This is a genomic window from Flavobacterium sp. BFFFF1, assembly GCF_002256285.1.
GTDB lineage: Bacteria > Bacteroidota > Bacteroidia > Flavobacteriales > Flavobacteriaceae > Flavobacterium.
Genome location: NZ_NKJE01000004.1, coordinates 1 through 115343 on the forward strand (window position 1 = coordinate 1; position 115343 = coordinate 115343).

101 protein-coding genes and 1 pseudogene (1 of these 102 running past the window's edge) are annotated in these 115343 nt (G+C 41.9%); 9 read left to right on the forward strand and 93 right to left on the reverse strand.

Features of this window, described 5'->3' with window-relative positions; translation table 11 throughout:
* Nucleotides 1-5591: Ig-like domain-containing protein (locus CFE23_RS03295; RefSeq protein WP_291083973.1), on the reverse strand; the 5591-nt coding region annotated here is incomplete at its 3' end.
* Between the two features lie 459 nt (nt 5592-6050).
* Between CFE23_RS03295 and CFE23_RS03300 the strand changes: the two genes are divergently transcribed.
* The gene (locus CFE23_RS03300) at nt 6051-9023 is read left to right on the forward strand and encodes a sensor histidine kinase (protein WP_291083976.1); all 2973 of its coding nucleotides are present in this window, start codon (nt 6051-6053) and stop codon (nt 9021-9023) included.
* Here CFE23_RS03300 and CFE23_RS03305 read toward each other — a convergent pair.
* Entirely contained in the window at nt 9004-9663 is a 660-nt protein-coding gene (locus CFE23_RS03305; protein ID WP_291083977.1) for a response regulator transcription factor, read from the reverse strand. The genes CFE23_RS03300 and CFE23_RS03305 overlap by 20 nt on opposite strands.
* A 150-nt stretch (nt 9664-9813) precedes the next feature.
* Between CFE23_RS03305 and CFE23_RS03310 the strand changes: the two genes are divergently transcribed.
* From CFE23_RS03310 to CFE23_RS03320, 3 genes are all read left to right on the forward strand, one after another.
* Nucleotides 9814-11403, forward strand: coding sequence for a peptide chain release factor 3 (locus CFE23_RS03310; protein ID WP_291083978.1), 1590 nt, complete (start codon nt 9814-9816; stop codon nt 11401-11403).
* Nucleotides 11404-11609: 206 nt separating this feature from the next.
* On the forward strand, nt 11610-11822 hold the full coding sequence (locus CFE23_RS03315; protein WP_291083979.1) for a hypothetical protein: 213 nt from the start codon (nt 11610-11612) through the stop codon (nt 11820-11822).
* Nucleotides 11823-11901: 79 nt separating this feature from the next.
* Nucleotides 11902-12642, forward strand: a complete 741-nt coding sequence (locus tag CFE23_RS03320; RefSeq protein ID WP_291083980.1) for a CpsB/CapC family capsule biosynthesis tyrosine phosphatase — start codon at nt 11902-11904, stop codon at nt 12640-12642.
* 12 nt (nt 12643-12654) lie between these two features.
* Here the strand turns inward: CFE23_RS03320 and CFE23_RS03325 are convergent, their stop codons facing one another.
* The 38 genes from CFE23_RS03325 to recR all read right to left on the reverse strand — a co-directional run bounded on the left by CFE23_RS03325 (nt 12655) and on the right by recR (nt 54764).
* Nucleotides 12655-15075, reverse strand: a complete 2421-nt coding sequence (locus tag CFE23_RS03325; RefSeq protein ID WP_291083981.1) for a tyrosine-protein kinase — start codon at nt 15073-15075, stop codon at nt 12655-12657.
* A gap of 2 nt (nt 15076-15077) precedes the next feature.
* Entirely contained in the window at nt 15078-15851 is a 774-nt protein-coding gene (locus tag CFE23_RS03330; RefSeq protein ID WP_291083982.1) for a polysaccharide biosynthesis/export family protein, read from the reverse strand.
* An 87-nt stretch (nt 15852-15938) separates the two neighbouring features.
* Nucleotides 15939-17939 (reverse strand): nucleoside-diphosphate sugar epimerase/dehydratase, encoded by a 2001-nt coding sequence (locus tag CFE23_RS03335; protein ID WP_363331545.1) that lies wholly within the window; start codon nt 17937-17939, stop codon nt 15939-15941.
* 103 nt (nt 17940-18042) lie between these two features.
* Nucleotides 18043-19185: a DegT/DnrJ/EryC1/StrS family aminotransferase gene (locus CFE23_RS03340; protein ID WP_291083984.1), complete on the reverse strand. Its 1143-nt coding sequence runs from the start codon at nt 19183-19185 to the stop codon at nt 18043-18045.
* 63 nt (nt 19186-19248) lie between these two features.
* Nucleotides 19249-19845: a sugar transferase gene (locus CFE23_RS03345; protein WP_291083986.1), complete on the reverse strand. Its 597-nt coding sequence runs from the start codon at nt 19843-19845 to the stop codon at nt 19249-19251.
* Between the two features lie 9 nt (nt 19846-19854).
* Nucleotides 19855-20499, reverse strand: coding sequence for an acetyltransferase (locus CFE23_RS03350; RefSeq protein WP_291083988.1), 645 nt, complete (start codon nt 20497-20499; stop codon nt 19855-19857).
* Nucleotides 20499-21497 carry a sugar-transfer associated ATP-grasp domain-containing protein gene (locus CFE23_RS03355; protein ID WP_291083990.1) on the reverse strand — a complete coding sequence of 333 codons (999 nt, stop codon included), beginning with the start codon at nt 21495-21497 and terminating at the stop codon, nt 20499-20501. Before CFE23_RS03355 ends, CFE23_RS03350 begins: the two co-directional genes overlap by 1 nt.
* A 1-nt stretch (nt 21498) precedes the next feature.
* Nucleotides 21499-22104: a sugar transferase gene (locus CFE23_RS03360; RefSeq protein ID WP_291083992.1), complete on the reverse strand. Its 606-nt coding sequence runs from the start codon at nt 22102-22104 to the stop codon at nt 21499-21501.
* The gene (locus CFE23_RS03365; protein ID WP_291083994.1) at nt 22101-23279 is read right to left on the reverse strand and encodes a glycosyltransferase family 4 protein; all 1179 of its coding nucleotides are present in this window, start codon (nt 23277-23279) and stop codon (nt 22101-22103) included. The genes CFE23_RS03360 and CFE23_RS03365 overlap by 4 nt, the downstream gene beginning before the upstream one ends.
* A 9-nt stretch (nt 23280-23288) precedes the next feature.
* Nucleotides 23289-24221 (reverse strand): hypothetical protein, encoded by a 933-nt coding sequence (locus tag CFE23_RS03370; RefSeq protein ID WP_291083996.1) that lies wholly within the window; start codon nt 24219-24221, stop codon nt 23289-23291.
* An 11-nt stretch (nt 24222-24232) separates the two neighbouring features.
* On the reverse strand, nt 24233-25687 hold the full coding sequence (locus CFE23_RS03375) for an MBOAT family O-acyltransferase (RefSeq protein ID WP_291084000.1): 1455 nt from the start codon (nt 25685-25687) through the stop codon (nt 24233-24235).
* A gap of 29 nt (nt 25688-25716) precedes the next feature.
* On the reverse strand, nt 25717-26766 hold the full coding sequence (locus CFE23_RS03380; RefSeq protein ID WP_291084003.1) for a glycosyltransferase: 1050 nt from the start codon (nt 26764-26766) through the stop codon (nt 25717-25719).
* Complete coding sequence (locus CFE23_RS03385) at nt 26767-27837, reverse strand: glycosyltransferase (RefSeq protein ID WP_291084006.1); 1071 nt, start codon at nt 27835-27837, stop codon at nt 26767-26769.
* A gap of 3 nt (nt 27838-27840) precedes the next feature.
* Nucleotides 27841-28743, reverse strand: a complete 903-nt coding sequence (locus tag CFE23_RS03390; RefSeq protein ID WP_291084009.1) for a GT-D fold domain-containing glycosyltransferase — start codon at nt 28741-28743, stop codon at nt 27841-27843.
* 29 nt (nt 28744-28772) lie between these two features.
* Nucleotides 28773-29906 (reverse strand): polysaccharide (de)acetylase, encoded by a 1134-nt coding sequence (locus tag CFE23_RS03395; RefSeq protein ID WP_291084012.1) that lies wholly within the window; start codon nt 29904-29906, stop codon nt 28773-28775.
* Complete coding sequence (locus tag CFE23_RS03400; RefSeq protein WP_291084015.1) at nt 29907-31025, reverse strand: polysaccharide (de)acetylase; 1119 nt, start codon at nt 31023-31025, stop codon at nt 29907-29909. It lies immediately after the preceding gene.
* A gap of 2 nt (nt 31026-31027) precedes the next feature.
* Nucleotides 31028-32269 carry an EpsG family protein gene (locus CFE23_RS03405; RefSeq protein ID WP_291084018.1) on the reverse strand — a complete coding sequence of 414 codons (1242 nt, stop codon included), beginning with the start codon at nt 32267-32269 and terminating at the stop codon, nt 31028-31030.
* Entirely contained in the window at nt 32266-33327 is a 1062-nt protein-coding gene (locus CFE23_RS03410; RefSeq protein WP_291084021.1) for a hypothetical protein, read from the reverse strand. Before CFE23_RS03410 ends, CFE23_RS03405 begins: the two co-directional genes overlap by 4 nt.
* Nucleotides 33328-34770: a lipopolysaccharide biosynthesis protein gene (locus tag CFE23_RS03415; RefSeq protein ID WP_291084024.1), complete on the reverse strand. Its 1443-nt coding sequence runs from the start codon at nt 34768-34770 to the stop codon at nt 33328-33330.
* A complete protein-coding gene (locus tag CFE23_RS03420; protein WP_291084027.1) occupies nt 34763-35455 on the reverse strand; it encodes a hypothetical protein in 693 nt (230 codons plus the stop codon). The genes CFE23_RS03415 and CFE23_RS03420 overlap by 8 nt, the downstream gene beginning before the upstream one ends.
* 4 nt (nt 35456-35459) lie before the next feature.
* A complete protein-coding gene (locus CFE23_RS03425) occupies nt 35460-36401 on the reverse strand; it encodes a Gfo/Idh/MocA family oxidoreductase (RefSeq protein WP_291084030.1) in 942 nt (313 codons plus the stop codon).
* A gap of 1 nt (nt 36402) precedes the next feature.
* Nucleotides 36403-37377, reverse strand: a complete 975-nt coding sequence (locus tag CFE23_RS03430; RefSeq protein ID WP_291084033.1) for a Gfo/Idh/MocA family oxidoreductase — start codon at nt 37375-37377, stop codon at nt 36403-36405.
* Between the two features lie 11 nt (nt 37378-37388).
* Nucleotides 37389-38063, reverse strand: coding sequence for an acylneuraminate cytidylyltransferase family protein (locus CFE23_RS03435; RefSeq protein WP_291084036.1), 675 nt, complete (start codon nt 38061-38063; stop codon nt 37389-37391).
* A 1-nt stretch (nt 38064) separates the two neighbouring features.
* Entirely contained in the window at nt 38065-39111 is a 1047-nt protein-coding gene (locus CFE23_RS03440; protein WP_291084039.1) for a nucleotidyltransferase family protein, read from the reverse strand.
* Between the two features lie 5 nt (nt 39112-39116).
* Nucleotides 39117-40283, reverse strand: a complete 1167-nt coding sequence (gene neuC, locus CFE23_RS03445; protein WP_291084049.1) for a UDP-N-acetylglucosamine 2-epimerase — start codon at nt 40281-40283, stop codon at nt 39117-39119.
* Nucleotides 40280-41302 (reverse strand): N-acetylneuraminate synthase, encoded by a 1023-nt coding sequence (gene neuB / locus CFE23_RS03450; protein ID WP_291084052.1) that lies wholly within the window; start codon nt 41300-41302, stop codon nt 40280-40282. Before neuB ends, neuC begins: the two co-directional genes overlap by 4 nt.
* A gap of 33 nt (nt 41303-41335) precedes the next feature.
* On the reverse strand, nt 41336-42229 hold the full coding sequence (locus tag CFE23_RS03455; RefSeq protein WP_291084055.1) for a formyltransferase family protein: 894 nt from the start codon (nt 42227-42229) through the stop codon (nt 41336-41338).
* A gap of 1 nt (nt 42230) precedes the next feature.
* Nucleotides 42231-43373 (reverse strand): LegC family aminotransferase, encoded by a 1143-nt coding sequence (locus CFE23_RS03460; RefSeq protein WP_291084507.1) that lies wholly within the window; start codon nt 43371-43373, stop codon nt 42231-42233.
* Nucleotides 43366-44364, reverse strand: coding sequence for an NAD-dependent 4,6-dehydratase LegB (locus CFE23_RS03465; protein ID WP_291084058.1), 999 nt, complete (start codon nt 44362-44364; stop codon nt 43366-43368). Before CFE23_RS03465 ends, CFE23_RS03460 begins: the two co-directional genes overlap by 8 nt.
* A gap of 18 nt (nt 44365-44382) precedes the next feature.
* A complete protein-coding gene (locus CFE23_RS03470; protein ID WP_291084061.1) occupies nt 44383-45393 on the reverse strand; it encodes an NAD-dependent epimerase/dehydratase family protein in 1011 nt (336 codons plus the stop codon).
* A gap of 101 nt (nt 45394-45494) precedes the next feature.
* Nucleotides 45495-45959, reverse strand: a complete 465-nt coding sequence (locus tag CFE23_RS03475; RefSeq protein WP_291084064.1) for a UpxY family transcription antiterminator — start codon at nt 45957-45959, stop codon at nt 45495-45497.
* A gap of 5 nt (nt 45960-45964) precedes the next feature.
* Nucleotides 45965-47011 (reverse strand): dTDP-glucose 4,6-dehydratase, encoded by a 1047-nt coding sequence (gene rfbB / locus CFE23_RS03480; protein WP_291084067.1) that lies wholly within the window; start codon nt 47009-47011, stop codon nt 45965-45967.
* An 11-nt stretch (nt 47012-47022) separates the two neighbouring features.
* Nucleotides 47023-48420 (reverse strand): UDP-glucose 6-dehydrogenase, encoded by a 1398-nt coding sequence (locus tag CFE23_RS03485; RefSeq protein WP_291084070.1) that lies wholly within the window; start codon nt 48418-48420, stop codon nt 47023-47025.
* 44 nt (nt 48421-48464) lie between these two features.
* Nucleotides 48465-49739, reverse strand: a complete 1275-nt coding sequence (locus CFE23_RS03490) for a nucleotide sugar dehydrogenase (protein WP_291084073.1) — start codon at nt 49737-49739, stop codon at nt 48465-48467.
* A gap of 10 nt (nt 49740-49749) precedes the next feature.
* Nucleotides 49750-50721: an SDR family oxidoreductase gene (locus tag CFE23_RS03495; RefSeq protein WP_291084076.1), complete on the reverse strand. Its 972-nt coding sequence runs from the start codon at nt 50719-50721 to the stop codon at nt 49750-49752.
* A 69-nt stretch (nt 50722-50790) separates the two neighbouring features.
* On the reverse strand, nt 50791-53277 hold the full coding sequence (locus tag CFE23_RS03500; RefSeq protein WP_291084079.1) for a tyrosine-protein kinase: 2487 nt from the start codon (nt 53275-53277) through the stop codon (nt 50791-50793).
* Between the two features lie 5 nt (nt 53278-53282).
* Complete coding sequence (locus CFE23_RS03505) at nt 53283-54077, reverse strand: polysaccharide biosynthesis/export family protein (protein ID WP_291084082.1); 795 nt, start codon at nt 54075-54077, stop codon at nt 53283-53285.
* Between the two features lie 66 nt (nt 54078-54143).
* Nucleotides 54144-54764: a recombination mediator RecR gene (recR, locus tag CFE23_RS03510; protein WP_291084086.1), complete on the reverse strand. Its 621-nt coding sequence runs from the start codon at nt 54762-54764 to the stop codon at nt 54144-54146.
* 170 nt (nt 54765-54934) lie between these two features.
* On the opposite strand from recR, the gene CFE23_RS03515 reads away from it, so the two are divergent.
* Nucleotides 54935-56431, forward strand: coding sequence for a sodium:solute symporter (locus CFE23_RS03515; protein ID WP_291084089.1), 1497 nt, complete (start codon nt 54935-54937; stop codon nt 56429-56431).
* A 30-nt stretch (nt 56432-56461) separates the two neighbouring features.
* Here the strand turns inward: CFE23_RS03515 and CFE23_RS03520 are convergent, their stop codons facing one another.
* Both CFE23_RS03520 and CFE23_RS03525 read right to left on the reverse strand, forming a co-directional pair.
* The gene (locus CFE23_RS03520; protein ID WP_291084092.1) at nt 56462-56827 is read right to left on the reverse strand and encodes a CoA-binding protein; all 366 of its coding nucleotides are present in this window, start codon (nt 56825-56827) and stop codon (nt 56462-56464) included.
* A 43-nt stretch (nt 56828-56870) separates the two neighbouring features.
* Nucleotides 56871-57971, reverse strand: coding sequence for a carboxypeptidase-like regulatory domain-containing protein (locus CFE23_RS03525; protein ID WP_291084095.1), 1101 nt, complete (start codon nt 57969-57971; stop codon nt 56871-56873).
* Nucleotides 57972-58067: 96 nt separating this feature from the next.
* On the opposite strand from CFE23_RS03525, the gene CFE23_RS03530 reads away from it, so the two are divergent.
* A complete protein-coding gene (locus CFE23_RS03530) occupies nt 58068-58697 on the forward strand; it encodes a MarC family protein (RefSeq protein ID WP_291084097.1) in 630 nt (209 codons plus the stop codon).
* A gap of 55 nt (nt 58698-58752) precedes the next feature.
* Here CFE23_RS03530 and CFE23_RS03535 read toward each other — a convergent pair whose 3' ends face one another.
* From CFE23_RS03535 to CFE23_RS03545, 3 genes are read right to left on the reverse strand one after another with little or no spacing between them, the layout of a single operon-like run.
* A complete protein-coding gene (locus CFE23_RS03535; protein ID WP_291084099.1) occupies nt 58753-59214 on the reverse strand; it encodes a DoxX family membrane protein in 462 nt (153 codons plus the stop codon).
* Nucleotides 59215-59216: 2 nt separating this feature from the next.
* Nucleotides 59217-60650 carry an HmuY family protein gene (locus CFE23_RS03540; RefSeq protein WP_291084102.1) on the reverse strand — a complete coding sequence of 478 codons (1434 nt, stop codon included), beginning with the start codon at nt 60648-60650 and terminating at the stop codon, nt 59217-59219.
* A gap of 17 nt (nt 60651-60667) precedes the next feature.
* On the reverse strand, nt 60668-62788 hold the full coding sequence (locus CFE23_RS03545) for a TonB-dependent receptor (RefSeq protein WP_291084105.1): 2121 nt from the start codon (nt 62786-62788) through the stop codon (nt 60668-60670).
* Nucleotides 62789-62893: 105 nt separating this feature from the next.
* On the opposite strand from CFE23_RS03545, the gene CFE23_RS03550 reads away from it, so the two are divergent.
* On the forward strand, nt 62894-63832 hold the full coding sequence (locus CFE23_RS03550) for a DUF6607 family protein (protein ID WP_291084108.1): 939 nt from the start codon (nt 62894-62896) through the stop codon (nt 63830-63832).
* A gap of 116 nt (nt 63833-63948) precedes the next feature.
* On the opposite strand, the gene CFE23_RS03555 is transcribed toward CFE23_RS03550, so the two are convergent.
* The 3 genes from CFE23_RS03555 to CFE23_RS03565 all read right to left on the reverse strand — a co-directional run bounded on the left by CFE23_RS03555 (nt 63949) and on the right by CFE23_RS03565 (nt 67479).
* A complete protein-coding gene (locus CFE23_RS03555; protein WP_291084111.1) occupies nt 63949-65376 on the reverse strand; it encodes an HmuY family protein in 1428 nt (475 codons plus the stop codon).
* 165 nt (nt 65377-65541) lie between these two features.
* On the reverse strand, nt 65542-66486 hold the full coding sequence (gene ctlX / locus CFE23_RS03560; RefSeq protein ID WP_291084114.1) for a citrulline utilization hydrolase CtlX: 945 nt from the start codon (nt 66484-66486) through the stop codon (nt 65542-65544).
* 66 nt (nt 66487-66552) lie between these two features.
* Complete coding sequence (locus tag CFE23_RS03565) at nt 66553-67479, reverse strand: arginine deiminase family protein (RefSeq protein ID WP_291084117.1); 927 nt, start codon at nt 67477-67479, stop codon at nt 66553-66555.
* Nucleotides 67480-67920: 441 nt separating this feature from the next.
* Here CFE23_RS03565 and CFE23_RS03570 point away from each other — a divergent pair, with 441 nt between their 5' ends.
* Both CFE23_RS03570 and CFE23_RS03575 read left to right on the forward strand, forming a co-directional pair.
* Entirely contained in the window at nt 67921-69042 is a 1122-nt protein-coding gene (locus CFE23_RS03570; RefSeq protein ID WP_291084120.1) for an alpha/beta hydrolase-fold protein, read from the forward strand.
* Between the two features lie 477 nt (nt 69043-69519).
* Nucleotides 69520-69690: a hypothetical protein gene (locus CFE23_RS03575; RefSeq protein ID WP_291084123.1), complete on the forward strand. Its 171-nt coding sequence runs from the start codon at nt 69520-69522 to the stop codon at nt 69688-69690.
* A 250-nt stretch (nt 69691-69940) separates the two neighbouring features.
* Here CFE23_RS03575 and CFE23_RS03580 read toward each other — a convergent pair whose 3' ends face one another.
* The 45 genes and pseudogenes from CFE23_RS03580 to rplC form a co-directional block, all read right to left on the reverse strand.
* Complete coding sequence (locus CFE23_RS03580; protein WP_291084126.1) at nt 69941-71704, reverse strand: T9SS type A sorting domain-containing protein; 1764 nt, start codon at nt 71702-71704, stop codon at nt 69941-69943.
* Between the two features lie 53 nt (nt 71705-71757).
* A complete protein-coding gene (locus tag CFE23_RS03585; RefSeq protein WP_291084129.1) occupies nt 71758-72258 on the reverse strand; it encodes a hypothetical protein in 501 nt (166 codons plus the stop codon).
* 10 nt (nt 72259-72268) lie between these two features.
* Nucleotides 72269-72808: a hypothetical protein gene (locus CFE23_RS03590; RefSeq protein WP_291084137.1), complete on the reverse strand. Its 540-nt coding sequence runs from the start codon at nt 72806-72808 to the stop codon at nt 72269-72271.
* A gap of 2 nt (nt 72809-72810) precedes the next feature.
* Nucleotides 72811-73185 carry a hypothetical protein gene (locus CFE23_RS03595; protein WP_291084140.1) on the reverse strand — a complete coding sequence of 125 codons (375 nt, stop codon included), beginning with the start codon at nt 73183-73185 and terminating at the stop codon, nt 72811-72813.
* 976 nt (nt 73186-74161) lie between these two features.
* Nucleotides 74162-75442: a T9SS type A sorting domain-containing protein gene (locus CFE23_RS03600; RefSeq protein WP_291084143.1), complete on the reverse strand. Its 1281-nt coding sequence runs from the start codon at nt 75440-75442 to the stop codon at nt 74162-74164.
* 5 nt (nt 75443-75447) lie between these two features.
* The gene (locus CFE23_RS03605; RefSeq protein ID WP_291084146.1) at nt 75448-77031 is read right to left on the reverse strand and encodes a hypothetical protein; all 1584 of its coding nucleotides are present in this window, start codon (nt 77029-77031) and stop codon (nt 75448-75450) included.
* 386 nt (nt 77032-77417) lie between these two features.
* A complete protein-coding gene (locus CFE23_RS03610) occupies nt 77418-78701 on the reverse strand; it encodes a citrate synthase (protein WP_291084149.1) in 1284 nt (427 codons plus the stop codon).
* A gap of 191 nt (nt 78702-78892) precedes the next feature.
* Nucleotides 78893-80890 carry a T9SS type A sorting domain-containing protein gene (locus CFE23_RS03615; protein WP_291084152.1) on the reverse strand — a complete coding sequence of 666 codons (1998 nt, stop codon included), beginning with the start codon at nt 80888-80890 and terminating at the stop codon, nt 78893-78895.
* Nucleotides 80891-80919: 29 nt separating this feature from the next.
* A complete protein-coding gene (locus CFE23_RS03620) occupies nt 80920-83337 on the reverse strand; it encodes a T9SS type A sorting domain-containing protein (RefSeq protein WP_291084155.1) in 2418 nt (805 codons plus the stop codon).
* A 425-nt stretch (nt 83338-83762) separates the two neighbouring features.
* The gene (locus CFE23_RS03625) at nt 83763-86591 is read right to left on the reverse strand and encodes a T9SS type A sorting domain-containing protein (protein ID WP_291084158.1); all 2829 of its coding nucleotides are present in this window, start codon (nt 86589-86591) and stop codon (nt 83763-83765) included.
* 131 nt (nt 86592-86722) lie between these two features.
* Nucleotides 86723-88918 carry a T9SS type A sorting domain-containing protein gene (locus tag CFE23_RS03630; RefSeq protein WP_291084161.1) on the reverse strand — a complete coding sequence of 732 codons (2196 nt, stop codon included), beginning with the start codon at nt 88916-88918 and terminating at the stop codon, nt 86723-86725.
* 2 nt (nt 88919-88920) lie between these two features.
* A complete protein-coding gene (locus CFE23_RS03635) occupies nt 88921-91128 on the reverse strand; it encodes a T9SS type A sorting domain-containing protein (protein WP_291084164.1) in 2208 nt (735 codons plus the stop codon).
* Between the two features lie 357 nt (nt 91129-91485).
* Nucleotides 91486-95415, reverse strand: a complete 3930-nt coding sequence (locus CFE23_RS03640; RefSeq protein WP_291084167.1) for a leucine-rich repeat domain-containing protein — start codon at nt 95413-95415, stop codon at nt 91486-91488.
* A 38-nt stretch (nt 95416-95453) separates the two neighbouring features.
* Complete coding sequence (locus CFE23_RS03645; RefSeq protein ID WP_291084170.1) at nt 95454-96215, reverse strand: LytTR family DNA-binding domain-containing protein; 762 nt, start codon at nt 96213-96215, stop codon at nt 95454-95456.
* A gap of 48 nt (nt 96216-96263) precedes the next feature.
* Nucleotides 96264-98204, reverse strand: coding sequence for a tetratricopeptide repeat protein (locus tag CFE23_RS03650; RefSeq protein ID WP_291084173.1), 1941 nt, complete (start codon nt 98202-98204; stop codon nt 96264-96266).
* Between the two features lie 409 nt (nt 98205-98613).
* Complete coding sequence (gene eno / locus CFE23_RS03655) at nt 98614-99903, reverse strand: phosphopyruvate hydratase (protein WP_291084176.1); 1290 nt, start codon at nt 99901-99903, stop codon at nt 98614-98616.
* Nucleotides 99904-100076: 173 nt separating this feature from the next.
* Nucleotides 100077-101177: a glutamine-hydrolyzing carbamoyl-phosphate synthase small subunit gene (gene carA / locus CFE23_RS03660; RefSeq protein ID WP_291084179.1), complete on the reverse strand. Its 1101-nt coding sequence runs from the start codon at nt 101175-101177 to the stop codon at nt 100077-100079.
* Between the two features lie 519 nt (nt 101178-101696).
* Nucleotides 101697-102128: pseudogene (gene rplQ, locus CFE23_RS03665) on the reverse strand (50S ribosomal protein L17); the annotation flags it as partial.
* Nucleotides 102129-102190: 62 nt separating this feature from the next.
* Nucleotides 102191-103183, reverse strand: coding sequence for a DNA-directed RNA polymerase subunit alpha (locus tag CFE23_RS03670; RefSeq protein ID WP_291084183.1), 993 nt, complete (start codon nt 103181-103183; stop codon nt 102191-102193).
* A gap of 20 nt (nt 103184-103203) precedes the next feature.
* Nucleotides 103204-103809 (reverse strand): 30S ribosomal protein S4, encoded by a 606-nt coding sequence (gene rpsD, locus CFE23_RS03675; RefSeq protein ID WP_291084186.1) that lies wholly within the window; start codon nt 103807-103809, stop codon nt 103204-103206.
* A gap of 88 nt (nt 103810-103897) precedes the next feature.
* On the reverse strand, nt 103898-104281 hold the full coding sequence (gene rpsK / locus CFE23_RS03680) for a 30S ribosomal protein S11 (RefSeq protein WP_291084189.1): 384 nt from the start codon (nt 104279-104281) through the stop codon (nt 103898-103900).
* 8 nt (nt 104282-104289) lie between these two features.
* Nucleotides 104290-104664, reverse strand: coding sequence for a 30S ribosomal protein S13 (gene rpsM / locus CFE23_RS03685; protein ID WP_291084192.1), 375 nt, complete (start codon nt 104662-104664; stop codon nt 104290-104292).
* A 2-nt stretch (nt 104665-104666) separates the two neighbouring features.
* Nucleotides 104667-104783, reverse strand: a complete 117-nt coding sequence (gene ykgO, locus CFE23_RS03690; RefSeq protein ID WP_084139925.1) for a type B 50S ribosomal protein L36 — start codon at nt 104781-104783, stop codon at nt 104667-104669.
* A gap of 83 nt (nt 104784-104866) precedes the next feature.
* Complete coding sequence (infA, locus tag CFE23_RS03695) at nt 104867-105082, reverse strand: translation initiation factor IF-1 (RefSeq protein ID WP_108369278.1); 216 nt, start codon at nt 105080-105082, stop codon at nt 104867-104869.
* 6 nt (nt 105083-105088) lie between these two features.
* A complete protein-coding gene (gene secY / locus CFE23_RS03700; RefSeq protein ID WP_291084195.1) occupies nt 105089-106432 on the reverse strand; it encodes a preprotein translocase subunit SecY in 1344 nt (447 codons plus the stop codon).
* An 11-nt stretch (nt 106433-106443) separates the two neighbouring features.
* On the reverse strand, nt 106444-106896 hold the full coding sequence (gene rplO, locus CFE23_RS03705) for a 50S ribosomal protein L15 (protein WP_291084198.1): 453 nt from the start codon (nt 106894-106896) through the stop codon (nt 106444-106446).
* A gap of 11 nt (nt 106897-106907) precedes the next feature.
* Nucleotides 106908-107090 carry a 50S ribosomal protein L30 gene (gene rpmD / locus CFE23_RS03710; protein ID WP_108902302.1) on the reverse strand — a complete coding sequence of 61 codons (183 nt, stop codon included), beginning with the start codon at nt 107088-107090 and terminating at the stop codon, nt 106908-106910.
* A gap of 11 nt (nt 107091-107101) precedes the next feature.
* Complete coding sequence (rpsE, locus tag CFE23_RS03715) at nt 107102-107620, reverse strand: 30S ribosomal protein S5 (protein WP_291084200.1); 519 nt, start codon at nt 107618-107620, stop codon at nt 107102-107104.
* Between the two features lie 6 nt (nt 107621-107626).
* Nucleotides 107627-107977, reverse strand: a complete 351-nt coding sequence (gene rplR, locus CFE23_RS03720; protein WP_291084202.1) for a 50S ribosomal protein L18 — start codon at nt 107975-107977, stop codon at nt 107627-107629.
* A 14-nt stretch (nt 107978-107991) separates the two neighbouring features.
* Nucleotides 107992-108534: a 50S ribosomal protein L6 gene (gene rplF, locus CFE23_RS03725; RefSeq protein WP_291084205.1), complete on the reverse strand. Its 543-nt coding sequence runs from the start codon at nt 108532-108534 to the stop codon at nt 107992-107994.
* Nucleotides 108535-108552: 18 nt separating this feature from the next.
* Nucleotides 108553-108951 (reverse strand): 30S ribosomal protein S8, encoded by a 399-nt coding sequence (gene rpsH / locus CFE23_RS03730; RefSeq protein WP_291084208.1) that lies wholly within the window; start codon nt 108949-108951, stop codon nt 108553-108555.
* A 151-nt stretch (nt 108952-109102) separates the two neighbouring features.
* Nucleotides 109103-109372, reverse strand: coding sequence for a 30S ribosomal protein S14 (gene rpsN / locus CFE23_RS03735; RefSeq protein ID WP_108902306.1), 270 nt, complete (start codon nt 109370-109372; stop codon nt 109103-109105).
* 3 nt (nt 109373-109375) lie between these two features.
* The gene (gene rplE, locus CFE23_RS03740) at nt 109376-109927 is read right to left on the reverse strand and encodes a 50S ribosomal protein L5 (protein WP_291084211.1); all 552 of its coding nucleotides are present in this window, start codon (nt 109925-109927) and stop codon (nt 109376-109378) included.
* A gap of 2 nt (nt 109928-109929) precedes the next feature.
* Nucleotides 109930-110211, reverse strand: coding sequence for a 50S ribosomal protein L24 (gene rplX, locus CFE23_RS03745; RefSeq protein WP_108902307.1), 282 nt, complete (start codon nt 110209-110211; stop codon nt 109930-109932).
* Between the two features lie 12 nt (nt 110212-110223).
* The gene (rplN, locus tag CFE23_RS03750) at nt 110224-110592 is read right to left on the reverse strand and encodes a 50S ribosomal protein L14 (protein ID WP_108369288.1); all 369 of its coding nucleotides are present in this window, start codon (nt 110590-110592) and stop codon (nt 110224-110226) included.
* 2 nt (nt 110593-110594) lie between these two features.
* Nucleotides 110595-110855, reverse strand: a complete 261-nt coding sequence (gene rpsQ, locus CFE23_RS03755; RefSeq protein ID WP_108902308.1) for a 30S ribosomal protein S17 — start codon at nt 110853-110855, stop codon at nt 110595-110597.
* A gap of 10 nt (nt 110856-110865) precedes the next feature.
* Nucleotides 110866-111057: a 50S ribosomal protein L29 gene (gene rpmC, locus CFE23_RS03760; protein ID WP_291084214.1), complete on the reverse strand. Its 192-nt coding sequence runs from the start codon at nt 111055-111057 to the stop codon at nt 110866-110868.
* Between the two features lie 11 nt (nt 111058-111068).
* The gene (gene rplP / locus CFE23_RS03765) at nt 111069-111494 is read right to left on the reverse strand and encodes a 50S ribosomal protein L16 (RefSeq protein ID WP_017495016.1); all 426 of its coding nucleotides are present in this window, start codon (nt 111492-111494) and stop codon (nt 111069-111071) included.
* A gap of 21 nt (nt 111495-111515) precedes the next feature.
* Entirely contained in the window at nt 111516-112286 is a 771-nt protein-coding gene (rpsC, locus tag CFE23_RS03770; RefSeq protein ID WP_291084217.1) for a 30S ribosomal protein S3, read from the reverse strand.
* Between the two features lies 1 nt (nt 112287).
* Nucleotides 112288-112701 (reverse strand): 50S ribosomal protein L22, encoded by a 414-nt coding sequence (gene rplV / locus CFE23_RS03775; protein ID WP_291084220.1) that lies wholly within the window; start codon nt 112699-112701, stop codon nt 112288-112290.
* 6 nt (nt 112702-112707) lie between these two features.
* Entirely contained in the window at nt 112708-112986 is a 279-nt protein-coding gene (gene rpsS / locus CFE23_RS03780; protein WP_014085019.1) for a 30S ribosomal protein S19, read from the reverse strand.
* A 7-nt stretch (nt 112987-112993) separates the two neighbouring features.
* The gene (gene rplB, locus CFE23_RS03785) at nt 112994-113818 is read right to left on the reverse strand and encodes a 50S ribosomal protein L2 (protein WP_291084223.1); all 825 of its coding nucleotides are present in this window, start codon (nt 113816-113818) and stop codon (nt 112994-112996) included.
* Nucleotides 113819-113834: 16 nt separating this feature from the next.
* A complete protein-coding gene (gene rplW, locus CFE23_RS03790; RefSeq protein ID WP_291084225.1) occupies nt 113835-114125 on the reverse strand; it encodes a 50S ribosomal protein L23 in 291 nt (96 codons plus the stop codon).
* A 7-nt stretch (nt 114126-114132) separates the two neighbouring features.
* Nucleotides 114133-114762 carry a 50S ribosomal protein L4 gene (gene rplD, locus CFE23_RS03795; RefSeq protein ID WP_291084228.1) on the reverse strand — a complete coding sequence of 210 codons (630 nt, stop codon included), beginning with the start codon at nt 114760-114762 and terminating at the stop codon, nt 114133-114135.
* Nucleotides 114762-115343 carry the 3' portion of a 50S ribosomal protein L3 gene (gene rplC, locus CFE23_RS03800; protein WP_291084232.1) on the reverse strand. Its footprint extends 36 nt past the window's final position, so the window shows 582 of its 618 coding nt (coding positions 37-618); its start codon lies off the right edge, out of view; it ends in the stop codon at nt 114762-114764. The genes rplD and rplC overlap by 1 nt, the downstream gene beginning before the upstream one ends.

Below are 115343 nucleotides of genomic sequence, written 5' to 3' on the forward strand. Positions count from 1 at the left end.
ATCTCTGCCTGCGCCGTTGGGGTTGGTGTATTGGTTGAGGTGTTGTTTCCAGGAACATCATCCTGTGGTGTAGTTGTTGTAAGGGAAGCCGTGTTGGCATAAACCCCTGATCCGCGTACCGTGGCAACGATCTGTAAGGTAGCATTAGAACCTGCATTAAGGTTACCGATGTTCCAGATTCCTGTCCCACTATTGTAAGTACCAACAGATGGTGTAGAGCTTACAAAAGTGTAACCTGTCGGAAGTAGGTCGGTCACCGTAACGCCGGTAGCGTTATTATAGCCAACTGCATTTGCAGCAGTAATGGTGAAAGTCACGTTTGCCCCAACATTTGGCGTGGCATTATTTACACCTTTAACGACTGAAATCTCAGCGCGTGGAGAAGGTGTCGGTGTATTAGTCTGCGAGTTATTACCCGGAACATCATCCTGAGGTGTAACTGTTGTCAGGGAAGCAGTATTCCCATAAGTTCCCGTTGCAAGAACAGTAGCAACAATCTGCAAGGTTGCACTAGAACCAGCATTAAGGTTACCTACGGTCCATAATCCTGTCCCATTATTATAGGTACCAACCGACGGCGTCGCGCTTACAAACGTATAGCCGGAAGGAAGAAGGTCTGTTACCGTAACGCCAGTAGCATTGCTAAATGCTGCATTGTTCGCTGCCGTAATGGTAAAAGTAACATTTGTACCCACCGCAGGGGTGGCATTGTTCACACCTTTGGTTACAGAAATATCCGCCCTTGGAGAAGGCGTCGGTGTATTGGTTTGTGAATCATTCGTGTTGTTAATATCTGGTTGGGTAACGGTAGTTAAAGAAGCCGTATTTGCATATACTCCAGATCCCCTCACCGTAGCGACAATCTGTAAAGTCGCACTGCTTCCGGAATTTAGGTTACCAACGGTCCACACACCTGTACCATTGTTGTAACTACCAACAGAAGGCGTTGCGCTGACAAAAGTATAACCTGTTGGAAGAAGATCGGTTATGGCTAGCCCGGTCGCATTTGAAAGGCCAGGAGCATTTGCCGCAGTAATTGTAAATGTAACATTGGTTCCTACATTCGGTGTAGCATTATTAACGCCTTTTGTTACGCTAATATCTGTGCGGGGAGCCGGCACCGGCGTACTGATAGCCGTGTTGTTTCCTGTTACCTGATCAAGTTCATTCCCTGAAATGGTAGCCGTGTTTCCATAAGATCCCGTGCCCAATACTGTAGCAGTAATTGTCAACGTACGACTTTGACCATTCGTCATATTTCCAATCGTCCATATTCCTGTTCCTGGATTATAGGATCCGATTGAAGGAGATGCAGAAACAAGTGAATATCCAGATGGCAGTAAATCAGTAACAGTAACACCTGTCGCAGCACCTGTACCGTTGTTGGTTGCAGTAATTGTAAATAAAACATTTGAACCGACATTAGGTGTCGCATTATTAACACCTTTAGTAACAGCCAAATCCGTTGAAACGGCAAGTCCATAGTTCTTAGAACATGCTGCAGCACCCGCACCGGTGAACGTAACCGGATAGGTGGCTGGCGTTGTATTAAGGACATATCCCGTAGGCAAAGGAGATGCAAGGCGAACGACATAACTCGCTCCTGTGAAATCAGTATATGCTATCTGCACATTATCAAAAGTAACCGTATCTGTAGCATCACCAGAAGTACAAAGAAGACGAACAGTCGTCGTTGGCGAGATAAATGCGGATATATCAAAGCTTCCTGTACCAGGCGTCGTACTGGCACTCGTATAAGTAGCCAATGTTGTAAACGGGCCACCGGCAGATGTTGCTATAGATACCGTGATCGCGTCACCAACTTCCAAAGATGCAGTTGTATAAGAATATGTAAGTGTCGCCGCTTCGAAGCCGGTCATGTTTGCGGTTCGTGTTACTCCTTTATTTACGTTGCGTATACGCATTCCAGCCGCAACCACCTGAATATCTCCAGCGGCAAAACCGTCGGCTTCTCCTAATTGTTGCCATGCAGCTGCCCAGTTTGTCGTTCCGTTGTTTGTCGTTCCATTCCCCACAGTATTAAAACTATCGAGGAAAGTACCATTCGTGGTAGGAGGCGTAATATTGATTTGGTATGAACCGCCAGCGGCCGTCGCCACAGTTTGGACAATCGCATCAGCACCGTCAATCAAACCATTCGCGTTGGCATCACTATATAAATTTACTGATACCGCCTGAATCCCCGGCTCACCGGTATTCTGCGCACCATTTTTATTTAAGTCATTATAGACAAGTCCAACGACTGTATTTTGCCCAGGTATCGATGTACAAGCTACGGTAAGATTAACGGTAGCTGTAGAACAAACTGTTGGATCATCAGCACTACAAACATTGTATTGGAACGAATCGGCACCGTTAAACCCTGAATTAGGCGTGTATGTAATTGTCCCGTTAGGATTAACCGTTACAACGCCATTCGTTGGATTGGAAATAATGGTTACTGAAGATACGTTAGGAAGGCCTGGGGTATCGTTTGCCAAGACGTTTAGTGTCTGTGGCACATCAGTGATCACGTTAAACGAATCGGCTACAGCAGTAAGATTGGCAAAAACGCCTAGGAAATTATTCTTATAGCAATTTCCAAGTCCGCTTGCCGTAACACTGTAGCTATTTAAAGCCGAATTTGTAAATCTACCTCCTGTTCCACTAACATCCTGCCTCACAATGTAACATGCGCTGTTAACGGCATATGTGACCTGAACATCGTCAATGTAGAAAAAGTCGGCATTGTCATTAAGGTTGGTTGATGTAAATGCAATGGTATTGACGCCATTCGCATTAAAGTTAGCTGGTGGAATGGTAATCGTCGAACTGGAATAACTCGGGTCTGTCGTTACCAATCTTGTGATGGTCTGTAAAATAGTACCATTAACACTTACTGTAAGGCTTTCGGTATTTTCAAGTTGCGCTCTTCTATACCTGAAGGAAAGTGTAGCTTGGGTTGCATTCGCAAAGGTAACTGTTCTTGTGGCGGTCTTGTTGGCGCCGTTCATAATCAGTACATTCGAGAAACCAGCTGTAGGGTCAGCACCTATGCTTGTCGGTGAAGCGGTAATATCATTTGTACCCGCTCCGGATTCCACCCAGTTTGACGTCCAGTTTATAGTACCATCGTTACCGTTGGCTGCAACTGGTTCAAAATCATCTTTAGCATAAAATCCAGGAATTACACTAAACTCATAGTTCCCTGATAAATCGGAAGTCGTCGTCCTAATAATAGCATCCGAACCGTTTATGGCGCCATTACAATCTGCATCATAATAAAGGTTAACAGGTATGCCATCGATTAGTTTCTCTCCGACTGTGTAAGCAGAGTCGTCAGGCAACTGCTCAACAAAAACCTTTCCTGTGATCAGGTCCTCAGATGCTTTTGCATTACAGGTTGTGATTTTGATCGTTACCAACGCGTCGTCACAAGTACTTGTGTATTCCTTTGAACAAACCTGATAATTGAAAGTATCAATTCCTGTATAACCAGGATTTGGTGTATAGGTTACCGTGCCATTCGCATTTACCTGTACCGTTCCATGTAGCGGCTGCACTAAGATTATAACGGAAGAAGGGTTCAATGTACATAGGAACCCTGAGTCATTACTTAATACTCCTATTATAATAGGTGTGTTTGGTTCAGTGACCTCGTCATCATCATTGGCAATAACAAGGTTTGTTAAACACTTCGGCTGCATCACGGTTCCCACGTCAAGCGCCGGACTACCAGTACCGGCCACGCTGGCATCTTCACCATAAACTGCCGCAAACGGCGTTCCATCACAGGTGAACAATGCCATACCGCCCTGGTTTCCACTTGGATTTGATATCCTTTGTGCCTGCAACGCGGTTAAGGTAAACGACACATCGTAAGGCACACCGCACGGACTTAGCGGCGGCGTAGTGGATGTGAGGTTACCATCATACTTGGCGTAGACGGTGGTATTGGCCACGGGCGTCACCCATATCGGATTATAATTGGTGGCCGGTGCATTATTTAACGAACCGGGCGCCCATGCGATACTCGTAAAATTGGTAAGCCTTTCAGCAGCGATCAAAGAGATCGCCCAATCAAAATTGGAACCTGTCGCATCGTCATCCATAATCTGAATCGCCGTAAACGCATCGCCACTGGTACTGACAAAATGGTAACCGGTACCCAAATCCGTAAGGCTTACTACAGCAGATCCCTTCGCAGGAACAACAATTGGTGTAGGCGCCGGAGTGGTACCACTATTGTAGTTGACAGTGATAGGCGTATTCAGGGGGTTATACATGTGAACTTTCGAAGGGGCAGTTCTCGGCGGACCATCATTGAGTGTTTCAGAAACCGGGGTATAATATTCATCACCATAAAACAAGGACTGGAATACATTTATATTACGCGTTCCGAAATTATCCAATCCACCGAAAAGCACATCGACACCCACAGGAAAATTTGAAGTAATGGTAGCTCCGGCTTTGATATCATTTGCCTGATTCACCGCAGCCAGCTTGTTAGGATCTGTCTCACCAGTAGACAAACCGGCGGTTCCGTCATAAAACCAAACCTCACCTTCGTTAAGGACCTGGCTTACATCATTAGTGCCATCACCATTATAATCCAGCTGAACGGTTGTACCGTTCTGAGATGCCCTGACAAAAAGTGCCGTATAACGGAAAGCAGGAGACACGGCAGCCTGATCCTCTCCAAAACCAACCACAAAAAGTGTCCCGAAACGGGTCGTGTCATACACGTCGGATTTTGCCAACTGTAAAGCGAATTGCCCATTATCTCCTGTAACTTTTGAAACGGCAATATCGTTCGTACTGTAAATTTTATCTTTACCATCATAATGTATGTCAGTGACAGGGGCTACATTTCCCCTTCCGGCACCATAAGCAAAGAAATCATCCAAAACGATACTTGCCCCACCCGGAAGTATATCCGTTGGGTACCCGGGAGCCACTCCATTATTTAAATCGCCGTCACCCCATATCTGTGTAGTAGATTGTACAGGGTTGCTAATATCTGCTTCGTATCCATCTTCCCATTGATCATAAGTAATAATTACATTCGGATACGGGCTTTTAATACTGGTCACGTTCCTTACTCCGTTCCCAAGTGTATTATTCCCCGCAACATTCGAAGCCCTCCTGAATGCATCCCAAAGGTTGGCTTCAGGAAATGGCATGTAAAATGTCTTCGCCCTGTTTGCCTCAAGACATGGATCCTGAAAGGTAGGATTCACGGTAATGTTTACATCGGCCGTTGTACAAATCGGCACAGGCACCGTGTTATCACAAATCTTGTACGTAAATTGATCAGACCCTATGTAGTTACCATTCGGCAAATAAGTAATATTCCCATTCGCCCCAATTTGCAAAGTACCCGCAGCAGGCTGCACGGTAATCGTTAAGGAGGACGTATTGATATTACCCGTGTCGTTGGTCAACACATTGAATAAAATCGGCTTACCCTGTGAGGTAATCACTGTATCGTCGTTGGCAACAACCTGCGCGTTTGCTTTTTGTCCTATTAATAGGAAAGCTACAGATACAAGTGAAAAAATTACGCTTTTGAAGTGTAGAGCTCTTTGCATAAGAATTTATTTGTGTAAGGATAAATGCAATTCAGTATTATTTTTTTCAGCAACAATACAAGGGCATGCCCTCATATTAAATTATTTCTTTTTTTCATTAAAAATCCGTTATACGGTATGATAAAAACGACATACTACGTTAAGTTAAATTTAACTTAACGCAAACTATAATTTTTATTATTTACGAAATAACCTTTCCATTGGTTTTCCGCCATTTAACAGGATTTAACACAGGAATTGAAAATTCTTTTTAACAATTTTGTGTTAATATCAGAGCAAAGATGGCAAATATTTTTCAGTTAAAAAAGTCTTAAAAAAATTTGATTGTAGAATTATGTCTACATTGCAAAGGTTCTTAGATTTGCTATATTTAACAAAAAAATGAGGTCAAACAGCTGTTTTATGCGGGTTGTAAACAAACATATATCCTTAATATTTTTAATATTTTTCCTATTAATAATGGGAGTTGAGGCGTTTTCTCAACAAAAAGAGATCACCTGGAGCACCGACAGCGAATCACTTCCCCAGAACAGCATCAAATCGATTGCTCCGGATAAATATGGCTTTATTTGGATGGCAACTGAAAATGGTCTTGTAAGATTTGACGGAAAAGACTTTAAAATTTTTGACAGCCAGAACACCGGAATCCGAAATAATCGCATCAGATACATCAGAGGAAACTATAAAAAAGATAGTTTATACACTACGAACGAAAATTCCGAAGACCTCATTTTTCTGCATCAAAGGAAAGCCGCAAAAGTCAATGCAAAACGGCACAAAAATGTGTGGCCGTTAGAACCCGGAAAGAACAATCTTTTTACATCTGAAGGAACACCAAGCTACTTCTTCGGAAAATGGAAACGACCTTATAAAATTGAATTGCCGTCTGGTGAATCTTATGCAATTCAAAATGACTCCATCTACAGTTACTCCGCAAAACACAAACTCAATTTTGCCGTGTCATTTATTTATGAGGCAAACCGTAATTTTTTTGTGGTTGATGATCACCTCGTTTACCTGGAAAAAGATGGACGTTGCTCTATTATAGACCGGAGTGGAATCCAAAATACATCACTTCCCTTCAAGGTAATGCCCGACCTTGACATATTCTGGAATCTTGCCGCGGAACAGGCATTTATCTATAATGATAAAAACCTATACCAGCTCACGATGACCAACGGCAATATTGCTGCGAAACTGTTGATTAAAAACCAAAACCTCAAGACGGCAAATGTCTGGTCGATTTATCTTGATAAAAAAAACAGCACCGTATACCTGGGCAGCATCAAAAAAGGTTTGGGTGTTTATAAATTGCAGTATTTCCATACGATAAACCCTGATCAAAGCCAGCATCCTGAAACCTACGAAATATTCTATGCACTACATCCGTTTACTGACAACAGCATCGTCAGCGCTTCCGGCATTTTCATGGACAACCGGAAAATCACGAGCAACCTGGAGTTTTATACTGACAAATACGCCATCGCTGTCGACAAGAACGGCGATATATGGAACAGCTATTTCTCATTGCTCCACCGCTATAAGAAGTCAGACAACTTTAAGACCTGTCAGGAATGGGATTTTACTGATGACATTTCCAGCATCTACGCAGCGCGCAACGGGACGATTTTTTTCAATCTTTCTAAACGACGGGAAAACAAAGGAAGCCTTTATTGCTTTAAAGAAAGCAGAAACCCGGAATTTGAAAAAATTGCTGATACCGACTTTAAGATTAACTACATTAGTGAAGACCTCGCTGGAACAATCTGGTTGGGAACCAAAAAAGGGCTTTATATGCTCAGCGCCGGAACCAACAGGTTAAAACCCATTCCCGGCACAGAGAATATTAAAATCCGAAGCATTTACATCGACCGCGAGCAGCACATTTGGTTTACGTCTTACGAAAAAGGATTTTTCCTGTATGATCACCAACAGGTCTGCACTTTTCCTAAGGACAAGAACAACTTCCTCACATCTGCGCATTGTATCGTAGAAGATAGCAAAGGATTTTTTTGGATCACGACAAACAAGGGGCTCTTCCAGGTCAAAAAACAAAGGCTGTTGGATTTTGCTGCAAATAAGTTAAAGGCATTGTATTATCACTATTATGATAAGAGCTTTGGCTTTCTGTCAAACGAGTTTAATGGAGGATGCCAGCCCTGCGCAGCGCAATTGCCAAACGGCAACATATACCTGCCATCCTTAATGGGGGTTGTCGTTTTTAATCCTGACGACATAAGCCCGGTCGTACCGGATGATGGCATGTACATTGATGACATCATTGTCGATGAGAAAAAAATTCCTGTCGAAAAATCCCTGAAGCTAAGTAAGGACTTTGAACGCGTTACCTTTTTCATTACAAGTCCGTATTTTGGAAATCCTGCTAACCTGAATTTTGAAGCCAAACTTGACGGTCCTGACGCACAGGATTGGACAGACGTATCGAAAGACCACAGCATTTCCTTCACAAAGCTTCATCCCGGAAAATACACGCTTACGATACGGAAGTTATCCGGATTCGATTCCAATTATACCTATATCACAACCAATATCGAAATCCCCGAGGCATTCTGGCAGACGATTTGGTTCAAGCTTCTGATTTTATTGGCTGCCGCCGTCGGCATTTACCTGATTTACACTTTCCGCATGCAGTACATCAGGAAACGGAATATCCTGCTAGAAAAGACAATCAACGAACAGACCCATGACCTCAAAAATACAATCAGCACCCTCCGGACAACTAAGGAAAACCTAAGCAGGCAAATCGAAAGCAACACCAAAATCATGTCATACATCACACATGACATCAAGGCTCCGCTAAAATTTATGTCGATGGCAAGTCAGATTATGTACGAATCGGAAAATGAGAGTCCCGAGGAGGTGAAAGAAAACCTAAAAGCGATTTTTTCCTCTTCAACCCAAATGTATAATTTCATTGACAACCTGTTGGAGTACTCAAAAGCCTACGTGAACAATGGGTTCGAAACGGAAGAATTCAGCCTTTACAAGGTTGCGCAGGATAAGATCGCACTCTTTCAGGGTATCGCAAATTCTCAGAAAACCACAATCAGGAATATTATTCCCCGTGATGCGGCATTAAAAACAAACCGCCAGTTGTTTTCCATAATTATACACAACATACTGGACAACGCCATAAAATATACCGGAAACGGCACCATTATTATTACCTATAAAATGACAGACGACAGGATTGAAATTATTGTGAAAGATACTGGAATCGGAATGAATGTTAAAACAATCCAGTATTATGCCGCATTGATGGATAACTACCAGAGCGGCGTACTACACAAGAAGTCCAAACTCGGCCTCCATATTGTCATTGAATTGCTATTGGTGCTCAATGGAAAATTATCCCTGGAAAGTTTTGAGAACAAAGGAACGACCGTAAGGATTAGTTTTCCAAAGAATTAAAACCGGAAAAATCGTAGACTTTAAACACATTAATCAGACCAACTACGCTGCTCACCGAAAGCTTGTCGAAAATTCTTGTTTTGTATGTGCTCACGGTACTGTTTCGGAGCTTAAGTTTGTTCCCGATTTCAAGATTACCGTCGCCATTTACCAAAAGCCGGGCAATTTCCAACTCCCGATTTGACAATGCATCCAGGGGATTATCAGACGATTTCATTTTGGGAAACTCTGCCAATTTCAACCTGATCTCATCGCTAAAATACTCCTTGTCACTCATCATTGCCGAAAACGCATCCTTAAATTCGTCTTCAGAACTCAGTTTGTTCAGGTATCCATCTGCACCTGCTTTTAGATAGCGTAGTGCGTAAAGCTCTTCTTCATAGGCTGAAAAAATAAGTATCTTCACATCCGGCTGGATATCGCGAATCATGCGTACCATTTTTTCCCCGGCGCCTTCCGGTATGGCTATATCCAGGACCACAAGATTAAACTCCTGTTCCTTAAGGTGGTACAGTACTTTTGAAAATATGTCCGCATGTGTAACGGAAATATTCTCAAACGCCTGCTTTAAGATCATTGACGCTCCCTGTCTGACAACACTATGGTCATCAGCAATGAGAATGTTAAGATGGCTTCCCATGTAACTTTGAGCTTTTGCTTGCAACCAAATATAGACGAAAATGTTTTAATAAAAAAAATATTTTTGAATAAAAAACACGGCTTTTGACCGATTAAAAACCCTGTGTTTATTACGGAATAAACATTACTTTTGCACCCAATTTATGACGATATGAATTTCAACGACGAAATTAAAAGGCGAAGGACCTTCGGAATTATTTCACATCCGGATGCCGGAAAAACCACACTTACTGAAAAACTGCTGCTTTTTGGCGGTGCTATTCAGGAAGCAGGCGCTGTAAAAAATAACAAAATTAAAAAAGGTGCTACGTCCGATTTTATGGAAATCGAACGCCAAAGGGGAATTTCGGTTTCTACCTCCGTGCTGGCGTTTAATTATAAGGACAAGAAAATTAATATTCTGGACACACCGGGACACAAGGATTTCGCAGAGGATACTTTCAGGACACTTACCGCTGTCGATAGTGTTATCGTTGTGATCGACGTTGCAAAAGGCGTCGAGGAGCAAACTGAAAAGCTCGTGGCTGTGTGCCGTTTGAGAAACATCCCAATGATTGTCTTTATCAACAAACTCGACCGTGAAGGTAAAGACGCTTTTGACCTGATGGATGAGGTAGAACAGAAACTAGGGCTTTCAGTAACACCACTGAGTTTCCCAATCGGCATGGGATATGACTTTCAGGGAATTTATAATCTTTGGGAGAAAAACATCAACCTTTTCAGTGGCGACAGCCGTAAAAATATCGAAGAAACGATTGCCTTCAGCGATGTCGAAAGCCCGGAACTTGATAAAATAATTGGTGAAAAACCAGCGACAAAATTGAGGGAGGAATTGGAACTTATCGACGAAGTTTATCCGAAATTTGACCGCCAAAAATATTTGGACGGCCAACTTCAGCCTGTCTTTTTTGGGTCAGCGTTAAACAATTTTGGCGTGCGTGAATTGCTGGATTGTTTCGTTGAGATTGCTCCTTCCCCACTTCCCAAAGAATCAGAAACACGGCTCGTAAAACCTGACGAAAATAAGATGTCAGGATTTGTATTTAAGATTCATGCAAATATGGATCCAAAACATCGGGATCGGCTGGCATTCGTCAAAATCGTTTCAGGCACTTTCGAAAGAAACAAGCCTTATTTACACGTGCGACACAACAAAAATTTAAAATTCTCCAGCCCGAACGCATTTTTCGCAGAAAAAAAGGAAATCGTAGACATTTCCTATCCAGGCGATATCGTTGGATTGCATGATACCGGTAACTTTAAAATTGGCGACACACTCACGGAAGGAGAATTAATGAGTTTTAAAGGCATCCCAAGCTTTTCGCCGGAACACTTTCGATACATCAACAACGCCGATCCGCTTAAAGCAAAACAACTGGAAAAGGGTATTGACCAATTGATGGACGAAGGTGTTGCACAGCTTTTTACGCTGGAGATGAATAACAGAAAAGTCATTGGAACCGTCGGCGCACTACAGTACGAAGTGATCCAATACCGACTGGAACACGAATACGGCGCGAAATGCAACTACGAGAACTTCCCGGTACACAAGGCTTGCTGGGTGAAACCAGAAGATCCAAAAAGCGAAGAGTTCAAGGAGTTTAAACGCATTAAGCAGAAATTTCTGGCAAAGGATAAATTTCAGCAGTTGGTGTTTTTAGCGGATTCTGACTTTACAATCCAAATGACGCAGAGCAAATATCCGACTGTAAAGCTCTACTTTACTTCAGAATTTGATTAACCGATTATGTTATCAAAAACCTTTTTTTTTAATTTAATTTAGTAAAAAGGCGAATCATTTAAATTTTTATATTAATTTTGTCAAAGATTAAGAGTTTTTAACACCCGTTTTGGCGTGATTTTTTTTAAAAAGACAAACCAATTGTTTGTTTTATAAAAAAATATATTATATTTACAAAAAGTTTAAAATCTAAAATCGATATTATTATGAAATTTCATTACAAAAAATTCTTGCTTTCAATGCTTATGTTGACAGTAAGTTTCGCGACTTTTGCACAAATACCGGATCCAGATTCGGATCCAGGATCAGGTGGTAATGACCCTACACCAATAAACACAAAACTTATCTGGCTGGCAATTTTAGGCGTTGTTTTTGCATTTTACCAAATTAGCGCAAACAAAAGAAGGCAAAAAGCATAACAATTGTTTATAAAGCAAAACTCGCACCAATTTTTTTGGTGCTTTTTTTGTTTATACCCATAACTTAAATCCCAATACATTGTTCTTTTTTAAAAAACCAAGACCTTTTTTAAGAGATCTTTTAAGCGAAGGTTACACTGATATCCACTCGCACCTGCTTTTTGGAATTGATGACGGCGCTGCAACGTTTGAAGACACCAATTTTCTCGTAACCAGTCTTCAGGAGTTTGGAGTGATCTCTTTTATCACAACGCCTCACACGATTCCAGGCGTATGGAACAATACCAGTAATGACATACGCTCTCGCCACAAGGAAACCAAAAATCTGTTAGCTGAGAACGGAATAAACACACCGTTTAAGGCCGCTTCCGAGTACCTGATGGACGACACTTTTGTAAAACAGTTTCAGAACGAACCTTTGTTGACACTGAAAGACAATTATGTTTTAGTGGAAATGTCATACATCAATGCGCCCATTCAGTTATACAGCATCATTTTCGACCTTCAGGTTGCTGGCTATAAACCGGTGTTAGCGCATCCAGAGCGATACGTTTTTTACCATGAAAACTTCGAAGAATACCGAAAACTTAAAAAAGCGGGCTGCCTTTTTCAGCTAAATCTCCTATCCGCTGTGGGCTACTATGGCGAAGCTGTTTTTCAAACTGCTAAGAAACTATTGGACGCCGGTTTGATCGATTACACGGGGTCGGATGCACACCATAAAAACCACATCAGGGCCTTTGGCGGGAAAATCGGCCTGAAAGATTCGGCCCCTCTGCAAGAGGCCATAAACAATAATAAATTTTTCTCATTTACATAAAAAAAGGAAGTCTTAAGACTTCCTTTTGAATTTATTCATAAACGTTACAAACCAGGGATCTTTTTTGACTTCAACTCCGTAACCATAGCCATAACCGTAGCCATAACCATAGCCGTAACCATATCCATAACCGTAGCCATAACCATAACCTTTTTTACTGTGCGTATCGTTCAGAAGGATTGACATGTTAGGCAGTTTCTTTTCTTCATATAAGGTTTGTGGTATACGAAGCATTCGTTTATCGAGGAAGTTTGCTCTTACTACATAAATTACGCTATCTGCATACTTTGCAATCAATAGCGTATCAGTTACCAGGCTTACGGGCGCAGTATCGACAATAACATAATCATACTCCTTTTTAACACGATCAAACATCTTAGCCACCTTATCGCTCAACAACAACTCTGCTGGATTAGGAGGAATGACACCAGCCGGTAGCACGTAAAAATTGTCATATCCATCAAGCTTCACAATGAGGTCGTCTAAATTCGCATCTTTAGAGGACAGGAACGTTGTTACACCACGGTTGGGCAGATTCATATATTCATCCAATTTCGGATTTCGAATGTCCAATCCAACCAACAACACTTTTTTGCCTGAAAGAGCAAATGTTCCGGCAAGATTAACAGAAATAAACGTTTTACCTTCTTTAGGGAACGTAGAGGTCATAAAAATCGTTTTGGCGAGTCCGTCAGGCGTATCGTTAACGATAAAGTCTAAATTCGTCCGAATGATCCTCATCGCCTCCGCTGAGCTGGATCGGCTGTTCACCTTAATCAGTTCATCATGCGTTTCAGACTTTGGTACGTCTCCAATGAATGGAATCGTCACCCTGCTCTCAACATCATGCCTGTTATTGATTTTACTATTAAGTAAATCACGTACATAAATAACGAGAAACGGAATCAGAAACCCTAAGAATAGTCCAATCAGGTAAATAATCTGGCGGTTAGGAAAAACGGGGTTAGGGTTTGGGTAGGCAGAGTCAATAATTTTAGAATTTGACGCTGTCGCTGCAAGTGAAATGGCGTTTTCTTCTCGTTTCTGCAAAAGATACAGGTACAACGTTTCCTTGATTTGCTGGTTCCTTGAAATTCCACGTGACACCTTCTCCTGTGCTGGAATCTCGCTAATTTTTCCTGAAATTAACTTTTCCTGGGCGTTTAAGTCTTTGAGTTTAATTCCGAGTGTCGATTTAAGGTTTTTGAGCGTCCTAAGGATACTTAAACGGAGATCATTCAACTCACCATCGTAGTTCCTAATGGTTTGATTTTCTTCTGTCGCACTTTGCAGCACCCTTGAGCGATCATTTACCTTTTTGTTAAAAGTATAGATTAACTGTGAGGCATCGCCGTCTTCAATCATGTTGACTGGAATAACGTCCTTATTTGTGTTTTTCTGAACGTTCTCGATCAGGAAATCAACAATCTTCATTTTAGTACCTGTCGAGATTATTTCCGTCTCATATTGATTTGAGGCCTGTAGAAAAATTGTGGCATCAGACGCGATATCGGTAATCTTATTAGCCCTTTTAAAAGCCACCATACCAAATTCAACCGTGTCTAATTCATCCGTAATATTTTTTAACCGTTCATTGATAAATTTCTTTGTATTCCTTGTGACGGAATTTTTATCCTCCAATGCATCGTCATTATACTGTTTTATCAACGTATTTATGAAGTCAACCCCAATTTCCTTCACCGGATCAACAATCGACAACGTCAAGACACTTGTAGTCATCTTATTCGCTGGATCGACTTTAAGACGTCCCTGGTAAGAGTTAACGACTTTTTCTATGCCAAGCACCCTAACCGTAACTGTACTTAACTCGAACGACTTGCCTGAGTTAAGACTATTTTTAGTGACGACAACGTTTCCGAACCGGCATTTTACGGTCTCTCCAAAAGAATAGGTACCCGTCTTCTTCAATTTGCCATCTAGTAAATCGAACTGCGAAAGCGATTTTGGCTTGACGGTAAAACTGGTATCCCGATCAAAAAAATCGGCGGATTTATTAATAAAATCCACTTTGATGGGCGAATTTTTATAAGCCTGTGTCGTTTTAAGGCGGCCCTCTTTAAAGTACGTAATGTTTAGGTTCAACGCCAAAATCGTATTCTTTACTAACGTACGCGACTTAAGCACCTCAATTTCATTATCGACATTACTTTTTACACCTCCCAAAAGGCCCAAATCTGCGAACGTTGACATTTCTGAAGCCACTCCGCCCCTTTTATCATCTTTAATCAATATACGTGCGTCAATCTTATAGGTTGGCGTCGCATACCTTAAGTAAAAAAATGCTCCGAAAAGGCATACTATTGCAGACAGCGCAAACCACTTCCAGTTAAAAAGATATTTGCCCAGCTGCTCTTTAATATTGTACTGAGACTGGGATAAATCGTTACTCTCTATAGACTTGTTATTCTGCATATTTATCTTGCAATTAAAGCAATAATAGTTATTAAAAGGGAAACAGCCGAAATACCGACTGTCACGTTTGGTCCAACCACAGACGAATTTACCCGCGTTTTGTTAGGCCTTACGTATACAACATCATTTTGATCCAGGTAATAAAACGGTGAATTTATAAAATCAGCAGATGTGATATCGATAAAGTTATGGGTTTTCACGCCGTCCACATCCCTGATGACCAGGATTTGCTTCCTATCACCATAAATAGTAAGATCTCCAGCCATACTAATTGCTTCAGGAAGTGTGACCCGCTCCGTCGGAACATTAAAAAGGCCTGGCCTTGCCACCTCTCCCATTACGGAGAATTTGTAGTTGATAATCCTTAAATTAATGATAGGCGAAGTGATATACTTTCGCAACAACGATTTTAATTTTTCTACGGCTTCCGACTTGGTCAAACCTCCCATTTTGATACGCCCTAATACAGGAAATTCTATTTCGCCGTTGTTATCAATCAGATAAGTCTGATACCTTGAACTGGAAGCAGCATTATCTGTCCTGCCAACACCTGAATCAGAAAAAGTGAGCAGATTATAGGGTGCCGCCGCTTCAGGGTCTGGTGCGGAAACGATGATCAGCAAAAGGTCGTCAGGTTGTAATTGTGGTTCGAAGTTCACTTTCTCCGAACTCGATTTGGAATCGTCAATTCCCTGAAAATAATGAACATTTTTATTCGAAGCACATGAAGCGAAAGCGAAAACAAATATTAAAAACAGCAATATTCTCTTTATCATAATCGATTTTGAATTAAAATAGCCAGGGCGTATAGTTTTAGTTTAAAATGGAGCAAATATAGTCATTTACATTTACACAGTCCCTATTCAATCATTCTTTGACGACGCAGTCTTTAGCACATTGTCCAAAGAAGCAAAATCTGAGTTAAGGCTTTTAAATTCCGGGACGATAACTTTCATTTTCCCAACAATGATTTCACTTTTACTATGAGAAAGTGCTAACCCGATTAGTTCTGAGATTTCTGTGAAAACCGTTTCAAACTCTTCGTTCACCTCATGTGAGATCATAATTTTCTCATGATGTGTTGGCAATGTCTTTGAAGCGTCGTTTAACAACTCTTCATACAACTTCTCGCCTGGGCGCAAACCAACAATTTGAATTTTGATTTCCTTGTCCGGCGTAAAACCAGCAAGCCTGATCATTTTATTGGCGAGGTCTATAATCTTAACAGGTTTACCCATATCGAAGATGTAAATCTCTCCTCCTCTACCCATCGCACCGGCTTCAAGTACCAGTTGACAAGCCTCAGGAATCGTCATAAAGTACCTTATAATCTCTGGATGGGTAATCGTTACCGGACCGCCTTTGGCAATCTGTTCGGTAAACAGCGGTACGACAGAACCATTGGATCCAAGTACATTTCCGAAACGCGTTGTTATAAATTTTGTTTTGCATTTGGTGTTGCCTTCCACCAATTTGTGGTGTAGCGACTGCACATATTTTTCGGCAATTCGCTTACTGGCTCCCATTACGTTGCTGGGATTTACCGCCTTATCTGTCGAAACCATCACAAAACTTTCGACATTATATTCACATGATAAATCAGTGAGGTTTTTCGTTCCCATGACATTGACGAAAATCGCCTGAGACGGATTCTCTTCCATTAATGGCACGTGCTTGTATGCAGCAGCGTGGTATACGACATCAGGCTTAAATCGTTCAAAAACCTGCACCATCGAATCCCGATTTCTTACATCGCCTATAACGCTGTTTGTCCTCGCTTCAGTGAAAATTTGGTTGATCTCCAGCGTCAGGTTGTGCAGCGGTGTCTCCGCCTGATCAAGCATGATGACCCTTTTCGGGTTGAAATTTATAACCTGCCTCGTAATTTCGCTGCCAATTGAGCCTGCAGCTCCGGTAATCAGTACGGTTTTGTTATTTAACTGGGTAGATATCGATTTGTTATCCAAAACGATCGGCTTGCGTTCGAGCAAATCCTGAATCTGAAATGTTTTCACCTTCTGGGAAATCTCCTTCCTGTCCTCCCAATCGGAAATAAGAGGAACAGTGTACACTTTGTAATTGTATTCCAAACATTCATCCACAATCACAAGCTTCTCCTCTTTGGCAAGGCTTTTGTCAGCGATGATCAATGCTTCTGCCTCAATGGAACGCATAATGACGGGAATTCGTTTGGAAAGGTTCAGGATGGGCAAATTTAGAATTCGCTTGGAAGAATTCTGATTCTGTTTGTCGACAAAACCGACAATCCTGAAACGCAACGGCTTTTCGGACTTTAAGGCATTGGCCACTGAAATGGCATTGGCATCAGATCCATAAATAAGTGCCCGGATCAGCTCGTTTGTTTTCTTTCCCGAAAAATAGATTTCGAAAGTTTGCTTCACAACAATCCTATAAAGGAACAATCCGCAAAAAGAGAAAATAAAATTGATGAACAACCCGGCATTCATAAACAGCTTTCGGCCGTTTAAGAAATAAAACACATAATTTGTCAGCACTAAAAAGATCAATGTCAGGAACAACGAGATAAAAATCTTCACCGCATCAATGAATGATGAATGACGAATAATCCCAGAATATGTCCTTAACAGCCAGAAGAAAAAAAGATTATAAAATAAGTAACCCGAAACGATATAAACCACCCAGGTTTTATGGATAAAGTTTTTATCCATTTCGGCCAGCATCTTATAAGTTATCAATGCGCAGAAACAAACCACAAGCATATCCAGCGTCAGGATGATCCAACGTGGAAGATAACTGAGATTGCGCACATCGCCTACAGACCGAAGTCGTTTTGAAATGTGATCTGTCACTGCCCTAAATGTCGATTTTTTTGTGCTTTCCAATGTATTTTTGAAAAATTAATTATCAGAATTTATTTAGCAAAAATAAATTAAAATTAATCTTGCTTTCCATAAAATTTGATTAAATGTGCTTATTTCACGGGCATTATCTGAAAAAATTCTGAATTGCGTCCCGTAATCTGTCTTTTTCCGCCTGCATAAGGTTTGACCCCGATGGAAGACATAATCCCCGTTCGAACAGTTTCTCGCTTACATCCGTTCCATAAAAAGGGTACTTTTCAAATACGGGCTGCAGGTGCATGGGCTTCCACAGTGGACGGCTTTCAATATTTAAGCCGTCTAAAAATAATCGAAAATCTTCGCGGTTTTTACCGTTCCTTACTTTGGTTTCATCAATAATAACAGTCGTCAGCCAGCAGTTTGAAAAATAATCTTTGCTGGGTACATCGTACACCTCAACCCCATCAATTGCTGAAAACAGCTCCTTGTAAAATGCATTCATTTCACGACGCAACGCGACATGCCTGTCAAGTACTTCCATTTGTCCCCTGCCAATGCCCGCACAGATATTGCTCATGCGGTAATTATAGCCAATTTCGCTATGCTGGTAATGCGGCGCGTTGTCTCTGGACTGCGTCGAAAAAAACACCGCCCGGTCTTTGAGCGCCTTCGTTTTTGTTACGATGGCACCACCACCTGACGTAGTAATGATTTTGTTCCCGTTGAACGACAGAACGCCAATATCGCCAAACGTCCCGCATTTACGGCCCTTATAGGTACTACCCAAAGCTTCTGCGCTGTCTTCCAAAATTGGAATGGAATAGCGGTCAGCAATATCGCGAATTTTGTCCACCTGGTAGGGGACGCCGTATAGATGCACAGGTATGATTGCTTTTGGCGTAACACCTTTCGCGATCCTGTCTTTGATGGCCGCCTCAAGTGATATTGGGCAGATATTCCAGGTTTCTGTCTCGCTGTCTACAAAAACAGGGGTTGCACCCTGATACAGAATCGGGTTCGCAGACGCAGAAAAAGTCATGCTTTGGCAGATTACTTCGTCGCCAGCCTTCACACCGAGTAATATAAGTCCTAAATGGATTGCGGCAGTCCCTGAACTCAAAGCGCCAACAAATGCCCCTTCGCCCAGGTACACTTCCAAGTCCTGTTCAAGTCCTGTTACGTTTGGACCCAATGGAGCCACCCAGTTCGTATCAAATGCTTCCTTTACAAAACGTTCTTCTGCTCCACCCATGTGTGGTGAGGAAAGCCAAATCTTATCGTTGTTCATCGTATGGATTTTATCGTGTGTAATTTATAAAATGTTGCGTTTGCTGTCAATAAGGCATCTGCCCTAATTGTCTTTTGAAAAAACCTTTTTTATATATGCCAGTATTACTGAAAAATAACTCCCTATTCCGAATTTTTCTACCAACGCAATGTCCATTTCGCATTTTATAGGGACGAGCACCTCTTCATAATATTTCACAGGATTGTCAACCTGGGCGAGAATTTCGTCCTCGTCACTGAATTTTATCGCAGCCGGACTCAATATCCCTGGTTTTTTTACAAGTATTTTTTCATAATAATCCCGGAACTTATTTGTATAAAATGGCACCTGTGGCCTGGACCCGACGACTGACATATTACCAATCAGCACATTTAGCAATTGCGGCAGTTCATCTAATTTGGTTTTCCTTAGCACACTGCCAACGGTAGTAATTCTTGAATCGTCGGTTCCCTGTGTCAATCCCGTTCGGTCGTCGGTATTTTGAACCATCGTCCGGAACTTGTATATGCTGAAATTCTCAAAATATCTTCCTGACCTCGATTGTGCGTAAAAAACCGGCCTCCCGTCTTTAACCAAAATCACGATTGCGATAATCAGAAATACCGGAAGTAAAATGATTATTGCAGTAAATGAAATTAAAACGTCAAAGATTCTTATCATTAAATGATGCTATGATTGGTCAATTCTGATGACCCTGCCGGGATTTCCGACAGCCACCGCATAATCCGGAATATCTTTAATCAAAATAGACTGTCCACCTATCCTGCTAAATTCACCGATCGATACGCCTTGTATCGTAGATGCCCCAATTCCAATATCCGCGAATGGTTTTGAATGTGTGAAACCTGCAAAATTAACGCCCGGTGCGAGCGTCGATCCGGTTTCGATATTACAATTGTGCCCGATACTGCAATTCATATTCATGATCACGAAGTCGCCTAATACCGTTTCGTAGTTAATGCAGACGCCAGGATAAAGGATAATGCCTTCACCCAAATCGACTTTTCTTGAAAGCCATACGTCGGGCGCAATAAAGTTAGGAAACCGCACCTCTTTTGTTTTCAGGAAACGCACGATCCGATCTTTAATTTTAGGGTTTGCAATACCCACCACTACCGATACAGGACCTTCATGAAGGTGCTCGTCTATCGAAGCAATATTACCAAGAACCTGATGCGCATACATTTTTTTTCCGATTTTATCCGGGTTGTCATCAAGGAAACCAAGAACGTCATAATCCCCGAAATCTTCGATATTGTAAGAAATATAACCACCGATATTTCCGGCGCCGATAATAAGTAATTTTTCCTTCATTATTGCATAAATTGTCTCAGCTCGCCCTTTAAGCCTTTTTTTGCCGGCAACTGCCAAAGCAACTTACACCAATTGTGATTTCCCTCAATCAATTCAGGGCCTTTCTCAGAAATCGCTACATCCCAGCCCACCGATTGGTTTTCCGGATAGAGGAATACTGCTTCCTCCATCATCGTCTTTATTTCTTCCCAATACGGAATTTTAAAACCAATGATATTTACTCCGGTTACCGGGTGTACTGTGATTTCATTTCTGGTGATATCACTGAAAACGGCAGGACCGTCAACGATGCCACTGGCTATATCTATCGGTGCCGCAGGATTTCCCGCCGCCATATTATCTACTTCAGAGTTGATCGTAATCCTGAACCGTGCCCCGAGGTAGTGCAGTTTTCCGTCCTTAATCTGTGTAAATATCCGGATGGTATTGAGCCCGGAAGGCGACATTGCCATAATCGCCGGATGCTGTACAACATATTCTTCCAAAAGATCAAACTTATTGGCTTCCATATACTTTAACAGGCTTTCGCCGGTAAAATCGCCCGCCTTCAATATCTTCACCTCAGCACCGACCTGCCCGAGGGAACCTTTGACAACCAGCCTTCCACTGGGATTTTGAAGCAAGCTTTGCAACACTTCAGGATTTTGTCTTAAAACCGATACCGGTGCAGCTTCCCTGATGATAAATTTGCGGTATTTGTCAATAAACCGGATTTTGTTTTCCAGTATATCCCTTGATGCTTTTGGATTCATTTTCAGCTGATACTCGTACATAAATCCAGTACCCGCATAGGTTTCGCGTTGCTCTTTATCCGCTTCATAAAATCTGAAATAGAAATAATCGAGAATGGAGATATTGTATTTCAGTGATGACTGGATGATGTCACTCCAAAGTGCAATTTTCGACCTGCCATCCTGGGTCGCATGTTTTACAAATTTCTCCAATTTGCGTTTGTCAATCTCCTTTAGATAATAGCCTAAGTAAAGTATCCTTTTCATTTTAATTGTTTCCGTTAAAAGGCTCCATTGGGCGTTCATCGCTTTGATTTACACCTTGTTTTTTAGCAATCCTCATAAAAGACATGAAGAATATCCTGATATCCAAAAGTAGTGAAACATTGTCTACATAGTAAACGTCAAGCTTGAATTTGTCGGCCCAACTGATCGAATTGCGCCCGTTGATCTGTGCCCAGCCCGTCATCCCGGGACGCACTTCATGGCGACGCAGCTGTTCTTCATTGTAGAGCGGAATGTATTTAAACAATAATGGACGCGGTCCGATAATTCCCATGTCGCCTTTCAACACATTAAAAAGCTGTGGAATCTCGTCAATGGAAGTTTTCCTTACGAGGGCGCCCAGTTTGGTAATTCGTTGGTTGTCCGGCAGTAGATTTCCGTCGGCATCTTTGGCATCGGTCATCGACTTAAACTTCATAATGTAAAAGGGCTTCTGGTCTTTCCCGGGGCGCCGTTGGTAAAAAAATGGTTTGCCGTTGTTTTGTATCGCAAGCAATATCGTCGTAACGATAATAATTGGTGAAAATACGATGAGTGCCACCAATGCCGCGAAGGATTCCAGATACCTTTTTAAAAATTTGTAAATCATTTTTTAACTTGTTCTATATAAAAATTATATTCGGTTAGTAGTGCCTGCCAAATGATGTTACGCTTATAATTAGCCACAATATTTTCGCGCGCTTTGGAGGCCAGGCTGTTCCTTAAGTCGGTGTCATGAAGCAATTTTTGCATCGCATCGAAAACAGCATCGCTGCTCTTGACATCGACGATAAGGCCGTTTTCGCCGTTTTTTACGATCTCGTTGCAGCCATTGATATTGCTTACGATACACGGCAATCCCATGGCGCCGGCCTGTAAGACCACATTCGGAAAACCCTCGCGATAACTTGGGAAAACAAAAATATCGCTAATTGACAAATAAGGCCTGATGTCGTCGTGGCGCCCTACATATATGATTTCCGGAATGGAAGTAATCGCATCAGCCATTTCCTGACTTAATGCACCATTTTCTTTTTCAAAAGGTCCCACGAACAACAACTTAATTGGTGTCCCTGGGTTCTGCGCCAGAAGTTTCCGGAACGCGGTAACCAGTTCAGCGATACCTTTTTCGACGCATAAACGCCCAACGAAACAAAATACGACATCGTCCTGGGCAATTCCATTTTGTTCACGGAACTGTTGGTTAAAGGCTACTCTTTCGCTAATGGAATCCGGGGTAAAATAATCGGTATCAATACCGTTAGAACTCCCGTTGGCAATCACTTTTGCCTTCTCTCTTTTACAAAAACGATTCTCAAAAATGATGTCTTCGAGGCCTTTCGAATTCGGATAGATCTTATCGGCGCAACGGTATGTGAGTTTTTCGATAAAATTCAACAGCTGGCGTTTTGCACCCGTAGTTTCTACCAATGGCATTCCTGCTACCGTATGCAATTTTACCGGCACACCCGCCATCTTGGCCGCCAGCATACCCAGCAGGCCGGCTTTTGGCGTATGGGTATGTACTATTTCGGGCTTTTCTTTTCTGATAAACCGATACAGCTTCCAAAGGGATTTCAGGTCCTGAATGGGCGAAATCGTCCGTCTCATATTGACTTCGAACATCCGTATGTTCTCGCGGGCAGCCACCTCATTGAAGTGCTTTTCATCATAAGCCGTCACCCCAATAACCTCAAAATATTGCTCCATAAAAGCCAATTGCCCTTTGAGAATAATATTCATGGATATGGGAGCTGTGGTGATCCTGATCAATTTTGGCTTCATGCAGTGGACTTATTTTCGGTTTAAAACCTTCTCAATGAATTGATGGTCAAATTTATTCACGCCATTTTGGTTCAGGTGGTCCGCGTCATTGAAATCCAAAGAATCATTCAGGCGGACTATTTCATTGAAATTGTAGTAATTTGAATCAGCGTATTTTTTCATTTTCTCATCAAACACGTTGTTGTTTTCATACGATTGGTACAACGATGGGGTAATCGGTGACTGAACGAGCACAAATTTAATACCTTTCTTCTTCAACAGCGCAATGTTGCGTTCAAATGCAGCAAATTGTGCCGGGTTGAATTCCCATTTCCGCTTTTTATCATATTTGACATTCTTGAAATAACGCAGGTCCTTTTCAATAAAGCCGCCTCTAACGTAATGATCTTCTCCTTTGTCCGCCTTCTCCTTGTATTTTGCATTTCGCTTCATTAAATCGCTGTAAAATCCAAAAATAAGGGTATTGTAGACCTTGATGTGGTTTTGACGAAATGCCATATCCAGCGATTTGGCATCATTTTTATCATTCGCGATAATATCCAGCGACGATTCCACGCCATCTGAACAAAAAGTATTGGCATACACTTCGTAAACGACCATTTTTGGGTTTAGCTTATCCAGATAACGCTTCAACAGGATTTCAGTCTGGATTGGGGATTGTGAACTCGATCCAAGATTAAAGCTGTTGTAGCCTGCTTCCTTAAAAATCCGCGTATCAAAGCCGCGGTAGGCATGAGACGATCCCAGGAAAAGGATATCGACATTTTCCGTCTGTTTCGCTTCCTTTAACCTGCTATTCATATGCCCATTTGATCCAATACGGTACATCATGTTCAGGTTAAGCTTCTTTGGTACAACACTGCCCCACACACAAACCATGATGACATAAAAAACAACAGTGAAAGCAGCAAACGCGAGTAGTGATTTTATAAACTTTTTCATACTGCGGCAGATTAAAATTGAAAGTAAATGAACGGCGTTTCATTGGTACTCATGTACATGCCAATCAGGAAAATCAGGAAAGCATAAAACGACCAGCGCAACAGTCTTGGCCAGCGCAAACTAATCTTTGCCAATGCATATTGCTGTTCGCGGCCAATCCATTCAATCAGCAGGAAAAATACCAACAACACGATTGTGATTCCGGTTAGTTTGACATAAAATTTTTCGAGGTTTGGCACGGTGAGCAACGATTTTGAAAATATACCACCCAGGTAACGCATCGCATGTCCCAATGATTCCGCCCTGAAAAAAATCCAGGCAAGCACCGTCAGGCCAAACGTGGCGGCCATACTCAGCAGTTCCTTTATCGACGGGAAATATTTCCCCTGTGCTACAATTTCAATATGCTGCCGGTTTTTATTCATCAGCAACAGCGGCAAAAAGTATATCGCATTCAAAAGTCCCCAAACGATAAATGTCCAGTTGGCCCCGTGCCAAAAGCCGCTGACGATAAAAATGATAAACGTGTTTCTTACCTTGACCCATGTTCCTCCCTTGCTTCCGCCGAGCGGAATATACAAATAGTCACGGAACCAGGTTGTCAGTGAAATATGCCAGCGCCTCCAGAATTCGGCGATATCCCTCGAAAAATACGGAAAGGCAAAATTCCGAAGCAGTTCGATTCCAAAAAGCCTTGCAGTTCCTAAAGCGATATCTGAGTATCCGGAGAAATCACCATAAATCTGGAATGCAAAAAATACAGCGCCCAGAACCAGCGTGCTGCCGCTATACTGGTCCGAGTGGTTAAAAATGGTATTGGCCAGCTGTGCACAATTATCGGCAATGACAACTTTCTTAAAAAGGCCCCACAGAATCTGCCTTAAACCATCCGCAGCCTGTGTATAGTTGAAAGTACGCTTTCTTTGGATCTGAGGCAAAAGGTGTGTTGCCCTTTCGATCGGTCCAGCGACCAAAAGCGGAAAGAAACTTACGAATACGGCATAGTCGATAAAATCCTTTTCGGGTTTGATGCGTTCTTTATAAATATCAATTACGTAGGAAAGGCCATGGAAAGTATAAAACGAAATGCCGACGGGCAACACAATATCAAGTGAAGCAGGATTTACGTGTAATCCAATATTGGCCAACGCTTCGGCAAAAGATTCCGCGAAGAAATTGTAGTATTTAAAAACACCCAAAAACCCGACGTTTACCGAAATACTCAGCCAAAACCAAAACTTTTTCGCTTTGACGCTGGATGCTTCGCTCATCTTAATTCCGGTATAGTAATCCAGAAAAGTTGAAAATATCAACAGGAATAAAAACCGATAGTCCCAACAGGAATAGAAAAAGTAGCTGGATACGAGCAGCAGTACATTCTGTGCCTTGAGGTTTTTACTTAAAATCCAGTAAATACAAAAAACTATGGGCAGAAATATGGCAAAATTTATAGAATTGAAAAGCATCGCATTTGTTTTTGGTTAGTATGCTACAACTATTTATTATATAACTTCCTGAAAATACTCGTATTCAGGTTGTTGATCATAAAGAGCTTCATTTTGGTTACAATATACAATAGTAAAAAACTTTTGGCCTTTAAAATAGCTAAAGACAACTTAATTGATTTATTGTGGATTTTGCCCAGTTCAAAAGTATCGAGATACTGTGTGACTTCCGCTTCCTCGAAAATCGCTTTAAGGGCTTTCTGCTTTTCGCCGAAGGTAAGTCTTGAATTGGCTGCAATCGAACTCGGAATCACGTGAAAAAACCACAGCACAAAAAGCTTTACAAAATAATTGTAGTTCTGCTTTTTCTGCATCCATCCTTCGTACAAATTGAAAAACTGACGGAGGAAAAACACATGGTTTTTGACAGCATCAGGGTTATATTTCTCTACTGAAACAAAAGCATATTGATGGTAGTATATCTTCGGGTTGGAAACGAGCGAAGTAATATTTTTAAAAACGTCAAGCATGAATGCGATGTCCTGCCCTCTTTTGAATTTCGGAAAAACAATGTTATTATCTCTCACGACCGCGGCCCTTATCAACTTGTTCCAAATTGAAAATCTGGCGCCCGATTCTAAAAGTGGAACGAGTCCGTCACTGACCTGCAACCGGTCGTTCAATTTTCTTTCATTGATTTTTGAAGCTGAAATCTGGGTGCCCGCGTTGGTGACCGTTTCTTTCTGGTAACCGAAAATGACCATATCATAATTCCCCGAAAGGGCCAGGTCGTAATTTTCCTGAAGCGTTTCTGGCTCAATCCAGTCATCCGGATCTATAAAATAGAAATAATCACCGGAGGACTTCGAGATCCCTAAGTTTCGGGCAATCGCAACACCTTCATTTTCTTTGTGGATCACCGATATCTGATCAAAATCTTTCGCCCAGCGGTCACAAATGGCAGCGCTGCCATCTTTTGACCCGTCGTTAACAACAACCACCTCAAAATCCTTAAACGTCTGCGCCATGATACTTTCAAAGCACTTGTCCAGGAACTCCTCAACGTTATATACCGGAATGATGATGCTGATTTTTGCCATCTATTTTTTATTGAAAATTAAGTCAATCACCTCGCTGCTGATCTTCTTCGGCGCCAGCCTTTCAACAATTGCCATGGCGTTTTTTCCGATTGTGTCTCTTCTTTCCGGATCGCTGATCAGGCTATCGATGGCTTGTGCCAAAGCGTCTGCGTTCCCATTTTCGGCGATGATTCCATCAAAATTGTCTGTAATAATATCCGCAGGGCCTGCCGTAAAATTAAAACTGACGCAGGGTACGCCTGCCGCCATCGCCTCGCACAGGGCATTCGGGAATCCTTCACTCCTGGACGGAATCACAAAAATTCCCGCAGTAGCGTATATTTTGTCGATTTCGGTGACTTTCCCAAGAAAAACAATGCGCTCGAAAACGCCCAGATTGCGTGCCAGTGCTTTCAAATCATCACCGTCTTCATCACCTCCGGCAAACACAAGCTTCCAATCTTTATTCTGGACTTTGCTGAAAGCGACAATCAACTGGTCGAACCCTTTCAGGCGATCTCCAAAACGGCCTACAGCCAGAATGGTATTTTCCCGTTTCAGTTCCGGGTAAAGCGCCACCTTTCTTAATGCGTTTGGGATTACTTTGACAAACACATTTTTACCGTAATACTTGCGTTGGTATTCGGCTGCAATCGTCGTTTGTGCCATCACACCCGTGGGCGGGTTTATTGTAAATGCGAATTTATTGATCAAATTGATTTTCCGCTTCCATTGGTAAAACGGACTGGAACGTTCCGAAATAAAAACTTTCCTGCCGGTACCCACCAATCCTAAAAGTGTCAACGCCGCATAGAATTTATTGAAAACCAAAGTCGTCTCCGGATTGATCTCTTTAACCGATTTTCTGATCCACAGGCAGGTTCTCATCAAATCAAGTTTTTTTACATTGAATCCCTCCGGTTCAAAAATGGCAATCGATGCGTGCAGTTTAAAAAAATGCGGTTTGCTGAATATGGCCAGGTAGGTTACCGCATATCCTTCGTCAGCGAGCGAATTTGCCAGATTCACACTGGCTCTTTCCATGCCGCCCATCGAAAGTGCCGGGCCGATAATCAGGATTTTTAAACGCATAGCCTATAATTTCCGATCGATGATCTGCGCATTGTATTTTTCGTTATTGATATCTGCGACATTCCTGCCGCCCACGGCTTCACTGGTGTATTTCCCGGGAATTACGACTTTTGACGTCGCTCCCCTGAGGTACCATTCGTATTCAATATCGAGGTTCCCGATATCCACTGCCTGATAACCGGCTTTGGCCAGCTCAAACGCCAGCGGTTTTGCGGTAGGACCCATCGCAACCAGAATCAACTTGTCTTTTGGGTGTTGTTTTGCCGAAGCGAGCAGGTCGTCAAACCTGGAGAAAGCGTGCTGCGCCGGACCAAGGATGCGCTGAAGGCTCGTCGCATTGTCAAAAAGCGTATTCCCTACTCCGAGACGGCTTTTTTCACCTTCCAGCAAAAGAACATCGCGGCCGTCCCATATTTTTCGGACCATTTCAAAGTAGCCGCCGCTTTTGGATTTGTCTTCATAATCCATATAAAGTCGGGTCATGCTGGCGTTGGCATACACTTTTCCGGGCCTTAAGTGTTTTCTCAAACGCGGATATACCCATGCGATCTGGCAACGCCAAAACCGTGTGGTGCGTTTGGAAAGGTTTTCGAGGGAATAATAACCGATGGGTAAACCGACCAAAATGTTTGGCTCCTCTGACATTAAAATTTCCTTCATCATAGTTGCAAGCCGCTCATCGTATTTTTGAAACGGCAGATTCAACTTGTCCAGAAAGTACAAGAACTCCTGATCGCCAAACCGTGCAATCGATGATTTGTCCCTATTGATTTTTTCCAGTGTTTCCGGTATCGACATCACTTTGGGCAACGGACAAATCCTGACGACCATCGGATACATGGCGCTCAACGTGTATTTTGCTACTTTCCTTACCGCCTTAAAGGCATTTCCATACCTCAAATTCATATGCGTCCTTTTAAAAAATATTTTATAATCTAGTGCCCTGAACTGATCAAATCTCCAAGCTGGTCTGACGTCATAAACTCGGCATCAGGCCATTTCTTCAATACTTTGCTCAGCAGCTCGTCCAGCATTTTCAGGTTTGCGATACTGTTCTTTTCATCCATGAAACCCACATAGTTGATTCTGTGGGATGAAATAATCGCCGGTTTTCGCCAGCGGAAAGCGGCTTCGATCTGTGAAAGACAGACCTCAACGTGCTTTTTGGAAACATCTACCGCGGGTTCAAAAATACAATTCCTGACTAAGAATAACTGTCCATGCTTGTTTTTTTCGCCGGTAAAATGCTTAATATAGCGGCGCTTTCCTGACGCATCCTTTGGCGTGATCTGGCTTCTGGAGGACTGTATGTATTGAATCCCGCAGTCGTTCATCGTGGATTCCAGTGCAGCATCCCAAATGTAGTTTGGCGCAATAAAAGATTTGGACTTGTATCCAAAAAGCTCAGTGAAAATTTGCTGGGCTTGTTTAATGATTTCCCGTTGCCCTTCGATTTCAGATGGATGCTGGTACTCAAACGCGGCCATGTAAGTGCTTCGTTTTTCGCTACTGATTTCAGGATTGATGGCGAACATATTCTTATCGAAAGCCATTCGTGTTTCAGTGGAATTTTCCTTTAAGAATTTCATCCATAAACTGACGTTCAAATGTTCACGACCGTGGAGCTGCGGATGAAAAATGCGCTTCTGCATCCCCTCTTTCCAAAGGCTTAAAGCATTGGCATGCTTTGGGTATTGGCGCATCGTCTCATCGCATCTTTCATAAAAATAGGCCGAAAAATCTGAGGCCCTTATTTTCTCAAAATCCGGATTTGCCACAATGACGTTTGCGGTAATGACGGGATTGTTTCCGTTTTTGTCCCGATGGGATAATAGTACGTCGAAAAGCGCGTTGAGGTCGCTTTCACTGGCCAACGAATCATATCTGGCAAAAAAATCCCTGTCTACCCTTATGCCACTTTCTATGAGGCTATCGTACACTTCTTTTGACGGCATTCTAATGCTGCCCCAATCGTCAGACTCAATGACAATAATTTTCCGTTTAGAGCTCCATCCTTTGAGGTTGTGCAGATTTTGGCCAATAACGGATTTGATGTTTTTTAGGAACATTTAGCGATTCATGATGGTTTGCAGCTGCGACGCAGGGATAAACTCTGCGTCCGGCCATTTTTCCAATATCTGTCTTAGTAAGCTATCTAATGCGCTTAAGCTTTTATCACGGTTTTTTAAATCAATTCCGCCCGAAAAGCACACGCGGTGGTTGCTTATTATTGCCGGCTTATTATGGCGGAAAGCGGCAGCAATCTCTGAAAGGCACGAATCGACCGTGTCATTAGTTTCGTACAAATTCGGCTCAAAAACAGCATTGCGCTGTATGTAATGCTGCCCTGTATTATTGGTTTTGCCAAACGGGAAAAATGCGGATTTAGACTGACCATTTCCCATTGGCATCTTGTTGTATTTCTTAACGTCAATCAGGGCAATCCCGTTTTCGGAAAGGGTCTGATCCAACCCGTTGTTGTAAAGTAGTGATGGTGCGGTAAACAAGGTGGCTTTGTAGCCAAATAATTCATGGAAGATGTTTAACCCATCGGTGATGATACGCTTATGGCTTTCAATTTCATCGGGTGAATCAACATCGAATGCCGGGCCGAAGCTCTTCTTGATTTCCGGCAACAGATCTTTTGAATCCATCATAAAAAACTGATGGTCAAAACCCAATCTTGAATTGATGTGGCCCTGCTGTAGCGCATGCATCCACCTTTGTATATTGACGTGTTCCCGTCCGTGAAACTCGGGGATAAAAATCCCGTTTGCTATCCCTAAACGATACAGATTATAAACATTATCATGGTTCGGATAACGCTTTAAGGTTTCCGTAAATCTTTCATAGTAAAAATCGCTGAAACCACCTTCCCTGATCTTGTCGAAATCAGGATTTGCCACGTTGGTAAGCGCTGTCATGACGGCATTATTTCCTTTGAAATCTTTGTGTTTTGAAAGCACCGCAAGCAGTAGCTCCATATCGTCATTGGACTCGAGTACATCGAATTTATTGAAACGGTTTGAGTCCATTGTGATTCCGGCTGCGGTGAGCTTTGCTGAAGCTTTCGCAGATGCCACGCGAATGCCGCCCCAGTCGTCAGAAGCAATGACAATGAGTTTTCTTTTGGTCTTCCAACCTGTTGAATTGTATAGAAAATTCAGGATCGTATTCTTAAGCTTCATAGTTATTTGATAAAGTCCAATATTGTCGTCTGAGAATCGGTCAAAAACGACAGCGGAAGCAAAGGTGTGACCATCACAATATTGGCATATTCTATCGTAATCCTGGTAAGAATGACAAAATTAAGTAGTAAAAAACCAATCGAAGTATATTTGAAAATGTTACTTTTTTTAACTTCATTATTCGTATACAAATGAATATAAAAAACACAGGTGAGGAGTTGAAAAACGATACTGAAGCGGTTTGTAATCGATTCAAGACCCTGGGTAAAATTAACAAAAGCAAAAATTAACAGCGCAAATGAATAAAGCTGCTCAGAGATCGCATCAAAAAACTTATTGCGGAATTTGTGATACAATATGGAGAAAAACATAAAAAGAGTCGTAAGCCTGATGTAAACATTTATAATTCCTACCCTATTTTCCTGATATTCCGAAACACGCTGGAGGTATTTTTCGTTGGTATATCCATTAACTACTTTATCTACACCAATGTCAAGCCCGACACCAAATTGCCTGATTACAGCACTGGCCTGTTCCGCAAAAAAGAACGAAAGGATAATCAGGACATAGTAGATATTGTTTCTGCTTTTTCCAATGTATTTATAAACAAAAAACAACGCGACCACCAGTAAAAATCCAAAATGAACGAAAACAGAACATGCAATCGCTATTAAGAAGATTGGCTTTTTGGTTGTAAAATACTGGTAAACGGCGAACAGGTAAACCATTGACGCAAGATAGTGGCGGAAAGACAGTATTCGGGAAGGCGGAATCAGTACAAAAAGAAATACCAGGAAAATCAGCCCGATGGTCGTTTTCTTTTTGGCATACAATTTATTAAACAAGTCTATATTCTTCATCAGCATCCAGCTTAAAATCAATCCCAGCGCCATAAAGAAAAATCTGGAGTCATTCGTAAATCTTGAAACTACAAAGGCAATAAAATCCATGAAAATGTCGGGCTTCTGTCCGTCCTCTGAATACAGTCCGCTGACAATTTCAAAAAACTCTACAAAAGGCCTGTTCGCAGCAGATTCGAAAGTGATGGCATGCCGAAAAGAGTCGGATGTTTCACTGTAAATGAACGTAAAACCGAAAAGTCCGTAAAAAAATACAATGATGTTTTTTGCGTAGTGATAACTGAAATTGCGCACAGATGAAATAAAAGCCATAAAAGGCCATATTACAAACAGTACGTAGCTCCAGAGCGTATTTGACTTATCTTTCTCGAGGGTAAAACTCATTTTATCTGTTCGATGGAATGCAATTCCGTTATATGTTTTGTCGGATTCTTAATCTGGATGTAACCGGGCAATAATTTTTTAGCAGCCAATATGGGATGCAGCCAATAGGTTTGCACTTCCGGATTGTCGATAACACAGGCATTTGACCAAAAACTAAGCAGTTTACTCTGCTGAAGTTCGGCGATATAAAGTTCAGCCGGATATGATTTGGTGATGAATTCAACACCCGCTAAAGCTTCGAAGCGGCTTCGCTGACTTTGTTCCGTTGTGGGATGCAACTTTATAATCAATTTAAAATCGGGAAACTTTATTTGGAGACTTTGCAACACTTGTATTTCAAAATCACATAGTTCCTGATTTTTAGATGGCTGGTTAATAAAGAAAATGACCTTAACGGTACTGCTTATTTCCTTCTTTATATCAAACTTAAAATAGTTGTTTACAAGTTCAATCGCATTATCTGACGACAGTATCGCTATCCTTTCAACTTTTTTTGAAGTTTTATTTTCATATGACTCAGGAAACTGCACCAGCACGGTACCAATCTCTTTAAGTCCTGCGTAAACCAATTTAGGGAAATAGAAAACAAACGGTAATTTATTGGCTTTGGTAAATTTGAAGAAATTCAACATAAACCTGAAACTCCACCTGGGTGACAGTTTTTGGTTGTTGGAATAGGGCTTCATCCCATCAGGACACAGCGCAATTTCGGTTCCCTGTTTATAAAGCCTTTTCGCGAGATAAGCGGGCAGGAAACCATGATTATTGAATATGAAGAATTTGGAAAAGTCTGCTTCAAGAATTTCGCGTATTGCGTTGACGATATCTTGATTGAATTTAAAGTCACGATCTTCATACCGAACAACCTTATAGCTGATGTTCTCCCGAAGATGGATATTTTTTTCAAATTGGAACCGCCTTTTCGCAAAATCTTCACTTTGATAGATAGTGATTTCATAATCCGCTCCGGCATACTCGTCAGCAATAAGGCTTAGGGCAGCCATAATATGGTATTCAGTGTGTACCAAAAATCCGATTTTTGTTGTAGGCTTTACCATCTATTTCTTTTTCAGCATCCCTTTAAGTTCCAATAAAGCAGGAAATTTAAAAACCATGGCCATCCCGATATAAAAAGCAAACCCTATTGTTCCGGGAATCAGGATTTTAAAAATATCCTTGTTGATGATATCTTGTATATAAATACTAATCACGTATGTGAGTAAAGCCATTGTGACACTCAATAGCAGGATTGGACCAATCTTTCTGATTTGCTCCCAGACATTCATATTGATCAGGCGACCGCAAAAGTGCGCATTGATGAAGAAGTTAAGCATTGCCACGATTACAAGGCTCCAAATCAGGCCGTTGATTCCAAGCGGGATTACCAATAATGTGCCCAGGACGGTGAGTGCATTCTTGATACTGATCAGCTTTAGGTAGTGGTTGCTTTTGCCTTTAACCAGCAAAATATTGAGGTTATAGGTATTTAGGGGCATTACGATTCCCGCAAGGCACAATATCTGGAAGTAGGGTACTGCGGGGACCCATTTTTCAGTCAGTAAAAAGCGAAAAAACGGCTCTGCGATCACTATGAATATTAGCATTAAAGGTGTGATCCAAAAAAAAACCTGCTGAATTAAACGACTGTAAACAGATTTTAGTTTTTCATCATCATCCATAATTCCAGCGAATAAAGGATAGGTAACTTTATTCAATGCGTTGGAAATATTAACCACAGGCAACTCCTGTATTGATTTTGCACGAATGAAAAATCCAAGTTGTGCAGCGGAGAAAAAACGCCCTATAATAATGTTATACACATTGCTTACGAGGGTGTTCATCAGCCCGGACAGCGTTAATTTATAACCGAAAAGCCAGTGCACTTTTAAACGATCCATGTCAAATTCAAAGGTCGGCAGCCACTTTGAAAAAAACCACAACTGAACTGTCCCGAAGAATTTATACGCAAGATTCATCCACACGATGCTCCAAACGCCAAATCCTGAGTAAGCCATGTAAATCCCAATCGCACTGCCCAGAATTAACGATGGAATGTTTAAGATCAACTGCTTTTTAAACTCCATCTGTTTATTAAGCTTCGTGCTTTGGATGATTGTAAACGATGAAATAATAAAGACAAGGCAATATACCCGGATCAAATCTGTCAAAATGGGCTGCCCATAAAAATCAGAAAGAAATGGCGCTGTAGTGTAAGCGATGCAATAAACGATTACGCTCATCAGCATATTCATGAAAAAAACCGTTGAATAATCCTTTTGATCTGGATTTTGAGTCCTGATCAGGCTGGATGTCATTCCGCTATCAACCAATGAATTTCCGATATTGATGAAAATGGAAATCATTCCGATTAGCCCGAATTCGGCGGGGAGTAAAATTCTAGCTAAAATTATTGACGCACCAAAATTGATAACCTGCACACCAAAAATGTTCATAAAAGTCCAGAAGAACGCATTGATGGATTTGCTTTGGGCGTTAGACATTGGGCGCGGCGTTTATACGGGTTATCACATCCAGCAAGTCAGATGTTACTTTTTTAGACCCTGCATTATTTAAGTGGTATCCATCCTCGGTAAAAAGACTATCATTTTGTGTGGGTATCGGATTGACACAATAAACGCGGCCGGCGTTCCTACTTTCGACTTCATCAAAGATCCTATTGTAAACGACAATCTGTTCCAATACGCCAGGATTCCTTCCAAACATTGCCTTTCCGGGATGTGCAATCTTTATAATAAGGATTTCTTTCACTCCGATTTTCAGGCATCGTGCACAATATTCTTCGATATTTTTTCGAAATTGTTCCGGTGTTACATCTGCATAACTTGCTTTCCGTTGCCTGTATTTTTTAAAATACTTCCAAAATACAGACTTCGCCGGTTTTGGAAGCTTGTTAATGATTTTAAGCCAGTTTGAATTTGCGGGCATATATCTTGGAGCACAATCCACAATTCCTACCTGAAGTATGACGGTATGAGGACTATAATATTCCAGAAATTCTCCATGTTTGAGAATGTGTGCGGAGGTTAATCCACGCTGTGAGCGTTGGATTACTTCATAAGGCAACTTTTTTTTCAGCATGTAGACCCAGGTGTCTTCATAAGCGACACCTTCTCTCGGCATCGAAAGCGAATCAGCAACACACAGGATTTTCTTTTCGGAATTCATGATCTCAATTTAAAATCTTTTGAAAAACGTCTTTGCTTTGCGCCATGTGTTCCTTTAACGAAATCATCGAGCTGTTACCCGCACTAAAGAAAGCTTCAACCTGTTTGAATAAACCAGGTTTAAAATCTTTGTCCATAGCATCGTCAAAGGTATGCTTCTCGATGTTGACACTCCCTTTCTGCTGTATTAAAATTTCCTCTAAGGGCTTAAGGTAAATGCGGCGATTCGCAGTCAATAATTCCAACGACCATCGACCGGCGCTCTCCCAATTCGACAGGTAGGAAAACAAAACGTCCTTCTCAGTAATGCCCGCACCTGCAAAATTAGTCTTTGCATGCCATGTAATGGCCCCGGAGCCTGAAAAACAACTCCATTCCTTAGGCTTTCCTGCAATGAAAAAGGCAAGGTCAACTACGTGTGTAGAATTAGCAAAAAACCAGTTCTCTTTTACTCCCGGCGCTTTCTGTAATGGTTCAATACGGTGCGCCCATTCTGTAAATTCAAAACTCATGGACCGCAATCCACCATCTTCTTCAATAAGCTTTATCGTTTCAATAACGGACGCGTAAAACCGTCTGTTGTAAGCTATAAAAACAGAATCACTGAATGGCATTAGTTTCTCCGAGTTTTCGAGTAACTCTTCAATGCTAATTGCTGCAGGCTTCTCAATCAATATTTTTTTTACGCCAGAGCGAACCAACTGCAATAAAGTGGGCATCAAAGCTTCGGTGCCGGTCGCAATTATCGCAAGGTCACCTTCACAGGAATTCGAATCGAGGTACTTTTCGACACCCCCTAACATCGGTTTTATCCCGGTTTTTGCTTCAAAGACGGCCGCAGATGTTTCACCCCTTCCAATTACGGTGGGTACTTTTGAAAATGCACTTAGGACGCTTGCGTAGTCTACTGCCATTGGCCCTGTTCCGATCAGTAAGATTTTTTCCATTTTAAGTGATGGGGCAAATTAGTGAATCTGTTCCCGAAAGCGTATTGTATTTTTCCAAAGCTACCTTGATAAATGGGATATGAGAATCGGAGGCCTCCTGAAATGTTGGAAGTATGCAATTCCCGGATTGGAAAATATCCTCCGCCATCTTTGTGGTAAGGTCACTTTGGTAATCTGTATCGTGGTATGAAATCTCCTCCTTAAACGAACCCGCTTCTGACAATCTGATGACCTTTGGGGAACGGCCTTCCTGTATGATCCAGCGATTGGAATTGGTAAAAACGGTAACCGTGATGTCACCAAGATCACCATCTAACGAAGTAACCAAAAAACCGGTGCCATTATCTAAAGTCCCTTTAACCGATCCGGTCAATTCTATGCAGTTCGCTCTTTTACTCGGGTGAATCGTTGGATCGATCCAGTCCATATCAATTGTATTCACTTTGGACCCTGCTAAAAACACGCACAAGTCAATAAAATGAAGCGCGCTGCAAGCCAGGCCCCAGTTGCTTCCGGTGGTGTGAAAAACAATATTTTCCTCAGTTTCTGCAATCAATTCCTTGATTTTCTGATAGTGTTTATACATTCTTCTAGGGTGATTGACCCAAACCCTGGTGCCTTTTTCATTAATCAGTGACCCAATTTCAGCATAAGATGCTAAATCCTGAAACAGAATTTTCTCCAATACCAGATATTTCACGTTATAATTACTGAGCAACTGCCTGGTCACTTTTGAGCGGACGGCAGCACCGGTTGCAACAATCACGAGATCAAACTCAGCCGGCAGGGTTTCCCAATCCTGTATATAGTGCACTTGATGGGGATGATCGATTTCCTGGGCGCGTTGCCTGGCAACTTCCAATGCGCTGGCTGAAGGGTCGGTTACATAAACCACCTGAGGCGCTGCGATTTTAAGCAATCCCTGTAAATGTCGGCTTCCAAGCTGTCCTGCACCAATAATTAAATTTATTTTCATTGTTCACCTATTTATTTTAACATCAATTCTGCCATTTTCCAGTCAAATGGCGTATCGATGTCATGGGATGAAAATTCATCCATTTCGTATTTGATTATGTTTTCGAAATCACCAAGTGTTTTCTTTTTTAAGGTTTCAACATTTATGATGTAAACAGCCCCATTGAACTCCCAGACTTTCGGACAATCCTGTCTCCTTGTAAAATTGCCTTTCTTGGATCTTTCTAAGAATCCATTCTGGTTTTCCTCAAACAACACGTAATAAGGATTTGACCTTGTTTCTTTTACGGAAACCACCATATCGATTGAATCCGAGTACAGCTGCATTGCTTCTTGAATTTGCTTCCCTGTTCTGAACGGTGAGGTCGGCTGCAGCAAAATTAATGTGTCTGGAAAATAACCGCCGCGCTCATAATAGGACAGCGCATGTAAAAGCACCTCATAAGTACCTGTAGTATCCAACGCCAGCGATGGTGGGCGAAGGAATGGTATCCCGACTCCAGTTCTCTCCGCAACTTCTTTAATCTTTAAATCATCGGTAGTGATACAAATAACCTCTTTTTCAAATACTTCCAATGCCGCTTCGATGGCATAATGAATCAATGGCTTCCCATTAAGTGGCTTAATATTTTTGCCGGGAACTCCTTTCGAACCTCCTCTCGCCGGGATTACTACTAATGGTTTCATTTTAAAACTTAATTTGTTGGATGTCTTGTTGTGCTTTCTCAAAATCTTCATGTTTCCCTACATCTAGCCAGTAACCTACCAGGGGATAGGATACCACTTTCCTGTTTTCCTGGATAAGCTTTTCCATGAGATCAGTAGCATTAAAAAAAACGTCCTTCGGAAGATATTCCAGTACCGACTTTTTCATTAGATAGATTCCTCCATTAGAATAATAAACGTAGGTTGGCTTTTCTTTGAAGCTCATTACGTTGCTGTCCTGAGTTTCCAACACAGCATACGGAACGCTGACATGGTATGGGATGGTAACGACAGCGAAGTCTGCATCCTTTTTTATAAAGTCCAGATAAAAATGCTCGTAATCAAGATTCGTAAGCAGGTCTGAATTGGTGACAAGTACATACTCGTGCTCAAAATTATCAATTTTCGACACCGCGCCAATTGTACCAAGCGGTGTATCTTCCCACACGTAGTTGATTTTGATGTTTCGTTCTTTTCCGTTGCCAAAATAAGCCTCAATCTGCTCACCCAGGTATTTTACAGAAAACCAGAAGTCATCAATTCCATACAACACAAGCCGATCAACATTGTGTTCCATGATGGCTTTGTCTCCCACCTTAAGCAAGGGTTTCGGGCAGGAATCCGTAAGCGGTTGCAGTCGCTGTCCACGTCCTCCGGCCATAATCACAGCATCAACCGGAAGATAGGAACGAAGTTCACGGAAATTAATCACGTTTACAACGCGATCTTCTTTATCCAAAACGGGCAAAATCCTAAAATTCCCATCGCGGTATTCGATTACTTTTTGTATATCACGCTCTCCCTTTCTGATATATCTTGGATTGGACTGGATAATTTCATCAAGGACATGATCAATTGAGACGCCTTTCAATAGACCACGCCGCACATCTCCATCTGTCAAGGACCCCACTAGTCTGTCTTCGTCAGCTACCACAAAAAGTATGGCGTCTTTCGCTAGCGCATCAAGTTGCACCAGCGCGTCTTTGATGGTACTTCCTGAAGATATAAGGTGTTCTTTATAGTTTCTCATACTTATTATTTTTGGAACAACAGGTTATAAAATTGTTTCTTTACCAATCCCTGTAAATTTTGCGTTTTAAGTACTTCAACTATTTTATCTGAAGCATTGTGCGTACCATATGGATTTTCCATATCAACAAGCTGCGACCTGAATGCCGCTGAAAGCGCCTTCTCAATAGCTGCGGTAATTTCTGAAGGTTCCGGCTTACAGTCGATGACAGAAACTGATTTTACGCGGCCCTGCTGTCGGTCACCTATATTGATCGTTGGGACCTTAAACGAAGGGACTTCCAATAATCCGCTCGAAGAATTGCCGACGACGGCGTCCATGAAGGGTATTGCAGACAAATAACGCAATTGGCCCAGCGAAATAAAGGCCACGGCCTTGTGGGTATTCCTGGCAACATATTCGTCTATAAGACTGATAATGATCCGCCCGTCAGTATCTGCATTAGGCTTGGTAAAGATAATCGTCGTATCTTCCAATTTATCCAGTGCGACCAAAAGCGCTTTAAACTGACTTTCAGCAGAGGCATGATCCAAGGTGACGGGATGGAACGTTACCAGTAGATTGCGGGTGTTCAACTTAAAGTCGATAGCCGCTTCAAATTCTTTTCTATCGAGTAACTTCAGCTTATTAATATTCTCTATTCCCAAAGCGCCAACATTGTATACGTTTGCAGGTTGTTCACCCAATTGTATCACACGATTTCTATATTCCTCCGTACTGGTAAAATGAATATGCGCCATTTTTGTAATCGAATGGCGGAAGGCCTCGTCAAATGCGCCTTCTGTTGTCTCGCCACCATGACAGTGCGCAACGGGTATTTTCGCAACCAAAGCGGCAATCGTAGCTGCAAATATCTCAAACCGGTCGCCAAGCACCAACACAATATCGGGCTGAATCCTCTCATAGGCTTCTGCAAAACTGATTACGCCAAGACCAATACTTTTTGATATCCCCACTGATGAATCTGACGAAAGCAAGGTTTCTATCTTTTCATCAATCCTGAAACCGTCATCGACAATCCTTTGAAAAGTTAATCCAAACTCGGGAGAAAGGTGCATACCGGTTGCACAAATCGACAATTCAACCTGCGCGTCTTCATGTAGTGATTTTATTGTCCAGTATAGCAATCCATATTCTGCCCGGGTGCCGGTAACTACGCATATTTTTCTCATACCACTACATTTTCTGTAAGCGGTGAATCGGCAGCCACAGCAGTCTTCAATTTCCTGCCAATAAATTCGTCGATACGCATCGGACTCACTGCAGTTCCGGGTCGGATGGCAATTAAATCGCCAGCGGTAATAATGTGTCCCGCCGATAGATCGCTCCTGAAATGAAGGCTCTTGCGGGCAATCGCTATATTCTTCTTTTCAGATTCGCTGGGTTCCTTAATACCACTGCCGGATATAGCACGTTCTATATTCCGTATTGATGCTACCATTTGCTTCAGCTCCTCGGGTTCCAGGGATGCAAGATGGTCGGGACCAGGCATGTTGCGGTCAAGCGTAAAATGTTTTTCAATGATTCTAGCTCCGAGTGCAGTAGCCGCCACCGGTACTTCGATTCCGATGGTGTGATCAGAATATCCAATGGTGATTCCCAATTCCTGTCCAATAAGATTCATTGCCCGGAGATTGACATCCGACATTGGCGTAGGATATTCAGTGTTGCAATGCAAGACCGCAATGCGGCTTTTTTGGGCGCCAGCTTCAATCAGGATATCCAGGGCATCCTTGATTTCCTGAAGTGTCGCCATTCCTGTCGACAGAATGATATCCTTATTTTTACCCGCAATATGCTGAAGGTAGGGTTTGTTTGTAATTTCTCCGGAAGGGATTTTGAAAATATCAATACCGAGTCGGTCAAGAAAATCAACACTTTCCTCATCAAAGCCTGTAGAAAGAAACTTGATGTTTTTTGAATCGGCATAATCGATAAGTTGTTGATGCCACTCATCAGGGAGCTCGAGTTTTTTAAGCATGGCGAATTGGGAATTATCGCCGTCATTGATATTTTTGATTTGATAATCCGCCTTTTGGGCATTCCTGCTTACAAGTTTGCTTGCTTTGAACGTTTGGAATTTTACATAGTCTGCCTGCGCGGCGGCTGCAGCATCAATGAGTTTTTTTGCAAGCTCAAAATCGCCGTTATGGTTAACGCCCGCTTCTGCAATAATGACCACCTTTTCCATATTTATCCGTATTATTTCTTAATATAATTACTATTATCCCAGTTTATCACCAACCTTCAGTACAACAGGTGAGTCTATTTCTGAAATCTCAATAAAACTATCGGTTGTTTTCACCAAAAAACCCGATGCTGTTTTTGCCAGCAATTGCCCGGCAGTTCCAATATATTCAGGTGCCCCTTCAATCAGTTTCGCCCGATTTATCCTGACTTCAGAGCCGGAAAAATAAGTTGTTGCCATCGGTCCAGGCTTGTTAATCGACCTGATAAAGTTAAAAAGCCGTCTTGAAGATTGGTTCCAATTGATCAGCTCGTCGCCAGGACCGCGCCTTCCGCAATAAAAGCCTACGGGATGAATGGTGTGTTGTAAAATTCGGGCAGATTTTCCTGATTGTATTTCCTTAATCGCATCGTATAAAATCGATGCACACTCGGTATGGGCAACTTCGAGCAAAGAATTGTAATCATCTGCGTCGGTAATCGGATAGGATTTTTGTTTGATGATATCACCGGTATCGATGCCTTCATCTACATAATGTACGGTGATTCCAAATTGTTTCTCATCGTTTATCAATGCCCAGTTTAGGATATTTCTACCCCTGTAAAATGGAAGGTTGCCGGCATGGCAGTTTATAACCCCTAACCTTGGCAGGCTTAAAATGGCGGCCCTGAAAATCTGGTTAAAACTCATGGATACAAACAAGTCACAATCATAAGATTTGGCTGTCTCTATGAATTCCGGTGTGTTAATTTTTACCGGATACAGATAATCAATTCCGAATTCGTCAGAGAAATTTTTAAGTGTCTGATCCGTCGTATCTGATCTTGGGACAATGAACCTGATGTCGATTGAATCATCTTTAATTAATTTTTCGAAAGCGAGGTGCGACCAGGGTCCATCGGCAAAATAACCTATTTTAATTTTTTCCATATTATCTGACACTACTTGGAATGTTTACAATTCTTTCTTCTAAAAACAGGGCATGTTCCTGGCTGTCTTTTTGACAATCCCTATACATGGGAAGCCTGAACATTAGTTGCCAGATTGGCCGGGTCATGACTGCTGATTCATTTGTATATTTAAGAAATAAATCACGCTCTTTTTTATCCTCCAATTCCACGCACATCAGCCAGTAATTGGCCTTTGTATCAGGCGTCTCCGTCCTAAAGTGAATTCCTTTTGACTCAAAAAAAGTTTTGTATTCTGCCGCAAGTACTCTTTTATTCTGCAGAAAAGCGTCAAGCTGTTCCAACTGTGCACAGGCCAGCGCGGCATTTAAATTCGGCATCCTGTAGTTGTAGCCCAGTTCGTCGTGGACATATTCATACGGATGTGGAATCTTCGCAGTGGTCGTCAGGTATTTCCCTTTTTCTCCAAGTTTGATGTCATTGGTTACGATGGCACCTCCTCCGCCACACGTCACAATCTTATTTCCATTAAACGAAAAAACACCGGATTGACCGAAGCTTCCTGTTTGCCTGCCTTTGTATTCGCTTCCGAGGGATTCAGCGGCATCTTCTATAACCGGTATATTCCATTGGGCACATACTTCAAGTAATTTATCCAGATGTACCGGAAAGCCAAAAGTATGCATGGGAACACACGCAGCGATCCTGCGTCCACTCTTCTTATTGTAACAGCCGTCACTTCTCAGTTCCCCGAACTCTGTCAGGAAAGCTTCCACAGCTTTTGGAGACAGTCCCATTGTGTCCAGATCCACATCGATAAACACCGGATGCGCATTATTGTATGCAATGGCATTGGCCGTGGCTACAAATGTCAATGCCTGTGTCAATACTTCATCGCCGCTTTTAACGCCGGAAAGCTTCAGGGCAATCTGGATGCCGGCAGTTCCGTTAACTACCGCTACTGCCTTCTTTGTCGTTGTAAGGGAAGCCATCATGGCCTCAAATTGATCAACATAAGCGCCAACCGAGGAAACAAAAGTGGTATCGATGGTATCGGCAAGGTATTTTTTTTCATTGCCACCGAAATGAGGCACATGCAACGGAATAAAGTCGTTCGTACCGAAAGACTCCTTTATAAAACTAATTGCCTCCTGATAATTAGACATTGTAGATATCGGCTTTATATTTTTCAAGGTTTTCAGGAATTCTAAACCAGGCGATGGTTTGGGCAATCCCTTCAGACAAGGTATGTTTTTGCTGCCATGGCGTAAACTCCTTTAATTTTTGGTTTGAACCGAATAAGCGGAACACCTCGCTCTTCGCAGGCCTTAAACGTTGGTCGTCAGAAATGATTACCGCGTTTGGGTTAATTTGGTTGATCATCTCCTGTGCCAAATCGCCCACGGTAATTTCAGATTGGGTAGCGATATTGACCTCATGCCCGATTAATGCATCACATTTCGCAATTTCCACGAACCCGTTTACGGTATCCCTTACGAAAAGCAAATCCCTTGTAGGGGTAATGTCGCCCAACTTTATTTCTTCCATTCCATTGAGCAATTGTGTAATAATTGTTGGGATGACTGCACGTGCTGACTGTCTTGGACCATAGGTATTAAAAGGCCTTACAATCGTCAGGGGCAGATCAAAACTCCGGTAAAAAGAATCCGCGATACAGTCGGCACCAATTTTCGAAGCCGAATACGGAGATTGCGGCTGTTTCGGATGCGACTCGGTAATCGGTACAAATTGTGCTGTCCCATAAACTTCTGAAGTAGAGGTCACGAGAACGCGTGCAATATTCAGATCCTTCGCTGCCTGGATGATATTCAACGTTCCTTTGACGTTTGTATCGATGTAGGAATCAGGCGAATGGTAGCTAAATGGAATCGCGATGAGCGCGGCAAGGTGAAACACGACATCGATATCCTTCATCGCCGTACGCACGCCGTTGGGGTCACGGATGTCTCCCGCAAAAATTTCAAACCTATCTTTAGTTTCTTTAGGCAAAGTATCCAGCCAGCCCCAGGAGTTGAATGAATTGTAATAAACAAAAGCCCTTACCTGGCAGCCTTCTTCGAGAAGTCTTTCTGCAAGATGGCTCCCGATGAATCCATCGGCGCCGGTCAGCAAAACTTTTTTATTCTTAAGTTCCATTAAATCTGTTTTTAATTTTTATTTATTTGGATTGCCGAAATAGTCTTTGTACCATTCGTTGAAAATCTGTATTCCTTCTTTTATACCAACCTGTGGGGTAAAGTCAATCTGTTTCGCCAGCTTTGAAATATCGGCATACGTTTCTGTAACATCGCCAGGCTGTGCTTCCACGAATTGCTTGTCGATTGTGATACCGGAGGCGTTTTCAAGTGTTTCAACAAAAGCCAGCAGGTTGACTGGATGGCCGTTTCCAATATTGAAAATTGTACTTCCGTTAAGTGAATCAGCGCTGTAAACCCTGACAATTCCTTCTACGATATCGTCGATGTAGGTAAAATCGCGGCTTTGGTTTCCGTAATTGAATATTTTTATCTGCTCATTGTTATAGGCTGCTTTCGCAAAAAGCATAGGTGCCATATCTGGCCTTCCCCACGGACCATAAACGGTGAAGAAACGAAGTCCTGTAAGTTTTAAATGGTACAGGTGGGCGTAGACTTCAGCCATACTTTCATTTGCCTTCTTGCTCGCCGCATAGACGCTGATTGGCGTATTACAGGGATCGGTTTCTGAGAAAGGCTGCTTTGCATTGAGTCCATAGATAGAGCTGCTGCTAGCGTAGACTACATGTTGCGGCCTGTACTTTTTTGCCAGTTCCAGAATATTCAGGAAACCAGTGATATTAGAATCTACATAGGCTTGTGGGTTGTCAATGCTGTAGCGCACCCCGGCTTGTGCCGCAAGGCTTATGATGCCACCACAATCCTCTTTTCTGTAAATTTCGTCAAGCAGTCCGGAGTCCTGCAAATCGCCATAGTAGAACACGATTTGTTCCTTTTCAAAGCGTTGTATTCCCTCATGGTATTGAATCCCGAGTTGGGCGAGCCTATCGATTTTTAACTGTGGGCTGTAGTAGTCATTCAGGTTATCAATTCCGATTACCCTAAATCCGTCCCGAACCAGCCGACTGGCAGTATGGTAACCAATAAAACCCGCGATGCCCGTAAGTAGAATTGTTTTATTTTGAGTCATACTCCAAGTGTTAAAATGTCACGGCTTCGCCTGGTCAGTCACAGTACTGCACTGTGAAAAACTACTGTCTATTTGATGTAGACTACATTATTCAATGCTGTCTATTCTGATAATTTCATTGTCAAAACAATTCCTATGGATTCCAAAACCAATCGGACATTGTTTTTATTTACTTGACGAACTATTCCTGAATGGCTTTTGAACGGTCCATCGGGAATAACCATCGTATCGCCGGGCCTGATACTTTCAATTTCGAACGCTGCCTTTTCATTTGAAAGCCATTTCTTTATGGTTTCAATTTCGTGATCTTTCACAATCGCAGGCACGCCCAGCCAAAATAAATATCTTAAAACTCCTTTTACACTGAATACACTGTTCCGGTCTTTTTCGTCCAGATTTACAAAAATGTAGGATGAAAACAGCGGAACTTCAATTTTTTTCTTTCTATCGGACCACTGTCGGATTGTGGCTATCAGGGGACAATAGTTTTCAATCCCAATTTTAGTCAACTGTTCCGAAGTTTTTCTTTCGGCTTTAGGATTTGTGTAAAGTACATACCATGGCATAATTCCTATTGGCTGTATTTTTCATAATAGTCCCTATAAGCACCGGATCCAATATTTTCCAGCCACTTCTCGTTATTGAGGTACCAATCAACCGTCTTTTCGAGGCCTTGCTCAAATGTGACTGATGGTGACCATCCCAGTTCAGTGTTAATCTTTGACGCATCAATAGCGTACCGAAGATCATGTCCTGGCCTGTCCTTAACGTAGGTGATCAGCGCGGCTGATGTTCCCGCTGCACGATCGAGTTTTTTATCCATTACCGCACAAAGCAGTTTAATAAGATCGATGTTCTGCCATTCGTTAAAACCCCCAATATTGTATGTCTCCCCAGCTATTCCGCTATGAAAAACAAGGTCAATCGCCGCAGCATGGTCTTCTACATAAAGCCAATCGCGGGTATATTTTCCATCGCCATAAACGGGTAATGGAATATGATGTATAATGTTGTGTATAAAAAGCGGAATCAGTTTTTCGGGAAACTGGTTTGGCCCATAATTGTTTGAACAATTGGTGATGATGTAGGGCATTCCGTAGGTTTCTCCATAAGCCCTGACGAAATGGTCCGAACTTGCTTTGGAGGCAGAATAAGGCGAATTGGGATCGTACGGCGTATGTTCCGTAAACAGGCCCTGACTTCCGAGCGTTCCATAAACCTCATCGGTACTGATATGATAAAACAACTTACCTTCCCAATTTCCGTGCCATAGTTTCCGGAAAGCGTTCAAAAGATTCATCGTTCCCATAACGTTTGTCTTTACGAATGCCAGCGGATCTTCAATAGACCGGTCAACATGGGATTCTGCAGCAAGATGAATGACATTTTCAAACTGGTGTTCCTCAAAAAACTCATTGATAAACGCCTCGTTTACAATATTGCCTTTTACAAAATGATAATTATGAAACGTCTCGATATCACTAAGATTCTCAGGATTCCCAGCATACGTCAATGCGTCCAAATTGTAAACCGTATAATTCGGGTATTGTTTTAAAAAAAGTCTCACCACATGTGATCCGATAAATCCCGCGCCACCTGTTATAAGTATTTTTTTCATCGGTTAAAAATTTAATTGCTGCGACCAACAGATTGAAAAATAAATCCGATTTCTTTCATCTTGTCGGCATCGAGTATATTTCGCCCGTCAAAAACAAAAGCGGGCTTCTGCATATTATCATATATTTTCTTCCAGTCGTAACCCTTAAATTCATCCCATTCCGTTAAGATAGCAACTGCATGTGCGCCTTTGCACACTTCGTAAGGATCCTGCATGACCGAAATCCCTTTTTTATTGTCTTCCGGTTTACGGCTTTCAAGATAATTGAGGTCTTCAAGCACCTGATTTTCCTTTACCTGAGGATCAAAAACGGATATATTTGCCTGTTCATTCAGCAGGTAATCTGAAACATAAATTGCTGCAGATTCCCGTGTATCATTCGTGTCTTTCTTAAAAGCCCAACCAAGAAACGCAATTTTTTTTCCGGATACGGTATTATAGAGTGTCTGTACGATATTTCTTGCGAACCGCCTTTTCTGGTGGTCATTCATGATAATGACCTGCTCCCAGTAGTCGGCAACTTCATTCAGTCCGTAGGATTTAGCGATGTAAACGAGGTTCAGTATATCTTTCTGGAAACAAGACCCTCCAAAACCTACCGATGATTTCAGGAATTTTGGACCGATACGGCTGTCCATACCGATAGCACGCGCGACTTCATCAACCGCAGCACCTGTTTTCTCGCAAAGTTCAGACATTGCGTTTATTGAAGATACCCGTTGTGCTAAAAATGCGTTGGCAGTAAGTTTTGACAGTTCGGACGACCATACATTCGTGGTAAGAATCCTGTCCGCAGGTACCCAATTTGCATATACTTCAACCAGTGCATTAATTGCTTCCTGTCCTTCTGGGGTCGTATCACCTCCAATCAGCACGCGGTCTGGCATCAAGAGATCCTGAACAGCCGTTCCTTCTGCAAGAAATTCGGGATTGGAAAGAATCTGGAATTGGACACCATTTCCTGTATTTTCAAGAATGCTCTTAATGGCTTCTGCTGTCCTTACCGGTAAGGTAGATTTTTCCACGACAATTTTATCGTTTTTAGCCACAGAGGCGATTTGCCTTGCACATAGTTCGATATATTTTAAATCAGCCGCCATGCCTTTCCCAAGACCATACGTTTTAGTTGGCGTATTTACTGAAATGAAAATCATGTCTGCCTCATCAATTGCTGCATTTACATCAGTTGAAAAGAAGAGGTTCCTATGTCTCGTTTTGCCCACCAGCTCACTTAAACCTGGCTCGTATATTGGAATATTATTTACGTCTTCATCATTCCATTGCGCTATTCTCGCAACATTCAGGTCAACTACAGTAACTTTAATATGCGGACATTTTTCTGCAATAATTGCCATCGTTGGACCCCCAACGTAACCAGCCCCTATGCAACAAATATTTGTGATTTTCATTTTAGATAAATTATGTTTTAACTAAGGTTATACCTGATGTAAAATTAGAGTCTCCCATCGGCGCGGTTGCCCAGAATTCCTTTCACATCGTACAAAATAGCATTTTCATTTTTCAATGCGTCATAATCCAGTTTGAGGAATTCATTGTGTGAAACTCCCAATACGACCGCATCAAACTGTTTATTTGGGATATCGCGGGTTGTTTCGAGCGCATACTCATGAGATACCTCAGCGGGATTTGCCCATGGATCAAAAATTGTGACCCGTATTCCGTAATCCTCGAGCGCGGCAATGACATCGACAATTTTCGTATTCCTGACATCCGGGCAATTTTCTTTAAATGTAATTCCAAGCATCAGCAATTCGGCGCCGTTGACAACGATTCCCTTTTTTATCATCAGTTTCACGACCCTTGATGCTACATACTCACCCATACTGTCGTTAAGTCTTCGGCCCGCAAGGATGATCTCAGGGTGATATCCTGTTTCCTGTGCTTTTTGTGCCAGGTAGTAAGGATCTACGCCGATGCAGTGTCCGCCCACAAGTCCTGGCTTGAATGGAAGAAAATTCCACTTCGTGCCTGCTGCTTCCAGAACGGCATGCGTATCGATTTCCAAAAGATTAAAAATTTTCGAAAGCTCGTTTACGAATGCGATGTTGATGTCGCGTTGTGAGTTTTCAATAACCTTCGCTGCTTCTGCCACTTTGATTGTGGGGGCGAGATGGGTTCCCGCAATGATTACCGACTTATATAAATCATTTACTTTGATACCAATTTCAGGAGTTGAACCTGCAGTAACCTTTAAGATTTTCTCAACAGTATGTTCCTTATCACCAGGATTGATGCGCTCCGGAGAATAACCAGCAAAAAAATCGACATTAAATTTCAACCCGCTGACACGTTCCAACACGGGTACACATTCGTCCTCGGTGACACCGGGATAAACGGTGGATTCATAAATTACGATATCGCCTTTCTTCAGGACTTTACCTACCGTTTCGCTCGACTTGTAAAGTGGTGTTAAGTCAGGCCTGTTATTCTTGTCTACTGGTGTCGGTACAGTAACCACGAAGTAGTTGCAGTCCTTAATGTCCTCAAGATTAGAGGAACAGAGCAGTCCAATATCTCCGGCGGAAGAATTTTTTAAAAGTACGGACTCAAGTAACGACTTCTCGATTTCGAGTGTACTGTCTATCCCCGAATTTAACTCGTTGATTCTCGTTTGGTTGATATCGAATCCAACGACCGGATATTTTGTTGCAAACAATCGTGCCAACGGCAATCCAACATATCCCAAACCTATAACTGCTATCTTCATTGTATAAATTTTATTTTAAGTTGTTCCAATACCATGACACGGCTTCCTTCAAGCCCTCTGGCATGGAAAATTGCGGATTGTATCCAAGTAATGTCCTGGCTTTGTCAATGCTTGCCAGAGAGTGCGGAATATCGCCAGCCCGGTTAGGACCGTAAATAACATCTACCGTGGCAATCGCCGGATCGTGTTCTGAAAGGAATTGTTTTAGGTAACCGACGAGATCGTTAAGTGTTGTACGATCGCCAAAAGCAGTATTGTAAACTGTATTCACGGCTTCGGGATTGGTTGTCGTCATCGCGAGCTCGTTCATCTGGATGACGTTGTCTATATAAGTAAAATCTCTGGAAAAATTACCGTCTCCATTGATTACCGGACTTTCATAATTCATGAACTGCATTACGAATTTAGGGATCACTGCGGCATAAGCACCATTGGGATCCTGCTTCCTTCCAAACACATTAAAATAGCGGAGACCAATGGTTTCCAATCCATATGTCCTGCTGAAAATTTCAGCATATAACTCATTTACATATTTTGTAATGGCATATGGAGACAGCGGTTTGCCGATAATGTGTTCCACTTTGGGCAAATTTTCTGAGTCGCCATAGGTTGACGAGCTTGCCGCATACATAAAACGCTTTACCCCGGCATCACGGCTGGCCACCAGCATGTTCAGAAACCCGCTGACGTTTACGTCATTGCTGGTAATGGGATCATTTATGGATCTGGGGACTGAGCCTAATGCGGCCTGATGGAGCACGTATTGCACACCATTGACAGCATCGACACAATCCGACATGTTCCTGATATCACCCTCGATGAGTTTGAAATTTTGGTTTTGAAATAAGTGCGCGATGTTGTGCCTGTGCCCAGTGGCAAAATTATCCAGGCAAACCACGTTATAGCCTTTTCCAATAAAATACTCGCAAAGATTTGAACCAATAAATCCTGCGCCCCCTGTAATTAATATTGTAGTCTGCATTCCGAAAATTTGTGCAAATATATAATTTATAATTTCATTAACAGCTGTTAACCCTGATTGGAAATGTCATTAATCTCCGCTTCGATCTTTTGGCTTAGTTTTCCGACGGACAAATTTCCAAATTCTGGAGATAATATTTTTAGGCTCATCATCTTCATGATAGCCGTTTGAATAACTGCCATAACCGTAGCCGTATCCATAACTGTACCCATATCCGTAGCCATATTTGGCTTTACTTTCAAAGCTATTTAAAATGATGCTGACATTATCGATCTCATTTCGCTTATACCTTGTATTAAGCAGTGTGATCATGTCTTTTTTTGTAAAATTCTGTCGGATTACATATAATATAATATCAGAATAAGGCGCCAGTTCCAAAGCGTCGGAAACAAGACCAATTGGAGGGGTATCCAAGACGATGTAATCATATTCTTTTTTAAGCAGGTCCAACATTTTTATCATGGCATCACTCAGGATTAGCTCCGCGGGATTTGGAGGTATGGGACCGGAAGTGATTACGTCAAGAAAAGGAATATGTGTAGGCTGTATAATCTCTTCCAGGCTTTTTTGTCCAATGAGATAGTTTACTGCTCCAATATCATTGCTTATATTAAAATCATCAAAAATCTTCGGCTTTCTTAAATCTAATCCGATGATAATGGTCTTCTTCTCGCTCATTGCAAAGACCGTTGCAATATTGATGGAACAGAACGTTTTTCCTTCACCACTTACGGAAGATGTAATCATCAGCGTTTTAGCGCCTTCAACGCTCTTCTTTTTGTAAAGGAACTGAAGCGACGAACGGATTGCCCTAAAAGACTCGGAAAGCGCTGACTTCGGTCTTTCAAAAACGGAAAGATTCGACTCTGTGTGCTTTTTTCCCACGACGCCAATCAGTGGAATAGAAGTCAATTTTGCAACGTCATCCGTATTCTGAATGGAGTTGTTCAGGAAGAAAATTCCGAAAACAAAAAGAAGCGGAATGATAAATCCCAGAAACAATGCCAGCACATAGTTTACACCCGTCTTAGGCCCGACGAGCCCGCCACCCACATCCTTTGCCGGATCAATAAAGCGGATGTCTGATACATTTGCTGCCTTGACGATATCCGCTTCACTGCGTTTCTGTAGGAAAGTGTTATAAATGTTGCTGTTCAAATCATATTTACGCTGGATTTTGATCAGTTCCTGCTGATCCTCGGGAAGTTGTTTTATGGAACTTTCGGCTTCATTAATATTACCGCTGATCATATTCAGTTCATACTGCAGCGATGATTTCGCTGTGGCAATATTTTCAAGCAATACGTTTTTAATCGCCTGCATTTGGTTATCAAAATCTTTGAATATCTTCTCGCTCTTGACGGCATATTTCATTTCTGAACGTTGTGTAGAAAGCGATATTAATTTGGAAACATTCACCACAACATTTGGATCGTCAATACCAGCTACAGACGGCGCAGGAAGTTTTGAGAAATCGGTACTGTTCTTTAGGTATGATTTGAGGGAATTATAATACGCTAATTTTCTTCCAACTTCATCCTTTTTCACATCAAACTCAAGGAGGCGATCACTTATCTGCTTTCCTCCTTCTTCAATCTCTACAATATTTTTACCTTTCGTAAAAGCCTTTAATTCATCGCCGGTTCGCTTTAGTTGCTCTTCCATTGCAATCATCGTACTGTCGATGAACGAAATGGTATTGGTAGCGAACTGGTTTTTAGCTGAAAGTTGGTTGTCGCGCAATACCTGTACTGTGGTATTAAGATACTCTACAATCCTTGCTTTGTTTGTCCCTTGCAACGACAATTTCAGAATTGAGCTCCCTTTAGCATCGATCTCCACATTGATTCCCTGATAACCGGAAACCACTCCGTCAAAACTTCCAAAACTTACAAAGTACTCGTTACCGACATAATACCCGGGGTTGTCTTTGATTTCCAACTGCCAGTTTAAAAATGGCAGGATAACCTTCTGACCGGTCTTGAAATTGGCCTGGTATGTCCCTTTAGCAACCGCCGTCGTTCCAATGGAATTGTCTGAATACAAATAAAGCTGAGCGCTATCTCCTGAAAAATCAATAGTTATTTGATATGTGTTTTCGCTCAGGAATTTAATCTTAATTAATGTGCCGGCCAGTTGCCCATATTTTTTGTCAATATTTACGAAAAATGGAATCTCGCCATAGGCATCAACAAGATTGTATTTTCCTTGCTTGAGATAATTAATATAATATTGCAGTTTACTGACCACCAACTCATTATGGGATCTTGATTTTAAAGTAGAGGCAATTGTCTGTACCTGGTCCGAAGTTCCACCCCAATTAAAAACCAAGCTTGTGTTCGAAGTGAAAAACGGATTGCTTTCTTCTTTAACTGAAATCGTTGTCTCAAGCCCATATATTTTTTCCTTGCGAATATTAGTCTGGTACGCAAGGGTAAATGCAATAACCCAACTTACCAGAAACCACCTCCAGTAACTGGCCGTTTTGATTAGAAATCCTTTGAAATCAAAACTATTCTCGCTTTCGAAAAAAGAAAAATCTTTGGTATCCAGCATAAGGTTTAGTTTTTAAGCAGTAAGAATGTGGTTGTAGCAAGTGACAACAAAGTAATTATCGTGGACAAAGACTCTATTCCCGTCTTACCAGTTCCCCAGGATTTTTGCTTCAATGGCTTTATATAGATGTAATCGTTTGGCTGAACGTAATAATAAGGACTTTGCATTACGTTTATATCCGTGAGATCGATGTCGTGCATTTCTGTGCCGTATGGGTACTGCCGAATGATGGTTACACGCTTACGATCGCCTGTAATCGTGATATCATTGGAATTAGCAATGGCATCCATAATAGTAACTTTCTCCTGAAACAATGTCTTTGTACCAGGCGAACCAATCTCCCCATTGATTGTAAATCGGAGTCCGGCCAATTTTACGGTCACGAAAATATCCGCTTCCTTATTAAAATAAACCTCCAGAAGGTCCTTTTCTATTTCTTGCCTGACCTCTTCCAATGTAAAACCCAGGACATTCATTTCTCCTAATATCGGAATCCTGATATTGCCATGATCATCTACTGTAAACCCATCGAAATAAAGGGATTGTTCAGATTCTGATGCGTTAGCTTCCCCACTTGGCGAAGGGTTAAAAATGGTTACCAACTTCGGGTCAATTGCTTTGATAGAAATCCTCACAACATCGTTGGTCTGAAGCCTGTAAGGTTTTAACGACACCGGACTGATGGGACCCGTCACCACAGAATCATCATTTCTTTGAAGATAGGTCATATCTTTTGTTGAAATGCACGAAGTAAAAAATAATCCACAAGACAATAATATGCAAAGCGTCCGTAACGTCATTTTAAGTGTATTAGCAAACAAATATAGGCTTTCCTTTATAATTATGAAATTCCTGGAAGATATTGCTTAATTGTTTTTAAAGGAATTTTCAAACGGAACCCGTTGTAGGATACTTCTGCCTAACGTGACCTCGTCGGCATATTCCAGTTCGTCACCTACGGCAATGCCGCGGGCAATCGCCGAAGTAATAATCCCATATTCACTGATTTGCTTGTAAAGGTAAAAGTTTGTGGTGTCACCTTCCATCGTAGAGCTCAGCGCAAAAATTAGTTCGCGCACGCTACCCTGCCTGACTTTATCTACCAATGTTCCGATTTTAAGCTGGCTTGGTCCTACGCCATCAATCGGTGAAATCTTACCGCCAAGCACGTGGTAAATTCCCTTAAACTGCCGCGTATTTTCGATAGCCATGACGTCACGGATGTCTTCGACCACACATATTAAAGCGTGATCGCGGTTGGCATTCGCGCAAATTTCACATATTTCAGCATCGGAAATGTTATGGCAGCTTTTGCAAAACTTCACCTCAGATCGCATAGCCATGATCGCTTCGGAAAGAAAAACGGTTTGTTCCTTAGGCTGCTTGAGTAAATGCAATACCAAACGCAACGCCGTACGCTTCCCGATTCCTGGAAGTTGTGACATTTCGTCGACTGCCTTTTCCAATAATTTTGATGAAAATTCCATGCCGCAAATGTAATTAATTAGCAAATGAGGTCACGAGAAAATTAGACAATTGTGAGGAACAGATTATGGAACCCCGCAACGCCCTTATACCATTTCATGCCATTATCTGACTATCGAATTAACCAATTATCTAATTTTCTTCGTATTTTGCCCCTATCAACAATCAAACCATGGCTCCGTCAACAATACTCACACTTATTGTCGTTTACTTCAGTATCCTGTTTATCATTTCCTATTTCGTCAGCCGGAAAAATAGTGACAATGATACTTTTTTCAAGGCCAATAAGAACTCTAAATGGTATCTCGTTGCGTTTGGAATGATCGGTACCGCCCTGTCCGGCGTGACATTTATTTCGGTTCCGGGTAAAGTTGGAGCGGTCACAAACCAATTCGCTTACTTTCAATTTGTCATCGGCAACGCCATCGGTTTCCTGATTATAGCAAAAGTATTGCTGCCATTGTATTACCGAATGAACCTGACTTCCATTTATGGCTATATCGAGCAACGGCTGGGGACCATTAGTTACAAAACATCGGCAACCATCTTCCTGATCAGCAGGACCATCGGGTCGGCTTTCAGGCTATATCTGGTCGTAATTGTACTCCAACGCTATGTTTTTGATGCATTTCACGTTCCATTTGCATTAACAGTCCTGATTTCATTGGCACTGATTTTTGCCTACACATATCGCGGCGGCCTCAAAACCATTATCATCACAGACACGCTACAGACATTTTTCCTCGTTTTATCCGTATTTTTGACAATTTATTTCATCTGCCAGAGCCTTGATTTTAGTGCCGTCGAAGCATTTGAAGCCGTAAAAACGAGCAATTATTCCAAAATATTTTTTTATGAGGATTTTATGGCGCCAACGTATTTTATCAAGCAGATTCTGGGTGGTATGTTCGTCACCATTGCGATGGTTGGACTTGACCAGGATTTGATGCAGAAGAATCTGAGTTGCAAAAACATCGGTGAGGCACAGAAAAATATGTTCACTTTTACCGGAACTTTTGTACTCATCAACATTTTCTTTTTAAGCGTTGGGGCCTTGTTGTATATGTATGCTGATAAAAATGGGATTGCCATTCCGGAATATCTCGGAAAACCTAAAACGGATTTCCTATTTCCTGAAATCGCATTGAATTATTTAGGCGCGGTGCCGGCAATCGTTTTTCTTTTGGGACTAACGGCCGCCACATTTGCTACTACCGATTCCGCGTTAACGGCATTGACCACCTCGTTTTGTGTCGATTTCCTTGGGATGGACAAAGCGGCGAACACGCACAATCAACGGACGGTCAGGACAAGGCATTTTGTGCATATCGGCTTTTCAATGCTGATGTTTTTGGTCATTATTGTATTCAATGCGCTCAATGATGAATCCGTCGTTACGATGATTTTCCGCGTGGCAGGGTACACTTATGGACCACTGCTGGGATTGTACTGCTTCGGATTGTTCCTCAAAAAGCTAACCGTTCACGATAAACTTGTTCCTTTGATTTGCCTTTTGTCTCCTATGCTGACTTATTTCATCAGCGAACATTCTGCAAAATGGATGGGCGGGTATGTGTTTGACACCGAACTGATTATTGTCAACGGATTGATCACATTCCTGGGACTCATACTGATCAGCCGGAGATCGTTGGAAAATACCCGATTTTAAACAAGATTTGGCCCTAAAGACCCTACCGCATCAATATTGGTTCGTGGCCAGCATCACCAGCGTACAGGCAACTTCAACCTGAATGCTGTTTGCACGCAGCAGCTGATAAAATTCAGGGTTTTCAGTTCCAGGATTGAAAATAACCCTTTTGGGTTGCAGGCCGATAATATAGTTGTAATAATCTCTTTGGCGCTGTGGGTTTAAATACAAGGTTACGGTATCGATGCTGGTGAATGGAACCTGTTTCGTCTGGATTTTTATACCCGCTACTTCACTTTCCTTTTGCCCAATTGCAACGACTGAATGATCATTCCCAGTTAACCGGTTGATGGCCATATACGAATATCGCGCCGGATTGGCTGAGGCGCCCAGCACGAGGGTTTTCTTATTTTTCATAATCTTTTTTATTTGCAAAGTAACGATTTGCCAACGGAAAACCTTACTTGTTTATGATATCTTTTATGCTTTCATAATAATCCCGCGGCAGCAGGTCACCCGCTTTGAGTGAGCCCAGATAGCCGCCAAACACCACACCGTAAACCGGTGCATAATTTCCATTATCGTCGACCAATATTTCAGGCGCCACAAATTCCATGCCTGAAAAGTCTGCGTTTTTGTAAAAAACAGAAAAGTAAGTTTTCTCCATAGTTTTTACGCCATCCTTACCAATCTTCATTGCTTTTGGCACTTTGATGAGACGGATTTTTTTTACGTTTAACGTGTCAGTGACTTTGAAATACTCGCTGGGATTTATTTTGGAATCTCCCACAAACAAGCTGAAGGGCTGTGATTCCCAATTATTATTATTGGAGATCGTACGCATTAAATGGGCTGATGATCCCAGATAGGATTTTAAGCGCTTTTTATCTGCTGCTCCATTTTTTGACAAATCAATAAAAACGGTAGATCCCGCGTAGGCGCTCCTTCTAATGTCAAAGGCTGCGATAGACGTTGTGTAATAATTCAGCTTGAATTCCAACTGGTCAAACCGAACTTCATATTTAAGAAAATTATTTCTTATCCGCAGTGCATTGTCAGCAGACGCATTCAATGTATTGTTGCTTACGTCGTAATAAATGTCAATATCATCTTCGTTTAGGATTTCACAGGATTTTCCTGCTTTTGATTCCCCTAAAAATTGCTTTCGGAATACCTCCAACAATTGTTTCCTGGAGAATGGACTTCTTGAGATAACCACTTCGTCCAGTTTTGTTTCGCTTTTATAAAGGTAGATTTTCATGGCCTTTCCTGAGTAGGCAAAGGGATTGCTTATCCGATACGTAGTATAACCTATATAACTGATCACCAAATCATTGCTGCTGTTTCCATTGCCTGAAATGGTGAAAAAGCCCTCGTCATTGGTAATTGTTAACGCGGTGGTACCGTCAAAATATACTGTGGCACCGTCTAATGGCTGCTCCGTTTCCTTATCATAGATTTTTCCCTGCAGGCTTTGCCCGGACAAACCGGATACGGCAGTAAAATACACGATCAAGATAAAGAAAGTAAGCCTCACACCCATGCGGTCTAATTTTTCCAAATATAATCATCAAAAGGTGTCATTTCAATCATAATGATTTTTTATTTATAACTTTACAGAGAAGGCCGATCTCGAAATTACTTTTGCAAAAAAAATATGGAACTTTTCATTTACCTGTTTGCCGCGCTGTTCTCCGTATTGAACCCAATAGGAACCGTACCGATATTCGTAGGATTGACACAGCACGACGAAAAAAAAGAACGCTCTCGCATTTCGCTATGGACCGCCATTGATGTCGGTATTATCCTGATCATCTCATACTTTGTCGGGCAGTATGTCCTGACGTTCTTTGGCATCAGCATTGAAGCATTGCGGATTGCCGGGGGATTGATCATCGTGAGTTCCGGATTTTCCTTACTGACAGGAAAATTCAGTAAAACGCGAGGCATCAATAAAGAAGTGGCGAGTGACGTGCAAACCAGAAACGACATTGCATTGACCCCATTGGCCATTCCAATGTTAGCGGGACCAGGTTCCATTTCACTATTAATTGCTTTTTACCAGGAACACCACAAAACAGAAGAAATGGTGATTGCGGTATTGTCCATTCTGGCTGTCGCTTTTGTCATTTTTCTCATTTTACGCAGCGGACATTATCTTGCGAAAATCCTGGGTGCTTCCGGAATTGTGGCCATTTCGAGGATTATTGGATTTATTGTTATTGCGATTGGGATACAATATATCGTGAGTTCAATCATAAGCATCATCAAAAATAACCTGATGTAAACGAAAAGGCCTCCCGAAGGAAGCCTTTTCAAAAAAAACAAGTAGTGAAACAAAACTATCCTAAACTCAGGATTTTCTTATCATAAACCAAGGACTTCCAAGTCTTGTAGGTAAACCCGATTAAGACCAGGTTAATCAACAGTAAGCCCGCCGTTTGGAGCAGCTCCCCTGTTTCTTCGAATTCAAGGAACAAGTGAAACAGGAAAATATTTAATACCACCGGCAATGCAATCAATGCTCCGACTCCGGAAAATACCTGGCTGATCAGCAATATACCTGCAGCCAACTCGACAATGCCTAGAAACTCCCAGAAAAACCCGGTTTGCTTCATCCCGAAAATGTAGTTCTTGATTTTCAGGATTTCCGTATTTGGCGCAACCGCTTCACCTTTTTGTACTTTCTCGACGATTGCTGTCGGAGACGGCATGGGCTTGTCAAACTTCATGATGCCGCCATAAACGAGCATTCCGCCAAGGATCAGGTTAAAAATAATCCTGATGATGCTTTTAACTTTCATAATTACTGTAGTTTTTGATATTCAAATGATGGATTCCCGCGCTCTCCTGCAGCGTTCGTCATGCCAACAAACCTGATTTTATATAGATTCCCAGCCGTATCTTTTAAGATGTAAAAACGGTCATCTCTTACACTAGGCAAAGTAGTGGGGCCTCCGCCATTCCTCCAGCCAGAACCGATTGCCCGTTGGTCAATTGATGTCGTAAGGTCGAAATTAGGAGCGTTAACATTGGCTAAAGTAAAATCAGCATATGAAATGCCCGCGCTGTTCAATACGGGATAGACACGGGTTCCGCCTTTTCTGTTGGTCACGACAAAATCCTGGAATGCATAAGATACGAAACCTGCCCCAAAATCGGTAAGGTTTGTAAACGGTGTAAAACTCAAATCCCATTTTGCTTTTTCCGGTTCAGCCGAAACTATAGCATTACTGTCAAAACTGAAGAACGTGAAATTGAACGCGCTGTTCTTCGCAATGGAAACCTCCTGGTAAGTCGTCGCATCAACATTGGCATACTGTAATTTATAATTGCTTCCGTCCCTCAAAATCCGGATTTTTCTCCAGCCTCTTGCATCACCATAGGCATTTACGCTGCCAACGTTCGGCGCCACAGTAGACACTTTAAAACCAAGGTTTACGAGATAAACCCGATTATTGGCATCGGTAGCGGAAACTTCAGCGATAGCGGTGTTTGCAATATTTCCGTCAGGACCGTCTACATATAATGGATTTCCATTCACAATGCCTGCACCGCCCCCTTCACCAACAGCTACCGTATTGTCTACCGCAACCACTTGTGTCATATCGTTGGTGTCCAGTTGTCTTACTGCCATCTTAACGGCGCCATTGATTGCAACCCTAAAATCGTCCCCTGCATAAAAACCGAGGTCCCACGAAGCGCGTTGTACTGCTGTGGTCGCTCCCGAGCTCAGGTCTACAAACACCTGATTTGGTACCATTGGTCCCCCCACTTCAGGCGCTATGTTGTTTGTAAGGATTGGCGTTTCGCCGAAATTCAGCTGTACGGTTTTGGTCGCATCCGGAATGGCTACACCATCAACAGTAACGGAGGCAATCGTAAACACCACGTTCTTCGTCTGTCCTTCAAAAGCTTCCACTATTCTTGTAAACACAAAGCTTGCAGCAGACACACCGGCTTCAAAAGGCACAGTGATTGTATTTCCACTTATTGCCGGAGCGGTGGTAAAATCAGTTCCGTAAACCACATTGTTTGCAGCAACATCCAGCGTCACGCTTCCGGATGCAACCGTGGGCGCAGCAAAAACGATATTTACTGTGGTATTTTCAGTAGTCAGGTTTATAGCGGGATTGGCGAAGGCCGCTGCATTTTCAGGAATCGCTGATCCATCGTCGTCGTTACAGGCTGTAAATACAAGTCCTGCCAAAACAAATAAAAGAAAAAGATTTTTTTTCATGATTGTAAAATATTGGATTAAAAATTAAGATTATACGTAAGCTTGATAAAATAGGAACGGCCATAGGCGAACATCACGTTATCGCTCGTTGGATGCGTCGCTCCGGCATTGGCACTTGTTTGCCTCACACTGGTTACGTCCAGGATATTCCGTACGCCCAGGGTTACTTCATAATGCTTGTAAAACGTTTTACGGATTGAGGCATCCATCAGGCTGAACGGACTCACCGTCGAAGGCTTAAAAACCGGATTGCCTTCCTCGTCAAAACTGCTGATATAGGTTTGCTGCTTTCCATTATACTTGTAGAAAACTGACAATGCGGATTCCCATTTAAGGATGCTGTAAGATACATTCGCTGTACCCTGGAATGTATACAGGTAACGATCATCCGAGACCGCTTCGTTGTTGTCAAGTCGCTGGGAAATCCCAATCAGCGAAGCGCCACCATTGGCTGAAAATTCACCGTAACGGAATTGGTTCGTTACCGCGACATTCCACATGCTGTATTTGCTGATGTTGATGTATTGTGATTTTGCAATCGGAGCCACTGAAATCAGTGCCATCGAAATCCGGTCTTTTACACTGAGTAAATTTGCCGTAAGCACCGTTGATAAAGAAGACTTTTCAGAAACGGAAAACGTCTTCCTGATGCTTGCTTCGTAAGAAGTGCTGTTTTCGGGAAGCAGATTTTCATTACCGATGAAATAATGACCTGAGAAAATAAGTTCCGAATACATTTCCTCGAAATTAGGCGTGCGAAATGATTTCCCGAAAGAAGTGCGGAGCTCGACCTGTTTTGGCAATAAATAACGAAACCCGAGGGAGGCTGCATACTGGTTGTCAAAAACAGACTGGAAAGAATAGCGCGCTCCAGGGCGAAGAGACAATTTTTCGGTGGCGGCGTATTCTCCCGAAAGGAAAATATCATAATTGTTGAACTGCCTGCGCACATCCTTTACGAAGTTATTCTCTGCAATTACCTTTGAGAAACCGTTTTGTCCATTGAATTCATAGCCCAATTGGAGATCGTATTTCTTATCCATGAAAAAATGGGATAGAGTCCCCGTGCTGTACAAAACAACAGACGACTGGTCTTTGTATTTGGTGCTGCCCGATTCCGATTTGGTATTTAGGTTGTATTCAAAATCTTCGGTTTCTCTTTTTTGATTTTGATAGGAAGCGGAAACATTATAACGTAATCCTGACTCCAATCGCCCTGAAATATTCGCATGATTGTACAATCTCGTAGTAAAATAACGGCTGTCATCCGCGGTACGAATGGGTTCAAACGGCGGATTATTTACCGCATTTACAGTCGCATTGTAAAATGCTGTCTTCTCCCTGAAATATTCTGACTTATAGAAAAACCGGAAATCATCTTTGGCATAACTCAGCATGGAACTCGCACTGTACTGCATGTCAGGTAGCCATTGATAACCACGTGTACCATCATTAGGCACATGATCGGGGCCACTCCTGTCGCCTTTAAACCCGTCAAAATCATTTCGGTTAAACGATAACGAAGCATACCAGTTTTCTGAAAATTTATGCCCTGCCTTTAGTCCCTGTATGTGTTTCCCCGCCTTGAAAGGCGCATATTCCGCCCCGGCAGTTTCTTCCTGTACCGTAGCCGAAAGCTCCCACTTCGTATCGCTCCCCTTTTTTGTGATGATGTTTAAGATACCGCTTACGGCATTGGCTCCGTGCGTCACACCCATCGAGCCTTCTATAATTTCGATGCGTTCGATATCATTTAGGTTTATCTGCGTCAAATCGATGTTATTGCCGAGTCCGGCATCACTGACCATAGGGACATTGTCCTGCAAAATCTTGAAATATTGTCCATCCAGACCGAACAGCGAAATGGCGGAACGGCCGTCACTTCCAGAGGGCCTGATGATGATATTCAAGGACTGGCTTAACACGTCAGCAAGATTATTTGCCGCCAGCCGCTTTATGTCTTCTTTTGTAATCACCCGCAAATTGTAGATGGATTTCTTCAGGGATTGTGGTTCAAACTGTCCTGTGACCACCACCTGTTCCAGCGAAGCTGTTTTAAGGGTATCAACAATTTTTTCCTGAGCTGAACCTGTAGTTGCGAGGGCAAATAATGCAGTTATTGAAAGATAGGTTTTCATTATTTAGAGTGGTTCTTAATAATTTTTGACAAATATATATCCTTATCTTTAATTATTCTAAATAAAAATACATAGTTTTGCAAAAGAAATTTTTAACCTTTTATCATGAAATTACAACAACCTAAAAATCAAATGATTTGTTTTAATTTGAGCACAAAAGCGTTGCTTGCAGGATTATTTTTACTCGGATGCGCTGCAAATGCACAGGAAAAGAGCAAGGCTGAAGACATCAAAGCCATCAAATCCATGTGCGGATGTTACGAAGTCGAGTTTAATTTTGCCGAGACATTCCAGTACTCGAAAGACGGGAATTACCAACCTTCAAAAACCAAACTGGATGCGGGGCTGGAATGGGTGGAACTGGTGGAAGACCAACCCAATAAACTCGTTCTGCAACATTTACTCATTGTAACCGACTCCATGATTGTGAAACACTGGCGACAGGACTGGGTATATGAGAATACTGATTTTCACCAATTCTTCAAAGACAAGACCTGGAAGTTTAATTCACTTCCAAAATCAGCCATCAAAGGGCAATGGACGCAAAATGTATATCAGGTGGATGACAGTCCAAGATATACGGGAACCGCCACGTGGATCCACTCCGATGGCAGGCACTATTGGACAGCTGTCGCAGATGCGCCACTGCCGAGACGTGAATATACGGTACGCAACGATTACAATGTGTTACAGCGAAAAAACACCCACGAAATCACCGCAAACGGCTGGATACACGACCAGGACAACGTAAAAATCATCCGGGATGACAGCGGTAAGGATGTAATCCTCGCTAAGGAAAAAGGATATGATGTTTATACGAAGGTAGCCGACTCAAAATGCCAATCGGCACGCGACTACTGGAAAAAAAATGCCGCATTATGGAAAAATGTTCGTGCCAAATGGCAGACCATTTTTCAGCAAAGAAGTGATCTTAATCTACAAACCACTGTTGGCGGTAAACCCCTTTATGAGCACTTATTTGACTTAAAACCTGATGCCGCAAAAGCAGAGAGCGATAAAGTAATTGACAGCTTTTTGAAATAGGTTCCTGCTTCATTTAAAAAAGTAATCCCAGGTCCGGAATCAGGTGGACCTGGGATTACTTTTTTGTATAGACGAACTGTTTTATATTAAGGCAATATCAAATTTAACGCAGCGTATTATCGCAACAATTCGTATTCAAACGCCGGGTTTCCGCGCTCACCGGCAGCATTCGTAATGGCTGTGAATCTTAACTTATACACATTCCCTGCACCGTCTTTTAATATATAAAATCGGTCCGACTTAACATCGGGCGATGCCGAACCGTCATTTCTCCATTTGGTGCCGATGGCTCGTTGGTCGATCGAAGCCGCAAGGTCAAAATTTGCAGAAGCTACGTCGGCTAGGGTGAAATCTTCGTAGGAAATTCCCGCGCTGTTCAATACTTCATAGGCGCGTGTTCCGCTTTTAGTGTTCGTCACGATAAAATCCTGATACGCATACGACAACAAACCACTTCCTAAATTCGCAACATCGGTAAATGAAGTAAAATTCAGGTCCCATTTCGCCTTTTCAGGCTCTACATTAACCACAGCATTCGTGTTAAAGCTAAAAAACGTAAAGTTGAACGCCGCCTTTTTTTCTATGGAAACCTCTTGAAACGTGGTGGAATCAACATTTGCATATTGCAATTTATAGTTTATACCGTCGCGCAATACCCGTATTTTGATCCAGCCTCTTGCATCACCATATGCATTTACACTGCCTGCATTGGGCAAAATAGTTGAAACCTTATACCCAAGATTGACAAGGTAAACCTTATTGTCGCCGTCGTTGGCGGATACCTCAGCTATGGCCGTATGGGTAATGCTTCCATCCGGACCATCCACATATGCCGGATTTCCATTCTGAATGCCTGAACCTGTGTCTTCGCCAACCGCTACTGTATCATCTACTGTGACCAATTGGGTCAGATCATTGCTATTTAATTGTTTTGCAGCCATATTGGTGGCACCATTCAGTACTACCCTGAACTCATCCCCACCATAAAATCCCAAATCCCATGAAGTCCGCGCCACTGCTGTAGCAGTTCCGGAACTCAGGTCCACAAAAACCTGGTTGGGGACATTCGGGCCACCCACTTCAGGCGCAATTTCGCCGGACAAAACAGGCGTTTCGTCAAAATTCACCTGCACCCTGCGTGTGGCGTCAGGAATCAGTATACCCTGTGGGTCGATGCCGGTAATGGTGAAAACAACATTTTTTGTTTCCCCTTCATACGCCTTGACCAGCCTGGTAAATAAAAAAGATACTGAAGATGCGCCTGCTTCAAAAGGAATCGTAATCGAATGATTAACTGGTTCAGGACTTGTGGTAAAATCGGTCCCATACGCCACTCCAGTTTCCGTAACCGAGAACGTAATGCTTCCTGCATAGGCAGCAGGATCAGCGAAAGCTACGCTGACCGTTGTATTATCTCCTATCAGGTCGATCTCAGGATGAGCAAATGCCACGGAATTCTGTGGATCCGGAATAACTTCTTCTTCCTGGCATCCAGTAAAAACAATGCCTGCAAAAACGAATAACAGCAAAACAATTCTCTTCATAATGATAAAATATAAGCGCTAAAGATAGGAATCTTCTCTAACTGATCACGTGACAATGTCAAATTTAGCATTAACTTCAGCAATACGTAATCATCGAGCACATTCAAAAACGCCGATCTTATTGTTACTTGCCGGCATCTGCGAATAAACTTCGGAGTTTGAGCCTTACGCCTGATTTGCCTTGGGCAAAAAGATCTCCGCCATCATGCATCTTGCGCTCCCTCCGCCACAGGCCTCAATGGTATCCAGGCTGGAGCTTAGTATCGTCGCGTGATTTTCCAACTGTTCGATTTGCTTTGCAGTGAGGCTTTGGTGCGCAGCCGCACTCATCACCAATAATCTATTGCCATCGGCACCCCTTACTTCGAGCATGTTGCCGGCAAAATTGTTTACCTGGTCTTCGGTAATCAATATAATTTCTTTACCGTCGTCTTTGAGGCTGTCCAAAACCATCCTGCGTTCCTTTTTGTCGTCGATACAATCCGCGCAGATTACGGCAAAAGTTTCGCCAAGGCACATCATGACATTGGTATGATAAATCAATTTCCGTTCGCCGTTGACCGTTTGGAAGGCTTCAAATATAATCGGGTGAAGGTCAAAATCCTCGCAGAATTCAATAAACAATTCTTCATCGGCGCGTGGTGACAGCGCACAGTAGGCTTTGGCATTGGCCCGGTCCAGCAAAATACTGCCGGTACCTTCGAGGAAGAAACCATCGTTTTCAGCGTCCGTATAATCGATGATGTTTTCAATCTGAAAACCTTTATCCTCAAGCATGTCAAGGATTTCCTCGCGGCGTTCCTTCCGTCGGTTTTCGGCAAACATGGGGTACAGGGCCACATCGGCATTTTCATGAAACGAAATCCAATTGTTTGGAAAGATCGAATCTGGGGTGTCCGGATCGGTGGTATCGTCCACAACGATCACTTCGACGCCGGCGTTGCTTAGTTTGTCCACAAACGCGTCAAATTCCTGCTGTGCTTTGGCATTGACTGTTGCGGGCAGCAACCCATCAAGTACTTTTTGGTAGTAATTATTAACGGCGGTCTGCTCGTTCATCCGGAAAGCAACCGGACGGATCATCAATATCGAATTGGTGGTTTGGTTCATGTTTTTAGTTTAAGGTGTAAGGTGTAAAGTTCAGGTCACAACCTCAAACTTTACATCTTAAATAGATTAATCACGGATAAGCGGCAAGGTTGAGCAGCGGAGCAGCCCTTCCTGCTTTGATATTTCTGAATAGGGGATTTCCTCTACGGTGAAACCATGATCGCGAAGCCATTGGTTCAACTTCCCGAATTCGGATGGATTGTTTCCTGAAACGATGACTTCGGGCGAAATTGAAAACACGTTCGAATTCATATTGTACATGCCTTCACGGTCAATGTGGTATATATTGTCTGCTCCGAAAAAATCGAGTAAGTATTGATATTCTGCTTCATTCCTAAAACCGTTTTTGTAGACAATCGCTTTATCAGTACCGATGGGCTGGAAGCAGCAATCGAGGTGCAGTGCGTTGTCACGGGCTTCGGTGGTGGATTTCACGAGATCAAACGCCACGACGGTCTTGTTTGGAAAATACGCTTTAATAAAATCAACCCCTGCCCTATTCGTGCGTGCGGTTTTTATCGCAGAATAATCGGGTCCATTGTAGGTACCGATAAAGATGTGGTCGTTCCAGACGATGACGTCGCCGCCTTCAATGTGGATGTCCTGGTCTTTGATGTGTACAAATTTTTTCGGATCGATCTGGTCAATTACATACTGTATGGCGGGAAACTCCTTATCGCGGTCCGGCAGGATATTGGCCTGGAAGAAAACGTCGTCAATCACAAAACCGATGTCGCGTGCAAAAATCTGGTTGACATGCGCAATCACTTCGGGACGGTAAACGGTTACATCATATTTTTGAAACACATTAAGGAACGCTTCCATTTCTGCCACCATGGCTTCATTGGAAGGATAAGTTCCGTTTTTGATGTGCTCATACGATTTAGGGTCGTAGGCCTGTTCTAATGTTGGGGTGGGCTCATTTAGTTCGGCGGTACCGAGGATTACGGCGCGAAGCCTGGAAGTCTCATTCTTTACATTCAACTGCAGCATACAACTCTTTTGATTTAGGGCAAAGATAACGATTTCGGGAAATTCCCCCTGTTGAAAAAATGAAAAGTTGAGGATTTGATAATGTGTCGCTAATATGGTGAGAATCTCGCAATTCAGTCCAAAGCAATGTGGCCTTAAGATGTGTGTAAAATGCTAACCTTTCGCTCAAAACTAAAACTTTAACAAAATATACGGGTTTGCCGTAATGGAAATTTAATTTCTTTCCGTAGGGACCGTAACTTCCCCTTCCCTGAAGGTAAAATACAATTTTCCCGAGACTAATTTTACGGGAAAACCATACTTTTTCTAAATTTTTCAAAAATCGATTTGCGCACTGTTTTTAATACGCCTCCTTCACCATTAAATGACCGGGCGGGCGGCAAATCATTGGATTTGAAAAATAACAGTCCTGTTATCGCAGGATTTTTTATCTTCGGAGGTATGAAAAAAATTCCTTTACTCTTATTGTTGTTTCAGGTTGTTTGCTTCGGGCAGCAGGTTGACAACGTTTCCATCGATTCTAAAATCATGGGCGAAAAGCGGGAACTGCTGGTCTACACGCCGTTTGGGTATGGTGAGGCAACCGACAACACCTTTGACGTGTTTTATGTATTCGACAGCCAAAACCGCGATGCGTTTGACTTGGCGCATTCATTGCTGGCCTATCAGGAAACCGGCGGAAAAAGCTTTATCGTGGTGGGAATCGTTTCCGAAAACCGCAACAAGGACATGCTGCCGGCACAGCAAACTGCTGCCTACCGGGAAAAATGGGGTGAGAATGCCGGCAATGCGGACCGATTCATGGCTTTTCTGTGCAATGAGGCGATGCCGTACCTGGCGGCCCATTACCGGGTGGGCGGCACTCGGATTGCTGTGGGTCATTCGAACAGCGCCGCCTTCGTTTTGTATACCCTGATGAAAGACCAAGGCCTGTTCAATGACTATATCGCCATTTCCCCGAACTTCGCGAACGATGAATACGCGTTGGCCAAACAATTTGAGGCGTTTGATTACAGCAAGCTGCTGCAAAGGAAATTCGTTTACGTGAGTCATGCCGCAGAAGAAACGATTCAAGGCTGGGAAATCTGGAAAACGGGACGCGAACGGTTTTATGCTTTTGCCGGGCAATCGGAAGCGCTGAAAAAGAAGCTGGATGTTGTAGTGAAATCTTATCCTAACGAGGGGCATTGGAGTACATACCTGCCTTCGCTACAAAATGGGCTTCGGGAGTATTTTGCTTATGAAGAGCGGGTGGCGAATGACTACAGTTCCGAAACCTATTCGGTGACGATAACCGTGGTCGTACCCGATAAGGACGACGTCGTGTTCCTCACCGGCAACCAGCCGGAACTGGGGAACTGGGATCCCGGAAAAATACAGCTGATACGGAAATCGGATTTTGTACGCGAGTTGACGCTGAAACTGCACAGCCCGGCGCTGTTTAAATTCACGAAAGGGAGTTGGGCGACGGAAGGAAGCGTCAAGGGCTTCCAGGGAAATATCAAGATTGACACGGAAGAAACGCAGCGGTTTGCCTTTGAGGTTTTACGATGGAATGGGTAATGAAATATTCTTATTCCTGAAGGCGCCGGAATCATTTCTGAACGTGCCGAGATAGCCCATTCTATGACAAACGTAGCGAAGATATGTGCGAAGATTCCTCCTTCGTCGAAATGACAATGTCCAGACAGGCGCGCTGAAGATGAGTTTATCGTTTGAGTTGATTGGCGGACAAATTGTTTTCAAACGCAAACGGTATGGGGTTGTCATTCCGACGAAGGAGGAATCTTCGCAAGAATAACCCCGACTGCTCCGATTTCCAATCGGTGCTATGGTCCGGGGGAGATATATCAGCGCTATCGGGTAGGTAAAAAAGGGGACGCCGCAATACGAGCAACCGCCGTCATAGCAGTTCAAATAGCAGGTTTTCAATTCGATAGCAAAGTTACTAATGAAGGTGTTAAATTAGCGGCGACCGCTATAATAGACCAAAGTATTGATACGGTAAAAGACCAAGAATTAAAACAAAATAAATAAACCATGAATCTTTTGAAATCTATCGGACTAATTACCGTTGGTGTTTTAGCCATAATTTATACTTACAAACACCCCAATAAAACTTTTCCAGCACATACAGTTGGTGGATATATGGGTGGAGTTGGTTTTATTATTCTGGGAATGATGCTCATGTTCGGCGCTATTTCATTGTAAACTTGAACATAATTTCTTTATTTAACGGGTAGTCTGAATTTTGAACTCACGCGGGTCGCCAACTCTCGATGATGACAAGGTTCCTAAAAGGAACACGGCGCTGCGCCAGCGATCGAAGCAAGGTGCCGTGTCCCGAAGGTTCGGGACGTAGCGCGCGGCCCGCAGGGGGCGACCAAAACTAAAAGCTAATCGCTAAAAGCTGAAAGCTGACCGCTGAAAAAACACAAAATGCATCACAAAATCAGTATTTTCAGTCAACAACCAGTTTTGCACGATAACTTTTATTACCGGCCGTTACTTTGACCATGTAAATCCCCTTGGATATTTGATTTGTGTTGACGATGGTGTTTCCGGCGTTTAGCGTTTGGCTCAGCACTTTTTTACCAACGACGTCATACAGGTCGAGCGTTCCCTGATCAATATTTTCGTTGTTCAACGCAACAGTAAAATGCCCATGCGTTGGGTTTGGGTAAATTGTAAATGGATTTTCGCGGAATGGATCTGTATTTAATGGTATGGGTTCGAAACGGGCAATAAAAATATTTTGAGGTGTCCCATTTTCGATGTCATACGTCGATAGATCGGGCTGGTGAGAACCCTGGGTCGTCAAACCCGTTGTGCTCGAAGACGTGCCCACCACGAAAAAAGTATCCGTAACCGATGGCAGCATGACCATATCATACTCAAACAGATTGCCTCCATAATAGGTACCCCAAATTTTTTGTCCCTGATTACCGAACTTGCAAATGTAGCCATCCGTTTGTCCGATTAACTCGGTTTGGTAAGCTCCGGCAGTGGCAAAGTTCGAATGCAGCCCGGTGATACCACTCAGGTACACCCCACCCGATGCGTCAACGGTAGTGTGGTCTAAACCATAATTGCCTCCAAATGGCGGATATCCTTCGTTTGAACCATTGTACGTCCCCCAATCCCGGGTGCCGCTTTCAGTAAACTGGACCAGATAAGGTGGCACTTCTAATCCTGGTGATTCCTGGAATACCCCTGGCGTGGTCACCAGATTGCTAAAACTGACCCCCGTAAAATATACTTTATCCTGATACACTTCGAGTGACTTGTTGGAGGTGCTGTTGTTTTCGGCATAATACGTACTCCATTCCCTTTGACCAGTGACGTCAAACTTCGAGAGGAACGTATTGGAACAATTCAGCGCAGTGGGCTGATAACCATTGGCAGAGCCGTAATAGCCATTGTCGGTTGGGTTTGCAGGGTTACAATTATTGATACGCCCCCGCACATACAATGCAGTTGTAGTAGCTTTTAAAGCAAGCATATAATTCCCATTAAAACTATAATAGGTGGTCCAGACGTGGCTGCCATTGTTATCGAATTTAGCAATGATCTGATCGGACTCTTCCTGTAATGCCTGAAAAGTACCTGTGGTGCCTAAATCCGGACTTGTTGAATTCCCCCCGATATAAAAATACCCTGAATGGTCATGGCTGATAAAAATCCGATTGAGGTAGCTGTAAATGTCATTATTACCAACGCCTTCTTCATTTAAACCACCGTAATAAGTACTCCAATCGAGGTTACCGGCTTCTGAAAATCGGGCGATAAAAAAATCTGAAATCCCATGCAGTTCGCCTTGGCTGGCGCCTGCCGAGGCAATCCCGGCTGCGCTTTGGGTAGATCCTACGACATACACATTGTCCAAATCGTCAAAATCCAAACCCGATACGTTGTCAAGATCACTCCCTCCGAAATAAGTAGCCCAGGTGAGTACGCCCGCGTTGTTGAACCTGGCAATAAATCCATCTGATTCACCCCCACCATAAGTAGGCTGATAGCTGTTTGGCGTCGAAAAAACAGGCTGTGACGTGCTGTTCCCATTGATAAAAACCCCTGCGATATATAGGTTTCCTGACCGGTCTGTTTTCGAATCTTTGAGAAAAAACCGCTCATCCCCAAAGTAGGTGCCCCAACTGCGTTGAAAATTAAAATCCTGCGCTGCTGCGGAAATACTGAGTAGTATAAAAAAGGTAAATAATTTCATGGGAGTAAAAGTAAAAAATAGACAGACAGCACAAGCCATCTGTCTATTAAAATTTATTGTATTGTGACATTATAAATTGGCGCTGCACCCGTACCCGTTTGGGTATAGCTCGCTGTCCAACCGCTACTGGTTAATGTAGTTGGGTAACCCGACCCTGAAAATCCAACCTGTTTTGTAGTGGCACCGATTCTAACCTGTATCCAATAAAATACCTGCGCAGTACCTAACGGAAATGCAACAGTACTTGAAATCACTGAACTACTGGTAGCAGAAGTGGCGCGCTCCCAGGAATTAATAGTCGGCGTACTCGTGGGCGAAAAGAATGGAAAACGCGTAGCATTTGTTGTGGTTAGCGTGTAGGTGCCAAATGGCGGTATACTTACCGGACCATTCGGTTTGGAGTGGAATTGCGGAAAAGCATTCGCGGTACCTGTATTCGTTACCAAATCGTCAATGATGACGGTGTTGCCGGTTAAATTGAAAAGCTTGAACGTTTTTTGTGCCTGCATTTGTGCTCCGCAGATCAACAAAGCAATTATAATTAATTTTCTCATTGTGAATTGTTTATAGATCGATAAATGTTATTGTAACTTCTGAACTTGTTGGTGATAGCTGATAGAAATCGTAGTAAGCTTCCCATCCGCCAGTCGGATTAGTGAGTACGCCGCCTGGTGTGGAAACGCCAATTGTTCCGAAGTTGCCGGGATTTCCATTGATGGAGCCAATGCTAAAATCTACATAATTGAAGTTTTGGGAGGCTGCAAATGCGTTATTCCAAAGACTTGTTCCCGTTTGATTGGTTAATGAATTGGTCGCCGAATTGACTCTTGTCCAGTTCAGGCCGCTGACAACCGGCGGCAGTGAAGTAGGCGAAGAATAAAACGGAAATTTAGTAGTACTCAAATTGTTTACAAGGGTATAGGATTGACCAGGGTATAGCGCAAAGGCATATCCATAACAATAAGGATAAGTTCCCACTGATGGTTTTGTCCTTATGCCATAAATCTTCATGGCACTACTCGTAAGATTGGTCACCGTTATATTCTTCTGAGCAAAACAACAACTACAAATAAATATTGATAAGAGCAACGTTAACTTTTTCATCTTTAATTTTTGTTTTGGTTGTATTGCTCGGCCAGTGTTTTAGAATATTCTTCTAAAGTAAAATAGATGAACATATCATCCGAAATCCCTTTTCTGGAATCAATTTCTGACGCACTCACACCAAGTTCTTTTAGTAACGTTACTGCTTGATTCCTAATTTCTGAGTTAACCCGCACATCATTTTTGGGCAACACGTCGTTATTGGCTGCCGGGTTTGAAGCGTACCACTTTTTTAAAGCGCTTTCAAAACTCAACATACTCGCCGTTTTCATAGCACCTGCGTTCTCCTTTAATCCGTTCTCTTCGTCGCTACTGCAGGATGACAGTAACAATACTGATGCAATTGCACCGGTAAAAATTAGCTTTATTCTCTTCATTGTGTTTATTTGTCCACGCTACAGATGGACGCTTGTTTTAGTGAGGTAGCTGTTAACATTACAAAATATACAGGCCGCTGTAATCGTCCTGTCAATACTGACCAATTCATAATCTCCATTTTTATAGTTGTAACATCGATTGCCCTTCGACATGGACCTGTGTACTGACCCGCCGGCATGCACGTAAATAAATATACATTTAAAAAGATGTCAAAATAATAATATTTATAAAAAATGAATTTAATGCGAAATAATAAAATTTAAAAAACGAATTTGGTTTTTACCCGATCTATGCCTTTCTATGGTTTTGGATTTTCTTTCTGACGCCCCCTATCCTATTTCCAGAACATCATTAAAATTAATCTAACAACCGACATCCAAAATTCATATAATACCAATAAAAAAGAGCCTTTTAAAGCAAATTCTAAAAATACATCCGCTATTTCACGAGTGACTTTTCAGAGGTTTTTATGGTTGTACAACGCCAACATGCATAACCTTTCCCACAACCAATTTTCCTGCTCATAAAGATAGCTATTTAATTTTTCCAAAAAATACCCTCTAGCGGGTATTTTTAAAATAACATTAAAGTTAACTTTATAATAACATTTATTCTCATTATGATAATATAACATCCACAAAGCCATGCGCACTGTACGCTCGAGAAGATGTGCAATCCCACGAGATACATTAAATTCACATTTTTTTTTCTGCGGGTCGCGCACAGAAGCGCCCAGTCTGTTCAGCATACTTAAAGCGCCTTTCGCAGCGCGAACCGCGAACCATATCCTTTGCGACGCGAACCACGGCGACCACCTCCTTATCAATAGCCCTGTTGCATTCCATACAAACATTAACCCACAAAAAAGCGCCACTTCCGCGGGGCTTTCTCATTATTCATCTTAAATTTATTGGTGTTCAAACGACCAGCTCCCAACCCGACATAAAAAACCCCGCTTGGGGCGGGGTTTAATGATTAGTTTTTGACGAACTTGCTGTTTAGTATTTTTCTTTCGCTGGTTTCCACAGTGACAAGGTAAATGCCGTTAGAGAAACCGCTGACATCAATCTGCATTTCCCGGCCTGACGCGGGACGCGCCAAAATCCGTTTGCCATCCATCCCGGTGATGGTGATGGATTTGAGGTCTGCTGCTTCATAGGATAGCGTGATCAGACTGTGGGAGGGGTTGGGATAAATCCTGATCCCGTTTGACTGCGCCGGCAGCGGTTCCTCCATATCCTGTGACGGGCGGTATACGTAAGAATTGCTACAAGATTCTATGTATGCAGCAAATTGGGAGCCACTTAATGCTTCAAAACCCGGATTCATCTCCACGTAGTCCCCGGCATGGTAGATGGCTTTAGCGCCTGACCAAATCGTATTAATACAATTAATCCATTGAGAGCGGGACTTGTCTTCTTCATAATAAGGGGTTACGAAATTTGTTGCCGTAAAGTCTGGTTTACAACAGTTAGTATACAAATCGGTGTCACTACAGGTAGAACACACATCGTCGATATAAACGATCGTGCGATGCTGGTTGTAAGTTGAACATCCTTCTACGAGGAATTCAAGCGTCGCCTGCTGATTGTGAATCGTTGAGCTATTCAATCGGCCGCAAACCCAACCCGTGTACATCGTAACGGTGTTGTCGATAAGGTTTGGCGCAGGATCAAAGATTTTATTTAAATAGCATTTGGTAGGATCTGCCTTGATGCATATCTCGCTCACAACAGTCCCTCCGGAAACAAGCCTTGCCCGAAAGTAGGCTTCTTCGTCATAAAGCGTATGGCTGTCTTTGTTGCTGTACTGGAATATTAATGAAAATGCAAATCCAAAGACGTCTTGACTTGCTCCAATATTGACCGGACCCGATAACGTCACCATCCCATTCGAGCTTGTACCGCTTATGAAATTAGACTCGAGTCTTACAGCATAGTTTCCAGAATGAACCCTAGCAACCGGTGTAACATATGGCGAAGGATTGATAAATGGATCGTTCCCATTTGCCAATGATGTGTCCGAAGATCTATTCACTGTTGCTGAAGGGGTATATGTCGTATAATTCGAAGTCCCTGTTGGCGTCGCGCATGATTGGTGGTCATTCCTTACGGGATTGGAAAAAAGGGATGCACTGTAATACTGAAAATGATTCGTAGCATTTTCAAAACCGGGATTTTCACACAGCGTCGTTTCCTGACTGTATAATCCTGCGCTGTATGCGAATACTGCGATGATCGTAAATATTTTTTTCATCGGAGTTATTTTTGATTTCTTAACAACAACTCCAACTTTGCATTCATTTCTTCAATCTGCCGCTGTTGTGCATCCAGTTTTTTATCCTGCTCAATCGCATAAAGGGTGAGTTCCTCAATTTTCTCCATTTGTTTGGCCTGCATTTCGGCAAGGTCAAGGCCGTCTTTGGCTAATTCTGCGGCGGAAGGGATGTTTGGCAGGTGCTTGTTGGCTTTGATGAATGCTTCCAGGTCTTTGAGCGATTGCAGTTTGTAGTCGTCGTTGAATACGTAATCCGCCCAGTTTGTTGTTGAACGAAGGGCTACCTTTACTTTTTCGGTGAGGATACCGCCTTCAACATATAGCCTGTAATTACCTGTAGTCGTTGCGAAGTTCGTCGAGTTCCCAATATAGACCCTACCTCTTGTGTCACCAGAGGCTTGTGTAGTATTAAAGAACAGGTTATTATTTCCCATGGTCACTGTCCTGAGACCTGATGTCGTGTTAATGGTACCATCATTTGTGAATAAATTTGCTGCAGCTACTGTGTATGAAGTGACAGTGGGTGAACCAGCGGGGGTAAGTGTGATGTTAGTACCCGCGGTTAAGGAGGTTAACCCGCCGCCTGAGCCACCGGCATCCGGAACAAGTATGACATCGCCATCTTTGTTTACGGTAAGTACTTCACCTAATGTATTTGCAGTTGCTGATGTACCCCGTGTGAGTCCTCTAAAACGAAGACCTGTCGTACCCGAAACCACAGCAGTTCCAATTTCCAATTGATTTGAAGGAATCACGTTGTTTCCCAAGTTAATTCCGGCTTTTCCGTTGGAGTCAATGTAGAGCCTTTGATTACCTGAACCATCAGCAAGGATAATGGTATTGCTTACGTTTGCATTGACAAGGGCGTGTCCAATAAAAGTATTGTCATTTCCTGCGTTAACACCTTGCCCAGACTGGTTACCTAAAAATAAATTTCCGCTTCCTAAAGTAACGGTAGACCCGGACTGGAATCCGAAAAAATTATTATTAACTCCTGTAATTAATGATCCTGAATCTGCTCCTATAGCAATATTATTATTACCGGAAGCGCTGGCACCGGCACCATACCCGAGATAAACATTCCTGTCACCGCCATTTTGATGTCCTGCCGCGTATCCTATCGCAATATTCTCGTTGCCTAAATTACCATAAAGCGCGTTATGACCTAAGGCGATATTTTCACTACCTGTAGTATTACCGCGCATTACATCAAATCCGATAGCAACATTGTTACTTCCAGTAGTATTGTTATTTAACGCCCGCCGTCCGATAGCGCAATTTCCATCACCGCTGTTAAAGATTAGTGTATTGAGAACATCGCTACGTGACATTGCCTGCGTACCGAAAACACAATTTGAACTTCCTGTCGAATTAATAAAACTGTTGTCCCCAAACACAGCATTACTAGTTGCTGTAGCCCCGTTAGCAGCTCTATTTCCAACATAAGTATTATTGCTACCGGCAGTACACACATCCGGCCCTGCGAAGTAGCTGTTAGCAGGTTGGGCGATTGCTGTGGTAATTCCAATTAATGCGCATAATAAAAAAAATAATTTTTTCGTATTCATAATTGTTGTTTATAAGGTTAATAGATCCTAAATTTAACGAAATTTAGTAATAAATTAACACAAAGTAATTAATTTAATCTCTTTTTTGAGCACTTCGAGATAAACTTCTTTGTAACGACACGCTCTCAAAGATGCAAGATACGTTAGCGTCTGTTAAACACTAGAAAGTCGCATTATAGCCCTTACATAGTGATAGAAGTCTTTTTGCAGCACGCACCGCACCCTTTGCAACACGAACCGCGTCCTTTGCGATGCGATCACCGGCCTAAGCAACACGAACCGCAGCTACCATCTCCCTATCAGCAGTCCCGTTGGGTTACATACAAACCTTACCCCACAAAAAAAGCCCCACTTCCGCGGGGCTTTCTCATTATTCATCTTAAATTTTATCGTTGTTCAAACGGCTTGAAATCCCTTAAAGGATAGCCCGTGTAAATCTGTCTTGGCCTTCCGATAGGCTCTTTGTTTTCACGCATTTCCTTCCATTGTGCAATCCAGCCCGGAAGCCTGCCTATCGCAAACAATACCGTAAACATATCCGTTGGGATGCCCAACGCACGGTAAATGATTCCGGAATAGAAATCCACGTTTGGATACAGTTTCCTGGATACGAAATACTCGTCTACTAAAGCGGATTCTTCCAATTTCTTGGCAATTTGCAATACCGGATCGTTCACACCCAGGGTAGAAAGCACCTCATCGGCGGCTTTCTTGATGATCTTCGCCCTAGGGTCAAAGTTCTTGTACACGCGGTGCCCAAAGCCCATCAATCGGAATGGATCATCCTTGTCTTTGGCTTTGGCCAGGTATTTGTCGGCATCGCCACCGTTCTTCTGGATTTCCTCAAGCATTTCTAAAACCGCCTGGTTCGCACCTCCGTGCAAAGGCCCCCAAAGCGCAGAAACACCCGCTGAGATCGAAGCAAACAAACCGGCATGTGACGACCCCACCATCCTTACGGTAGAGGTAGAACAGTTTTGCTCATGGTCGGCATGCAGGATGAACAATTTGTCCAGCGCATCCACCACAACCGGGTTGATCGTGTAAGGCCCTGTAGGCAATTCAAACATCAGGCGCATGAAGTTCTCTACATAGCCTTTGGTGTTGTCATAATAATTGAGCGGATAACCCGATGATTTGCGAAACGTCCAGGTAGCCAGTACGAGGAATTTACCCATCGTCTTTACAATGGCCTCATACATCTCCCCTTCGTTCTCTACATTCACCACCTTTGGGTTGAAAGCCGTTAAAGCGCTGGTCAGCGACGACAACACGCCCATCGGGTGTGCGTTCTTTGGGAATCCGTCGATGATGTTTTTCATTTCCTCATTCACAAGCGAATACTTGCGGATGTCGGCCTCGAATTGCTCGAGCTGTGCCGTCGTAGGCAATTCGCCAAAAATAACGAGGTAAGACACTTCGAGGAAGCTTGCTTTTTCAGCAAGGTCTTCAATCGCATAGCCCCTGTAACGTAAAATTCCTTCTTCCCCATCGAGGAAGGTGATGTTGCTTTTGCAGGAACCTGAATTCTTGTAACCCGGGTCCATCGTAATGGCGCCGGTTAAATCGCGTAGTTTGTTGATGTCGATGGCCACTTCATTTTCGCTCCCGACAATGACCGGAAACTCATATTTATTGCCATCCAATTCTAATATTGCAGTTTTTGACATGGTTTTTGGTATAAAATCCTTTAAAAGTAAAAAGTTAACAAACTTAACTAATTTCGGATGAATTAAAAAATCAATATCGGTATCAAATCGTTAATATTATTATAATTAGTGCAAAAAATAACCTTCGCTTCACGCTACAAAAAAACCCGCTCTGGTGAAGCGGGTTTTTAAGGAAAGCGATCGGGACGCTTTTATTTCTTAAGCAACTGCTGCGTTTTTACGCCAGTACTCGTTTTGACCTTTACATAATATACACCGGAAGTATATTGGGATACGTTCAGCGACGCCTCGGTGCCAGTTATGTCCCGCTGCAGTAAAATCCTGCCCTGGGCATCAAACAATTCAATAGTACCGATGTTGCCGTTTGATTTTATGTGTACCACATCAGCGGTAGGATTCGGGAAGATGGTTAGCGAATTGTCCTTCATGGTATCACCTGCGCTTAACGTACTGAAAACGGTTGTCGCCATATTCGTAATGACCGGGAAATTATAATCGAAGTAAATTCCGGCCTGCTGGGAAACACTATCTCCGGTAACAAGGTTGTCTTTGCTCCGAATCTTAAAAACGACATGGCCATGGGCCGCAGGATCTAATTGGATATCCTGAAAAATCAATTCCAAAACATTTCCTGTGAGACGCGCATCGACATTATGGGAGGCATTCAGCACCTGTAGAGAAGAAACATCAAACTTTGCGGTATCGATGGTATCCTTAACAACGATATTTTGTGCAGCATAAGTGCCGGTGTTTTCAAAATTGACCAGATAGTGCAGGTACTTCCCGATTTCAGTTGGAGAAACGTTTTCACCTTCAAGGCAGGTAATGTCATTGGGATCAAAAGAACCAACTACGGTTTGGTTCAATGCAAACGCATTGTCATCGGCATTTTCATCAATGTTCTGCGGAGAAATCGTTGACGAAAAGTGCAGCACGTCATTCAAATTCACCGGATTGGGGTCCGTCGGTGCATTGATGTGCATGGTTACCAGAATGCTTCTGGACTCTAATGGCATCAGATTTTCATAGCTCCAATTTAAGGACCCTGCATTTTGCAAACTCGGCTCGATGTTTGCCGATAGAAAGCCAACATGGGTACTGTCAAAATTGAAGTTGATGCCATCCGTCAAAGACATGACCTGATTGCCCTTGTTCTTGTATGTGATAAGATACTTCGCCGAAAATCCTGGTATTGCAGGCGTTATTGGAGCGATTACGGTTTCAACATCATTGTGGACGCCATTAGCGGTAACGCAGAAGTCCTGGGTACTTGTCACATTAGGGTAAATGAAAGGAATGGTTACCGTGGCGGGAGAAACCGTAAAAAACTCTGGATGCTCTACGGATGGTGTCACAGCATAGGTGCCAGGCGGTGCGTAAAATGCGTAGTGTCCATCAAATCCGGTGGCTGTCGCAAAGGACGTGGTGAAATCGGTAATGTTTAACCTCACGTTTGCCTGCAACGGGTCGGCGGCATCACAGCCATTGTTATCTGCATCAAATGATACGCTTCCTGTGATGGTATCGTAACCACCGCCGGGCGTAAAGCTGCAATACGAATTCACCTCGCAGCCTGTAATTCCAGCATAATCGAGGCGGGTGTTGATCGCATAAAACTCTTCTGGATCGGCACAGATGTACTGCAGGTTAAAATCCTCAACAAGTGTGATATTGCAATAGCTGCCATTCTTCACAAAGATCGACTGCAGTTGCGGGTTAAATGAGCACACAAGATCTGTAATCCAATGGCTGTTGCTGACATCAATTGTGGCAAGCTGGTTAAACGCGCAGTTCAGGTAAGCAATTGTTGTGGGCATGTGGACGTAGGTCAGCAGGTTGTTCGAGCAGTCCACCCATTCAAGGCTGTCCATTGAAGTCAGGTCTAAAGTCGTGATGGCGTTGTTATAACATTCCAGCCATTCGAGCGTATTAAAATACTGAATGCCTTCGAGGCTCGCGATCGTAGAATTTACGACATACAGCTTATACACCTGATTGGCTTCGGCTTGCTGGATTTCGCCGTCGTGATTCGCATCGATGGTGATGTAATTGCCGCTGAAGTTTTTTGCAATTCCATTTTCGGGCACTGCCGAAACGAGTTTGGCTTTGAATGCCGGATCAGGGATGTTGATGATTTGCCCGTAGATTGTTACGGAGAAAAACAATAATAGGCCGGTAATACTTTTCATTTTGTTTTCGGTTTATTGAAGTGTTGCATTTAATGCTTTATAATCTTCTGTGTCTTAATGCCTTTTTCAGCAGTTACACGAAGGTAATAAACACCTGCTGAATATGTTGACAAATATATATCAGTTTTTATATCCGAAATTGTTTTTGTCAACAAAATTCTGCCCTGAACATCAAAAAGTTCTACGGTCCTCATTTGGCTGGAGGCATCAACGTGAAGCACATCGGCAGCCGGATTAGGATAAATGTTTAATGCATTGTCCTTAATCGTATCGCCGGCACTTAGTGTACTGAACACTGTTGTGGCAACGTTCGTTTCAACGGGAAAATTATAATCAAAGAAGATATCGGCCTTTTTAGACACCGAATCGCCAGTCACCAAATTGTCATTGCTGCGGATTTTGAGCAGGATGTTGCCGTGCCCACCGGTTTCCAATTGGATGTTTTTGAAGATCAACTCAAGTATGTTGTTGTTCAGCCTTGCGTCGACTTGGTGTGAGGCGTTTAAAATCTGCAACGAGGAAACATCAAACTTTGCTGGGTCGATAATTTCTTTTACCACGATATTTTCAGCAGCAGCTGTTCCCGTATTCTCAAAATTAATGACATAATGCAGGTACTTCCCGATGGCTTCCGGGCCGAGGTTCCCGCCTTCTATGCAGGTAATGTCATTGGGATCATAAGAGCCAACAACAGTTTGATGCAGCACCGAAGTATTGTCATCCGGATGAATGTCGCCGATGTTGTAGATGCCGCCCGAGAAAGTCAACACATCTCCGATATTCACCGCAGGTGTGTCTGTCGGCGCATGGATATCAAACATAATGTAAATCGTACGCGATTCAAAAGGCAGCAGGTTCGTAAAGTTGTACAGGAAATGCCCCGGAATCTGCGTCGTCGGCATCGGATTCGATACGTTTAAACTCATTCGATCACCATCAAATTGGAAATCGACTGCTGCGGAAACGGCCATGCTCCCAATATTTTTATAGACAATCCTGTAAGTCGCGACAAATCCGGGGCGCGCCGGGATGATTGGTGCCACGACAACTTCTAAGTCGGCCTGTGGGACACCAGCAGCAATACAAAAATCATTTACCGAAATGGAGCTGTCTGTATTTGGAAAGTCCACATTGGCAATTGCAGGCGCGATGTTGAATAAACTCTGGTTTTCAAATTCCGGTGTAACTTCGAAATTGCCTTCGGGAACGTAAAAAGTGTATTGTCCCACCGTGTCTGTAAAACCAATAGTATCGTTACTGCCATTGGAAAGATTCATTTTGATGTAGGACTGGCTGCTGTCGGTTAGGTCACAACCGTTATTGTCTGCATCAAAGTGCAACGTTCCTTTGACGGTATTGTAAACTCCTCCAGGTGTGAAGGAACAGTATGAATTTACGACAACACCAGTAATACTATAGGTATTGAGCATCGTTAAGATCGCCGCAATCTGGTTTTCGTCTGCACAGATGAACTGTATGTTGGGGTTCATAATAAATTCAGGTTCGTCTTCATGCAGGTAAAGTTTGAGGAGGCCTTCATGAGATCCATTTTTTACGAACAAAAACTCGAACGGATTATTTACGGCTTGCAACAATGAAAGCGGACAGTCCGAAGCGTCAAAAGTAGTCAGTTGATTGTTATTCAAATAAACCGACTGCAGGCTTATACATCCTGAAATATTTATTGCATTAAGGTAATTGTACTCCGCCCGGAGTATTGCTAGGGAAGTGCAACCCGAGGCGTTTAACGACGTTAATGCGCATTGTTCACTTTCATCACCGTTAACATTTATTTCATACAAATGGGTCAATCCTGAAATATCCAGCGAAAGTAAATTGGAATTCTTATCCATATGTATATTAACCATTTCCGGATTATTGGAAAAATCCACGGACAGCATGTTATTGTTATCCAGATTAATTTCAGCTAATAATGGACATCCGGAAAGATCGACTGTAGTCAGATTATTCTCGTGGAGCCGCAGTTCGACAAGGCTGGAAAGCGAAGTTACATCGATAGAAGTCATTCCATTGCCAATACACCATAAGTTGGTCATATGCGTAAGCCCTGTTACGTTTAGCGAAGTAGTTCCCGTCTGGATGCAGTATAGCACTTTAAGATTGGCAAGCATACTTACATCGACGGTTGGCAACGGATTGTGGTCAAGCACCAGTTTTTCAAGGTGTATAAAACTCTCGATTCCTTGTATGCTGCTTGCCGGGGCGCCGCTTATATCCAAAGAATACACCGCCTCGGCCTCACTAACCTGCACATTCCCATCATTATTTGCATCAATTTTCATATTGGCGCCATTGATGTCCCGCGCAATCTGGTTGGAGGTAGAAGAAGCCAGCAGTTTTGCCTTAAAAACAGCATTTGGAATATTCACAATCTGCGCCTGGATCATTCCGCCGGCGAACAATAAGAAAAAATATTTTTTTTTCATGACGACTGTATTTTTATTTTGTAAGGTAAATGTATTCGGATTTGGATTTTTTTGCGGTATGTAATGAGTATTGGTGTATCATGACTTAGAATTAAAGGGATTTCAGCAATTCGTATAATTGGTCCTTCTTTCGCTGCGAAATGCGCAGGTTCGTCGGATAACGTTCAATAGCCGCAATTTATCGATATCATTTTTGGTATGCCGCAGGACATTGTTCAGGGTGTCGCCCCTCTTTTGCCGGCCGAGGCCAATGGGGACTGAAAACAGCAGCAGGATAAGTTTTATTTTCATACGAAAGTACTGGATGCAGACAAAAATAGTATTTCTTTTCATCTAGAGGTGAACAAATTAGAATTTAACGGCTTTCGAAAAGAATTTGAATAAAAAAACCCGCACGAGGCGGGCTTTGACTATTTTCTACATTACTATCGCTTCATCAGTTTCTGGCGCACCATGCCCTGATCGGTATACACTTTCATAAAATATACCCCTGAATCGTATTGTGAAATATCAACGAAATCAGATTGCTGCTTTGAAAACAATTTTCTTCCGCGTACATCAAAAACTTCAATCGTATTGATTTTAGCGTCGGCCTTGATGTTTATGAGACCATTGGTAGGATTCGGATATATCGCAACCGTCTTCGAGAATTCGTCCACAGACAAAGGCATGGCCGTAAATGTCGTATTGGCGATGTTTGTTGTCACGACGTTGTTGTAATCAAAATAAACATCTGAGCTAAAACTCACGGTGTCGCCGGGCTCTAAAGCCGTATTTGATTTGATCTTGAACATTACATTTCCCTGGGCACCGGGCTGCAATGGTGCATTCTCAAATAAAAATTCAAGAATATTGTCGTTTACTTTGACCGTCACCGGACCAGAGCTGTTAATCACCTGAATGGAATTGATGTCAAAACTGGCCGGATCGATTGCGGAACGCAGTGCCACGAACGGGGCGTCTTCCGTTCCTGTGTTTTCAAAATTAATGACATAGTTAAGATAGTCGCCAATTTCCGTCGGTTCAACGGCATCACCTTCGAGGCAGATGATCGCATTTTCAACATTAGCGCCTTCAATAACATCGTTGTAGGCAAACGAGTTGTCACTCAGATTGACATCCTCCTGATCCGTTGTACCCACCATTGAAAATGGCAGCACATCGCCGATCACTACCGGATTGTCACTCTCAGGCCCATTGAGCTGAACCGCAATAAAAATAGTCCTGGATTCAAATGGAAGTAAGTTTGAAAAATTGTAAGTGTTGACGCCAAAAGAACTCACAGTTGGCTCTGGACTCGATATAAAAGCATCCATTTTACTATCATCATAGCTGAAGGTGACATTCCCTGAAAGTGGCAGCGTGCCTTTGTTGCGGTACACCAGTTGGAAAAACGATTCGTAACCGGGAATACCATATGAAAACGGATAGAGATATACTTCAAGGTCTGATAGCGCATTTATCGGTGCCACACAAATATCATTATTTATCGTGCTGCTGTTGGCAGCATCAAAGAAAATGGTTGGCGATTGCTGCTGTATGCTGAAATAAGAGTCATTTTCCAGAACGAGACCGAGGCTAAACTCCCCTTCATTCACATAAAATTTGTAGTTCCCATTTTCGTCGGTGAATGTCGAACCGGAGTTGGTGCCATTTGAAATGGTTACTTTGGCCATGGATTGTGGCGTATCAGTGGCATCGCAACCATTTTGATCAAAATCGAACTGGACTTTACCGGTAATGAGGTTCACATTGCCTGCGGGATTTAAGGAGCAATAAGAATTGATGATCAAATTGGGCAAAATTGGTAACAAATAAGACTCATAGATTCCAATTTCAAAGTCATCCAAACAGATAAACTGAAGTGCCGGTAGCGATGTAAAATCGGTGTCTGAGAACAGCAACTCCTGAAAGCTGCTGTTCTTAAGGTTAACATTTTGCAATAGTGAATTGTCAGAATATTGCGCAAAGTACAGATTGGGATTTTGCGAAAAATCGAGGCTGGTAAACTGGTTTCCTGAGCAGTCTACATCCTGCAACGTGTGAAGCATCGAGAAATCGGCTGTTGTCAGGTTATTATCAGCGCATTTGAGAGACACCAAATACGGCGCTTGTGATAAGTCAAGCGTGGAAATATTGTTATTCGAACAGGACATCGTACCCAATACCGGGTGATTCCCTAAAGTAAATTCGGTAATCTGGTTGTTGGCGCAATCCACCAATCCAAGAATGGCTAAATTGCTTACATCGAGCGATGTCAAATTGTTATCACTGCAATTTAAGGAATAGACCGCGGAATTATTTGACAAGTCTAAAGCAGATAAAAGGTTGCCATTACACGATAAAACATTAAGGGCCGCATTGTTGGCCAGGTTTAGGGTGGCAATCTGATTGTTGTCAACACTCAATTGATTGAGGTCGGGGCATGCCGATACATCTAAAGCCGTCAGCATGTTATACCGTACATCTACATATTTGAGCTGCGTTAATCCGGAAAGGTCGAGGGTAGCGAGTTCATTGCTGTAGGCGAATAGAAACTGTAAATTGACCGCATCAGTAAGCGATAAATTGACCAGGTCATTTTCATAGGCAGTCAAATAGCCCAAACTTACCACGCCCGAAAGGTCTAAAGTACTTAATTGATTGTACTGCACGGCTAATTCATTCAAAGCCGAAAGATTTTGAACATTGAGATTCTGAATGAAGTTAGCGGAACAATTCAACCTGGATAAACCTGGAGATCCGGAAACATCCAGCGCTGTCAATATGTTGCTGGAGCAGTCGAGCTCGGATAAATTTATCAATCCGGTTAAATCAAGTGAAGAAATGGAATTTTGCATCAATTGCAAAAAGTTCAGTTGTGTCAACCCGGCGACATTGACACCCGATACGTTACAGGCTTCACATGATAAAAACTGCAATTGCGTCAATGATGAAAAATCCAGGTTTTGTCCGTTCAACGGATTGTTGGCGATCCTCAGGAACCTTAAATTTGAGAACGAGGACAAACCGGTGAGGTCGCTGATCTGATTGTCTTCCAAAAATAATTTACGAACCAACAGCGCCTCTGAAACCTGGATCTCACCGTCAGCATTTTGGTCAATAGCGATATAAGCGTCGTTTTCATCCTGAGCGATTGGATTTTCAACGCCTGAGCCCAATAGAACGGATTTGAAGTTGGCATCGACGAAATCGATATTCTGAGATTGCGCTACCCATGAAAAGAACAAAAGCAGCAGAGTAAATTTCTTCATAGTGTGTTTGTTTAATGTTTTCACTATAAAGATAGACAAATTAAAAAAGGTTGCGCCGAAAAAAAGTTTTTTTTTAGATTTTAAAAAGAAGCTTTCGCTTACAAAATTACAAGTGTACAAAAAGCACCAGATTATTCCTTTACAAGCCGCTCGACTGCTGAACCATTGACAGTAAAAACTTTGACAAAGTAAATCCCGGAATCAAAACGGGTTAGGTCAATCGATGATGACTTATGATTTTCCATCAGTTTCCTCCCACGAACATCAAATAATTCCACGGAAAGCACCTCTGAATCGGCTTTGATATTCACGACGCCGTTTGTTGGATTCGGGTAAATGCTGATGCCGTTATCGAGGTTGGGACTGTCCATGCCCAGCGTGTCAAACGTCGTCATCGCCGTATTGGTTGCTACAGGAAAATTATAATCGAAAAAGATGTCGGCTTTGTTTGACACCGAATTTCCGTTAACCAACGTGTTTTTGGTCTTGATCTTAAAAGTCACGTTTCCGTGTTCAGACGCGCCAAGGTTGATATTTTCGAAAATGAATTCCACTTTGTCATTCGTGATCCTTGTTGTTACCGGATGGGAAGCGTTTAGGATTTGAAGCGATGAGATATCATATTTCGTCAGGTCAATCATGTCTTTTACGACGATGTTCTCTGCGGCAGCAGTGCCCGTATTTTCAAAGTTGATGTTGTAGTGCAGGTATTTCCCGATTTCTGCCGGATTCACGTGTTCACCTTCGAGACAGGTGATGTCATTTGGATCGAATGAACCCGTAACGATTTGCTTCAATGAAAACGCATTGTCGTTGATCGTGACGTCGCCGGCGATGGGATTGGCCTGTACCAAGAAATTCAATTGGTCGCCGATGTTCACGGCCGGAGTTTCTGTTGGGCCGTTCACATTGAGCGTGACTTCAATGCTCCTGGATTCAAATGGATACAGGTTGAAGAAATTCCATGATAATATGCCCGAACCCTGTACCGCAGGCGCTACCGAGGCATCGGCAAAATCAGATACATTTTCCGGGTAGTTAAAATCGATGTCGCCGTTCAACACCTGGTTGCCTTTGTTTTTGTAGATGATTTTGTAGTGCGCGTCAAAACCCGGGCGTGCTGGACCTATTGGCACAATAACGGTTTCCAGGTCGTTTTGGACGCCGTTTGCCGTGATGCAGAAATCCTGTGTGGTCAGGTTGTTGTTGTTGTTGCCGAAGACGATTGTGGCAAGCGGTGGTGTGATGGTAAACAGCGACTGGTTTTCCGCAGCAACTGAAACATTGAAGGTTCCCGTTTGTCCAAAACTGTTATAAGTCCCATCAGGCGAAGTGAACACGGCATAATTATTGTTTCCACTGGTCAGTGTTAACTTCACGTAAGGCTGATCGGGATCGGTGCTGTCGCAGCCGTTGTTATCCGCATCGAAAGTGATGTTGCCGGTGATGGTATTGTAGTTGCCGCCGGGCTGGAAGAAGCAGTATGGGCTTACAACGGCATTGGAAGGATTAAATGAATTTTGTATAAAATTTTGTACATCAACCAACTGGGATTCATCTGCGCATACATATTGTAAGTTATTTACATTATAAAAGTCAAAGGACTCATTCATGCCGTTTTTTGCCAGAATTACCTGTAACGTTGGCATATTCCACAGTTGAAGAGATAAATATGGTGGAAGACATTCACTCACGTCTAGCGTTTGAAGCTGTGTGCCTTGAACATGTAAAGTTCCTATCTTGGCTCCTTGTAAATTGAGTGCAACAAGGTTATTTCCACTGATATATAACTCATTTACATCTAAACCAGGCAAATCAAGGCTTGTAAATTGATTTCCACTTAGATCCAATTCGACATAGTGTTGCATATTATTTAAAATAATCGATGTAAGATTGTTGAAGCCTGCAAGGACATCGTCTGCTGGTATACCCGATAAGTCTAAAGTTGTTAATTCATTATAATGAACGGCAAGGCTTTGAAGATGATTGCAACCATTTAGGTTTAAATAGGTAAGCTCATTATAACTGGCCTTTAAAGTCTCTAGAGCAGCCATCCCTGATACATCCAAACCAGCAACGCTATTATTGCTAAAGTTCAAATAATTAAGATTCGTAAAATATTGAATCCCTTCGAGGCTTGAAATATTAGAATTATTGACATCAAGGAATCCCACCTGTTCAGCTTCTGAAACCTGAATTTCGCCATCATTATCCAGATCCTTCCCTAGCGAAATCAACTTCGCTTTAAAATTCGCATCCGGAATATTCACAATCTGTCCCTGAGCGATGCCAGTGAAGAGAAGTAGGGAAAGTAATAGTTTTTTCATGCTTATTGTTTGATTAGCTTTTGTGTTCGACTGCCCTGATCTGTGTTCACTTTTACAAAATAAATCCCTGGATTATACCCTGAAATATTTAATATATTCACGTTATTTTTCATCATCAGTTTCCTCCCACGAACATCAAATAATTCCACGGAAAGCACCTCTGAATCGGCTTTGATATTCACGACGCCGTTTGTTGGATTCGGGTAAATGCGGATGCCGTTATCGAGGTTTTGATTGTCAATGCCCAGCGTATCAAACGTTGTCATAGCCGTATTCGTCGCTATGGGAAAATTGTAATCGAAAAAGATGTCGGCTTTGTTTGACACCGAATTTCCGGTGACCAACGTGTTTTTGGTCTTGATCTTAAAGGTCACGTTTCCGTGTGCTGACGCGCCAAGGTTGATATTTTCGAAAATGAATTCCACTTTGTCATTCGTGATCCTTGTTGTTACCGGATGGGAAGCGTTTAGCATTTGAAGTGATGAGATGTCATATTTCGTCAGGTCAATCATGTCTTTTACGACGATGTTCTCCGCCGCAGCAGTGCCCGTGTTTTCAAAGTTGATGTTGTAGTGCAGGAACTTCCCGATTTCTGCCGGATTCACGTGTTCGCCTTCGAGACAGGTGATGTCATTTGGATCGTAGGAACCTGTAACAACCTGCTTGATTGAAAATGCATTGTCGTTGATGGTGACGTCCCCGGCGATTGGATTGGCCTGTACCGAGAAATTCAACTGGTCGCCGATGTTCACCGCCGGCGTTTCCGTTGGTCCATTTACATTTAGCGTGACTTCAATGCTCCTGGATTCAAATGGATACAGGTTGAAGAAGTTCCACGACAATATGCCAGAACCCTGCACCGCAGGCGCTACCGTAGCATTCACAAAATCCGATACATTTTCCGGGTAGTTAAAATCGATGTTGCCGTTCAACACCTGGTTGCCTTTGTTTTTGTAGATGATTTTGTAATGGGCATCGAAGCCGGGGCGTGCAGGCTGCAACGGAACAATGACTGTTTCGAGGTCATTTTGGATTCCGTTGGCGGTGATGCAGAAATCCTGGGTCGAGATATTGTTATTTGCATTACCAAAAAGAATCGTCGCCAGTGGTGGTGTGATTGTAAACAGTGACATATTCTCCGCTGCAACGGAAACATTGAAAGTACCTGCCTGCCCAAAATTATTGTAAGTACCATCAGGAGAGGTAAATACCGCATAGTTGTTATTGCCGCTGGTCAGGTTAAGTTTTACATAAGGCTGGTCGGGATCGGTGCTATCACAGCCGTTGTTATCGGCATCGAAAGTGATGTTGCCGGTGATGGTGTTGAAATTACCACCGGGCTGGAAGATACAATAGGGGCTCACTACCGCGTTGGGAATCTGGTAGATATTTAAATCCGCGTTAACATCTTGTATCTGAAATTCATCGGCACAAATGAAAACAAGGTTCAGGTCGTTCGATAGTCCTAAGAACTCTTCATTGGCACCATTCTTCGCAAAGATAGACGTGAGGTTTGGATTGTCGCTAAGATTTATGCTATTGATGCCAACCACTTTGTTCAAATTTATAGTTATGAGATTGTTGTTTTGTAACCGAATGCTATATAGCTTTGTTTCATTTAAGCTAATTGAGGTGAGGTTGTTATACTCTAGGTGTACCCCTAAAAGACCGGTGCTAGATAGGTCGAGATTCGAAAGGTCAATACTCGTCAATTGGTTGTGATCAAGTTGAAACGACGTATATGTTCCCTGTGCGTTTAACACAATGGTTGTCAGGTTGTTAAATGATGCAACCAGATCTAAGTTCTGCATATCGGAAACGTTGAGCGTATTGATTTGATTGTGGCTGCAGTTTAAAAAATTCAGGTTAAAGCAACCTGCAAGATTTAAATCCGTCAGTGTATTGTAAGAAACATTTAGATTAAATAGGTTCGCAAGCCCAGAAACGTCAAGTAGTTGCAGGTTATTATGGTTGCAATTTAAATTTTGCAGGTTGACAAAGGCCGTGATCCCTTCAAGATTTGAAATATTGGAATTGCTGAGCGGTAAATCTGTCACCGCCTGCGCTTCGGAAAGCTGTATTTCTCCATCATTGTCCAGATCCTTGCCCAGCGAAATTAACTTCGCCTTAAAATTCGCATCCGGAATGTTCACAATCTGTGCCTGAGCGATCGCAGTGAGGAAAAGAAGTGAAAGTAGTAGTTTCTTCATGCTTTAATTTCTATTTATTGACCCTAAAGTTATATTAAAAATAAAAGCAATAAAAAAAAGACAGATAAAATCCGCCTTTCTTCTATTAAAACATAACAATTGCTTAATCTTAAACGCTTTCGTTCCCGGTTTATCCTGCGAAACAGCAGAGAGCGTAAAAAGAAATGCGCAAAACAGTAATGATTTTAGTTTCATACAATTGAAAATAGCTGCAAACAAAAATGACATTTCCTTTTTTGCAAATGGCCGTAAATGAGAATTCGATGGCTTTAAACAACAATTTGAAAAAAGTACAGTTTGATTGCAAAAAAAGATCCACGGCGAACCATAGATCTCTTCCTGCTTAACAACAATTATTTATTTTTTGATCAGTTTTTGAACTTTAGTTCCTTTGTCGGTTTTGATTTTCAGGAAGTAAATGCCGTTTGCGTGGCTGGAAATATCCATTGTAGAAATAGTTTTAGTCGCTAAAATCGTTTCTAAAATTCTGCCCTGAACGTCAAACAATTCAATAGATCTGATGCTGAAATCACTTATGATATTGACGATTGAATTGGTAGGATTTGGATAAATTTTTATAGAATTGTCTACATCAAAATCTTGTATGCCCAAGGTTCCAAAGGTGGTTTCGGCATCATTGAGCGTAATCGGGAGTTTATAATCAAAATAAACGCGTGCTTTTTGGATCACCGAGTCATTGTCTGAAAGCGTTTCTTTGGTTCGTATTTTGAACAAAATATCGCCGTGACCACCGACAGGCGGATTGCCCGACGGGGTTTGCAAATCGATGTTTTCAAAGATAAATTCCACTAAATTTCCGGAAACTATCGTATAAACAGGATGCGAAGCACTCAATACTTGTAGGGAACTGATGTCGTATTTTGCAGCATCCATCACGTTTTTCAACACTACATTTTCAGCCAGATAACTTCCGGTATTTTCAAACCTAATGTTGTAGTGAAGGTAGTCGCCAATTTGAGTTGACGAAACAAAACTCCCTTCCAGACAAGTAATAGCGTTTGATATGTAATTATCAACAACTGTTTGAGAATAAACAAATTGATTGTCAGCTGGGTTTTCATCGTTTGACAACGTATCGAAAAAGGCTGTGAAATTTAAAATACTTCCAATATTTACCGGTGGCGTTGCAGTCGATGAGTTCACGTTAAAAGTAACATAAATACTTCTGCTTTCAAATGGCAATAAGTTGTTATACGTCCAGGAAATTGTTGTCGCATTTTGATTCGCTATTGTTGTTGTTGCTGAAACAAAATCTAACAGGTCATTATTGTAAGTTAAATTTAAAAATCCTGAAGTCGTCAGATTCCCTTTGTTTTTGTAAGTAATTTTATAGGTTGCGGCAAATCCCGGTCGGGCAAAGTCAATAGGTTCTACAACAATTTCGAGATCCTGATGAATTGCATTCTGGACAATACAAAAATCCTGGCTTGAAGTATTGTTGAGATTCCCGAATGAAACTGTTGCGTTTGTTGGCGAAAAATTAAACCAGTTTGGATTGTCGATTTCCGGAGAAATATTGAAAGTTCCGGTTTGGGTATAGAATTTATAATTGCCATTGGCATCAGTAAATGTTGCGCCATTTGTAATTCCATCGGTAATACTTACTTTCAAATGCGCTTGTGGCACATCTGCAGTATCACAACCGTTGTTGTTTACATCCAGTTTGATTTGTCCGGTGATGGTGTTAAAACTTCCACCAGGAACGAAAGTACAATACGTATTGAACACGATGTTACCGATATTTACATTGGTGCTTTGGGTTAAGATTTGATTCAGATTAGTCAATTCTCCTTCGTCTGCGCAAACAAATGTTAGCAATGGATTTTGACTCCATGTATAGTAAGCGTTAGTGTCTAGATTAGGATTTCCATTTTTGATATTAATGCTGTTGAGGTTATTGAATGAACAACTCAAAGCGACCAAACTCGTAGCTGTAGAAAAATCTAAACTGGTCAATAAATTGTTATCACACTGAACAACCGAAAGATTTGACAATCCTTCAAAATTGATAACTGCAAGTTGGTTATTCTGACAACTTAGATAATTCAAACCCGTAAGTGACGCTAAATTCAAACTTGTCAATTGATTAAAAGAACAGTATAAATAAGCAAGACTATTGGCATTGGTTAAATTGATGTTGTTCAACTGATTGTAATTGAGGTTCACGGTGGTCAGAAGTGGCAAATCAGATAAATCAACCGCAACCAAACCATTGTTGTTCGCATACAAAGTCGCCAGACTATTTAAACCCGTTACGCTCAACAAATTCAATTGATTGGAAGCGCAATCCAAATAGTTTAAGTTAGAAAATTCTGATAGATTAATATTTGTGAACGCGTTGTACTTGCAATCAAGGTATTCAAGCAAAGGTAAATTGGTAACATTCAAATTACTGAGGTAGAAGTTGAAAGAGCAATCTAGATATTTCAGTTGTGGCAAGTTGGCAAGCGTTAACGAAGTTCCGTAGTTCCAGGCATATTCAACACGTTCCAGTGCGGAAAGATTGCTCACATTTAATGCGCTGATTTGATTATAAGAACAGATTAATTTTTTTAAACCTGCCAATTGATCAACATTTATGGTCGTAATTAAATTGGAAGTAAAATTCAATTCTTCCAGTACAGTTAAATTAGAAACATTCAACGCAGTCAACGCGTTAGCATTGCAATAAAGGTATTTTAAGTTGGACAGATTATCTAAGCTTAATGTAGTAATTTGGTTATACGAACAATCCAAAGTAACAAGGTTTGTCAAACTATTGATGTTTAAACCGGTTAAATTGTTGTTGTTGCAACGCAAAGACGTGATGTTATAAAATGCTTCAATTCCGGTCAAATTTGCAATTTGTGAATTGCTCACATCCATTTCATTGGTAAAAACGGCAGCTTCTGTCAATTGAATCTCATTATCCCCATTCGTATCAACACCCAAAGCAATCAATCTGTTTCTGAAGTTAGCATCAGGGATGTACACATTATTGACGTTGTTTACTTCGATCGTAAAATAAGTGACCGCATCGCAATTACTAGAAATTAAATTAAAAACCCTAACACCAATTGTTTGTGGATTGGTAGTATTTGTATAAAAATTTGCATTTGTTATCTCATTAATATTATTCAAAGCGTCGTTATAGCTCGGAAAATATCTGAATTGGGCATTTGAATCATTATTGATTAAAGAATTCTGACTTGTTAAATCAAAAGTTGCAAAAGAAGTATTGCTCGTTTGAGTCATATTGGGCGCAAAATTGGCGTTTATACCACTTTCTACTGTAAGAAACGTTGTGTAAACTGAACCACATTGGCCTAAATTAGGAGTAAATGTATAATCACCGGTGTTCTGCACTGTCGGTGACCAGGTACCTGCAATGCCATTGTCGGAAATGGTTGGTAACGCATAATTCGCACAAACCGATGGTGGAATGGTGGAAAAAGTTGGTGCCAGATTCGTTTGGTTGTTCACAGTAACCGAAAATTGATTAGAGGTACAACCGGTACCATTATCAAAAACCGCAACAGTGTAAGTTCCCGGAGTTGATGTGGAGAAACTGCTCACATTGCCTGGATCATTGGCACCAACCGGAACTGTCCACAAATAATTCAGAGTATTACCCGAATTGACCGATGCTGTTATTAGTGCAGGATTACTATCACAAATCGATGTGCCAGTTAAAGTAATGGTTGGCAGCGGAATAAAACTGGCGTAAATGCCATAATAATTAGAAACGCAACCCAAAACATTGTCAATCACAGTCACTGTATAATAACCTTCGACAGTCGATGTAAAACTGGACACATTCCCAGGATTTACGACACCTTGTGGTGTGCTGTAAGAATAGCTGTAATCGCCGGGAGGATTTACATTCGTAACGAAAGTGATGGCATTTCCAACACAACCTGAATTACTGCTCATCGTAACAACAGGTTTTTGATTGACTACTAAACCTAAAGTTGTAAAAGAGGGGTTGCTTGAGTCTGCAACAGCCCATGCTCTGATATAAATAATTTGATTGAAGGGAATTGTATTGACAAACGGCACCAGTAAATCGATGCGATTAATATCTGCTTGTGAATCGCTTAACGTTCGATAATAAGCGACTTCTGTACCTGATTCGTTGATCAAAGTTGGCGTAACGATGTTTAGGTCAAAAGCTGCAAATCCGTCGCCGTTATCATCGCAAACCCTGTAGGGATCAGGAGTGTTTATTGAAGGTTGCGCAAAAGCAAAACCCGAGACAAAAAACAATAGCAGTAGTAGTTTTTTCATAATTTTGATATTTAGTATTATTGGTGTCATTTTTGATGTTATAAATTTTTAATCAATTCCTGCAATTTTTCCCGTTTACTTTGCGCTATCGGTATATTGGTATTGTCTGCCATGATGACATAGCCGCCATCAGTTTTGATATAAGATTTCAGGAAAGAAAGATTAATTAGGTGCGATTGGTGGATCCTTTCAAAACCCTGTTCTGTCAAAAGTTCCTCATATTCCTTCAAAGTTTTAGAAATCAGTATCGGCTTGTGATTTTTGATAAAAAACTCAGTGTAATTGCCTTTGGCTTCAAGCCTGATGATATCCGCAACTTCAAAAAGATGGATGCCTTTGCTTGTTGAAAGTGCAATACGTTTGAAATTATCTACTTTTTTCCTGATATTTTCGAGAAGCAAATCGATATGATCGAATGAACGGACTGATGATGTAATCCCTTTTATCTTCTCAATCGTTTCCTGCAATTCTTCAGGATCTATAGGTTTCAAAATAAAATCCAGCGCGCTGAACTTAAAGGCTTTGACTGCGTATTTTTCGTGTGCAGTTATAAAAACAATATGCGATGCGATTTTGCCATTTGTCTTTTTCAAACTTTCCAAAATATCAAATCCAGTTCCGTCGCTCAAATGAATGTCTAAGAAAACAACCTGCGGCTGCCATTTTTCAATTGCAATAATGCCGGTCTTGACGCTTTCAGCTTCGCCAACAATATTAATATCATTTGTATAACGTGCCAAAAGAGCTTTTAATCCTTCGCGTAAATGTTTATCGTCGTCTATAAGTAGTGCTGTAATCATTTGGGTGTGTGGGTGTGTGGTGTGGGTTTCAATTTTTGACTTTCAACTTTAAGAAATATACTGAATAGGCAACCTCAAAATTACTTTCGTACCGATGATTTCGTTATTTTCTATAAGTTCCTGAATGTCAATTTTAGCTGATTTTAGAGTGGTGGCTTCCATGATTTCCAGACGCTTCTTCGTAATTTCCAATGCCATTGATTTGTGTGCTGTAACCGAATCTTCCTTCAAATGTTTCGATTTCGAAAATCCGATGCCGTCATCAGCGATACTGCAAATGAACTGGCCGTCCTGCACGTCGAAACCAACATCGATTTTTCCGTTGCCTTCCTTTGGAACCATTCCGTGAAGGATCGCGTTTTCGACGAAAGGCTGGATCAGCAAAGGTGGAATTCCCATGTTGAATTCTACCTTATCGCTCGAATGAATCGAGAATTCAAATTTACTATGGAATCGCAATTGCTCGAGTTCCAGGTAATTCTGAAGACTTTCGATTTCTTTATCAATAGGAATCAGCGAACCTTTTGAATACTCAAGTGTCAGGCGCATTAATTTTGAGAATTTTGACAAATATTTTAAAGCGGAATCAGTTCCATTCTGCACTATAAAACTTGAAATCGATCCGAGGCAATTGAACACAAAATGTGGATTCATTTGCAAATGCAACGCCTTTTGTTCGTACTCGGCGACTTCTTTTTGCAAAGTCAGGCGACGTTTGATTTGCCTGCGGTTGTAGGTCACAAAAATCAATCCCGCTAATAAAAACACACCAATGATTGAAAAAATTGTTAACTGATTCGCTCTTTTTGTTTCCTCAGAAAGGACAGCAGCTTTTCGTTTGTATTCCGATTCCATTTCCGACCGCAGCATTTTTTTTGTATTTTCCTGATTCGTAATGCTGTCACGGGCAACAATGTAATTTTTGTAGTGAAAGAATGCAAGTTCAGCGTTGTTTTTTAAACTGTACAACTCACTCAGTAATTTTTCAGAATGATACGTTTGGTCCAGCACATCAATTTCTTTGGCGTAAGCTAATGATTTGCTCGCAAAAGTGATCGCTTCGTCATACTTTTTCAATTCCTGGTTGAGTAATCCAAGATTGTACAATGCCAATGATGCACCAAATTTATTTTGGATGGCTTCATACATTGCAAACGACGCGTTGTAATATTCGAGCGCTTTTGGATAATTTTTCTCTGATTTGTAGAAATCGCCGAAGTAATTTTTCAGAAGGGCAGAACCACGGTTGTTATCAATTTTTTCAAATAGCCTTTCCGCTTTTTGATAATATTGAAATGCCTGTTTTTTATTACCACTTTCAGCATAAATCACGCCAATATTTGTAAGTGTGACAGGAGCGTTTAATTCACCTATTTCTTCCTGAATTACAAATGCTTTTTTGAAATATTCTAAAGCTTTTGCATTGTTCTGTTGCGATTTGTAAACCACACCAATGTTGTTGTAAGTTTTTGAAATATTGGTTTTCTGGCCCGTTTCAAGATAGCGTTTTAGCGCCTTCTGGTACATTTCCAAAGCCATGTAGTAATTGCTTTGCTGTGAAAAAATAACGCCCTGACTTGCGAACGATCTTCCAAGTCCGTTTTTGATGCGTTTGCGATCAATTTCGGAATCTGAATTCAGTAACTTTTCGAAAACCGTTTGGGCTTTAACAAAGTAATCTTTCGCTTCTTTGTAATTGCCTAGAATGATGTTGCCATTGCCTGAGTTGATGTAAGATGTTGCCAATCCGAATTCGTAATTTGCTTTCCTGGATAAAGTCGCCGCTTTGAGTGCATAAACCGCTGTTGAATCCGGATAGGACTCTTTGTATTGATCCGCAATTGAATTCAAAATATTGACTTTAACCGTATCTGTTTTCGAAACTGCCAGTACGCGTTTCAGACTATCAATTGTTGTTACTGCCGATTGTCCAAACCCGGTTAGGCTCTTAAGTAAGAAAAACAACACTATATAGTTCGTATTTTTCACATTCTCTTGATTAAGTTTAAACAAATATAGAAGACATCTTTGTATAAAAACACGCAATTGTGTGATTGGAGCATTTGAACTACTCTGAATGGGGTTTGGCTTATTATTGCAAATACTTCATTACAGCGTTGTTGACCCATAAGCTGTAAATTAAATTAATGACCGACAGATTCTAACGAAAAAAGTGGTTTTTCCGCATTGCCAATTCACAATGAAATCATATTTCGATTTAGAGGAAGGTGACAATGCACATCCCCACGAAAAAATTTACTTTTACCACACCTGTAATTCCAAATATTTTATTAATTTTTTTGTGAACCGTGCCATGCTAACCATTTTGACATTGACCTGTTTAAAAACAAAAACCCTTTCAATTGCTGAAAGGGTTTTGAAGTATGTTGAAAAACATTTAGAATTTGAAAGCTTTCTTTCCTGGGAAGTACGCAGTGTCCCCTAGCTCCTCTTCAATACGAAGCAATTGGTTGTATTTTGCCATACGGTCAGAACGCGAAGCGGATCCGGTTTTGATTTGGCCACAATTTAATGCAACGGCTAAATCAGCGATCGTATTGTCTTCGGTTTCTCCGGAGCGGTGCGACATTACGGAAGTGTATCCTGCATTTTTCGCCATATTCACAGCGGCTATCGTTTCGGTTAAAGTACCAATCTGGTTTACTTTTACTAAAATGGAATTCGCGATGCCTTTTTCAATTCCGGTAGAAAGACGCTCGACATTGGTCACAAATAAATCATCTCCGACCAACTGTACTTTATCCCCGATTTTATCTGTCAGGTATTTCCAGCCATTCCAGTCGTCTTCGTACATCCCGTCTTCAATGGAAATGATTGGGTATTTTGAAGCCAATTCAGCCAGGTAATCCGCCTGTTCTTCAGAAGATCGGATTTTCCCGCCTGCGCCTTCAAACTTGGTGTAATCGTACTTGCCGTTTACATAAAACTCGGAAGCGGCACAATCCAAAGCTACCATCACCTGATCTCCGAAAGTATATCCGGCATTTTCAACTGCTTTTTTAATGGTATCCAAAGCATCTTCGGTACCACCCGCAAGATTTGGCGCAAAACCACCTTCATCACCAACGGCCGTTGAAAGTCCACGGTCGTGCAATACTTTTTTGAGGTGGTGAAAAATCTCTGTCCCGATTTGCAGTGCCTGCGTAAAAGATTCCGCTTTTACGGGCATAATCATGAATTCCTGGAACGCGATCGGCGCATCAGAATGCGAGCCCCCGTTGATGATGTTCATCATGGGAACCGGAAGCGTGTTTGCGGAAACACCTCCTACATAACGGTACAGCGGCAAGCCCAATTCATTTGCAGCCGCCTTAGCCACAGCCAGGGAAACGCCTAAAATTGCATTGGCACCCAGGTTGGATTTATTCGCAGTTCCGTCAAGATCGATCATGCGTTGATCGATTTGGTTTTGTTCAAAAACAGAAGTACCCAGCAATTCTTCGGCGATTTTTGTATTTACATTTTCTACCGCTTTCAGGACGCCTTTCCCGAGAAATGCTTTTCCGCCGTCGCGAAGCTCTACAGCTTCATGCTCTCCGGTCGACGCGCCCGAAGGGACAGCTGCGCGGCCCAAAACACCGTTTTCGGTTACAACATCGACTTCAATGGTTGGATTCCCCCGGGAATCAAAAATCTGCCTTGCATGGATCTTGATAATAATGCTCATGTTTTTGATTATTCGTTAATATTTATCTCAAATTTTTTCGAAATTACGGAATTATAATAACGCGAAAAAGGACATCATTATAAAGTTATAAACTCAAACGTTTTAGTGAAAGAAATTCCCAAAACGGCAATTAAAACAAAAACCTGTAACGTAAAGCCACAGGTCTTTCTAATTTAGTTTTGCATCCTTTGGATGAATTCATCAAAAAGATAGGAAGAATCGTGTGGTCCCGGGCTCGCCTCCGGGTGATACTGTACGGAGAAGCAGTTTTTTGACAGCATTTTCATCCCGGCGACGGTTTGGTCGTTAATGTGAATCTGGACAATTTCAATATCCGGATGCGCTTCAACTTCTTCCCTGTTAACAGCAAAGCCATGATTCTGCGACGAAATCTCGCCTTTACCAGTAATAAGATTTTTCACCGGGTGGTTAATGCCGCGGTGGCCGCCAAACATTTTGAAAGTGGAAATCCCATTGGCCAAACCAATAATCTGGTGACCGAGACAGATGCCAAATAAGGGCTTATCGTTTGCCAGAATTTCTTTGGCCACTTCGATTACGCCCTCAAGCGGCTCAGGATCACCGGGACCGTTTGAAAGGAAATAGCCATCAGGATTAAAAGCAGCCAGTTCTTTATACGTCGCGTTGTATGGGAAAACTTTAATATAACAATCTCTTTTCGCAAAATTGCGCAGGATATTTGATTTAATCCCGAGGTCCAAAGCGGCAATGCGGTACGTAGCGTTTTCGTCGCCAAAAAAATAGGGTTCAGTCACAGAAACTTTGGATGCCAGTTCAAGACCTTTCATGTCCGGAACGTTGGCCAATGCCAGCTTTAGATCTTCGATTGAAGTACCATCGGTACAAATGACGGCGTTCATAGCGCCGTTATCGCGGATATAAGCGGTCAGCGCGCGGGTATCAACATCGGAGATGCCTATCAAACGTTGTTCTTTGAAATAATCTTCAAGGCTTTCGGATGCACCGACACGGGAATAATTGTAACTAAAATTGCGGCAAACGAGTCCGGCAATTTTTATGGAACCCGATTCGACTTCGTCCTCGTGTACACCATAATTCCCGATATGGGCATTTGTCGTAACCATAATTTGCCCGAAGTAAGAAGGATCGGTAAAAATTTCCTGGTATCCTGTCATTCCGGTGTTGAAGCAAAGTTCACCAAAAGTGGTTCCTGAAATCCCGACGGACTTGCCGTGGAAAACGGTGCCATCACTTAAGAGAAGAATGGCTTTTTGTCGTGTTGTGTATTTCATTATTAGCAGTGAGAATTGAGTAGTTAGATGTTGTGTGCTGCAAATTTAATCCAAATATAATCGATTGAAAAAAATAGTTATAAGCCGACTGTTCATAATTAGCCCCGATGGCAGCGGCATCCTTTTTTGTTTTAAAAAAAGCGCCGTTTCATTTGGCACGTCAAAAACAAAAAAGATAAAGCGGACAGCGGGAACAGCTCCAAATTAAAAACAAAAAAAAAGGACAAACTAATAAAAGTTTATCCTTTGATTTTTATGGGAAGCTGACAATCATTATTCAGCGTCTTCCTTTTTTTCTGTGTCATCAGCCGGAGTTTCCTCAGCCTCAGCAGTTGGAGTTTCAGTCTCAGCTGCTGGAGCCTCTTCAGCTTCAGCGACAGGAACAGCTTCTTCTACCTGTGGTGTTTCCACTTCAGGAGCAACTGTTTCGACTACAGGAGCTTCAACAACAGCTTCAGGAGCTTCTTCTACAGGAGCCTCAGCAACCGGTGCAGCTTTAGGAGCGGCAGGAGCTGTAGTATCAGCGCCTTTAGCTTTTCCACCACGACGGCTTCTTGATTTTTTAGCTTCTTTTTTACCTCCGTTGTATAGTTCGTTGAAATCTACCAATTCGATCATCGCCATATCAGCGTTATCTCCAAGACGGTTTCCAACTTTGATGATACGTGTATAACCACCCGGACGGTCACCTACTTTTGCGGCTACGTCACGGAACAAGTCTGTTACGGCATATTTGCTTCTTAGGTAAGCGAAAACGATACGGCGGTTGTGCGTTGTATCTTCTTTTGATTTTGTGATAAGCGGCTCAACAAATTGTTTAAGTGCTTTGGCTTTAGCAACAGTAGTATTAATACGCTTGTGCTCGATTAGTGAGCAGGCCATATTAGCCAACATAGCTTTTCTATGTCCTGTCTGTCTGCTTAAGTGGTTGAATTTTTTTCCGTGTCTCATGACGTGTTTTTTAAGTCTTCATCTTGCTGCAATCCTCTTTGGAGAGCAAAATATGAAGCTATTTATTCTTTATCTAATTTGTATTTTGCCAAATCCATTCCGAAGGTTAAGTTCTTAACAGCAACCAGTTCATCCAGTTCTGTTAAAGATTTCTTTCCGAAGTTACGGAACTTCATTAGGTCATTTTTATTGAAAGATACAAGATCTCCAAGTGTTTCCACTTCAGCTGCTTTAAGGCAATTCAGTGCTCTTACGGAAAGATCCATATCGACAAGTTTGGTTTTAAGCAATTGTCTCATGTGCAATGATTCCTCATCATAAGATTCCGTTTGCGCGATTTCGTCTGCTTCCAGGGTAATCCTTTCATCAGAGAAAAGCATAAAGTGGTGGATCAGTACTTTCGCAGCTTCAGTAAGGGCATCTTTTGGGCTGATAGATCCGTCAGTCTTGATTTCGAAGACCAATTTCTCATAATCCGTTTTTTGCTCTACACGGAAGTTCTCGATTGCATATTTTACATTTTTTACCGGAGTAAAAATAGAGTCTGTAAAAATAGTACCGATGGCTACATTCTGCTTTTTGTTTTCTTCAGCCGGCACATAACCCCTTCCTTTTTCAATAGTAAGTTCCATATTAAGGTTTACTTTACTGTCAAGGTTGCAGATTACCAGTTCCGGGTTTAACACCTGGAAGCCGGAAATGAATTTCTGGAAATCACCGGCAGTAAGCTGGCTTTTACCTGAAACAGAAATGGTAACCGATTCGTTATCGACATCCTCGATCTGGCGTTTGAAACGTACCTGTTTTAAATTCAGGATGATTTCAGTAACGTCTTCAACAACTCCGGAAATAGTAGAAAACTCGTGGTCTACACCTTCGATTTTAACGGAAGTGATTGCATATCCTTCTAATGCGGACAGCAAAACCCTTCTGAGAGCGTTCCCCACGGTCAATCCGTAACCAGGTTCCAAAGGACGAAATTCGAATTTCCCTTCAAAATCGGTTGAATCGATCATGATCACTTTATCGGGCTTCTGAAAATTAAATATTGCCATAATTTCGACTAAGTCAATTATTATTTGTTGTACAATTCGACGATCAGCTGTTCTTTGATGTTTTCAGGAATCTGCAATCTTGCAGGTACTGATACGAAAACACCTTCTTTAGTATCGTTGTTCCAGGTAATCCACTCATATACATGAGAAGAGTTTGAAAGGGAACGTTCGATAGATTCCAATGATTTTGATTTTTCACGAACAGCGACTTTATCGCCAGGTTTTAAATGGTATGATGGAATGTTAACATTCTCGCCATTTACGGTAATGTGTCTGTGCGATACAATTTGACGGGCACCTCTTCTTGAAGACGCAATCCCCATTCTGTATACCACATTGTCCAATCTCGCTTCGCAAAGCTGGATCAGCACTTCACCTGTTACACCACGTGCAGCAGATGCTTTTTCAAAAAGTCCTCTGAATTGTTTTTCAAGGATTCCGTAAGTGTACTTCGCTTTTTGCTTTTCCATTAACTGAATCGCGTACTCAGATTTCTTTCCTCTTTTTTTTGCCATCCCGTGTTGTCCAGGAGGGTAATTTCTCTTTTCGAAGGCTTTGTCATCTCCGAAAATAGCTTCGCCGAACTTACGGGCGATTTTGGTTTTTGGACCAGTATATCTTGCCATTTTAAAAAATTTTGGGCAGCGATTATGAATTCAGGTCAAATCCTTCGATAATCTTGAGTGCTAACCCGGTTATACTATAAATTAATACTTAGACTCTTCTTCTTTTTGGAGGTCTACACCCATTATGTGGCATTGGAGTAACGTCAATGATTTCAGTTACTTCAATACCTGAGTTATGTACTGAACGGATAGCAGACTCACGTCCGTTACCTGGTCCTTTTACATAAACTTTTACCTTTTTAAGTCCAGCTTCCAAAGCCACTTTGCTGCAATCTTCTGCTGCCATCTGAGCTGCGTAAGGAGTGTTCTTCTTAGAACCCCTGAAGCCCATTTTACCAGCTGAAGACCACGAAATAACTTCACCCTTTTTGTTTGTCAACGAAATGATGATGTTATTGAAAGTTGCGCTGATGTGCGCTTCTCCGGTCGACTCAATAATAACTTTACGTTTTTTTGTACTTGCCTTAGCCATACTACTTATTATTTAGTTGCTTTTTTCTTGTTGGCAACAGTTTTTCTCTTACCTTTTCTTGTTCTCGAGTTATTTTTGGTACGCTGACCTCTTAAAGGAAGTCCGGCTCTGTGGCGAATACCTCTGTAACATCCGATGTCCATTAAACGTTTGATGTTCAATGAAACTTCAGAACGAAGTTCACCTTCAATTTTGTAGTAAGATACTGCATCACGAATGGCACCGATCTGATCGTCATTCCAATCCTGAACTTTGATATCTTCACTTACATTGGCTTTTGCCAAAATCTCTGTAGCTCTGCTTCTACCAACTCCGAAGATATAGGTCAAAGCAATAACGCCTCTCTTGTTTTTCGGGATGTCTACCCCTGCTATTCTTGCCATAATTATCCTTGTCTTTGTTTAAATCTAGGATTCTTTTTGTTGATTACGTATAATCTGCCTTTTCTGCGAACGATAACGCATTCGGCGCTTCTTTTCTTAACTGATGCTCTTACTTTCATTTTAGTTTCGCTTTCAGCTTCCAGCTTTCAGCTTTCAGCGGCTACCTCATGGGCTACTGCTGATGGCTAACTGCTGACAGCTATTAATATCTATAAGTAATTCTTGCTTTTGACAAATCGTAAGGACTCATTTCCAGTTTTACTTTATCACCAGGTAATAACTTGATGTAATGCATGCGCATTTTTCCGGAGATGTGTGCGATTACAATATGTCCATTTTCTAATTCCACACGGAACATTGCATTTGACAATGCTTCAATGATTGATCCGTCTTGTTCTATTGCTGCCTGTTTAGCCATAAATTATTAAGCTACTGCTTTTCTATTTTTACCGCTTTTCATTAAGCTGTCGTAGTGTCTGTTCAATATATATGAATTGATCTGCTGGATAGTATCTATCGCAACACCAACCATAATGATTAACGACGTACCTCCAAAGAACATCGCCCATTGTTGCTGTACTCCGATATTAACGATAATCGCCGGGAACACAGCAATAAGCGCAAGAAACAGAGAGCCAGGAAATGTTATTAAAGACATAATCTTATCTAAGTAATCCGCGGTTTCAACTCCTGGCCTGATGCCTGGAATAAATCCACTACTTCTTTTCAGGTCATCGGCCATCTTGTTCGTCGGCACGGTGATTGCTGTATAGAAATAAGTGAAGATGATGATTAGGAATGCGAAGACAAAACTATACCAGAATCCAAAAGGACTGCTGAATTCACTTGCAATAGACTGAGAAACCTCAGACTCTGACAATTTAGCCAAAGCAGCCGGTATGAACATAATGGCCTGCGCAAAGATGATTGGCATTACTCCGGCAGCGTTAAGCTTTAAAGGAATAAACTGTCGGTTTGCACCAGTAGCATCCTGCTCAAATTCACCACCAACGGTTCTTCTCGCATACTGTACCGGTATTCTTCTTACTGCCATTACCAACAATACACACGCAATAATCACTAACAACCAGATAATTATCTCGATAACCAATAGCATCGGCCCACCGTTGTTGTTTGTAATTGTTGACGTAAATTCCTGAGCAAAAGCCATTGGCATTCTGGCAAGGATACCCACCATAATCAATAGTGAAATACCATTACCAATTCCTTTATCGGTAATCTTCTCTCCAAGCCACATGGCAAAAATCGTACCTGTAACCAGGATCACAACTGAAGAAAATAAGAATTCAAAAGAATCAAAACCTAAGACAAAAGCACTTTGAGGTAACGTTTTGTATAGATTATAGATATAGCCAGGTCCTTGTACAAGTGTAATTGCAATGGTCAGCCAACGCGTAATCTGATTCAGTTTCTTTCTACCACTCTCACCATCTTTCTGTAATTTCTGCAGGTAAGGAATTGCAATTCCCATCAGCTGCACTACAATGGATGCCGAGATGTATGGCATAATACCTAATGCGAAAACAGACGCTTTTGAGAAAGCACCTCCTGTAAACATATCAAGGATTGAACCGATACCGTTTTTAGTCTGCCCTGTTAAGCCCCCTAATTGTGTCGCATCAATACCCGGCAGTGTAACGTGCGCACCAAAACGATAAACCAATAACAGACCCAGCGTAAACAGGATTCTGTTTTTTAATTCTTCGATTTTCCAGACATTGGCTAATGATTCAAAAAATTTCTTCATACGACAGAAAATTACAGGGTTACAGCTTCACCACCAGCCGCTTCAATAGCAGCTTTTGCGGTAGCCGTAAATTTGTGAGCAGTTACTTTTAGTTTCGCTTTCAATTCACCTCTTCCTAAAATCTTAACGATTTCATTTTTGGTAGCCAAACGATTCGTTACAAATACTGTCATATCAACAGTGTCTGTTACAAGTCCATTGTCAACCAACAATTGTAATGTGTCAAGATTAACACCTTCGTATTCTTTACGGTTGATGTTTTTGAAACCAAACTTAGGCACACGCCTTTGAAGTGGCATCTGACCACCTTCAAAACCAATCTTTTTAGAGTATCCTGAACGGGATTTTGCTCCTTTGTGACCTCTTGCGGAAGTACCACCTTTACCGGAACCTTCTCCGCGACCTACCCTCTTATTTTGATTGTGGGTTGAACCTTCAGCAGGTTGTAAGTTACTTAAATTCATAACTGTATTTGTTATTTAACTTCCTCTACGGAAACTAAGTGTTTAACTTTGTTTATCATCCCAAGGATTGCAGGATTTGACTCGTGTTCTACAACCTGGCCCATCTTACGAAGGCCCAAAGCCTCAAGTCCTCTTTTTTGTGTCAGTGGACAGTTGATTTTGCTTCTTACTTGTTTTACTAATAACTTTGCCATATTTCCTGTGATTATCCTTTAAATACTTTCTCTAATGATACACCCCTTTGTCTTGCAACAGTGTGAGCGCTTCTCATTTGCAGCAAAGCATCGAAAGTTGCTTTAACCACGTTGTGAGGGTTTGATGATCCCTGTGATTTTGACAATACATCATGAATACCTACTGATTCAAGAACCGAACGAACAGCTCCACCAGCGATAACTCCTGTACCATGCGAAGCCGGCATTAGGAATACACGTGCACCACCAAATTTACCTTTTTGTTCGTGTGGAACTGATTGCCCGCTCAAAGGAATCCTTACCAGATTTTTCTTAGCATCTTCCACCGCTTTAGCGATTGCTTCAGAAACGTCTTTAGATTTTCCTAATCCGTGACCTACTACTCCATTTTCATCACCTACTACTACAATGGCAGAGAAACCGAATGCACGACCTCCTTTTGTAACTTTGGTAACACGATTTACACTAACCAGACGATCTTTTAATTCAAGTCCGCTTGGTTTTACAGATTCTATATTTCTATTTTTCATAATAAATTAGAATTTAAGTCCAGCGGCTCTTGCGCCTTCTGCTAATGATTGAATACGACCGTGGTATAAATAACCACCCCTGTCGAATGTAACGGTTTCGATTCCGGCTTTTAACGCCTTCTCAGCAACCAGTTTTCCAACTTCGCCTGCTGTTGCAACGTTTGTACCTTTATTTACTCCTTTTTCTCTTGAAGAGGCAGCCAGTAAAGTTACTCCATTCACATCATCAATGAGCTGTGCGTAGATTTCTTTATTGCTTCTGAATACAGAAAGTCTTGGTTTTGCAGCAGTTCCGCTTACAATCTTTCTGATTCTGAATTTGATCCTCTGTCTTCTATCGGATTTTGTTAATGACATAATCTTTAAAATTTTTAAGCTGATTTACCTGCTTTTCTTCTTAATACTTCACCTACGAACTTAACCCCTTTTCCTTTGTAAGGCTCAGGACGACGGAAACCACGAATTTTCGCAGCAACGGCACCCAAAAGCTGTTTGTCATGGGAAGTTAATTTTACGATTGGGTTTTTACCTTTCTCAGAGATTGTTTCTACAACCACTTCAGGCGCCACCTCCAACACGATGTTGTGAGAGAACCCTAAAGCCAAATCCAGCTTTTGACCCTGGTTTGAAGCCCTGTATCCTACACCAACCAATTCCAGTTCTTTAGTAAAACCTTCCGATACCCCGTTAATCATGTTATTGATCAATGATCTGTACAATCCGTGTTTTGCTCTCTGGTCTTTAGTATCTGATGATCTTTCCACAAGGACCTGATCGCCATTCACTGTTATGGTCACGTCAGCATAATCCTGAGACAGCTGACCTTTTTTTCCTTTTACGTTAACCACACCATCTTTCACTTCAACAGTGACTCCGGCAGGAATTACAACGGGATTTTTACCTATTCTTGACATCTTCTGATCTTTTAATAGTTAGTATACGTAACAGATAACTTCACCACCTACATTCAGCTGTTTCGCTTGCTTTCCCGTCATCAGACCTTTAGAAGTTGAAACAATCGAGATGCCTAATCCGTTAAGGATCCTTGGCAACTTTCCGGCACCTGCATACTTACGTAAACCTGGTTTACTAATTCTTTGGATGTCCTTGATTACAGGCTCTTTGGTATCTTTATCATACTTCAAAGCAATTTTGATAGAACCCTGAACGGTGTTCTCCTCAAACTTGTAGCTCAGGATGTATCCCTGATCAAATAAGATCTTGGTAATCTCTTTTTTAAGATTAGAAGCAGGAATCTCAACGACTTTGTGGTTTGCAGCCACTGCGTTTCTAACCCTTGTCAAATAATCCGCGATTGGATCTGTGTACATATAAATTAAATTGCGGTTTTGGTATTCATACCGGACCTTCCGGCAGAACCTGAAACCATTAAACTTTGGTAATTAATTAACAGACAGTTGTAAGTTGCCCGTTAAAAGCGTGCAAACTTACAACTATCTGTTGAAATATCAAAACTGAATTTTACCAGCTTGCTTTTTTCACTCCGGGAATTAGGCCATTGTTAGCCATTTCACGAAATGTTACACGTGAAATACCGAACTGACGCATATAACCTCTTGGTCTTCCAGTGAGTTTGCAACGGTTGTGCATACGAACAGGAGAAGCATTTTTTGGTAATTTCTGTAGGCCTTCATAATCTCCGGCTTCTAACAAAGCCTTCCTTTTTTCAGCATATTTCGCTACCGTTTTCTCTCTTTTCACCTCACGGGCTTTCATTGATTCTTTAGCCATAACTTAATTCTTTTTAAAAGGTAAACCTAATTCAGCCAACAACGATTTTGCTTCTTTGTCTGTCGCAGCACTAGTCACGAAAGTAATGTCCATACCAGTGATTTTATTCACTTTATCGATATCAATTTCAGGAAAAATGATCTGCTCCAAGACACCAAGGTTGTAATTTCCTCTTCCGTCAAAACCTGTAGCTTTGATTCCGTTGAAATCACGAACACGTGGCAAAGCTGAAGTGATCAGCCTGTCAAGGAATTCATACATTCTTTCGCCACGCAAAGTAACTTTAGCACCAATCGGCATTCCTTTTCTCAATTTGAACGACGCGACGTCTTTCTTAGAGATGGTAGAAACAGCTTTTTGTCCTGTGATTTTTGTCAATTCATCTACAGCATAATCGATTAGTTTCTTGTCAGAAACCGCTGCACCAACTCCTTTACTCAAAACGATTTTTTCAAGTTTAGGAACCTGCATTACGTTTTTGTAACCGAATTCTTCTTTAAGAGCAGACACAACGCGGTCTTTATACTCTTGTTTTAGTCTTGGAATATATGCCATCACTATGCTTTATTAGCTTTCTTTGATTCTTTTTTCGCGCCTTTATCTGCTGCTTTGCCTTCTACTAAAGACAAGTTTGAGATATGGATAGGAGCTTCTTTCTTAACGATACCGCCTTGTGGGTTTTTAGCGCTTGGCTTGGTATGTTTAGATACCATGTTCACCCCTTCAACGATCGCTTTGTTTTTCTCAGGATACACACGTGAAACGGTTCCTGTCGTACCTTTGTGGTCACCAGCAATTACCTTTACAGTGTCTCCGCTTTTTATCTTTAGCTTTATCATCTTGATAATAAATTAAAGCACTTCAGGTGCCAATGATACAATTTTCATGAATTGTTTTTCACGAAGTTCTCTCGCAACCGGACCAAAAACACGAGTTCCTCTCATCTCACCCTGCGCATTCAAAAGAACACATGCATTGTCATCAAAACGGATATAAGAACCATCGGCTCTTCTCACTTCTTTCTTGGTACGTACAACAACTGCAGTCGAAACCGCTCCTTTTTTCACGTTTCCGTTTGGAGTGGCATCTTTAATAGAAACTACAATTTTATCTCCGACAGAGGCATAACGACGTTTCGTTCCTCCAAGCACACGGATCGTCAAAACTTCTTTTGCTCCCGTGTTATCTGCTACTTTTAATCTTGATTCCTGTTGTACCATAATTACTTAGCTCTTTCAATGATTTCAACCAATCTCCAACATTTTGATTTACTCAAAGGACGCGTTTCGCTGATCCTTACCGTATCTCCAATGTTACAGTCATTTGTTTCGTCGTGTGCAACAAATTTCTTTGTTTTCAATACGAACTTACCGTATAACGGGTGCTTTACTTTAGTTACCTGCGCAACAACAATGGACTTGTCCATTTTGTTAGAGGTTACAACACCTATTCTTTCTTTTCTTAAGTTTCTTTTATCTTCCATTTTCGCAGAATTATTGTTGCTCTCTTTTGCTCAATTCAGTAGTCAGTCTTGCGACTGTTCTTCTTACACTTCTGATTTGAAGCGGATTCTCTATAGGAGAAATAGCGTGAGCCATTTTAAGATCATTATAGGTCTTTTTAGTCTGGCTCAATTTTTCCTGCAATTCAGCAACGGAAAGATCTTTTATCTCATTTTGTTTCATAATAGTATAAATTATGCTTCGAAATCTCTCGCAACGACGAACTTAGTTTTCACCGGCAGTTTTTGTGCAGCAAGACGCAAAGCTTCTTTAGCTACTGACAAAGGAACACCACCAACTTCAAACATAATTCTTCCAGGTTTAACAACGGCCGCCCAATATTCAACGGCTCCTTTACCTTTACCCATACGTACCTCGAGAGGCTTCTTGGTGATCGGTTTATCCGGGAAAATCTTAATCCAAAGCTGGCCTTCCCTTTTCATGTAACGGGTTGCAGCAATACGCGCAGCCTCGATTTGACGTGAAGTAAGGAACATTCCATCTTCGTGTACAGATTTAATTCCGAACATTCCGTTTGAAAGTTCATGCCCTCTTTGGGAATTTCCTTTCATTTTACCTTTCTGTACCTTGCGGTATTTTGTTCTTTTAGGCTGTAACATTTTTCTTTACTTTTTAAAAAATTACTTTCTTTTACGGTCTCCGCCGCCACCAGGTTTTCTGTCTTTGTTGAAAGGCTTACGATCTCCCCTTGGAGCGTCACCACCTTTACCACCACCTTGGCCCGGTTGCTTCTTGTCCATTCCGACAAGTGGAGAAAGATCTCTCTTTCCGTAAACTTCGCCTTTCATGATCCATACTTTGATACCCATACGACCATAAGTCGTGTGTGCTTCAGCCAAAGCATAATCAATATCGGCTCTGAAAGTTGATAGAGGAATACGTCCTTCTTTGAAACCTTCTGAACGCGCCATCTCAGCTCCATTCAAACGACCAGAGATTAAAACTTTGATGCCTTCAGCGTTCATACGCATTGAGGCAGCAATAGCCATTTTAATTGCTCTTCTGTAAGAAATACGGCTTTCGATCTGACGGGCAATGCTAGTCGCAACCAGATAAGCATCAAGTTCAGGTCTTTTAATTTCAAAGATGTTAATTTGAACCTCTTTGTCAGTAACTTTCTTAAGTTCTTCTTTCAACTTGTCTACCTCTTGTCCGCCTTTCCCGATAATGATACCAGGTCTTGCAGTAGTGATAGTAACGGTTACAAGTTTCAAAGTTCTCTCGATGATTACTTTTGATACACTAGCTTTAGATAAACGGGCGTGGATGTACTTTCTGATTTTATAATCTTCGGCGATTTTGTCACCGTAATCATTTCCACCATACCAGTTAGAATCCCAACCTCTGATGATCCCAAGTCTGTTTCCAATCGGATTTGTCTTTTGTCCCATCTTAATTATTTGCTTGTGTGTTATCTAATTGTCCCAACACGATGGTTACGTGGTTAGAACGTTTTCTAATTCTGTGTGCTCTTCCTTGTGGTGCAGGACGAAGTCTTTTCAGCATCATCCCACCGTCAACACGGATTTCTTTTACAATTAAGCCTGCTTCCGCCACGTTTCCGTCTGCATTTTTCTGCTCCCAGTTGTTGATGGCAGACAATAACAGTTTTTCAAGCTTGCGTGAAGCTTCTTTAGTGCTGAACCTTAAAATGTTCAACGCTCTTTCTACCTTCTGACCCCTTACCAAGTCTGCTACTAAGCGCATTTTTCTAGGTGAAGTAGGGCAGTTATTCAACTTTGCGAAAGCAATCTGCTTGTTAGCTTCTTTGATGCCTTCGGCTCTTTCTCTTTTACGAACTCCCATTGCTTCTTATTTTTTACCTTTATTTTTTGCTCCAGCATGACCACGGAATGATCTTGTCGGTGAAAACTCTCCTAATTTATGACCTACCATGTTTTCAGTTACGTAAACAGGTACAAACTGACGACCGTTGTGTACAGCGATCGTTTGGCCGACGAAGTCAGGCGTAATCATAGAAGCACGAGACCATGTCTTTACTACTCCTTTATTACCTTTTTCAATATTCTCCTGTACTTTTTTATCCAGCTTATAGTGAACAAAAGGACCTTTTTTTAATGAACGTGCCATATCTTAATTATTTCTTTCTACGTTCTACGATATACTTATTACTCGGGTTCTGTTTAGAACGTGTCCTGTATCCTTTAGCTGGCAATCCTTTTCTTGAACGTGGATGTCCACCTGAAGAACGTCCTTCTCCACCACCCATTGGGTGATCGACAGGGTTCATTGCTACTGGTCTTGTTCTTGGCCTTCTGCCCAACCATCTTGTCCTACCGGCCTTACCGGAAACGATCAACTGGTGGTCAGAGTTGGAAACTGCTCCAATGGTAGCCGAACAAGTCAACAAGATCAATCTTGTTTCCCCTGATGGCATTTTAATTGTAGCGTATTTTCCGTCCCTTGCCATTAATTGTGCAAATGTTCCAGCAGAACGAGCGATAACAGCTCCCTGCCCAGGACGCAATTCAATACATGAAATGACAGTTCCCAATGGAATTTTGCTCAATGGCAATGTGTTACCGATTTCAGGTTGTGCTTCAGCTCCGGAAACTAATTTCTGGCCTACCTGCAACCCGTTTTGGGCAACGATATAAGTTTTCTCACCATCAGCGTAAGCTAATAAAGCGATGAACGCAGTTCTGTTTGGATCGTACTCGATTGATTTCACTGTAGCCGGAATACCGTCTTTAGTTCTTTTAAAATCGATTACACGATAACGCTGCTTGTGACCACCACCCGTATAACGCATGGTCATCTTTCCTTGACTATTTCTACCTCCTGAGTTTTTTATCGGCGCTAACAAAGAGCGTTCCGGCTTATCAGTTGTAATAGCGTCAAAACTATTCACAACTCTAAATCGCTGACCCGGGGTAATAGGTTTTAATTTTCTAACTGACATAGTGCTGCCTTAATGTTTAGATATTATTGTAAAAATCTATTGTTTCTCCTTCTTGTACTTGTACAATCGCCTTCTTGAAAGCGTTTGTCTTTCCACTGATCATACCACTTTTAGTGTATTTTGTACTTCTGTCCGGTCTAACGTTCATGGTGTTCACATTTACAATCGTTACGCCATAAGCAGCTTCAACAGCCTGCTTAATTTGTACTTTGTTTGCTTTCCTGTCAACCACAAAACCGAACTGGTTCAAAGTCTCACCTTGCTTGGTTACTTTTTCAGTTACTATAGGCTTAATTATGATGCTCATATCCCTATTATTTGCTTAAATTTTCTTCAATTCCTTCTAAAGAACCTTCCAATAACACAATATTATTTGCGTTTAGAATGGCGTAAGTACTTAATTCTGAGCTACTTACAACGCTAGAAGCTTTTAAATTGCGTGACGACAAATATACATTTTTATTTGTATCACCCAACACGAATAAAGATTTTTTGTTTTCTAACCCTAAAGCTTTCAAAACATTAATGAAATTTTTAGTGTTTGGAGTATCAAAACTGAAGTCTTCCAAAACGATCAGGTTAGCTTCTTTTGCTTTCAAAGAGAAAGCCGATTTTCTAGCCAGACGTTTCAAACTTTTGTTCAATTTGAAAGAATAACTCCTTGGTCTTGGACCAAAAACAGTACCCCCACCTTTAAACAAAGGGTTTTTAATACTTCCTGCACGGGCTGTACCGGTACCTTTTTGTTTCTTGATCTTACGAGTAGACCCGGTAACTTCAGCACGCTCTTTTGCTTTGTGCGTTCCTTGTCTTTGGTTCGCCAGATACTGTTTTACATCTAAGTAAACTGCATGCTTGTTTGGCTCGATTCCAAAAACGTCATCAGAAAGCTGTACTTTTCTTCCAGTTTCTTTTCCGCTGATATTTAAAACATTTACTTCCATTACTTCTGAATGATTACATAAGAGTTATTGTGTCCAGGAACTGCACCTTTAACCAAAATAAGGTTTTTCTCTGCAATTACTTTTAACACTCTCAGGTTTTGAACTTTAACATTGTCTCCACCCATTCTTCCAGCCATACGCATTCCTTTGAATACGCGTGATGGATAAGATGAAGCTCCCACAGATCCAGGTGCTCTCAAACGGTTGTGCTGACCGTGAGTCGCCTGACCCACACCACCAAAACCATGACGCTTTACAACACCCTGAAAACCTTTACCTTTGCTAACGCCTTGAACGTCCACAAATTCCCCTTCTTCAAAAACGGTCACGTTAATAACGTCACCTAATTTTTGCTCTGTTGCGAAATCCTGGAATTCAACGACTTTTTTCTTAGCTACAGTTCCCGCTTTTTTAAAGTGGCCAACAGCCGCTTTTGTGGAATGTTTCTCGTTTTTGTCATCGAAACCAAGCTGCAACGCTTCATACCCGTCAACACCTTTGGTTCTGACTTGGGTAACAACACATGGTCCAGCTTCAATTACGGTACAAGGAATGTTTTTCCCGTTCTCGTCGAAGATGCT

Bases quoted from the DNA above. Each gene is read 5' to 3' on its own strand.
- CFE23_RS03300 (WP_291083976.1), top strand. From the start codon at position 6,051: ATGGGAGTTGAGGCGTTTTCTCAACAAAAAGAGATCACCTGGAGCACC.
- CFE23_RS03305 (WP_291083977.1), bottom strand. From the start codon at position 9,663: ATGGGAAGCCATCTTAACATTCTCATTGCTGATGACCATAGTGTTGTC.
- CFE23_RS03310 (WP_291083978.1), top strand. From the start codon at position 9,814: ATGAATTTCAACGACGAAATTAAAAGGCGAAGGACCTTCGGAATTATT.
- CFE23_RS03315 (WP_291083979.1), top strand. From the start codon at position 11,610: ATGAAATTTCATTACAAAAAATTCTTGCTTTCAATGCTTATGTTGACA.
- CFE23_RS03325 (WP_291083981.1), bottom strand. From the start codon at position 15,075: ATGCAGAATAACAAGTCTATAGAGAGTAACGATTTATCCCAGTCTCAG.
- CFE23_RS03330 (WP_291083982.1), bottom strand. From the start codon at position 15,851: ATGATAAAGAGAATATTGCTGTTTTTAATATTTGTTTTCGCTTTCGCT.
- CFE23_RS03340 (WP_291083984.1), bottom strand. From the start codon at position 19,185: ATGAACAACGATAAGATTTGGCTTTCCTCACCACACATGGGTGGAGCA.
- CFE23_RS03345 (WP_291083986.1), bottom strand. From the start codon at position 19,845: ATGATAAGAATCTTTGACGTTTTAATTTCATTTACTGCAATAATCATT.
- CFE23_RS03350 (WP_291083988.1), bottom strand. From the start codon at position 20,499: ATGAAGGAAAAATTACTTATTATCGGCGCCGGAAATATCGGTGGTTAT.
- CFE23_RS03355 (WP_291083990.1), bottom strand. From the start codon at position 21,497: ATGAAAAGGATACTTTACTTAGGCTATTATCTAAAGGAGATTGACAAA.
- CFE23_RS03360 (WP_291083992.1), bottom strand. From the start codon at position 22,104: ATGATTTACAAATTTTTAAAAAGGTATCTGGAATCCTTCGCGGCATTG.
- CFE23_RS03365 (WP_291083994.1), bottom strand. From the start codon at position 23,279: ATGAAGCCAAAATTGATCAGGATCACCACAGCTCCCATATCCATGAAT.
- CFE23_RS03370 (WP_291083996.1), bottom strand. From the start codon at position 24,221: ATGAAAAAGTTTATAAAATCACTACTCGCGTTTGCTGCTTTCACTGTT.
- CFE23_RS03375 (WP_291084000.1), bottom strand. From the start codon at position 25,687: ATGCTTTTCAATTCTATAAATTTTGCCATATTTCTGCCCATAGTTTTT.
- CFE23_RS03380 (WP_291084003.1), bottom strand. From the start codon at position 26,766: ATGGCAAAAATCAGCATCATCATTCCGGTATATAACGTTGAGGAGTTC.
- CFE23_RS03385 (WP_291084006.1), bottom strand. From the start codon at position 27,837: ATGCGTTTAAAAATCCTGATTATCGGCCCGGCACTTTCGATGGGCGGC.
- CFE23_RS03390 (WP_291084009.1), bottom strand. From the start codon at position 28,743: ATGAATTTGAGGTATGGAAATGCCTTTAAGGCGGTAAGGAAAGTAGCA.
- CFE23_RS03395 (WP_291084012.1), bottom strand. From the start codon at position 29,906: ATGTTCCTAAAAAACATCAAATCCGTTATTGGCCAAAATCTGCACAAC.
- CFE23_RS03400 (WP_291084015.1), bottom strand. From the start codon at position 31,025: ATGAAGCTTAAGAATACGATCCTGAATTTTCTATACAATTCAACAGGT.
- CFE23_RS03405 (WP_291084018.1), bottom strand. From the start codon at position 32,269: ATGAGTTTTACCCTCGAGAAAGATAAGTCAAATACGCTCTGGAGCTAC.
- CFE23_RS03410 (WP_291084021.1), bottom strand. From the start codon at position 33,327: ATGGTAAAGCCTACAACAAAAATCGGATTTTTGGTACACACTGAATAC.
- CFE23_RS03415 (WP_291084024.1), bottom strand. From the start codon at position 34,770: ATGTCTAACGCCCAAAGCAAATCCATCAATGCGTTCTTCTGGACTTTT.
- CFE23_RS03420 (WP_291084027.1), bottom strand. From the start codon at position 35,455: ATGAATTCCGAAAAGAAAATCCTGTGTGTTGCTGATTCGCTTTCGATG.
- CFE23_RS03425 (WP_291084030.1), bottom strand. From the start codon at position 36,401: ATGGAAAAAATCTTACTGATCGGAACAGGGCCAATGGCAGTAGACTAC.
- CFE23_RS03430 (WP_291084033.1), bottom strand. From the start codon at position 37,377: ATGAAAATAAATTTAATTATTGGTGCAGGACAGCTTGGAAGCCGACAT.
- CFE23_RS03435 (WP_291084036.1), bottom strand. From the start codon at position 38,063: ATGAAACCATTAGTAGTAATCCCGGCGAGAGGAGGTTCGAAAGGAGTT.
- CFE23_RS03440 (WP_291084039.1), bottom strand. From the start codon at position 39,111: ATGAGAAACTATAAAGAACACCTTATATCTTCAGGAAGTACCATCAAA.
- neuC (WP_291084049.1), bottom strand. From the start codon at position 40,283: ATGAGAAAAATATGCGTAGTTACCGGCACCCGGGCAGAATATGGATTG.
- neuB (WP_291084052.1), bottom strand. From the start codon at position 41,302: ATGGAAAAGGTGGTCATTATTGCAGAAGCGGGCGTTAACCATAACGGC.
- CFE23_RS03455 (WP_291084055.1), bottom strand. From the start codon at position 42,229: ATGGAAAAAATTAAAATAGGTTATTTTGCCGATGGACCCTGGTCGCAC.
- CFE23_RS03460 (WP_291084507.1), bottom strand. From the start codon at position 43,373: ATGTCTAATTATCAGGAGGCAATTAGTTTTATAAAGGAGTCTTTCGGT.
- CFE23_RS03465 (WP_291084058.1), bottom strand. From the start codon at position 44,364: ATGGAACTTAAGAATAAAAAAGTTTTGCTGACCGGCGCCGATGGATTC.
- CFE23_RS03470 (WP_291084061.1), bottom strand. From the start codon at position 45,393: ATGACTCAAAATAAAACAATTCTACTTACGGGCATCGCGGGTTTTATT.
- CFE23_RS03475 (WP_291084064.1), bottom strand. From the start codon at position 45,959: ATGCCATGGTATGTACTTTACACAAATCCTAAAGCCGAAAGAAAAACT.
- rfbB (WP_291084067.1), bottom strand. From the start codon at position 47,011: ATGAAAAAAATACTTATAACAGGTGGCGCGGGATTTATCGGATCACAT.
- CFE23_RS03485 (WP_291084070.1), bottom strand. From the start codon at position 48,420: ATGAAAATCACAAATATTTGTTGCATAGGGGCTGGTTACGTTGGGGGT.
- CFE23_RS03490 (WP_291084073.1), bottom strand. From the start codon at position 49,739: ATGAAGATAGCAGTTATAGGTTTGGGATATGTTGGATTGCCGTTGGCA.
- CFE23_RS03495 (WP_291084076.1), bottom strand. From the start codon at position 50,721: ATGCAGACTACAATATTAATTACAGGGGGCGCAGGATTTATTGGTTCA.
- CFE23_RS03500 (WP_291084079.1), bottom strand. From the start codon at position 53,277: ATGCTGGATACCAAAGATTTTTCTTTTTTCGAAAGCGAGAATAGTTTT.
- CFE23_RS03505 (WP_291084082.1), bottom strand. From the start codon at position 54,077: ATGACGTTACGGACGCTTTGCATATTATTGTCTTGTGGATTATTTTTT.
- recR (WP_291084086.1), bottom strand. From the start codon at position 54,764: ATGGAATTTTCATCAAAATTATTGGAAAAGGCAGTCGACGAAATGTCA.
- CFE23_RS03515 (WP_291084089.1), top strand. From the start codon at position 54,935: ATGGCTCCGTCAACAATACTCACACTTATTGTCGTTTACTTCAGTATC.
- CFE23_RS03520 (WP_291084092.1), bottom strand. From the start codon at position 56,827: ATGAAAAATAAGAAAACCCTCGTGCTGGGCGCCTCAGCCAATCCGGCG.
- CFE23_RS03530 (WP_291084097.1), top strand. From the start codon at position 58,068: ATGGAACTTTTCATTTACCTGTTTGCCGCGCTGTTCTCCGTATTGAAC.
- CFE23_RS03535 (WP_291084099.1), bottom strand. From the start codon at position 59,214: ATGAAAGTTAAAAGCATCATCAGGATTATTTTTAACCTGATCCTTGGC.
- CFE23_RS03540 (WP_291084102.1), bottom strand. From the start codon at position 60,650: ATGAAAAAAAATCTTTTTCTTTTATTTGTTTTGGCAGGACTTGTATTT.
- CFE23_RS03545 (WP_291084105.1), bottom strand. From the start codon at position 62,788: ATGAAAACCTATCTTTCAATAACTGCATTATTTGCCCTCGCAACTACA.
- CFE23_RS03550 (WP_291084108.1), top strand. From the start codon at position 62,894: ATGAAATTACAACAACCTAAAAATCAAATGATTTGTTTTAATTTGAGC.
- CFE23_RS03555 (WP_291084111.1), bottom strand. From the start codon at position 65,376: ATGAAGAGAATTGTTTTGCTGTTATTCGTTTTTGCAGGCATTGTTTTT.
- ctlX (WP_291084114.1), bottom strand. From the start codon at position 66,486: ATGAACCAAACCACCAATTCGATATTGATGATCCGTCCGGTTGCTTTC.
- CFE23_RS03565 (WP_291084117.1), bottom strand. From the start codon at position 67,479: ATGCTGCAGTTGAATGTAAAGAATGAGACTTCCAGGCTTCGCGCCGTA.
- CFE23_RS03570 (WP_291084120.1), top strand. From the start codon at position 67,921: ATGAAAAAAATTCCTTTACTCTTATTGTTGTTTCAGGTTGTTTGCTTC.
- CFE23_RS03575 (WP_291084123.1), top strand. From the start codon at position 69,520: ATGAATCTTTTGAAATCTATCGGACTAATTACCGTTGGTGTTTTAGCC.
- CFE23_RS03580 (WP_291084126.1), bottom strand. From the start codon at position 71,704: ATGAAATTATTTACCTTTTTTATACTACTCAGTATTTCCGCAGCAGCG.
- CFE23_RS03585 (WP_291084129.1), bottom strand. From the start codon at position 72,258: ATGAGAAAATTAATTATAATTGCTTTGTTGATCTGCGGAGCACAAATG.
- CFE23_RS03590 (WP_291084137.1), bottom strand. From the start codon at position 72,808: ATGAAAAAGTTAACGTTGCTCTTATCAATATTTATTTGTAGTTGTTGT.
- CFE23_RS03595 (WP_291084140.1), bottom strand. From the start codon at position 73,185: ATGAAGAGAATAAAGCTAATTTTTACCGGTGCAATTGCATCAGTATTG.
- CFE23_RS03600 (WP_291084143.1), bottom strand. From the start codon at position 75,442: ATGAAAAAAATATTTACGATCATCGCAGTATTCGCATACAGCGCAGGA.
- CFE23_RS03605 (WP_291084146.1), bottom strand. From the start codon at position 77,031: ATGAATACGAAAAAATTATTTTTTTTATTATGCGCATTAATTGGAATT.
- CFE23_RS03610 (WP_291084149.1), bottom strand. From the start codon at position 78,701: ATGTCAAAAACTGCAATATTAGAATTGGATGGCAATAAATATGAGTTT.
- CFE23_RS03615 (WP_291084152.1), bottom strand. From the start codon at position 80,890: ATGAAAAGTATTACCGGCCTATTATTGTTTTTCTCCGTAACAATCTAC.
- CFE23_RS03620 (WP_291084155.1), bottom strand. From the start codon at position 83,337: ATGAAAAAAAAATATTTTTTCTTATTGTTCGCCGGCGGAATGATCCAG.
- CFE23_RS03625 (WP_291084158.1), bottom strand. From the start codon at position 86,591: ATGAAGAAATTTACTCTGCTGCTTTTGTTCTTTTCATGGGTAGCGCAA.
- CFE23_RS03630 (WP_291084161.1), bottom strand. From the start codon at position 88,918: ATGAAAAAACTATTACTTTCCCTACTTCTCTTCACTGGCATCGCTCAG.
- CFE23_RS03635 (WP_291084164.1), bottom strand. From the start codon at position 91,128: ATGAAGAAACTACTACTTTCACTTCTTTTCCTCACTGCGATCGCTCAG.
- CFE23_RS03640 (WP_291084167.1), bottom strand. From the start codon at position 95,415: ATGAAAAAACTACTACTGCTATTGTTTTTTGTCTCGGGTTTTGCTTTT.
- CFE23_RS03645 (WP_291084170.1), bottom strand. From the start codon at position 96,215: ATGATTACAGCACTACTTATAGACGACGATAAACATTTACGCGAAGGA.
- eno (WP_291084176.1), bottom strand. From the start codon at position 99,903: ATGAGCATTATTATCAAGATCCATGCAAGGCAGATTTTTGATTCCCGG.
- carA (WP_291084179.1), bottom strand. From the start codon at position 101,177: ATGAAATACACAACACGACAAAAAGCCATTCTTCTCTTAAGTGATGGC.
- CFE23_RS03670 (WP_291084183.1), bottom strand. From the start codon at position 103,183: ATGGCAATATTTAATTTTCAGAAGCCCGATAAAGTGATCATGATCGAT.
- rpsD (WP_291084186.1), bottom strand. From the start codon at position 103,809: ATGGCAAGATATACTGGTCCAAAAACCAAAATCGCCCGTAAGTTCGGC.
- rpsK (WP_291084189.1), bottom strand. From the start codon at position 104,281: ATGGCTAAGGCAAGTACAAAAAAACGTAAAGTTATTATTGAGTCGACC.
- rpsM (WP_291084192.1), bottom strand. From the start codon at position 104,664: ATGGCAAGAATAGCAGGGGTAGACATCCCGAAAAACAAGAGAGGCGTT.
- ykgO (WP_084139925.1), bottom strand. From the start codon at position 104,783: ATGAAAGTAAGAGCATCAGTTAAGAAAAGAAGCGCCGAATGCGTTATC.
- infA (WP_108369278.1), bottom strand. From the start codon at position 105,082: ATGGCTAAACAGGCAGCAATAGAACAAGACGGATCAATCATTGAAGCA.
- secY (WP_291084195.1), bottom strand. From the start codon at position 106,432: ATGAAGAAATTTTTTGAATCATTAGCCAATGTCTGGAAAATCGAAGAA.
- rplO (WP_291084198.1), bottom strand. From the start codon at position 106,896: ATGAATTTAAGTAACTTACAACCTGCTGAAGGTTCAACCCACAATCAA.
- rpmD (WP_108902302.1), bottom strand. From the start codon at position 107,090: ATGGCAAAGTTATTAGTAAAACAAGTAAGAAGCAAAATCAACTGTCCA.
- rpsE (WP_291084200.1), bottom strand. From the start codon at position 107,620: ATGAAAAATAGAAATATAGAATCTGTAAAACCAAGCGGACTTGAATTA.
- rplR (WP_291084202.1), bottom strand. From the start codon at position 107,977: ATGTCATTAACAAAATCCGATAGAAGACAGAGGATCAAATTCAGAATC.
- rplF (WP_291084205.1), bottom strand. From the start codon at position 108,534: ATGTCAAGAATAGGTAAAAATCCCGTTGTAATTCCTGCCGGAGTCACT.
- rpsH (WP_291084208.1), bottom strand. From the start codon at position 108,951: ATGTACACAGATCCAATCGCGGATTATTTGACAAGGGTTAGAAACGCA.
- rpsN (WP_108902306.1), bottom strand. From the start codon at position 109,372: ATGGCTAAAGAATCAATGAAAGCCCGTGAGGTGAAAAGAGAGAAAACG.
- rplE (WP_291084211.1), bottom strand. From the start codon at position 109,927: ATGGCATATATTCCAAGACTAAAACAAGAGTATAAAGACCGCGTTGTG.
- rplX (WP_108902307.1), bottom strand. From the start codon at position 110,211: ATGATAAAGCTAAAGATAAAAAGCGGAGACACTGTAAAGGTAATTGCT.
- rplN (WP_108369288.1), bottom strand. From the start codon at position 110,592: ATGGTACAACAGGAATCAAGATTAAAAGTAGCAGATAACACGGGAGCA.
- rpsQ (WP_108902308.1), bottom strand. From the start codon at position 110,855: ATGGAAGATAAAAGAAACTTAAGAAAAGAAAGAATAGGTGTTGTAACC.
- rpmC (WP_291084214.1), bottom strand. From the start codon at position 111,057: ATGAAACAAAATGAGATAAAAGATCTTTCCGTTGCTGAATTGCAGGAA.
- rplP (WP_017495016.1), bottom strand. From the start codon at position 111,494: ATGTTACAGCCTAAAAGAACAAAATACCGCAAGGTACAGAAAGGTAAA.
- rpsC (WP_291084217.1), bottom strand. From the start codon at position 112,286: ATGGGACAAAAGACAAATCCGATTGGAAACAGACTTGGGATCATCAGA.
- rplV (WP_291084220.1), bottom strand. From the start codon at position 112,701: ATGGGAGTTCGTAAAAGAGAAAGAGCCGAAGGCATCAAAGAAGCTAAC.
- rpsS (WP_014085019.1), bottom strand. From the start codon at position 112,986: ATGGCACGTTCATTAAAAAAAGGTCCTTTTGTTCACTATAAGCTGGAT.
- rplB (WP_291084223.1), bottom strand. From the start codon at position 113,818: ATGTCAGTTAGAAAATTAAAACCTATTACCCCGGGTCAGCGATTTAGA.
- rplW (WP_291084225.1), bottom strand. From the start codon at position 114,125: ATGAGCATCATAATTAAGCCTATAGTAACTGAAAAAGTAACCAAGCAA.
- rplD (WP_291084228.1), bottom strand. From the start codon at position 114,762: ATGGAAGTAAATGTTTTAAATATCAGCGGAAAAGAAACTGGAAGAAAA.